Consider the following 110,861-nt stretch of genomic DNA (forward strand, 5'->3'; position numbering starts at 1 on the left):
CGGTCGGCTCGTCCAGCCGGGTGACCAGCCGCCCGGTGGTCGACTTGCCGCAGCCGGACTCGCCAACCAGGCCGAGGGTCTCGCCGGCGATCAGCTGGAAGTCGATCCCGTCGACCGCCTTGACCGCGCCGGTCTGGCGCTGGAACACGATGCCCTGGGTGACCGGGAAGTGCCGTTGCAGGCCCTTCACGTCCATCAGGACCTCGCCGCGCGCCCCACCGGTGCGCTCGGGCTTGGCCTTGGACCGGCGGGTCGGCTTCGGAGTGGAGGTCGTCGTCACGTTGTCCCCTTGGGTGGCCGCGCTCACAGCGCCGGCTTGATCTGCTCGGTGAACAGCCGCTGCCGTTCCGGGCTGGCGATGTGGCAGCGCGCCGCGTGCGGCCCACCGCCGATCTGCAGCAGCTCCGGTACGTCGGTGACGCAGGCGTCACCCGGCACCCGGTCGCGGAAGTCGCAGCGCGGGTGGAACGGGCAGCCGGTCGGCAGGTTGATCAGTGAGGGCGGCGAGCCCTTGATCGACTTCAGCCGGTCGCCACCGCCGGTGATTCGCGGGATCGACCCGAGCAGGCCCCAGGTGTACGGGTGCTCGGGCCGGTAGAAGATGTCCCGGACGTCGCCGGCCTCGACCACTCGGCCGCCGTACATGACGACCAGCTTCTCCGCCATCTGCGCCACGACGCCGAGGTCGTGGGTGATGATGATGATCGCGGAGTTGAACTCCTTCTGCAGGTCGTTCATCAGGTCCAGGATCTGGGCCTGCACGGTGACGTCGAGCGCGGTGGTCGGCTCGTCGGCGATCAGCAGCCGCGGGTCGCACATCAGCGCCATCGCGATCATCGCGCGCTGCCGCATACCGCCGGAGAACTGGTGCGGGTAGTCGTGGAACCGGCTGGCCGGCGACGGGATGCCGACCCGGTCCAGCATGTCGATCGCCCGCTTCTTGGCGACCGCCTTGGACACGTCGTTGTGCACCAGGTACGCCTCGACCAGCTGGTCGCCCACCCGGTAGAACGGGTGCATCGCCGACAGCGGGTCCTGGAAGATCATCGAGACCTTGCTGCCGCGCAGGCGGCGCATCTCCTCGACCCGCATCGAGACCAGCTCGTTGCCGTCCAGCCAGATCTCGCCCTCGACCTGGGCCCGACTGCCCTTGTGCAGGCCCATGATCGCCAGGCTGGTGACGCTCTTGCCGGAGCCGGACTCGCCGACGATGCCGAGCGTCTCACCGGGCTTGAGCGAGAAGCTCAGCCCGTTCACGGCGCGGACCAGGCCGTCGTCGGTGGGGAAGCGCACCTGCAGGTCGCGGACCTCGAGGAACGCCTCGGTGTCCCGCGCGCCGGCCGGCTGGGTCGGTTCGGTGGATGCGGTGGCGCTCACAGGGTCGGCTCCGTCCGGGTGCTGGTGTCGGTACGAGGTGTCATCAGTTCGGTCATGACAGCCGCACCCGCGGGTCGATGAAGGCGTAGAGCACGTCGACGACGATGTTGGCGAAGACCACGAAGAACGCGGCGACCAGGACGACGCCCATCACCACCGGCAGGTCGTTGCCGAGGACGGAGTCGATCGACAGCTTGCCCAGGCCCTGGATGCTGAAGATCCGTTCGGTGATCACGGCACCGCCGAGCAGCGCGCCCAGGTCGAGCCCGAAGATCGTCACGATCGGCGTCAGCGCGGCCCGCAGGCCGTGCTTGAACACCACCGTGCGCTCGCCCAGGCCCTTGGCCCGCGCGGTCCGGATGTAGTCCTCGTTCATCGTGTCGATCATGTTGGCCCGGGTGAGCCGGGTGTAGAGCGCCGCGTTGACCAGCGCCAGCGTCACCCAGGGCAGGATGTAGAACTGCAGGAACGGTCCTATCCCCGCGGTCGGTGTGGAGTTCGCCTGGTCCGGGTACGGCAGGATCCCGCCCTTCACGATGAAGACGAACACGAGCAGGTAGCCGAGGACCAGCGTTGGGAACGAGACACCGAACAACGCCAGTCCGACGCTCAGTTTGTCGACCCACTTGCCCTTGCGCAGCGCCGCTATCAACCCCAGCAGCACGCCGGAGACCAGCCAGAGGACGGCGGCCCCGGTGGCCAGCCAGAACGTCGGGCCGATCGCGTCGGCGATCGAGTCGCTGACCTGCAGGCCGTTCTGCAGCGAACGGTCCAGGCACGGCCAGGAGCAGTGCTCCTGCGAGCCTTCGGAGCCGAGCTCCCGGCCGCCCGGGTTGACGATGCCGCTCATGTAGCGGCCGTACTGGACGATCAGCGGGTCGTCGAACCCGTACGAGGCGTTCACCTCGGCGATCCGTTCGGTGTTGCAGTCCTTGCCGCAGATCAGCAGCGCCGGGTTGGCCGGTGTCGCCCAGAACAGGAAGAAGGTGATGGCGCTGATCGCGAACAGGATCAGGACCATCTGCAGCAGGCGGCGGACGATGTAGTTGAACACGGCTTCGGTCAGCTCCGTCCGGCTCGCGGGTCGAGCGCGTCGCGCACCGAGTCACCCAGCAGGTTGAAGGCGAGCACTGTGATGAACAGCATCGCGCCCGGGAAGAAGAGGTAGAGCGGGTTGCCCTCGTACCAGTTCGAGGCGTCGGAGATCATCCGGCCCCACGACGAGGTCGGCTCCTTGACGCCGACGCCGAGGAAGGAGAGCGCCGCCTCGGCCGTGATGTAGGTCGGGATGATCAGCGTCGCGTAGACCAGCAGCGTCGGGATCAGGTTCGGCAGGATCTGCTTGAAGATCACGTAGCCGGGGCCAGCGCCGAGCGAGCGGGCCGCGTCGATGAACTCACGCTCGCGGATCGACAGCGTCTGACCGCGCACGATCCGGGCCAGGTAGGCCCAGCCGAAGAAGCCGAGCACGAAGATCAGCACGCCCATCCGCAGCCCGTTGTCGTCGGGGATGCCGAAGGTGTCCTGGGCCCGGTCGGCGATCACCGGCGTCAGCGCCAGGATGAACAGCAGCGTCGGGAAGCTCAGCAGGATGTCCATCAGCCGGCTGATCAGGGCGTCGACCCAGCCCCGGAAGTAGCCGGCGACCATCCCCATCACCGTGCCCAGCACGACCGCCACGACGGTACCGCCGAGGGCGACCAGCAGCGACGCGCGGGCGCCGTACACGAGCCGGGCGAAGACGTCGCGGCCGTTCTGCGGCTCGACGCCGAGCCAGTGCTCGGAGCTCATCCCGCTGCCGAACAGACCACCCTTGGGGATACCGCCCAGCGAGTTGTCCAGCAGGTCGTTGCCGTGGCTGTCCTTGAAGTTCGGCTGGTCCGGCGGGAAGCCGGAGATCTTCACGATCAGCGGCGCGAAGACCGCGATCAGGATGATCAGCAGGATGACGATCGCGCTGATCAGCGCGATCTTGTCCTTGCGCAGCCGTGCCCACGCGATCTGCCCGAGCGAACGGCCTTCGATCTGCTTCGCCTCGGCCGTCTCCGCGATGTGTTCCGCGGGGAGTCCGCCGTCGGGCGGGGAAGCCTCGGTCGCTCCCAGAGTCATTGTGTTTCCCCCAGCCCTTCCCGGTCGAGCGAAAATGGCTTTTCGCGGCCTGGCGGGAACCCTACAAATCTCGCAGTGTGGACGCCACGGGACGGGCCAGCCTGTCGCTGAATCGTGACTGATCACCCATCCGCGACAAGATGGTGACCCAGTGTCACCAGAAACGGCCGGTCGGCCGGGAGCCAGCAGAGAGTTCCCAGGTCAGCGGCCTGCACCCAGCGGATCTCGGTGTGCTCGCGCAGGACCGGTAACCAGTCGTGACCGGCCGGTTCGGCCAGGTAAACCCGGAGAACGTATTTGTCCCCGATGAACTGTTCACCGGGCAGCGCGGCTCCGACGGTGATCCGCAGGCCGAGCTCCTCCTCGATCTCGCGCTCCGCGGCGGCCTGGTCGGACTCCCCCGGCTCGACCTTTCCGCCCGGGAACTCCCACCCACCGTCCGGCCCCGGCCGCAACGCCGCCAGCACCCGGCCCTCGTCGACGATCGCCACCCCGACGACCACCCTTCTGTCCATGCGCCGACTGTGCCATCCCCTCGCGAACTGTCGGTTCAGGGGGTGTATGCCGGTTCCCCGCCGTAGCGAGCAGGTGCCCGGTGCGGTAGCTCGGCGTGCGGGAGACGAGGGTGCGATGCGAAGCATCGTGCGCTTGGCTCCCGTGCGGCGAGGTGCCGTGCCGGGTGCCGCGCAGTAGGCGGGGAACCGGCATACACCCCCTCACCACGCAGGATGGCGGCATGCCGCTGCAGAACAGAGTCCTGCCGAGTCAGGAGATCGTCGCGAGTCCCGGCCGCGGGCTGCTGATGGGCAACCGCGGCTCGCTGCACGACGCCGACCGGCAGCTCGGCACAATCCGCTGGCGGTCGAAGGCCTGGCTCATCTGTTTGCTCGACTACAAGGGAGTGCAGCGCGACCCGATGCCGCCGGGGCGGTGGACCGCGCTGTTCTTCTTCGACGAGGCCGTCGCACTGGCCGCCGGTCATCGCCCGTGCGCGTACTGCCGCCGTACCGACTTCCTCGCGTACGCCGACGCCTGGGCCCGCGGGCACGACCTGGCGGCCCGGCCGAAGGCCGCGGCGATGGACGCGGAGCTGCACCGCCAACGAGTCGAACCCCACAGTCGCCGGCAGCGCACGACGTCCGGCGTACTGGGGGAACTGCCTGACGGCGCGATGATCGCGGACACCGGCGGACCGGCGCTCGTCCTCGGCGGCCAGGTCCGCCCGTGGTCCTGGAACGGCTACGCCGCAACGGCAACGCGGCCCCTCGAGACCGTCGTGACGGTGCTGACCCCGCCCGCGAATCTCGTTGTACTGAAGGCCGGATACGGCCCTTTACTCCACCTGAGCGCGGTCGGCAACAAAGGGGAACCTAACTAAAAACACGCCGTACCGAAGGGTCTTCCGTTGTGCGCCGAGCGGAGGCAAAGTGTGCCCATACTTACAGCAACAAAACCATTACTGGAGTCGGTATGGGCGATGGCAGCAGCAGTGTGGCAGCTGTGCAACGCGCACTCGAGGCGCTGCACGGAAGCGTCGGCAAACTCAGCCAGGAGTACGGAGACACCCTCGGCGTTCGCCGGCTGGTCTCCGACGTGGCCCGGTTGAGCGACGACCTGGCCGAGCTGGGCTCGCCGGACCCGCGGCACAGACCCGGACCTGTTCCGGAGGAACTCGAGGAGATTCCCGACGTGGAGTATGACGCGTCCATGTGGACAGAAGCAGAGCACGAGGGCTTCGGAGCACCGGACCGGCGCGCGCCCTGATGGCTATTGGTGTGAACAGTCCCGGTCGCGCGCAGATCGGGCAGAAGACGCTGCGAACCGACCGCTGGTGGCTGGCGCCGCTGCGGATCGGCGTGATCCTGGGCTTCTTCGTCGTCTACGCGACGGTCCGGATCTTCATGAACAAGTGGTACTGGGTCGACGAGCACCACTACCTCACTCCCCTGTACTCGCCGTGCATCACCGAGTCCTGCGTCCCCGGGTCGAGTCACCTGGGCACCTGGTTCGGTGAGTTCCCGCGGGTGATCCCGTTCAGCATCATCACCTTCGCGGTGCTGGCCGGCTTCCGGGGCACCTGCTACTACTACCGCAAGGCCGGCTACCGCTCGCTGTTCTTCGCGCCGTCGGCCTGCGCCGTCCCGGAGCCGCACAAGAGCTACACCGGCGAGCGGAAGTTCCCGCTGGTCGCGCTGAACCTGCACCGCTACTTCTTCTACGGCGCGCTGGTCTTCGGCCTGCTCAACGTGTACGACGGCGTGCTCGCCTTCCACGGCACCGACGGCGGCTTCGGCATCGGCCTCGGCACGCTGATCATCTGGATCAACCTGGTCGCCCTGTGGCTGTACACGCTGTCCTGCCACGCCTGCCGGCACATCGTCGGCGGCCGGCTGAAGAACTTCTCCAAGCACCCGTTGCGCTACCGGTACTGGACCTTCGTGTCCAAGCTGAACCCGAAGCACGGCACCTTCGCGATGGTGTCGCTGTTCACCGTGATCCTGACCGACGCGTACATCATGTCGCTGTCGGCGGGCTGGTTCTCCGATCTGCGCTTCTTCAACTGATACGGACGTTAGTTACCTATGACTGAACTGGAACGACACCAGTACGACGTGATCGTGATCGGGGCCGGCGGCGCCGGTCTCCGGGCCGCGATCGAGGCCCGCGAGCAGGGCAAGCGCACCGCGATCGTGTGCAAGTCGCTGTTCGGCAAGGCGCACACCGTGATGGCCGAGGGCGGCTGCGCGGCGGCGATGGGCAACGCGAACTCCAACGACAACTGGCAGGTCCACTACCGCGACACGATGCGCGGCGGGAAGTTCCTGAACAACTGGCGGATGGCCGAGCTGCACGCGCAGGAAGCCCCCGACCGGGTCTGGGAGCTGGAGACCTACGGCGCGCTGTTCGACCGGACGCCGGACGGCCGGATCAGCCAGCGCAACTTCGGCGGCCACTCCTACCCGCGGCTCGCGCACGTCGGCGACCGGACCGGGCTGGAGCTGATCCGCACCCTGCAGCAGAAGATCGTCTCCCTGCAGCAGGAGGACTTCCAGGCCACCGGCGACTACGAGGCCAACCTCAAGGTGTACGCCGAGTGCACGATCACCGAGCTGCTGAAGGACGGCGACGCGATCTCCGGGGCCTTCGGCTACTGGCGCGAGTCCGGCCGGTTCATCCTGTTCGACGCCCCCGCGGTCATCCTGGCCACCGGCGGGGTCGGCAAGTCGTTCAAGGTCACCTCGAACTCGTGGGAGTACACCGGTGACGGTCACGCCCTCGCGATGCGGGCCGGCGCGACGCTGATCAACATGGAGTTCATCCAGTTCCACCCGACCGGCATGGTCTGGCCGCCGTCGGTGAAGGGCATCCTGGTCACCGAGTCGGTCCGTGGTGACGGCGGTGTGCTGCGCAACTCCGAGGGCAAGCGGTTCATGTTCGACTACGTGCCGGACGTGTTCCGGGCGCAGTACGCGGACACCGAGGAAGAGGCCGACCGCTGGTACAAGGACGCCGACAACAACCGGCGCCCACCGGAGCTGCTGCCGCGTGACGAGGTCGCCCGCGCGATCAACTCCGAGGTCAAGGCCGGGCGCGGTACGCCGCACGGCGGCGTCTTCCTGGACGTCTCCACCCGGCTCCCGGCCGAGGAGATCACCCGGCGGCTGCCGTCGATGCACCACCAGTTCAAGGAGCTGGCCGACGTCGACATCACCGCCGAGCCGATGGAGGTCGGGCCGACCTGCCACTACGTGATGGGTGGCGTCGAGGTCGACCCGGACACCGCGTCGTCCGTCGTACCGGGGCTGTTCGCGGCCGGTGAGGTTGCCGGGGGCATGCACGGCTCGAACCGGCTCGGCGGCAACTCGCTGTCCGACCTGCTGGTCTTCGGGCGCCGGGCCGGGATGGGTGCCGCGATGTACCTGGACTCGCTCGGGGACGACCGGCCGCAGATTGCCGAGGCCGACATCGACGCCGCCGCCGCGGAGGCGCTGGCGCCGTTCGAGCTGGAGGGTGGGGAGAACCCGTACTCCATCCACCAGGAGCTGCAGCAGTCGATGAACGACCTGGTCGGCATCATCCGGCGGGCCGAGGAGATGGAGCAGGCGCTGTCGCGGCTGGCCGAGTTCCGCGGCCGGATCGCGAAGATGACCGTCGAGGGGCACCGGCAGTTCAACCCCGGCTGGCACCTCGCGCTCGACCTGCGCAACATGCTGGCCGTGTCGGAGTGTGTCGCCAAGGCGGCGCTGCAGCGCGAGGAGTCCCGCGGCGGTCACACCCGCGACGACTTCCCGGGCATGAACGCCGACTGGCGCAAGCTGCTGCTGGTCTGCAAGCTGAACGCCGACGGTTCGGTCGACGTGGCGAAGAAGGACCAGATCCCGATGCGCGAGGACCTGCTCGAGCTGTTCGAGCGCGACGAGCTGTCGAAGTACCTGACCGAGGAGGAGCTGCCCGCATGAGCTACACAGGCAAGTTCCGCGTTTGGCGGGGTGACGCCGAGGGCGGCGACCTGCAGGACTACGAGGTCGAGGTCAACGAGGGTGAGGTCGTGCTCGACGTCATCCACCGTCTGCAGGCCACGCAGACGCCGGATCTCGCGGTCCGGTGGAACTGCAAGGCGGGCAAGTGCGGGTCGTGCTCGGCCGAGATCAACGGCATGCCGAAGCTGATGTGCATGTGCCGGATGAACACGTTCGAGGAGGGCGAGACCGTCACGGTCACGCCGATGCGGACCTTCCCGGTGATCCGGGACCTGGTCACGGACGTGTCGTTCAACTACCAGAAGGCGCGCGAGATCCCGGCGTTCACTCCGCCCGCCGACCTGAAGCCCGGTGAGTACCGGATGCAGCAGGTCGACGTGGAGCGTTCGCAGGAGTTCCGCAAGTGCATCGAGTGCTTCCTGTGCCAGGACACCTGCCACGTGATCCGTGACCACGAGGAGAACAAGGAGTCCTTCTCGGGCCCGCGGTTCCTGATGCGGATCGCCGAGCTGGACATGCACCCGCTGGACGCGGCCGACCGGCAGCACGAGGCACAGGACCAGCACGGTCTGGGCTTCTGCAACATCACCAAGTGCTGCACCGAGGTCTGCCCCGAGCACATCAAGATCACCGACAACGCGCTGATCCCGATGAAGGAACGCGTCGCCGACCGCAAGTACGACCCGATCGTCTGGCTCGGCAACAAGATCCGCCGCCGCGGCGCCTGAGGCACCCGCCGGGGCGCCTGAGGCACCCGCCGGGGCCGTGACCACCATCGCGGGGCTGTGAACAGGTTATTTCTTGTTCACGGCCCCGCTTTGCTGTTCGCACCATCGACCCACGCCGCAACTCGTGGGCCAGGGTTGGTTCACTCCCGCGAGGGAGCCGCCTCACCTGTCCGGGTGAGACATTCCCCACGTCCGGTCTCTTAGGGTGCTCGGCATGGACGTCTTGCTGATCGGGCTGGTGAATCTCGTCATCTTCATGGTGATCTTCGTGCCGGTGTCGCAGCGGCTGCTCGGGGTGCGGTTCGGGCTGGGGCGGATGGCGATCGGGGCGCTGCTGACGCTGCTGATCTTCAGCCCGATCATGAACGCGCTGGTCGGTCCACTCCCCTGGACCGGGTCGAACGGCGCCGCCGCGGCGTACCTCGGGCTCACCGCGCTCTGCTCGATGCTCGCCGGGCTGATCTTCCTGGTGCTCTCCGAAGCCCTCGTCCCGACCGGCTCGCTCCCCCGCGTCCGCGACCTGCGCCGCGACGTCGGCGGCCGCATCGCCCGTACCCGGCGCTACCTGCAGATCCTCCGGATCGCCGTACGCCGTGGGCTCGGCCCCTACCTCCGCGGCCGCCGCCGACCGGGCCGCGAGGACGCCGCCGGGCAGGCCGATCTCGCCCGCTCCCTCCGCCTCGCCCTCGACGAAGCCGGGGTCACGTTCGTGAAGCTCGGCCAGGTCCTGTCCACCCGCAGCGACGTGATCCCCGCCTCGGTCGCCAACGAGCTGAGCCGCCTCCAGGACCAGGTCTCCCCCGCGCCCTGGCCCGAGATCGAGCACGCGTTGACCGAGGAGCTCGGTGCGCACCCGCAGCAGATCTTCCACGACTTCAGCACCGAACCGCTCGCCGCCGCCTCCGTCGCGCAGGTCTACACCGCTCGCCTCGCCGACACCGGTACGGCGGTCGTCGTGAAGGTCCAGCGCCCCGGCATCACCGCGCTGGTCCAGCGCGATCTCGACATCGTCCGCCGGCTCGCCCGGATGCTGGAGCGCAACACCGACTGGGGTCGCGCGATGGGTGTCCGCGCGCTCGCGGAGGGGTTCGCCGACGCGATGCTGGAGGAGCTCGACTTCACCGTCGAGGCGGGCAACATGACCAGCGTCGCGGCCGGTCGCGCGGTCGCGGGGAACGCCGACGTCGTCGTACCGGAGCTGTACCCGCGGCTGTCGACCCAGCGCGTCCTGACCATGCAGCGGCTCGACGGCGTCGGCCTCGGCAACGCCGCCGCCGTCGTGGCCGAGCGCGGGCTGGACGGCGCCCGACTCGCGAAGACGCTCTTCGACTGCCTGCTGAGCCAGGTCGCGATCGACGGCGTCTTCCACGCCGATCCGCACCCGGGCAACTTCCTGCTGCTCACCGACGGCCGGCTCGGCATGCTCGACCTCGGCTCGGTCGGGCGGCTCGACCCGTCGACCCGCGAGGCGCTGCAGCGGTTCCTGCTCGGTGTCGACCACGGCGACCCGGTCTCGGCGACCGACGCGCTGCTCGAGATCGTGAACCGGCCGGACGTCGTCGACGAGCAGGCGCTGGAGCGCGCGGTCGGCCAGTTCATGGCACGGCACCTCGGCGCCGGGGCCGCGCTCGGGCCGGCGATGTTCAACGACCTGTTCCGGATCATCACCGCGCACGGGCTCGGCGTCCCGCCGGAGGTCGCGGCGGTGTTCCGCGCGCTGGCGACGATCGAGGGCACGATCGCGCGGCTGTCACCGGGCTTCGACCTGATCGCGGCGTCCCGCCAGTTCGCCGCCGCGCACGTCACGGACCGGCTCGCTCCCGATGCCCTCCGCCGTACGGCGACCGAGGAGCTCGCCACGCTGCTCCCGATGCTGCGCCGCCTCCCGCGCCGGATCGACCGGATCGCCGCGGCCGCCGAGTCCGGGCGGCTCGGCCTGAACGTCCGGCTGTTCGCCGACGAACGCGATCGGCGGCATTTCACCTCGATGCTCCATCAGGCCCTGCTCGCGGTACTCGGCGCGACGGCCGGGGTGATGGCGGTCCTGCTGCTCGGTACGCCGGGCGGCCCGAAGGTCACCGACTCGATGACGCTGTTCCAGTTGTTCGGCTACAACCTGCTCGTCATCTGCGCCGTCCTCGTGCTGCGTGTCCTGGTGCTGATCTTCCGGCTTCCAGACGCCCGACGCAGCGGTTGACCTCAAGCGGACTTGAACGTCAACGATGGTCCGCATGTCTCTGTCTCATGCGGACCGGCCGCGCCTGTTCGGCCGCGAGCACCTCGCCCTGGTGCTCGGCGTCGTCGGCCTGGTCACCCTCGGCGCGTTCGAGAACCGCGCGGTCGGTACGGCGCTGCCGACGATGGTCCGCGAGTTCGACGCGCTCGGGAGCTTCGGCCTGGCCAACGCCGCGCCGAACGCGTCGTACCTGGTGTCACTCGCGCTCGCCGGGCTCTGGGCGGACCGCCGCGGCCCGGTCGCCGCACTGCGGGCGGGCGCGATCATCTTCGCGGCCGCACAGCTGCTGGTCGGTACGGCGCAGTCGATGCCGATGGTGATCGGCGGCCGGCTGCTCAGCGGCTTCGCCGAGGGGCTGCTCGACGTCGCGCTGATGGTCCTGGTCGCCCGGGCGCTGCCGGCCACGCTGCGGCCACGGATGTTCTCGCTGTTCGCCGCGATGTGGATCCTGCCGTCGGTGGTCGGCCCGGTCCTCACTGGCGTCGTCACCGAACAGGTCGGCTGGCGCTGGGTGTTCCTGGGCGCGCTCCTGCTGCTCGTCCCCAGCTGGCTCTGCCTCCGCCCGGCCCTGCGGATGCTCGCGGCCCGAACCGACGCGAGCGCCTCTGAGCCGACCGACCCCACCCCCGAGCGCGACGCCAACGCACTCGCGGCCGCCCGAGCCTTGTTGCCCTGGGCATTCACCGCCTCGGTCGCGCTCTTCACCCTCACCTGGGCCGGCGACCAACTCGAAGCCCACGCCACCACCGCCTGGATCGCCATCCCGGTCAGCCTCGTCGTGCTCGGCGTCGCCGCCGTCCGCGTGATGCCCGCCGGGACCTTCACCGCCCGTCGCGGCTTCCCCGCCGTCGTCGCGGTCCGCGGCCTCGGCGGTGCCGCCTTCGCCGGAGCCGGCGCCTACCTCCCGCTGCTGCTCACCGTCCTGCACGACTTCAGCCCGTCCAAGGCCGGCGTCACCCTCTCGATCACCGGCGTCAGCTGGGCCCTCGGCTCCTGGCTCCAAGGCCGCGACCACGGCTTCGAACGCCTCACCGTCCTCCGCGCCGGCCTCGCCCTGATGACCGCGGGCACCGCCGGTACGACGCTCCTGGCCTGGACCGGCGACACCTGGCTCGGCCTGATCAGCTGGTCCGTCGCGGGCATCGGCATGGGTCTCAACTCTTCGAGCGTCTCGGTCCTCACCCTCGACCTGTCCGACGCCACCAACTCCGGCCGCAACAGCAGCAGCGCCCAGATGGCCGGGACGATGAGCATCGCCGCCGTCTTCGCCCTGTTCGGCACGCTGCTCGCGATCAACGCCGACCACCCGACCGGCTGGGTCTTCGGCGCGATCATCACCACCAGCGCAGGACTCGCCCTGGCCGGCCTGCTCACCTCGGCCCGGATCAGCCCGAGGCCGATCAGCCCGAAACCATGATTTGCTTGAGTAAGCTAATCTTTGCTCATGCGAGCAAAACGTAGCCTGACCGAGCAGGCCCGCCGGGCCCAGATCGTCGCGGCGGCGATCGAGGTGATCGCCCGCGACGGCGCGAGCCAGGCGTCGTTCAAGGTGATCGCGCAGGAGGCCGGCCTGAGCAGCACCGGGCTGATCTCGTACCACTTCGCCAACAAGCAGGAGCTGATCGAGGAGGTCGGCCAGGAGATCCTCGCCCGGTTCGCTGAGTTCGTGCTGGCGCGGACGCAGGGCATCGAGGAGCCGGCCGCCGTCCTGCGCGGGTTCGTGGAGGCCAACATCGAGTTCCTCCGCACCCATCGCAGCCACGCGTCCACGCTGGTCCGGATCAAGCAGGAGCTCGCGCCGGTCGCGCTGGCCCGGTCCGACCAGGCGCAGCTCGCCGAGGTCCTGCGCACCGGTCAGCGGTCGGGCGCGATGCGGGACTTCGACCCGCACCTGGTTGCGGTTTCCATCCTGTCGATCCGCGACGGCTTGATCCGGCAGCTCGACCTCGAGCCCGAGCTCGACCTGACCGCCGCGGCCCACGAGTTCAGCACGCTCGTCGACCTCGCCACCCGGAAGGCCTGACCGATGCTCCGACGCCGTACCGCCGCCCTGCTGGTAATGCTCGTACTGGTTGCCGGATGCAACGAGAAGCCCACGGCAGCAGCACCGCCACCGGGCCCGGTGGTCCGCACCGACACCGGCGAGGTCAGCGGTACCGTCCTGAAGGACCGCCGCGTCTTCCAGGGCATCCCGTACGCCGCACCGCCGGTCGGCCCGTTGCGCTGGAAGCCGCCGGCGCCGGCGAAGCCGTGGACCGGCGTCCGTCAAGCGACCAAGCCCGGCAACCGCTGCCCGCAGAACAAGAACGCCATCGCCGACCTGGGCAGCACCACCGAGGACTGCCTGGTCCTCAACCTCACCACCCCGGCGACCGCGAGCCCCGAGCAGCGCAAACCGGTGATGGTCTGGATCCATGGCGACGGTGCGATCGGCTCCGGCGACCAGTTCGACCCCGAACGGCTGGCGGTCGACGGTGACGTGGTCGTGGTGACCTTCAACTTCCGGCTCGGCATCTTCGGCGGCTTCGGCCTGCCGGGCCTGCCCGGCTCCGGCACGATCGGTCTGCAGGACCAGCGGGCCGTGCTCGAGTGGGTCCAGCGCAACGCCGCCGCCTTCGGTGGCGACCCGGGCAACGTCACGCTGTTCGGCGTCTCGTACGGCGCGACGTCGACCGGCGCGCACCTGCTGACCGAGAAGTCCCGCGGCCTGTTCCACCGCGCGATCCTGCAGAGCGCGTTCACGGTGATGGACATGCCCGCGGGTGCGACGTACCCGGGCATCCCGGCGCTGCCCTGGTACGGCTGGACGACGACCAAGGACGCCGAGACCCAGGGCCAGGTCGTCGCGAACCAGCTCGGCTGCAAGGATCCGGCCACCGCGCTGGACTGCCTGCGCAAGGTCCCGGTCGCCAAGCTGCTCGCCGTACCGCAGGTGATGAACATCTTCCAGCCGTACGCCCTCGGCAACGACGAGCTGCCACCGGACCCGGTCCGCGCACTGGAGGCGGGGCAGTTCACGGACGTCCCGGTGATCGCCGGTACGACGCGCGACGAGCACACCACCTTCGTCGCCTTCTTCCGCGAGCTGGCCGGCAGCCCGGTCACGAAGGCCAACTACCCCGAGCTGCTGCGGACCGCGTTCGGGGCCGACGCCGCGAAGATCGCGGCGGAGTACCCGCTGTCGGCGTACAGGACGCCGGCGCTGGCCTGGGCCTCGGTGCTCACCGACCGGCTCTGGGCCAAAGCGCAGCTGCGGCAGAACCAGTTGCTCTCGGCAAAGAACCCGCTGTGGTTCTACGAGTTCGCCGACCGGGACGCACCGCTGGACATCCCGTTCCCGCCCGGTTTCGACCCCGGCGCCTGGCACGCCGGTGACGTCGGCTACGTCTTCCGCACCGCCGCTGAGGACAAGACGATGACCAAGCCGCAGATCGCCTTGTCGGACACGATCATCGGCTACTGGTCCGCCTTCGCCCACCATGGCGACCCGAACCGCGACGGCCTCCCGGCCTGGCCGAAGTTCACCGGCCCGGCCACCGTCCAGTCCCTGGCGCCGAACGCGATCCGTCCGGTCGACTACGAGCGGGAGCACCGGCTGAAGTTCTGGGCAGCCATCGCCTAGAGTGTCGCCATGGCTGAGCTGCTGACCGACGACCAGATCGACCAGGCGATCCGCGACCACCTCCCGGAGTGGAAGGTGCAGGACAACGCCCTGGTCCGCAGCATCAAGAAGGACAACTTCCTGGACGGGATCCGGCTGGTCGCGACCGTCGCCCAGCTGGCCGAGTCGATGAACCACCACCCGGACATCGACATCCGCTACACCACGATCACCTTCCACGTCGCCAGCCACGACGCCGGCGGGATCACCGACGACGACCTGGTGCTGGCCCGGCACATCGACACCGCCGCGGGCTGACCGAAACCGTCATCCGGAAGTTGCTTACCCGTTAACTAGATCGGGCGAAAGTTTCCGCCCGATCGCCTTGGCTCACCGGTATGACTTCTTCCGTACGACCGCGCGTCGCCGCCGCCGGTGCTGTCCTGCTGGCCGCGATCGCCGGTCTCGCGATCGCCCCGGCCGGCGCCAGCGCCGCAGGCAGCCTCACCCTGCCCCTGGGCGACCAGGACCTGACCGAGACCCGCAGCGCCCAGACGCTGACCGACGGCGTCACGCTGACCAGGATCAGCCGTGGCACCGAGCCGGCCCCGGCCGACCAGATCAACACCACCACCCGTGGGCCGTGGCTGATCAACGTGCTCACCATCGACCCGAAGCAGGCCAAGGGCTACGTCAAGGCGACGTACGGCCCGGACCTGGCCAAGACCGAGAAGACCAGCGCGCTGGTCGCCGGCGCCGGTGCGCTGGCGGGTGTGAACGCGTCGTTCTTCACGTTCACCGCCAGCCAGCAGTACCCCGGTGAGCCGGTCGGCCTCGGGATCTACGACGGCAAGCTGCTCAGCGAGCCGCTGACCGACCCGGCCGAGACCAACTTCGTCATCGACGCGAAGTCGAACAAGGCGCTGATCGGTCACGTCAGCTGGACCGGCACCGTGGAGAACAAGAAGACCAAGGCCGAGCTGCCGCTGGAGTTCGTCAACCACCCGCCGGTCGTCCCGGCCGCGTGCGCGACGCTGACCGCGCAGACCGACTGCACCGTGCCCGGTGACATCTCGCTGTTCACGCCGGAGTTCTCCGCCGCGACCCCGGCCGGCGCCGGCATCGAGGTCGTGCTGGACAAGAAGGGCTGCGTCGTCCGCACCGCGACCGTCCGCGGTACGGCGCTGGTCGCCGGCCAGACGTCGATCCAGGCCACCGGTCAGGACACCGTCAAGCTGTTCCAGACGCTCGCCGGCGGCTGCCTCGACACCGAGATCGCGCTGAAGGACGAGAAGGGCAAGAAGCTCTCGCTCAAGGACAGCCTGTACGGCGTCACCGGCCGCGGCCTGCTGATGCGCGACGGCCAGGTCGTCGAGCAGCCGACCGGCGGCAGCTTCAACGACCGCAACCCGCGGACGCTGGCCGGCACCACCAAGGACGGCAAGCTGATGTTCGTCACCATCGACGGCCGCCAGGGCGTCAGCGTCGGCACCACGATGACCGAGTCGGCCGCCCTGGCCAAGTCCCTCGGCCTGCACGACGCGATGAACCTCGACGGCGGCGGCTCCACCGCGATGGCCGTCAACGGCGCGGTCGTGAACCACCTGGCCGGCGCCGAGCGCCTGGTCGGCGACGCCCTCGTCTACGTCGACGCGAAGTACAAGAACTGACCGCTTCCCGCCATGTCGAGGGTCGGCCAGCCTGAGTGCTGGCCGACCCTCGCCGCGTCCGCCTGAATGGTGGACATGCAGATCCTCGCCGCAGCCCTGATCGCCTCGACGCTCACCGCCCCCGGTTGGTTCTGGACCGTGCCGCACTGCGACACCGTGTACGGAGACGGAGGCGTCACCTTCTCGGTCGACGACGGCGCGAGTCTGGCGCCGACGAAGCAGAAGCTGCAGCGGGTCACCTACGCGAAGGTGGCGACGCTGAACGAGCCGAACGTGCTGATCGCGATCGGGCGGCAGTCGATCCAGCGGTCGGCCGATGCTGGTTGCTCCTGGCAACAGATCGACAAATCGCCCGGTGACCTCGCGACGTACGACGTGACCGCGGGGCCCGGCCGGACGGCGTACGTGCACAGCGTGAACGACCAGCCGATCCATCGGGTCGACGGGACGCGGGTGACGACGACGCAGGGGCCGACCGCGGGGAACGGGATCGCCGCACTGCACGCCGGGCAGGGGATTCTGCGCGTGGTCGCGGGCGACGGGCAGCTGTACGACTCCAGCGACGACGGGGTCAGCTGGCAACGACGCGGATCGGCGCCGGCGCGCGATCTGTTCGTGTACGACGCCGTGGTCGACCCGCGCGACCCCGACCACGTGGTCGCCGGGGTGATGTCCGACGGGGTCTACACCACCTTCGACGGCGGGCGGACCTGGACACACGCGGCCGCGGTCGAGCGGGTCAACGCGTTCAGTCTCGCGATCTCCCCCGCCGATCCGAACCGGGTCTGGATGGAGGGCTACGACCGCGACCGGAGCACCCGTTTCCTCTGGCAGTCCGACGACGGCGGCCGCAAGTTCCGGCCGGTGCTCGACGAGTCCCGGGCCACGCTCTACAACGGCAACAAGCTCTGGCCGAGCCCGGTCGACCCCGACCTGCTGTACTTCGCGTACGGCACCTCGTTCGCGAACTACGGGTCGGACCTCTATCGGTTCGACACGTCCACCGGTGAGCTCGGCAAGCAGCACAACAGCTTCGACGGGATCCCGGGGCTCGCCTTCAACCCGGCCGACCCGAGCCTGCTCTACCTCGGCCTGGCCGAAGAACGTTGACCGGCTTCCGGGCGCGCTGGTGAGGATCTGACATGCTGGTGCGGTGACGACCGCTGAGGAGTACCGCCTGCTGGGGTTCAGTGCCGAGGACCAGGCCGACGCCGAGAAGCTCGAGGTCGACCCGGTGCTGGTGGCCGAGTTCGCCGCGCAGTTGCGGAAGGCGATCGGCGGGGTGCCGGTGGAGGGTCAGCTGAAGGCGCCTGACGACCCGATGGTGTCGCTCGCGGCGTACCTGGAGACGCTGCCGGACATCCGGCGGTACCACCAGGAGCGCGGGGTCAGCGACGAGATCAGCTGGGCGACTCTGGCCGACCTCGGTCAGCAGCTGAAGGTCAACCGGCGGACGTTCGGCAAGTTCGGCCTGGAGACGCACTGGTGGGTCACGACGTACTGGACCGGCGCGCTCTACGCGCTGGGCCGGCTGCAGTTCCTCATCCACCCGCTGCCGGAGGAGCCGAAGGTGCCCGGCGTCGAGCCCGGCGAGTGGGTGCTCGGCGTGCACATCCCGGAGACCGGGCCGCTGACGCCCGAGGCGGTCGACGACAGCTTCGACCGGGCGCGCGCGTTCTTCGCCGAGCACTTCCCCGAACACCCGGTGAAGACCGCGACGCTCGGGTCCTGGCTGATCGACCCCTACCTGCTCGACCACCTGCCGCAGGACTCGAACATGGTCCGCTTCGGTCGCCGCTTCACCCCGTACGGCGAACCGCGCGACTCCCAGGACAGCGCGATCTTCTTCACCTTCCGCAGCCACGACCTCGGCAAGCTCGACGAGTTCCCGCAGGACACCGCGCTGCAGCGGCTGATCGTCGCCCGGATCAAGGCCGGCGGCACCTGGCAGACCGGCTTCGGGTCCCTCAGCCTTTAGGTACGCCGTACTTGGTCAGCCAGGCGATCAGCTCGACGTTGCTGACGCACTTCACGTCGGGCTGCTTGCAGGTCTCGGTGACGAACGTGGTGAGCGCGTCGGAGTAGACGCTGTTGTTCCACCGGTTGAAGTGGTTGCCGAGGAACAGCGGCGGGTTGTTCCCGGCGCGCGACCGGGCCAGCGCCTGCCGGTACGTCGCCAGCACCTGCGCCTTCAGCTTGGGCGCGTGCGACAGCGGCGCCTTGCGGGCCTTGGTCTGGGCGTACCAGAGGTTGTAGTCCATCGTCAGCGTGCTCTTGCGGGTCCCGGCCAGGTCGACCGACTGCAGCGGGAAGTCCCAGACGCCGTCCTCCTTCTTCGGCCAGGCGATGTAGCCCGGCTCGGAGGCGTCGTACAGCATCCCGCGCTGGCGCATCACCTGCCGGTACGCCGGCCGGTTGCCCTCCAGGCACGGCGTCCGCATCCCCTTCACCGTCGAGGGGTCGAACGGCGCGGCCAGCGGCTTGCCCGCGGCCAGCGAGGGCCCGTTCCGAACCATCGTGTCGAACGCGTCCAGCTCGGCCTTCCACTGCGTCGCCGACCACTTGTCGATCCCGGTCTTGCCGCAGAAGTGCCCGTTGGCGTGGGTGCCGATCTCGTGACCCTCGGCGATCGCCTGCCGCAGCACGGTCGCCCGCGCGATCGCCTTCGGCGCGTCGGCCCAGCCGATGTCGGAGGCCCCGGGCTTCTTGTACGGCGGCTTGTAGTCGGTCTTGCGCGCCTCGGGGTACAGGTACGGGCCGGACAGGAAGAACGTCATCCGGGCGTCGACCTGCTTGGCGACGGTCCGCCAGTGCGACCAGAGCGCGAGGTCACCGGCGCCGTCGAAGGAGACCACGACGAACAGCGGGGGTTTCCCGTTCGGCAGCTTGCCCGGGAACGACCTGGTCACCGGCGCGGCGGCCGGCGGCTTCACCCCCGGCGTCAGCGTGGTCGACGGGTCGGGCTCGCTCGGCTTGGCCGTCGGCGTACCGGACGGTGGTTTGCCGGACGGGCTGCCACTTCCCTCGTTGCTCGGTGCGGTGTCGGCGCAACCGGCCGCCAGCGCGGCCACCACTGCGGTCAGCGCGATCAGTCGCTGACCCCGACGCGGAACATTCCCCAGAACTGTGCCCCCGGACATACCCCTACTGACGCACGAACCCGCGCTCCGGTTGGCCCGGGACACGCGACCGGGTCGAAAGCGTCCGGATAGTCGTTACTGCGCCGCAACCTTCGCCGCTTTGCGGCGAGCCGCGATCCGCCGGGTGGTCTCCAGCACCAGCCCGATGGTGAAGGCGAGGCTGAGGCTGAACGCGAGCGCCTTCAGCGAGTCGTGCGCGAACGCGTCGCCGCCGAGGTACCCGAGCAGGGCGACGTAGGTGTAGGCCACGGTGACACCGGCCGCGGTGAACAGCACGAACTTGCGGAACGAGTACGCCGTCGCGCCCGCGGTCAGCGTCGCGACCATCCGGGCCCCCGGGATGTAACGGACCGTCATCAGGATCAGTCCACCCCGCGTGTGCAGCGCTCTGCTGACCTTGTCGTACATCGCCTGCCGGGCCTCCCGGCGGCGCATCCAGCGCCGCAGCGCGGGTCCGGAGCCGCGGCCCATGAAGTAGCAGACGCACTCGCCGATCACCGAGCCGGTCATCGCCAGCACGATCACCAGCAGCAGGTTCTGGTGGCCGGCCGCGGCCGCCATCCCGGCGGTGACCACCAGGCCCTCGCTCGGGATCACCGGGAAGACGGCGTCCACGGCGGCGGCCAGGAAGAGGATGAGCAGCAGCCAGTGGGACGCCATCGCGACGCTGAGCAGCTCCCGGGCGGCGTCCATCAACTCTGTCACGACCCCGAGCATGCCATCCGGTGTCAAGGTCCTCCCAATCGCGCGGCGGTGGTTCGGGGCCGGTGGGGCTGAATTCACCCAGTGTTCACAGGTGGACGGACAGCTCCGCGATCCCGTTCATCAACAGCCCCGGCGTACGCCGTGGGTCGCCGCCGGGCTCGGCCAGCCGCAGGTCCGGAAAGCGGTCGAACAGCATCCCGAGCGCGACCCGGCCCTCGAGCCGGGCCAGCGGCGCGCCGAGGCAGTGGTGGATGCCGTGCCCGAAGCCGAGGTGCTGGTTGTCGGCCCGGGCGATGTCGAGCTCGCCGCCGGCGCCGAACTTCGCGTCGTCACGGTTGGCCGCGACCAGCGCGAACACGATCACCTCACCGGCGCCGATGGTGCGGCCGGCGATGTCGATCGGCGCCTTGGCGATGTACGGGATCGCGGCCTGCAGCGGGCCGTCGTACCGGATCAGCTCCTCGACGGCGGCCGGGAGGCGTTCCGGCTCGGCCTTGAGCAGCGCGAGCTGGTCGGGGTGGGTGAGCAGCGCGTGCACGCCGTTGGTGATCAGGCTGACCGTGGTCTCGTGCCCGGCGGCGAGCAGCAGGTACACCATCGAGGTCAGCTCGTCGGTGCTCAGCCGGTCGCCGCCGTCGCGGGCCGCGAGCAGCGCCGACAGCAGGTCGTCGGACGGCGCGACGACGCGGCGGTCCTCGATCATCTCGCGGATGAACTCGACCATCGCCAGCGCGGCCTCGATGTACTCCTCGGGCGTGTGCACGGCCGCGTTCACCACGATCGACGACCAGCGCCGGAAGTCGTCGCGACGGATCGCGGGGATGCCGAGCAGCTCGGAGATCACCGTGATCGGCAGCGGGTAGCTGTAGCCGCTGACCAGGTCGACCGGGCCGTCCGCGGCGGCCATCTCGTCGAGCAGCCCAGCGGCGATTTCACGGATCCGCGGCTCCAGCAGCTCGATCCGCCGCCGGGTGAAGGCCGCCGAGACCAGCTTGCGCATCCGCGTGTGGTCCGGCGGGTTGGCGTTCAGCATGTGCCGTTCCATCGAGTTGACCAGGTCGTCCCAGACCTGGTCGCGGTGCGGCCCGTCGAGCGGCGACCGGACGACGTCCGGGTGCGCCAGCAGCTGCCGGGCCTCGGCGTACCCGGTCACCAGCCAGACCGGCACTCCGGTGAACAGGGTCACGTACTGCAACGGCCCCTGCGCCGCTGCCTCCGCGAACCCCTGCAGGCGAGCACGGCCACTGGTCTCGGTGAATGGCGAGGTCACTCCACTACCGTACGGGCGCAGAGGTTGACCCCGTTGGCGCGCCGGGCGGACGGTGGTCTGCGCGCTCCGGCCGGACGCGCTGTCGGAGGTCGAGGTCTGGCTGGGCGACCTCACGACGTACTGGAACCGCACGGTCGACCGGCTGGCGGACCTTCTGGAGGGGAACGGCGATGGTGAGTGACATCCGGATCGAGCGGGTGCTGAAGGCCCAACTCGAGGACGTGTACGCCGCGTGGACGCGGGCCGAGCTGCTGGCGCGCTGGTACTGCCCGAACCCGGCGCTGGCGCTGAAGGTCGACGCCGATGTGCGGGTCGGCGGGGCGTACGTCGTCGAGATGGGCCCGTACGTCGTCCGCGGCAGCTATCTGGAGGTCGAGCCGCCGCACGTGCTCGCGTTCACCTGGAAGTGGGACGAGGACGAGGACGCGCCGTCGACCGTGCGGGTGGAGCTGAGCGCGGTCGAGGAGGGGACGCGGATGCTCTTGCTGCACACAGGTTTCACCGGTCCGGAGGATGCCGCCAACCACCTGCAGGGTTGGGAGCCAGAGCTGGACCGGCTCGAGCAGCTGCTCGCCGCCGGCTGAGCCGGTCGGAGGAGCTGCTCACGCTTCGGTGAGCTGCTCGGCCAGCTCGGTGCGGCTGTGGATGCCGAGCTTCGTGTAGACCTTCCGCAGGTGGTACTCGACCGTCTTCGGGCTCAGGAACAGCTTCGCCGCCGCCTCCCGCGTGCTGTGCCCGTCAGCGAGCAGCTGCGCGACCTGCCGCTCCTGCGGCGTCAGGTCGTCCGCACTGCTGTGCTCCCGCCGCCGCGCCGTCTCCCCCGTCGCCTTCAGCTCCCCCGCCGCCTGATCCGCCCACGTGCCAGCGCCCAGATGATCGAACATCTCCACCGCCAGCCGGAGCTGCACCCGCGCATCCACCCGCCGCCGAGCCCTCCGCAGCCAGGACCCGTAGACCAGATGCGTCCGCGCCGTCTCGAACAGGTCCGGCGTCTGCCCGTGCAGCCGCAGCGCGCTCACCAGCAGGTCCTCGTCATCGTTGACCAGCCCCCGCACCCGCGCCGCGCGAGCCAGCGACCACGGCAACCCCTTGTGCGCCGCGCGTTCAGCGAACGCCTCAGCCGTCACCACCGCGTCCTCGAGCCGCCCGAGCCGCAGGTAGATCTCGACCAGCTCCGGCGCCGGCGACAGATCCGGGTCGAGCATCCCGCCGGTCCCGAGGATCTCCACCAGCCCCTCGTACGCCGCCAGCGCACCCGCGGGATCGCCCTGCCCGAGCGCGAGATCGCCCAGCGCGAACGACGACCAGGCGAGCCCGATCCGGATCCCGCGCGGCGTGCACAGCGCGACCGCCTCGGCAGCCTGCGCGTGGCAGTCCTCGGTCCGCCCGCGGCGCGCTGAGAGCCAGGCCTGTCCCGCGAGGTTGACCGCCAGCTCGGTGGTCTGCCCGGTCTCGCGCGACAGCCGGATCCCTTCGTCGTACGACGTCGCCGCGTCGGCCCAGCGGTCGGTGGTCGCCTGGTCGCGGGCCAGGTGGAACAGGACGCCGGGCAGCAGCCCGAGCGCGACGCCGTCGCGGCTGTCGCGGAGGATCCGCTGGATCACCTCGCGGCCCCCTTCGCGTTCGCGGAGGAAGAGCGGCGCGATGACGACCCACACCTGGTGCCGCCGGTCGAGCGTGACGCTGCCGGACAGCGACACCGCCGTACGGATCTGCTCGCTGCCGCCGCTGCCTGCGAGCACGCGGCCGACGCCGCAGGCCAGCAGGCCGAGCAGGCGGCTCTCCGGTTGGGCGATGCTCGGCAGGAGTGCGTCGAGGGTGTCGGCGACCTGAAGGGCTGTGGCGGTGTCGCCGAGATGGAAGCAGGCGTTGACGACGTCGCTCAGCAGCCGGACGCGGGTGGGGAGGTCGTCGGCGGCCTCGGCGGCAGCGAGCAGGATGTCGCGGGCCTGACCTGGTGAACCGCAACGTACGGCGATGTCGCCGCGAAGCTCTTGAGCGCGGATCGCGACAACCGGTGTGATCGTGCGCCGCAAGGCTTCAACAAGTAGTTCTTCGGCACGATCAGGCAATCCAGCGAACCACGCGGCCTCACCTGCGGCGACCAACCTGCGCGCCTGTTCCGCCGCATCGTCCGTGAGTCGAGCGGCTCGCTCCAGCGCCGTCGCCGCGACCGCGTGCGCGCCCCGCTCGACCGCGTGCCCGGCGACCACCTCCAACTTGCCCGCGACCTCGTCGTCCGCCCCGAGCACCGCCTCCGACAGGTGCCACACCTGCCGGTCCGAGTCGGCCAGCACCCCAGCGATCGCCTGATGAACAGCACGCCGCGTGCCCGCCGTCGCGCCGGCATACACCGCCGACCGCACCAACGGATGCCGGAACTCGACCCGCCCGTCGGCGATCCGAACCAGCCCGGCGTCCTCAGCCTCAGCCAGCACAGCAACGTCGACACCAAGCTCCGCGCAGACCGCCGCGACCAGCTGCAGCTCCCCGTCGTCGGATGCCGCCACCAGCAAGGCGATCCGGGCCTGCTCGCTGAGCCGGTCCGCCTGCGCGGAGAACGCCTCCGCGAGCAGCCGCGACACCGGCACCGGCGCCCCGGGACGGACCTTGTGCAGGTTCTTGGGATCGAGCTCCAGCAAGGCCAGCGGGTTCCCGCCCACCATCCGGTGCACCTGCGCGACCTCCGCCGTACGCCGTCCGACCAGCTCGCGCGCGTCCTCCAGCCCGAGCCCGTCGAGCCGCAGCACCGGAAGATCCGCCTCGGCCAGCGGATGAGACTCCCCTGCCCGCCCGGCGACCAGCAGCACGATCGGGTCCGCCACCAGCCGCCGCGCCGCGAACACCAGCGCCTCGGCCGACGGCCGGTCGATCCACTGCGCGTCGTCGACCAGCACCGCCAAGGGCAACTGCTCGGCGTACCGGCACAGGAGGCTCAGCGTCGCCGCCCCGACAGCAAACCGTTCCGCCGCATCCTCTGGTCTCCCCGGGGAGGCGGGCGCCGGCGAGGTCAGCGCCAGCGCGGCGGCGAGCGCATCGCGCTGTGGTGCTGGGATCCTGTCCAGCTCCCCGAGCGCCGGACGCAGCAGCTGCAGCAGCGCCCCGAAGGGAATCTCCTGCTCGGTCTCCGTCCCGCGCGCCCGGAGCACGCGCAACCCGGCGGACTGCTCGGCCGCCTGGTCGAGGAGGGTGGTCTTGCCGATCCCCGGTTCGCCCGAGATCAGCAGCACCCCGCTGGTTCCCACCCGCGCCCCCGCGACCAACCGCCCGATCGCCCGCCGCTCGGCCTCCCGCCCGATCAGCATTCTCGGAGTCTAGGACTAGGTGGCCCACCTGATGCGACTGCTCGGCGCCGGCTTCTAGCGTCGCGAGCAGAAGAATCCCAGGGAGGGGAAACCGAAATGACCACCATCGACCAGCCCGTCACCGTCGACGGCGACAAGCTGATGCAGTTCGTGTTCCAGGCCGTCGGCGAGGTCGGCGCGACGCTGAACGCGGCGCTCGTCGTCCTCGGCGACAAGCTCGGCTACTACCACGCGATGGCCGGCGCCGGCGGCCTCACACCGGCCGACCTCGCCGACCGCACCGGCACCCACGAGCGCTACGTCCGCGAGTGGCTGAACGCCCAGGCCGCGGGCGGCTTCGTCAGCTACGACCCGGCGACCGGCCTCTACACGCTGCCGCCCGAGCAGACCGTCGCGCTCACCGACGAGGACAGCCCGGCGTTCCTGCCCGGCTTCTTCCAGATCGCGCTCGGCACCGTGCAGGACACCGACCGGATGGTCGACGCGGCCCGCAGCGGCGCCGGGATCGGCTGGCACGAGCACGACTCCGACGTGCATCTCGGCTGCGAGCGCTTCTTCCGGCCCAACTACATCGCCAACCTCGTCGACGGCTGGCTGCCGGCCCTCGACGGCGTCGTCGAGAAGCTGACCAGCGGCGCGAAGGTCGCCGACATCGGCTGCGGCCACGGCTCCTCGACGATCCTGATGGCCCAGGCCTTCCCGCGCTCGACGTACACCGGCTCCGACTACCACGCCGAGTCGATCGCGACCGCCGAGCAGCGGGCGGCCGACGCGGGGGTCGACGTCACCTTCGAGGTCGCCGGCAGTACGGCGTACGGCGGTCAGAACTACGACCTGGTGACCACGTTCGACGCGCTGCACGACATGGGCGACCCGGTCGGCGCCGCCCGGCGCGTCCGCGAGTCGCTGGCCGGCGACGGCACCTGGATGATCGTCGAGCCGATGGCCGGCGACCACGTCGAGGACAACCTGAACCCGGTCGGCCGCGCGTACTACGGCTTCTCGACGCTGCTCTGCACGCCGGCGTCGCTGTCGCAGGAGGTCGGGCTCGGGCTCGGCACCCAGGCCGGTCCGGCCCGGATCCGTGACGTGGTGACCGCGGCCGGTTTCACCCGGTTCCGGGTGGCGGCGCAGACGCCGTTCAACCTGGTCTACGAAGTCCGCCCCTGACACAGTGAACGCCATGGCACAACGACCCGCGCGGGTGGCCGACTCCGAAGGGACGGTCACCCGCGCCGGGGTGAAGCTGCACTACCGGGTGTACGGCGACCACGACGGCCCGGCGATCGTGCTGCTGCCGACCTGGTCGCTGGTGACGTCGCGGGTCTGGAAGGCGCAGGTGCCGTACCTGGCCCGGCACTTCCGGGTGATCACCTTCGACGGCCGCGGCGCGGGCTTGTCGGACCGGCCGGCCGGTGCGTCGGCGTACGGGGACGCGGAGTACGTCGCGGACACCATCGCCGTGCTGGACGCGACCGGTACGGCGTCCTGCGTGCTGGTCGGCTTCTCCCGCGGCGTCCCGTGGGCGCTGGAGGTCGCGCTGCGCGAGCCGTCGCGAGTGCTCGGCGTGGTCTGCGTCGGCGCGGCGACCCGGCTGACGCCGATGGTCGAGGACCGGACCCGCTGGACCTGGGACGAGCGGCACGACAGCACCGACGGCTGGGCGAAGTACAACCGGCACTACTGGCTCGAGGGCGGGTACGACGACTTCCTGGACTACTTCTTCGCGCAGATGTTCCCGGAACCGCACTCCAGCAAGCAGATCGAAGACGGGATCGGGTGGGCGCACGAGATCACACCCGAACTGCTCGTCGACACCGAGGCCGGGCGAGCCGTGCATCTCGATCCGGCGCGGTTCGCGGAGGTCCGGTGCCCGGTGCTGGTGATCCACGGCGCGGCCGACGCGATCCGCCCGCCGGCCGAGGGGGTGCGGCTCGCGGAGCTGACGGGTGGTTCGCTGGTGACGGTCGTCGGCGGCGGGCATGCGCCGCATGCGCGCGATCCGGTGCTGGTCAATCACCTGCTGAAGGAGTTCACCACGCAGTTCGCCCCACGGCCGGTACGCCGTACGTGGGAGCGCGCGGCGGTCCGGCCGCGGCGGGTGCTGTACCTGTCGTCGCCGATCGGGCTCGGGCATGCGCGGCGGGACCTGGCGATCGCGCGGTCGCTGCGCGGTCTTGTGCCTGGTGTGGAGATCGAGTGGCTGGCGCAGGATCCGGTGACGCGGGTGCTCGCGGACGCCGGGGAGACCGTGCATCCGGCGTCTTCCTGGCTGCTGAACGAGTCGGGGCACGTGGAGTTCGAGGCGGGTGAGCACGATCTGCACGCGTTCCGGGCGCTGCGCCGGATGGACGAGATCCTGGTTGCGAACTTCCTCACCTTCGCGGACGTCGTCGAGGACCGGCACTACGACCTGGTGGTCGGCGACGAGGCCTGGGAGGTGGACTACTTCCTGCACGAGAACCCGGAGCTGAAGCGCTTCTCCTACGCCTGGCTGACGGACTTCGTGGGGTGGTTGCCGATGGACGCTTCCGAGGAGGCGCTGACGGCGGACTACAACCTGGAGATGCTCACGCAGCGGGCGCGGTACCGGCGGCTGCGGGACCACTCGTTGTTCGTCGGCGATCCCGAGGACATCGTGCCCGATACTTTCGGGCCTTCGCTGCCGGCCATTCGCTCCTGGACCGAGGAGAACTTCACCTTCACCGGCTACATCACCGGCTTCACGCCTCGACCCCGACAGCTGACCGGTGCGCCTCGTTGCCTCGTCACTGTTGGGGGTTCCGGTGTCGGCTCTGCCTTGCTGCTGCGTGTGCTGGACGCGGTACCGGCCATTCGCCGGCTGGTCCCGGGGCTCACCTTCGACGTCGTGACCGGGCCGCGGATCGATCCGGCTGCGCTGCCGCGGCTCGACGGCGTACGGGTGCACGGTTACCTGCCCGACCTGCATCTGGAGCTGGGCAAGGCCGACGTCGTGATCACCCAGGGCGGTCTGACCACCTGCATGGAGCTGACCGCGCAGCGGGTGCCCTTCGTCTACATCCCGCTGCGCAACCACTTCGAGCAGAACTTCCACGTCGCGGCGCGGCTGGATCGGTACAACGCCGGCCATCGCCTCGACTACCTGGAGGCGGCCGACCCGAGCATGCTGGCCGAAGCGGTCGCGAAGGCGCTCGCCGATCCGGTCGACTATCTCCCGGTCGCCACCGACGGCGCCGACCGGGCCGCTCGTCTCCTCGCCGAGTTGCTCTAGCTCGTTGCCTTTCCGCGCAGGCGATCCAGCCCGACCACCAGGACGACCGTCACCACCAGCAGCACCAGCGACTCGGCCGCGGCGGTGAACGTCTGCCCGCGATCGGTCAGCGCGAAGACGCCGACCGGGACCGTCCGCCACGACGCCGGGTAGACCATGATCGTCGCCCCGACCTCACCCATCGACAGCGCGACCGACAGCCCGGCGGCCGACACGATCGCCGGGCGCAGCATCGGCAACCGGACCTGCCACAGCACCCGGGCCGCCGACGCGCCCAGCGACGCGGCGACATCGGCGTACACGGCGTCGGTCCGCTGCAACGCCGCCGTCACCGTGCCGTAGGTGAACGCGACCATCAGGACGAGGTGCGCGATCACGACGATCCACTTGGTGCCGTTGAGCAGCAGCGGCGGGCGGGAGAAGGCGACCAGCAGGCTCAGGCCGACGACCACTGACGGTACGGCGATCGGCAGGTGGTGCAGCGCATCGGTCAGCCGCGCGAGGCCGGGTGTCGCCGACCGGGCCGCGAGCGCACCCCACGTTCCGAACACGACGGCCAGCAGTCCGCCGAGGAAGGCCGTCTCCGGGCTCACGGCGATCGACGCGAGCTCGTCGCCGGACAGCGCTTCGCTCAGGTGGGTGGTTGTCGGGTCGGACGGCAGGACGCCGTTCCAGCTCCCGGCGAAAGCTGCGGCCGCGACCACGATGAACGGCGCCAGCACGAGGACGCCGAAGACGAGCAGGAAGACGGCCTGGACGAGCAGGCGCGGTCCTCTAGACCAGACGAGCACGACGACCTCCCAGCCCACCACGCAGTACGGCGTACAGGCCGATCGACAACGCGATTTGCACGATGGCGATCACGCAGGCGCCCGGGTAGTCGAACATGACGATCCCCTTGGTGTGCACGAGCAGCGGCAGCGTCGTCGTGTCGCGCGCGCCGAGGAAAAGCACGATGCCGAACTCGTTCAGGGTCAGCAGCAACGTGAGCCCGCCACCGGCCGCTAGCGCGGGACGGACCTCCGGGAGGATCACCTGGCGCAGGACGCGCCAGGGACCGCCGCCGAGACTCGCGGCGACGTCGAGCTGGACGCGAGGGACGCGGCTCATCGCGCCGAGCAGCGGGCGCATCACGAACGGCGTGTAGAAGGTGATCTCGGCGAGGATCACCGCCCAGGGGGTGGTGAGGAAGCTGCTCGCGCCGGTGAGCGAGCCGAGGACGCCGGCTGATCCGTAGAGGAAGGTGAAGGAGAGCGCGACGAGGAACGAGGGCAGCGCGAGCATCGCGTCGACCAGGCCGGAGACCAGGCGGGCGCCGGGGAACGGGACGAAGCTGACCACGACGGCGAGGAACGTCCCGACGACGAGACAGCCTGCCGTCGAGCAGACAGCGATCTGCACGGTCCGGATCAGGGCGTCGCGGAACTCGGCGGAGCCGATCACCTCGGCCCATGAACCGCGCGACTCGGCGGCGACGAGGATGAGCGGGTAGACGACGAGGACGGCGATCAGCAGCAACGGCGGGAGCAACCACGTACGACGTGCTGCTCTCACCGAGAATCCACCAAACTGCACGCCTCTCCCGGCAACCGCATCGAGATCGTTGCCCCGAGGGCCGGAAGTTCTTGGTCAGCCGGCACATCGACGTGCACCGGATGCCCACCGAGTCCATCAATCGTGCAGGTCAACCGGTAGGACGCCCCGCGCCACTGCGCTCCGACGAGCCGCGCCGGCAACCCACCCTCCTCCAGCCGGATCGCATGCGGGCGCACGCACAACAAACTCCCACCCACCGGCTTGATGCCGGGCACTCGGTGACCTCCGACGGTCACCTCGTCGTCTTTCACCTCGATCGGCAGCAGGTTCGCCCCGCCCAGGAACGACGCGGTGAACGCACTCGGCGGCGTCCGGTACAACTCCGCGGCCGGCGCGATGTCGACAAGTCGAGCATCCCGCATCACCGCGATCCGGTCCGCCAACGCCAGCGCCTCCGCCTGATCGTGCGTCACGTACACGATCGCCACGTCCGGCACCTCACGCCGCAGCTTCTGCAACTCGTCCAGCATCCCGGCCCGCAGCTGCGCATCGAGCGCCGCCAACGGCTCGTCGAGCAGCAGCACCGGCGGCCTGATCGCCAACGCCCGCGCGATCGCGACCCGCTGCTGCTGCCCACCCGAGAGCTCCCGCGGCAGCCGCTTCGCGTACGCCTCCATCCCGACCATCGCGAGCATCTCGCCCACCCGCTCGCTCACCTCACGCTTGGGCCTGCGCGCGGCTCGCAGTCCGAAGGCCACGTTGTCGAACACCCGCAGATGCGGGAACAACGCGTACTGCTGAACGACGACCCCGATCCCCCGCTTCGCCGGCGGGACGTCGGTCACGTCGACCCCACCGATCCGAACCCGCCCGCGGCTCGGCCGGACGAACCCCGCGACCGCCTTCAGCGCCGTCGACTTCCCCGACCCCGAAGGCCCGAGCAGCGCCACCGTCTCCCCAGCGGCAACCGTCAGGTCCAGCCCTTCCAGCGCGCACGTCCGGCCGAAGTGCACCGTGACGTCGTCGAGCTGGACAGTCATCCCTGCACGGCCTTCGTGTACGCCGCCACGTCCGCGTCCAGGTCGCCGAGCACCTTGCTCCAGTCCGGCTGCCAGATCTCGACGCCGTCGACGGCCTTCTCGACCGCCTGGTAGTTCGCGTCGGCCGGCTTCACGTCGGCCCGCGCCGGGATCCCGAACGCGTCCGCGGAAACCGTCTGCTGCGCCTCGGTCGAGAGCAGGTAGTCCATCAACTGCTTGCCCCCGTCAACGTTCGGAGCGCCCGCGCCGAGCCCCATCACGTACGGCAGCGAAACCGCCGTCCGCTTCCCGTCCTTCGCGGCCGGGAAGAACACGCTGAACGCGGACTTGTCGGTGGCGATCGAGGCCAGGTTCATCTGCACGTCGCCGTTCGCGACCCAGATCTCACCCTTGCTGGCCTTCGGCTGCAGCTTGCCGGTCGAGGCCGACGGGCCGACGTTGTTCGCCTCGAGCTTGCCGAGGTAGTCGAGCGCGCCCTGCTTGCCGAGCAGGTGCTGCAGCAGCAGGAGCACCGCCGTACCGTCTCCGGCCTGGCCCGGCGTCGAGTACTGCACCTTGCCCTTGAACCGCGGGTCGAGCAGGTCGTCGAAGGTCTTCGGGCTGCCGGCCTTCGGGTTGGCGACGAAGCTCAGGTAGTTCTCGACGACCGCCACGTAGTTGTCGGCCTTGACGCCGTTCACCTGGTCCGCACCCGGTACGGCGTACGGCTGCAGCAGGCCGTCGGCGGCCGCCTTCTGGATGAACGGCGGCAGCGTCACCAGCACGTCGGCCTGCGGGTTCGACTTCTCCTTCTGCATCCGGGAGACCACCTCGCCCGACCCGGCCTCGACGACCTGGACCTTGGTCCCGGTCTTCGCGGTGAACGCGGCGAACCGCGTCTGGTACCAGTCGGCCAGCCCGTCGGCGGTGTAGACGGTCACGGTCTTGGCGTCGCCGGTCGACGCGGCACCGGTCCCGCCGCAGGCGGCGAGCACGGTCAGCAGGGTGGCGGCGAGCAGAGTTCTGAGGACCTTCACTTCTCCAGCTTTCGGTTGCGGAGCAGCCCGGGCAGATCCCGGACCGACTCGATCACATGGGTGGCTCCCGCGGCTGCGAGCTGCGGCCGGTCGTGGGCGCCGGTGCGGACCCCGGCGACGACGCCGGCACCGGCGCGCGTCCCCGAGGTCATGTCGTACGCCGTGTCGCCGGCCACCGCGACGTTCGCGGTGGCGTCGGCGCGCAGGGTGAGCAGGGCTTTCAGGACCATGTCCGGGTACGGACGGCCGCGGCCGGCCTGGGCCGGGCACAGGGTCAGGTCGGCGAGCGTGCGCCAGCCGAGCGCGGCGAGGATCCGCTGCTGGGTCGTCTCGGCGAAGCCGGTGGTCAGGCAGACCTTGACACCGTCGTCCTGCAGCTCCCGGATCGCGTCCTCGGCACCGTCGATCGGGCGGCAGTGCCCGTCGTCGACGAGCTGCCCGTACGCCGTCTCGAACGCCTGGTTGGCCTGCTGCGCCTTGGCCTCGTCGTGCTCGAGCAGGTGCCGGAAGACGGTGATCTTGGACTCGCCCATGGTGGCGCGGACGTGCGCCAGCATCGCGTCGTACCGGTCGTCGCCGGGTTCGATGCCCTGGGCACCGATCGCCCGGGTGAAGGCCAGTTCGACCAGGCCGTCGTCGGCGACCGTCGTACCGGCCATGTCGAGAACCGCGAGCTGGATCATCGGCCGGCTCCCTGGAAGCTCGCCTCGGCGATCGCCGGGGCCATCGTCATACCGCGGCCGCCCGGGCCGGTGACCAGGTGGACGCCGTCGGCGACTGTTCGGCGTACGACGACCTCGCCCGGCGTGGTGGCCTGGGAGTACACGCCGGCCCAGCGCCGGGTGATCGGCGGGAGCGGGCGGTCGAGGATCCGCTCGACGGTCGCCTTGAGGTAGTCGTACGGATCCTCGTGGACGTCGAAGGTGAACGGCTCGGCGTACTCGTGGGTGTCGCCGATGGTCAGGCCGCCGCCGTTGCGCTGGACCATGAGCAGCTGCATCTTGTTGTCTGCGGCAACTTGCTGCTGCTTGGTCTGGTTGAGGGTGTCGAGGGCCGGGCCCTGGTACGCCGGGTAGTAGCGGAAGCTGTCGGCGTCGGCGACCGCGGTCGTCAGCTGCTCGTCGAGGGGCGCGGTCTGCATCATCTGCAGGCGGACTCGGCGGACGGGGAGGTCGTCGGTGAGCTCGCGGATCAGACCGCCGTGCCAGGCGCCGGTGCAGAGCCAGACCTCGTCGGCCACGTGGACTTCGCCGTCGTCGGTGCGCACCTGGCGATCGTTGACGTCCCGAACCTCGCGCCCTGCAAGGAACGAGTACCGGCCAGAACTCTCCAGCTCCCGCCGGAGCGCCTTCAGCACCTGCCGAGGCTCGACAACCCCGTCCTGTGGACACCAGAGCGCCCCGAGCATCTCGCCCTTCAGCGCGGGGTTCAGCTTGCGCGCCTCCTGAGCATCCAGCACCTCGAACGCCCGCGCGGTGTCCCGCTCGGCGGCCTCCTTCGCGACCGCCAGCTCGTCCTCCGTCCGGCACACCGTCAGCGACCCGGCCGCCCGGAAGTCCAGCCCTGCGACCTCGCGACTCCGCTCCTCCCACAGCACCCGGGCCCGCTGCGCCGTCTCCAGCTCAGCACCGTCGGCCCGGCCACTCACCCAGACGAGCCCGAAGTTCCGTACGGTCGCGCCGCGCGGCCCGGCCTCACGCTCGATCTGTACGACGTCGTCGCCGCGCCGTACCGCTTCCCAGGCGTGAAACGTGCCGAGCGCTCCACCGCCGACCACAACCACCCGCACAACTGCCTCCTCATCGTCCGACCAACGACAGATTGGTCCGGACCAATGAAAGAGGCTCAGCGATCACCTGACCCCGCGGTGAACCTCGGGCGAACGCTCAGGGCCGCAGCGTCGCGCGGAACGCCACCCGGTCCCCGCGGTAGAGCGACCGGACGACCTCGATCGGGCGTCCTTCGACGTCGCGGCTGTTGCGGTGCAGCAGGAACATCGGCATCGACTGCGTCGCCTGCAGCAGCTCCGCCTCCCGCGGCGAGGCGATCACCGTCTCGACCACTTCCTCACCCTCACCGAAGCGCACGCCGAGCTCGTCGGTCAGGCAGCGGTAGAGCGAGCCCGTCGGCCGTAGTACGGACTGCAGGTCTGGAAACCGCTCCACGGCCAGGTAAGTGGTCTCCAAACCGATCGGTTGCCGGTCGGCGAGCAGCACCCGCTCGAGGCGGTGCACCGGCTCGCCACTGTGGATGCCGAGCCCGTGGGCGAGTTCCGCGTCTGCGGCGATCTCCTCGAAGGTGACCACCTCGCGCGCCGGCTCGTACCCCTGCGCACGTAGTGCCTCGGTGTAGCTGACCAGCGCCAGCGGCTGCACCAGCTTCGGCGTCGCGACGAACGTCCCCTGCCCCTGCCGCGCCCGCAGCCGCCCGTCCGCAACCAGCTCCCGGATCGCCTGCCGCATCGTCCACCGCGACACCCCGAACTCGGCCGCCAGCTTCCGCTCCGGCGGCAGCGCCGCCCCCTCCCCCAGCCGCTCCAGCAACTCGACCAACCGGGTCTTCACGGCGAAATGCAGCGGCACATCCACGCGGCCGACTCTAGACGGTCGAAGATGAACCGGAGATGAACTTTTTTCACGTCATGGACTTAGACCAATGAAAAGTGGAAGTCGATACCGATTGTCATATGTAGCGCTAAATTTTCAGGGTTCGTCACAGCTCGACCTCAACGGTTTACGACGTGAAGGAAGTCGGCGTGAATAGATGACGCACCCCCGTCGACCCGCCCACGCCGGACCACCTCGGGTGCAGGTGATCCCAGGAGAACCACCGTGACTCCCCACCCCCGCCCGGCCGCCCGCTCCGGCGAGATCGAAGCCAACCTCGCCCACCTCCGGCCGGCCCCCCGGTCCCCCCGGACCCCCTGACCGATCCGGGGTACGACGATGGGGGCATCAGTCGTCCCCCGGATCCCGGAGCCGCGACCCCCTTGGACGGCGGGGTCGCGGCTCCTTTCTCGTTGCGGCGCCGTGGGCCGGGTGATCACCCAGGAAAAGGTAGAGCCCCGGGCGGCGACCCGGGGCTCGGTGCGGATGGATGGGCGGCGCAATCAGCTGCCGGACTTGCGCCGGAACTGGCGCTTCTGCTTGTCGTTGTGCGCCTCGCCGACCCCCTCGTGCCGCGGCCCACTCCCCGGGTGCGACTCGTGGTGCGCGTTCTTCTTCGCGAGCGCCGCACGGAACTTCTCCTGCAGATCGTCCTTCGCCGGCTTGCTGGACTTGTCGCTCATACCGTCTCCTTCAAACCGTCAGGGCATACACCTCTACCTAACCAAGTGTGACCACCCCCACGCCACCCAATTTCACCGGGTCACACCTTCCGCACTCCGGACACGAGCTCCAGCCCCGTCCACGACTCCCACCCTCGCCGCAGAGCTCGCAGGCAGCATTGCTCGACTCGGCAGGACGTACGCGATCCCGATGGCGAGATGACGCCGTGCGCGCCGCTTTCGTTCGCATCCCCCCGTACGCCGTGCTGAAGTCGAGGTGACAGATGATTGACTCAGGCAACGATCGGGGGAACTCCGTGAAGGATCTGGCCGCAACGGTCGAGTCGGTGGAACAGCTGGCGCTGGTCTGGCGGGAGGTCGCGCTGGACCGCACTCCGCGGGCCGACGTCCGCGATCTCCCCGGGATCGCGGTCCGCTGGGCGGGCTCGGGGTTCGTGTTCTGGAACGTCGTCACGCTCACCGAGCCGCGGCTCGGCGAGGAGTTGCTGAAACAGCGGCTGCACGAGGCCGCGGACGTCCTGCGGGCTGGGAAGGGGCCGGGGCTGCTGTGGCTGTTCACCGACCTGCTCGACGAGCGGGCTCTCGCCGCGCTGGACAGCACCGCGGAGGAGGCCGGGCTGCAGTTCGCCTTCGGCGGCACGGGGATGGCCGGGGATCTGCTCCCGCTGCCCGAGCCGACCCACCCCGACCTGACCTTCGTCCGGGTCAGCACTGAGGACCACCTCCGCGCGTACGCCGATCTCAACGCCGACGCGTACGACATGCCCCGAGAGGTGGTCCGCGAGGGACTGACGGGGTCGAAACTGTTCACCGAGAAGATCCACGCCTACCTCGCGCTGCGCAGTGGCGAGCCGGTCGCCTGTGCCGGCGCCATCGAGGCCGACGGCCGGTTGTTCCTCATCCTGGTCGCCACGCGTCCCGGCCACCAGCGTCACGGGTACGGCGAAGCCGTCAGCCGCAAGGCGCTGTACGAAGGCGCCCAGGCCACCGGGTTGCGCCGCGCCACCCTCCACGCCACCGAAGCGGGCGCCCCGGTCTACACCCGCATCGGTTTCGAACCCATCTCCCCGATCCGCTTCTACGGCCTCGCCGACTGACAGCCCGCGCCTCACTCCCCTGCCGACTGCCGCGCGACCTCTGGCGTTCGGCCGGTCCACGCGTGGAACGCCCGGTAGAAGGACGTCGTGTCGTCGTAGCCGAGCAAGTACGCGATCTCGGCCGCGGTCATCGTCGACGTGGTGAGGTAGTGGCGCGCCAGCGACTCGCGGGTGTCGCGCAGAACGGTCTGGAACCCGGTCGACTCCTCGTGCAAGCGCCGCTGCAGCGTGCGGACGCTGATCGCCAGCTCCCCCGCGACCGCGGCCGCCGTACCGGATCCAGCAGGCAGCAGCTTCAGCAGCGCCGTACGAACCAGCTCCGCGGTCGACGTGCCCTGGTCGAGGTCGGCCAGCCGCCGGCGGAGTTCGGGCTCGAAGTAGTCCCACATGCGCTCGTTCGCGGTGAGGAACGGGCGCTCGGCATCGGCAGCGGAGAACGTCAACGACCACCGCGGCTCACAAGCGATCGGCACACCGACGTACTGCGTGTACTGATCGGCAACAGCACCAGAAACAGCAACCGGCGCCGTCAGACCAACCGGCCGTACGTCGTACCGCGTCGCGATCCGCGCCAGCGCCACCCAGAACAGCAGCTCCACCAGCCCCAGCTCATCCGGCGGCTGCTCGCTCTCCGGCCACACCAGCTCGATCGTCGGCCCGCTGATCACCATCCGCATCGGCCCCACCAACCGCTTGTACCGCGCCAGCCGCTCGGCCGCGACCAGCAGCGAAGGGCTGCAGAACGCCGCGAACAGCGGCGGGTCGAACACCTCCGCCGACAGCTTCCGCGCGATCGTGATCGGCAGCACCGGATCGTCGAGCTCCTCCGCGAGCGCCCGCCAGAACGCGTGGTACTCCGCCGGCGTCAGCTCGAGCGTGCCATCAGCCAGCAGCCGCTCGGGCAGTCGCGCCCTCTGCAGCACCGTCGGCACCGACACCTCCAGATCGGCGAGCAGCGCCCGCGCCGGCGGGCCGAGCGCGTAGTGGTCGGTGCTCACATCTGACTCATCAGCACGCGGTCGTAGATCCGGTCGCCGAACCACTTCCGAACGAACAGCAGCGGCCGCGCGTACTGCCCCGCGACGTACCGGGTCTTCGGCCGCGGCGCCCCGATCGCCTTGACGATCACCTCGGCGAGCTTCGCGACCGGCGTACCGCCGCCGCTGTAGTTGCGCGCGGTCGACGCCGCGACCTTGCCCGCCAGCTCGGCGTACGGGCCGTGCTCCGACCGCTCGAACGCCGGCCCTCTGAGCACCGCCCCGAAGTCGGTCGCGACGATCCCCGGCTCGATCACCACCACGTCGATCCCGAACGGCTTCAGCTCGATCCGCAGACAGTCCGACCAGCCCTCCACCGCGTGCTTGGACGCGTGGTACCAGGCGCCGAGCGGCGTGTAGACCTTCCCACCCATCGACGACAGGTTCACGATCCGACCGGTACGCCGAGCGCGCATCCCCGGCAGCACCAGCTGAGTCAGCCGCGCCATCGCGAACAGGTTCACCTCGAACTGGTACCGCGCCTCGTCGATCGTGACGTCCTCGACCGCGCCGTACAGTCCGAACCCCGCGTTGTTCACCAGCACGTCGACCCCACCGTCGATCGAGTCGACCAGCTTCACCAGCTCGTCGTCCCGCGTCACGTCCACCGCGACGACCGTCGCCCCGAGCTCCTCCAACTCCCGCATCTGCTCAACCCGCCGCGCCACGGCGACCACGGCGTACCCGTCCTTCAACAACTGCAGCGCGGTCGCCTTGCCCATCCCGGACGAAGCCCCGGTCACCAGCACGGTCGTCATCAGTTCCTCCTCGGCAACGGCCACCCTGACCGCCACCCACGACGCTAGTGCCGCCGATCCCGCCAGAGCATTAACCGATCCCGCCAAGGTACTTCCCGATCACGCCAAGCGGTCAGCGGCGGTTCTTGCGTTCGCGGCGGGTGCGTTCGAACTCGGCGTTCGTCAGCCACGGACCGTGGGCATCGAGGGCGGCGCAACCGCCGGTGATGAACGCGCCGACCACGGCCCGATACCCGTCCATGCCGTCGACCAGGCTGTACTCGACCTGGTACTTCGGCTCGCCGGCGCCTTTCGACACCGTGGTGATCCGCGCGACCGAGTCCGCGTAGAAGTGGAGCTGAAGCCCTTCCCCCGCCGCCTCGTCCTCGATCGTGAAGACCTCGTTGTCCCCGGCCGAACGAGCCTCGACGAACTCCCAGAACGCCTCCGCGGCCGTCCGGGAACCGCCCGATCGCCACGTCTCCTCGGCGTCCTTGTCGTCGGTGAAGATCAGCTTCGTACTCCGAGCAGCGCCGCCTTCCTCGTACGGCGTACTCCTGGCCCGCCCCGCCGCCTCCGAGCAGATCAGGAACTTCACGCTCGCCACCGCGTCGTCAGCAAGCTCGGGACGCGAACCACGGACCGCCGTCTCGACCGCCGCCCCCATCCGCTCCCAGTCCCGCTTGTCCGTGCCGCGACTCCCCCGGCGCGGATCACGCCCGATCCGCAGCCCAGAAGCAGCTCGCTCCCCAGCAGCGATCACGTCCAGAACCTCAGGCAGCAACGCCCGATCAACCGCCTCCGGACGCCGCTGCGGAACCGTCGCGCCGTGCAGGTACTGCCCGGTGTACTTCAGAATCGCGGTGTCGAGCGGCGCCAGCACCACACCCCGCTGCGCGCGCCAACGGTTCGCCTGGTGCTCCTGCGCCCGAGCCCAGTCGGCCGTCTCACCCGCCGAGCCCGTCGCAGCCCACACCTCGCCACGCTCGAGCAGCGCGACGTCCGCACCATGGGCGACGAGCCGGCTCCGGTCCCACCTGATGCGGCGAAACAGCGCGTCGACATCGCCAGGCGCGGAGAACAGGATCGGATCCAGCAGCGCGACAGCAGCATCCTCATCCAACGCACCCCGAGTCCCAGCCGCGTCGCACAGCGGCAGAATCGCACTCCACAGCAGCAGATGCCGCCGCAGATCCTCCCGAATCACCGCGACCTGCGCCTCCTCGACCGGAAACGTGAACGTGCGCGGGTCATGGTTCGCATCGGCCCCAGCACCAAGCTCGATCCGCAGCACGCCCTCGTCCCGTACGACGCGCGGAAACCACCCGTTCTCGCGGCCGAACACGACCTCCGTCATGCCCACCGTTCGAACTCGGCGTCGAGCCGCGCGTCCCGGCGTACCCAGATCTCCCCGTCGGCAGCCCCCGCCGGAGCCTCGACCTGCTCGAGCCCGAGAAACTCGATCAGCACGAGCAGCGCGGCGCGCTCGGCCCGGTCGTCCTCAGCGCCGTGCGAGTCGAAGAAGACGTACCACTGATCGCTCGGATCGACGATCCCCGAGTCACCCCACATCCGCCCGACCTCCTCGAGCGCGGCGGCCTCGGTCGTCAGCGTCGCGGCCCGAGTCGCTCCGCGATCCTCCGGCGACGCGTCCAGGTCCGCGAGGTCCGCGAGCCACTGCCCGTACCGGTCGAGCCCGGCGTACCCGTTCTCGAAGAACAGCATCGCGCTCGGCGTGTAGCGGTTGGGCCGGTCGACCTTCAGGTACGAGACCTCGGCCCCCGTACTCCGAACAATCACGCCTCGATCCGGCATCAGCACCAACCGCTGCCCGGCCGGCTCGTCGTCGATCGTGCAGGTGCGACCGTCCTGGCTCCGGTAGAACACGGAGAACGCCTCGTACGCCTCCTGCGGATCGGCGGCGACGACCCGCTCGCCGGTGCCGTCCCCGGCAGCGAAGACGAACTCTTTCGGACCTGGGCGGTAAGGGCGGGCCATCGGTGTCCTTCACTCGATTCCGTCGGACGATCGAAACGACCCTATCTCCGCACAGGGCTCAGATAACCGGTCGCCAACGCCACAAGCCCGTCCTACCGTCGACTGATGGCACTCCACCTGGAAGCAGTGGTGTTCGACGTCGCCGACGCCGCAGCAACAGCGGCCTTCTGGGCCGGACTCCTCGACCGGGAGGTCCGCCCAGAGCCAAGCGGCGCGCTGGTCCCAGGCAACGAGACACAGGTCGGCCTTCGCTTCGTCACCTCGGACACCGTGCAGATTGACCCGCGCCAGTTACACCTGCACCTGACCAGCACCAGCCTCGACGACCAGCAGCGCACCGTCGCGACAGCGCTGCGCCTCGGCGGTCGCCACCTCGACGTCGGCCAGGCACCCGACGACGCTTTCGTCGTACTGGCCGACCCCGGCGACAACCCCCTGTGCGTGATCGAGCCTGGCAACAACTACCTGGCCAACACCGGCTACCTCGGCGAGGTCACCTGCAACGGAACCCGCGACGTCGGCCTGTTCTGGCACCACGCACTCGGCTGGCCGCTCGTCCTGAACGAGAACGAACAGACCGCGGTCCAGTCGCCGTACGGCGGAACCAAGATCTCCTGGGACTCCTGGGACGAACCCAGAACCACCAGAAACCGCCAACGCTTCGACCTGACCGCCACAGACCCCACCAGCGAGGCAGACCGCCTGCTCGCACTCGGCGCGACCCGCCTAGCCGACCACGTACTGGCCGACCCCGACGGCAACGAGTTCGGCCTCCGCAGAGCTGTCAGACGTTGAAGCGGAACTCCACCACGTCGCCATCGGCCATGATGTAGTCCTTGCCCTCCATGCGGACCTTGCCCGCCGACTTCGCGGCGGCCATCGAGCCGGCCTCGACCAGGTCGTCGAAGGAGACGATCTCGGCCTTGATGAAGCCGCGCTGGAAGTCGGTGTGGATGACGCCGGCGGCCTCGGGCGCGGTGGCGCCCTTCTTGATCGTCCAGGCCCGGGACTCCTTCGGGCCCGCGGTCAGGTAGGTCTGCAGGCCGAGGGTCTCGAAGCCGACGCGGGCCAGCACGTCCAGGCCGGGCTCTTCGACGCCCATCTCGGACAGCATCTCGCGGGCCTCGTCCTCGTCGCCGAGCTCGACCAGCTCGGCCTCGAACTTGGCGTCCAGGAAGATCGCCTCGGCCGGCGCGACCAGCTCGCGCATCCGCGTCTTGAGGTCCTCGTCGGCGAGCTCGTCGGCGTCGCAGTTGAAGACGAACAGGTACGGCTTGGCGGTCATCAGCATCAGTTCGCGGATCGCGTCGCGGTCGACGTTCGTCGCGATGATCGGCGTCCCGGCCTCGAGGTGCTTCTGCGCCTCGCGGACGGCCTCCAGTACGGCGACGCTCTCCTTCTTCAGCCGGGACTCCTTCTCCAGCCGCGGGATCGCCTTCTCGACGGTCTGCAGGTCGGCCAGGATCAGCTCGGTCTGGATGGTGGAGATGTCGTCGGCCGGCGAGACCTTGCCGTCGACGTGGGTGACGTCCTCGTCGACGAACACCCGGGTCACCTGGCAGATCGCGTCGGACTCGCGGATGTGGCTGAGGAACTTGTTCCCCAGGCCCTCACCCTCCGACGCACCGCGGACGATGCCGGCGATGTCGACGAACTGCACGGTCGCGGGCAGCTGCTTGGCCGACGAGAAGATCTCGGCCAGCTTGCCCAGCCGCGCGTCCGGCACCCCCACCACGCCGACGTTGGGCTCGATCGTCGCGAACGGGTAGTTCGCCGCGAGCACGTTGTTCTTGGTCAGCGCGTTGAAGAGCGTGGACTTGCCCGCGTTGGGGAGCCCGACGATTCCGATGGTGAGTGCCACGGGCGCCAAGACTACGCGCCCGCCCGGCCGGACCCCAATCCACAGCCGGTACGCCGGGTGCTTCAGATCACGTACGCCGCCAGCTCCGCGTCGTACCAGCGCCTGGTCAGCCCGAGCGGCCGCATCCCGAGCCGCTCGCAGACGGCGCGCGACGCGTGGTTGTCCGGCCGTACGACGGCGTGGATCTCCGCGAGCCCGGCCGCGAACCCGTGCCCGATCGCGCCCCGCGCCGACTCCGTCGCCAGCCCGCGCCCCCAGGAGTCGGGGTGGAAGTGCCATCCCACCTCGACCTCTCCCTCGGACTCGCCGTCCGACGGCGCCGGCAACGGCACCAGCAGCACGGTCCCCGCCACCACCCCCGACGACTTCTCCTGCACCGCCCACACGCCGTACACGGGATCGGTGTTCCGTCCGTTCCACCGCTCGATCGTCCGCGTCGCGGCGTCGCGGTCCTCCATCGCGCGCGGCGTCGCGCCGAGCCAGCGCGAGACCTCCCACCGGCGGTAGATGTCGAACACCCGGTCACCGTCGGCGGCCGTCCAGTCACGGACGACGAGCCGTTCGGTCTCGAAGATCACCTTCGCGTCCATCGCGTCCTCCCCTCCCGACGAGATCTACACCACCGTTGCCTGACAAGGAAGCGACCGAGATCTCCTTGCAACACGGCCTTGCCAACCAGTCCGCGCGGTGCCGCGTCTACCTGACGAAAGCTCCTGAGGGGGAGCGACTGGGGACCATCCGCCTGATCTGCAAGGGAGCATCATGTCCCGAAAGCTTGCTGCCGTCATCGGCACCGCCGCGGCCGCCGCACTCGTTCTCGGCGGGTTGTTCGCCGTCGCGCTGGGACGTTCTGCTCAACCGACGCCGACCGCTGCCGCCGGCGGCAGTACGACGGGATCGGTGCCACCGCCGACCCCGACCAGCACGCCGCCCACCACACCGCCGACGACCCCGAACACCAACGCGGGAAAGCCGGTCGCGGACCCGACGGCCTCGTTGGTCACCGGCAACAAGAAGGTCATCTTCTTCAGCTTCGACGACGGCCCGGACCCGGTCTGGACCCCGCGGGTCCTGCAGGTGCTGAAGAAGCACGGCGCGCACGCGACGTTCTTCCAGCTCGGCCGCAACCAGGCCCAGTACCCCGCGCTGCGCGACCAGATCCTTGCCGACGGCAACACCATCGGCAGCCACTCGATCAACCACCCGCAGCTGACCAAGCTGTCCGCAGCCGAGCGGCACCACGAGATCTTCGACGGTCCGCAGTCGAAGTGCTTCCGGCCGCCGTACGGCGCGTCGAACCCGAAGGTGCGCGCCGACATCAAGGCCGCCGGGATGGCGCAGGTGCTCTGGGACGTCGACCCGCGGGACTGGGCCAAGCCGGGGGTGAACGCGATCGCGCACAACATCATGACCCACGCGCACCGCCGCAACATCGTGCTGATGCACGACGGCGGCGGCGACCGCGCGCAGACCGTCGCGGCGCTCGACAAGGTGCTCGGCCAGCTCAAGGCCCAGGGCTACAGCTTCCCCGCGATGGACTGCTGATCCCCCACTTCGCACCGCTGACCGGAAACTGTCGGAGGCCTGTGTCACGCTCTGTGGCATGACCGGTACGACGCTGTTGTTGGTGCTGCTGTTCCTGATCATCGGGTTGTTGCTCGGGGCAGGTTTCGGCGTGCTCTGGTCGCGCGGTCGCGACGGCGCCGAGCTGGCCCGGATCACCGCCGAGCGGGACGCGGCCGAGGACCGGGTGGTCGAGCTGGTCCAGGAGCGCCAGTCGGTCGGGCAGCAGATGTCCGGCCAGGCGGTCGTGAAGGAGGCGCTGGACCGGCTGCACACCGAGCTCAGCCAGCTGGAGAAGGGCCGCGCGGCCTGGCAGTCCCAGCTGCACCAGCAGGTGAACGAGGTCCGGATGAGCGGCGAGGCGCTCCGGCGCGAGACGGCGTCGCTGTCGACCGCGCTGCGCAAGCCGCAGGTCCGTGGCCGCTGGGGCGAGCTGCATCTTCGGCGTACGGTCGAGCTGGCCGGCATGGTCGCGCACTGCGACTTCACCGAGCAGACCTCGACCGTCACCGACGACGGGCTGCTCCGGCCCGACCTGGTGGTGAGACTTGCCGAGGGCAAGAATCTCGTCGTCGACTCGAAGGTGCCGCTGGCCGCGTTCCTGGAGGCGGCCGAGAGCGACGACGCCGACTTCCGCGAGGACCGGCTCCGCGCGCACGCGCGACACCTGCGGACCCACGTGGACCAGCTGTCGGCCAAGTCGTACTGGGCGCGTCTGCCCTCGACACCGGAGTTCGTGATCCTGTTCGTGCCCGGCGAGTCGTTCCTGTCCGCCGCGCTCGACATCGAGCCCGGCCTGCTCGAGTACGCCGCCGAGCGCCGGGTGATCCTGGCGACGCCGACCACGCTGATCGCGACGCTGCGGGCGGCGGCGTACGCGTGGAACCAGTCGGCGCTGACCGAGTCGGCCCAGCAGGTGTTCGAGCTCGGCCGCGAGCTGTACGAGCGGCTGAGCACGATGGGCGACCACCTCGGCCGCGTCGGCCGCTCGCTGACATCGGCCGTCGACGCCTACAACCGGACCGTCGGCTCGTTCGAGAGCCGCGTCTTCACCACCGCCCGCAAGCTCCGCGACCTGCACGTCACCGAGGCCGAGCTCGAAGCGATGGAGACCATCGAGGCGTCGGTGCGCCCGCTGGCGGCGCCGGAGCTGCTGGCCCTGGACGAGCCTGACGACCCGACTCGCCGCTGGGTCCCGACGCCGCCGGTCGACCGCACGCGTCGCGACACCCCACCGCCGCTCCCGGGCTTCGACTCGCAGACCGGCTGATTGCTCCACGGACAGTGATCGCGAGCCAGCACTCCGTGGCGAATTAACGAAAGCTGTCTTCGGTTCACCATTGACATCGTTGGAACGCTGTCCAACGATGAGAGCGCTCTCACCCGTGCGGCGGCCTACCGTCCCTCGTCGCAACGGGCTCTCCACCTTCTCTCGCACTGGGACAGACCTGAGGAGGAGTTGTGCGCATCAAACCGAAACTGCTCGCCGTACTGGCAGCCGCCGCGACCGTCGCGGCCGGGCTCACCGCCGTCGTCTCGGCCCCCGCCCAGGCGGTGCCGCCGACCGTGCCGCTGAAGATCACCAACAACTCGGGCCGCGGCGACGCGGTCTACATCTACAACCTGGGCACCAACCTCGCGACCGGCCAGCAGGGCTGGGCCGACGCGAACGGCACCTTCCACGCCTGGCCGGCCGGCGGCAACCCGCCGACACCGGCTCCGGACGCCTCCATCCCAGGGCCCGCGAACGGCCAGTCGATCACCATCCAGATGCCGAAGTTCTCCGGCCGGGTCTACTTCTCGTACGGCCAGAAGCTGATCTTCAAGCTGACCACCGGCGGCCTGGTCCAGCCCGCCGTGCAGAACCCGAGCGACCCGAACGCGAACATCCTGTTCAACTGGACCGAGTACACGCTGAACGACTCCGGGGTGTGGATCAACAGCACCCAGGTCGACATGTTCTCCGCGCCGTACGCCGTCGGCGTGCAGTCGGCCGCCGGCACGAAGACCACCGGGCACCTGAAGCCCGGCGGGTACAACGCGTTCTTCAACGCACTGCGCAGTCAGTCCGGCGGCTGGTCGAACCTGGTGAAGACCGCGCCGAACGGGTCCGTACTGCGGGCGCTCGCGCCGTCGTACGGGGTCGAGACGGGTGCACTGCCCGGCTCGGTGATGGACGACTACGTGAACCGGGTCTGGTCGAAGTACAGCAGTCAGACGCTCACCGTGACGCCGTTCACCGACCAGCCGAACATCAAGTACTTCGGCCGGGTGTCGGGCAACACGATGAACTTCACCAACACCTCCGGCCAGGTGGTGACGTCGTTCCAGAAGCCGAACTCGGCCAGCATCTTCGGCTGCGCCGGCCTGCTCGACGCCCCGAACGACCTGGTCCGCGGTCCGATCTCCCGCACACTGTGCGCCGGCTTCAACCGGTCGACGCTGCTGATCAACCCGAACCAGCCGGACGCGAACAACGCCAACTTCTACAAGGACGGCGTCACCAACCACTACTCCCGTCTCGTCCACGCCCAGATGGCCGACGGCAAGGCGTACGGTTTCGCGTTCGACGACGTCGGCGCTCATGAGTCGCTGGTGCACGACGGGAACCCGACGCAGACGAGCATCACGCTGGATCCGTTCAACTGATCGGCGTTCTGTCGACCGATCTCTGCCCCCTCGACTGACCTCCGCCCGTTCGGCTGACCGGCGCTCCGTTCAGCCGACGGGCGAGGTCGCCGAGCACCCCGGGTCCTTCCGCTGCTGCCGCGGTGGGACCCGGGGTCTTCTCCGCTCTTGACTGTGTTCTTGGTTAGTGGCAACTTACCGTTCGTGGGGACTTACGGAACACTCGAAGCCGCGGCGCCGATCCTGGACGCGCTCGGCGACCCCACCCGCCGCGTCATCCTGGAGACCCTCCGGCAAGGCGGCCCGAGCTCGGTCGGCTCCCTGGCCGACCGGGTGCCGGTCAGCCGCCCGGCGATCTCGCAGCACCTGAAAGTCCTCAGCCGCGTCGGCCTGGTCGCCCACGAGCCCCGCGGGACCAGCAACATCTACCGCGTCGACCCAGCCGGGCTGGCCGCCGTACGGGGTTGGCTGGACCAGTTCTGGACCGAGGCCCTGGACGCGTTCGCGGACCACGTACGGCGTACGGAGGGGAAGTCATGAGCATCGAGCAGGACCTGGCACCGCTGGTGAAAACGGTCGTTGTCGCCACGACACCGGACCGCGCGTTCACCCTCTTCACCGCCGACCTCGGCAAATGGTGGCCGCTGGCCACCCACTCCGTCCGAGGCGAGGCCGCGACCGACGTACGCCTCGAGGGCGCAGTCGGCGGCCAGATCATCGAGTACGACGCCACCGGCCCGGTGGGGTCCTGGGGCACCGTCTCCGACTGGGACCCACCCCACACCGTCGCCTTCACCTGGCACCCCGGCACCGACCCGAAGCAGGCCGGCCACGTCACCGTCCACTTCCGCGCACTCGGCGACGAAACCGAGGTCGAACTGACCCACACCGGCTGGGAACGCCGCCCCGACGGCGCCGAGGCCCGAACCAGCTACGACACCGGCTGGACCTTCGTCCTCGGCCACTTCGCACGGTTCCAGTAGTCCGGCCCGCACCCTTCATGTGAGCCGGTTCGCGCAATGACCGGAGGACACTTCAGGCAATTTCGCGACGGACTCAACCTTCTGCCCCGGCTCGGACATCACACTGCTGACATGGTCGGCGCTGGGCCGGCAACCGAGCTGGGGGCAGGGGACAACGGGATGGATCCAGGGCTTGACGAGGAGTTCGCCGAGTTCGTGAACGGGCGGTTCACCGCGCTGCAGCGGTTCGGTTACCTGCTCACCGGTGAGTGGCACCTCGCCGAGGATCTCGTGCAGACCTCGCTGACCAAGGTGTGGTTCCACCGCAAGTCGCTGCGCAGCGGCAACGCCCTGGAGAGCTACACCCGGACCGTGATGGTGAACACCAGTACCCAGTGGTGGCGCCGCAAGTGGAAGGGCGAGACCCCGACCGAGACGCTGCCCGAACCGGCGGCGCCGTCGGAGTTCGGCACCGTCGACGAACGCGACCGCCTGCTCCGCGCCCTCGCCACGCTCCCCCGCCGAACCCGGGCCGCCCTCGCGCTCCGCTTCTTCGAGGACCTGCCCGACGCCGAGGTCGCCAAGATCATGGGCTGCTCGGTCGGCACCGTGAAGAGCACCGTCTCCCGCGGCCTCGCCAAGCTCCGCGAGCACCACCTGCTCGCCGAGTCCGATCCCCTGACACCCGCCCCCCGCCCGACTGGAGGGCTGACCTATGACCGATGAACTGAAGGCCAAGTTCCAGGCCCTCGTCGAAGACACCCCCGAACCCACCGGCCTCCCGAGCGACGCCGTCTTCGCCCGCATCAAGACCGCCCGCCGCCGCCGTACGACGGGCCTGGTCGCCGGCCTGGCCACCGCCGCCGTCGCGACCATCGCGCTCGCCGCGGGCAACCTGACGGGCATCGACTCGGCCCCGCCGGTCACCGAGACCCCGAACCGGCCGACCCCGACCGCGAGCGTCCCATCGTCGACCCCGACGAGCACACCGACAGCCCCGAAACCGCCGATCGCCGTCTCCGTCCAAACCCTCAAGCCCGGCGGTCAGGAAACCGACAACACCGAGGAGCCCGAGAAGGCCAACACCCCACCGCCGAGTAAGCCGTCGTCCCCGAAGACCCAAGAACCCGAGGCGCCGCTCCCGGTCAAACTCAATCTGACGCTGTCGGACCTCACGGTCAACGGATTGAAGGCCTCGCTGGCGTCGGAGTGGACCGGCTCGCTGCTCGTCCCGGTCTTCGAGTACACCGGTAGAAGCAACATGAGCAACGGCGGCATCACTGCGAACGCGTACTACTACGACTACGACTTCGGTGACGAGTACAACGATCCGAACGAGGGCCCGACCGGAACCGTCGGCTCCGGCCTGACCTGCGACGGTGCCTACCAGCGGTACGCGGGTTCGTGGTCGGGCCGCACCGTGACACACACCTACCGCAAGGCGGGGACCTACACCTTCACCTACCGGATCGGCTACTGCACAGACACCGGTCTGCGTGAGATCGAAAAGACCATGAAGATCAAGGTCACCGGCCCCACCACCTCCCCGTCCCCGTGATCTGACGCGCGCCTCGCAGGGCCACGACTGACACAAGGCGGTCGTGGCCCGGTCGCTGTGAACACCCGCCCGAGCGAATAACGCGCGCGCTGTCTGGTTCGAGCTGGATGCCCCAGTCCGGAGCTTGGACCATCGAGGAGTCAGCGTGCTCGCAGGTACCGAGGCACGCGTGCTCGCAGGTGGCGGGGGCCGGTTGTCGGCCCGCGTGGGTGAGGGCATGGGCGGGCAGGTCGGGGGCCGCTCGCCAGATTCCACCCGGCCGGAGCGGCTCAGCAACCGGTGGATCTGGTCGATGTCCTTGGCCTGTCGTCAGGCGGTACCGGAGCAGGCTGTGCCAGGCGGCGACGACGCGCTTGTGCGCCGGTTGGACCGGGGCGACGCCGGGGAGCGCGCTGGCTGTGCCGCAACAGCCGGTCGGTTCGGGGGTGCCGCGGGCTTGGAACTCTTCAGCCGACGCGACGTGAGCGCGCACTCCAGCGCGGGCGTGCGCGCGAAACCAGCGTGAGCGTGAGCGCGGAGCCAGCGTGGGCGTGGAACCAGCGCGGCGTGCGCGCGGAACCAGCGCGGACGTAGGCGTGAAGTCAGCGCGGGCGTGGAGAGCCAGTGCGGGTGTTGGGTTGCAGCCAGCGCGGGTGGGGAGTTGGCTGCAGGGGGTGGACGGGTGGGGCTCGGACCGGGGTCAGGCGTGGTCGGAGGTGCCCGTCGTGGCCATGCCTGCGGCCTTCAGGTCGGTGCGGAGCTCGCGGGGGAGAGAGAACACCAGGCTCTCCTCGGCGGTGGTGACCTCCTGGACCTCGGCGTAGCCGCGGGCGGCGAGCCAGTCGATGACGTCTCGGACGAGGATTTCGGGGACGCTGGCGCCGCTGGTGACGCCGACGGAGCCGACGCCTTCGAGCCAGGTTTCGTCGATCTCGTCGGCGTAGTCGACCAGGTAGCCGGCTTTGGCGCCGTGCTCGACGGCGACCTCGACGAGGCGGACGGAGTTGGAGGAGTTGCGGGAGCCTACGACGATCATCAGGTCGGCGTCGGGGGCGAGCTTCTTGACTGCGGCCTGGCGGTTCTGGGTGGCGTAGCAGATGTCGTCGCTGGGCGGGTCCTGGAGGCTCGGGAAGCGTTCGCGGAGGCGGCGGACGGTTTCCATGGTCTCGTCGACCGAGAGGGTGGTCTGGGAGAGCCAGACGACCTTCTCGGGGTCGCGGACCTCGACGTTCGGGACGTCGCCGGGGCCGTCGACGAGGTGGATGTGCTCGGGGGCCTCGCCGCTGGTGCCGATGACCTCCTCGTGGCCTTCGTGGCCGATCAGGAGGATGTCGTAGTCGGTCGCGGCGAAGCGCTTCGCCTCGTGGTGGACCTTGGTGACCAGCGGGCAGGTCGCGTCGATCGTCTTGAGCTGCCGGGCGGCCGCTTCCTGGTGCACCACGGGGGCGACACCGTGCGCGGAGAAGATCACCGTCTCGCCCTCGGGGACCTCGTCGGTCTCGTCGACGAAGATCGCGCCGCGCGCCTGCAGGGTCTGCACGACGTGCTTGTTGTGCACGATCTCCTTGCGCACGTAGACCGGCGGACCGTACAGGTCGAGCGCCTTCTCGACCGCGACCACCGCCCGGTCCACGCCCGCGCAGTACCCCCGCGGCGCGGCGAGCAGCACCCGCTTGGTCTTCACGGCTGTCGAACCACTGGTCTCAGGCTGGGCAGTCACGTCCCCCATCGTACGGGGCGCGGTCGGGCCACCCCGACGGCCGTGGCGCAGCTCACCCCGGGCCGGTGAAGTCGGGGAGCCGCCCGCCCTGTCCGGGCGGCTCCCCCTAGGAGGTGCTTCACTCCCCAGAGGATGCGCGCCGGAAAATCGTTTGCGCAAAGGTATTTTCACTCCTTCCGGTAGGTCAGCACGGCCACGCCGCTTTCGTAGACATGGTGCCCGGCCAGGCGCAGTTTCCGGACCGCGAATTCGTCGCTGTGGAAAAGCTTGACCCCGGCACCGATCACGACCGGGTTCACCTTCACCACCAGGCGGTCGATCTCCGGCCACAGCGTCGCGGCGAGCCGCCCGCCGCCGCACAGCCAGATGCCCAGACCGCTTTCCTGCTTGAGCTCCCGCACTTTTTCGACCGGGTCCGTGCTGACGAAGGAGACCGGCGGCGCGTCGTACGGCGTACTGGAGAAGACGTAGCTGCGCAGCCGCGGGTACGGGTCGGGATTGCCCAGGTCGCGACCGAGCTCCCAGGTCCGGCGGCCCATCAGAACGGTGTCGAAGACCCTGTTCTCCGCGTCGATCCCGAGCATTTCGCGCACGACGCCGGGGACGGTTTCCGGGTACGCCGTGAGCAGCGGCTGCGAGTGGTCGCCGCTGGACAGGAAGAAGCCGCCGGGGCTCACGTCGGTCGGGTCGCCGCCGGACGGGTCCGCGACGAAGCCGTCCAGGGACGACGCCACGAAGTAGGTCAGTTCTCGCATGGTGATCTCCTAACCACTCTGGGCGTAGTACTCTAGGCATAGTGGTTCGAAGGAGACAACTCTGATGCGTAGCAATCCGGAGCGCCGGACGGCGCTCGTCGACGCCGCGATCGAGGTGCTGGCCGGCGAGGGAGCGCGCGGGCTGACGTTTCGTGCGGTGGACGTCGCCGCGGGCGTGCCGAACGGGACGGCGTCCAACTACTTCGCCAACCGCGACGACCTGCTGACGCAGGCGGGGCTGCGGATCCACGATCGACTCGGGCCCGATCCGAAGGATCTCGATCAGCCTCCGTCGGAGGAGTTTCTGACGGCGTTGCTGCGGTTGCTGCGGGAGCGGCTGACGGCTGATCGGACTGGGTACCTGGCGCTGCTGGAGCTGCGGCTGGAGGCGACGCGTCGGCCTGCTCTGCAGGAGGCGCTCACCAGGCGGGTCCGCGCGAATCTGGAGGAGAACATCGCGCTGCACGATGCGCATGGGCTTCCGGGCGATCCGATGGTGCTGTACGTCGCGATCGGTGGGTTGATGCTGGAGCAGCTCACGCTGCCGGGGGTGCTGCCGGAGGACGCGTTGGAGCAGGTCGTTCGGGGGTTACTCAGCCCAGGCGCGTAGTACAGCGAAGTCCTCGGCCGCCAGACCCCGGCTGGCGTCGATAGGTAGTACCAACCCCTGAGACTTCAGGTAGGCCTGATCGAAGCTGTTCACCTCGTCATCCACCCACGCGAATCGCCGCTCTCCGACCCATTCGGAGATGTGACGGCTCTTCCACGAGATCTGGTCGACACGCGAGCGGATGCCTTCAGGCCACACGATCACCGGCAGCTCGGGCAGCCCTAGCAGCGGTGCGATCAAACGGTTCGCGCCGTGTTCCCACGACGTCGCCCAGACCAGCTCGTACGACGTACCGAGCGCGTTCAGCTCGGTGCCGTGTTGCTGATTGAGCAGGAGCTTCCACGTCTTCTCGCCTTCCTGGATGTCGTGGAAGGCATACCCCGGGGGCACCGACTTCGCGCGGTACGGGTTCAGCGGGCCGTCGACATCGAGCAGCAGATAAGGGCGCGCGGGCATCAACCAACCGTACGGCGCAGCCGCCTGTGGACGGGGTGCGTGGGATTGTCGGCGCCGGGTCGTAGGGTCTGGGGGTGGCTTTGGACACCTCGCCGGACGCGCCGGCTGCTGTGCGGACGATCGCGAACGGGATCGCCAGCTGGATCAACCAGCTCGGCGCCGTTTGGGTCGAGGGGCAGCTGACGGACGTCTCGATCGGGCGCGGGACGACCACCGTGTTCGGGACGTTGCGCGACACCGATGCCGACATCTCGTTGCGTTTCACCTGTAACCGCAGGGTTTTCGAGGCCGTCGACCCGCCGGTCAGCGACGGTGCGCGGGTCGTCGTGAACGCCAAGCCGAACTTCTTCGCTCGCCGCGGCACGCTCGCGCTGGCGGTGAGCGAGATCCGGCACGTCGGGATCGGTGAGCTGCTGGCCCGGATCGAGCGCCTGAAGCAACTGCTCGGCGCGGAGGGGCTGTTCGCCGCGCACCGCAAGAAACGGTTGCCGTTCCTGCCGCACACGATCGGGCTGATCTGCGGGCGCGACTCGGCCGCCGAACGGGACGTGCTGGAGAACGCGAAGCGGCGTTGGCCCGCGGTCGCGTTCCGGATCGAGCACGCGTCGGTGCAGGGTCCGAGCGCGGCCGGCGAGGTGATGACCGCGCTGCGCAAGCTGGACGCGGACGAGTCGGTCGAGGTGATCGTGATCGCGCGCGGTGGCGGTTCGCTGGAGGACCTGCTGCCGTTCTCCGACGAGGGGCTGATCCGCGCGGTGTCGCAGGCGAAGACGCCGGTGGTCAGCGCGATCGGCCACGAGCCGGACTCGCCGCTGCTCGACCTGGTCGCCGATCTGCGCGCGTCGACGCCGACCGACGCGGCGAAGCGGATCGTTCCCGACGTACGGGAGGAGCTGGACGGCGTACGGATGCTGCGCGATCGCGGGCTGCGTGCGATCACCAGCTGGCTGGATCGGGAGGCGCATGCGCTGGCGTCTCTTCGCAGTCGGCCGGCGCTCGCTTCGCCCGCGACGGATCTCGAGCGGCGCTCGGAGGAGATCACGATGCTGGTCGAGCGCAACCGGCGTACGCTGCTGCACCGGCTCGACCGGGCCAGCGACGATCTTGCGCACCGGCTGGCGAGTGTGCGCGCCCTGTCCCCCAAGGCGACTTTGGAGCGTGGGTACTCCGTGCTCCAGCTCGCCGACGGCACCGCCGTTCGCCAGCTCGACCAGGTCACCGCGGGCGACACCCTGCACGCCCGCGTCACCGACGGCCGATTCGACGTCGAAGTCACCAGCAAGGAGACCAGCAAGTGAGCGACACCCGACCGGACATCTCCTACGAGCAGGCCCGCGAGGAACTGGTCGAGGTGGTCCGCAAGCTCGAAGCCGGCGGTACAACGCTCGAGGAGTCGCTGGCGCTCTGGGAGCGGGGCGAGGAGCTCGCCACGACGTGCCACCAGTGGCTGGAGGGCGCGCGGACGCGGTTGGCGGAGGCTCAGGCCGCTCACACGGGCGACGACGCGAAGAAGAAGTCTGATTGAGGGTTCGGGCTGCGCTCGACGGTGATCTGCTGGGCGCTGCCGAGGCCCGGATCGCCAGCTGGCGTGGGGCCTTCACGGGATTGGTGCCGCAAAAGTTTCTCGACGCGATGGACGCGGAGGCGATCGCGGCGGCCTGGCGAGAGAGTGTGGCGGCGGGGCGTTCGCGCTTGTACGTCGCGGAGACCGGCGGCGAGGATGGCCGGCGGATCGTCGGGTATGCGGGCGTCGGGCCCGAGCGTGACGGCTCCCAGGCCGGCGAGCTGTACGCGCTCTTCGTGCACCCGGACGCCTGGGGAACCGGTGTCGCCACGGCGCTGGCCGACGCGGCGGTCGACGATCTGCGCGCCGGCGGGTACGAGCGGGTGAATCTGTGGGTGCTCGAAGCCAACGGGCGGGCTCGGGCGTTCTACCGGCGGTACGGGTTCACCGAGACCACCGATCGCACGCACTCCTCGCTCAACAACCTGCCTGAGCTGCGGCTCACGAAGGGGCTAGCAACAAGCTGATCAGAGACGCCAGGCCTGACCGCAGGCGGTCGAGCTCGAAGCCTTCTGAGCGCAGCGCCTGGTGGAGGTCCGCGGCGAGTGGTGCCAGTACGGCGTGAGCGACGTACGCCGCGTCGAGATCGGGCCGCGCCTCCTCGACGAGCAGCGTGATGTGGCGGTGCCACAGCCAGTACGAGCCGATGCGGTAGCGGGCGCCGTCCGAGGCGTTCTCGCTGTCGATGAACAGCTCGACGTGGCGGTCGAGCAGCTCCAGGTAGGCGTCGGCGAAGGCGCGGATGCGGTCGACCGGCGGAGCGCCGGGGCCGAGTGGCGGCGGGCCGGAGAGGATGCGCGCCTGCAGCTCGCGCTCGCGTTCGTCCAGCAGGGCGACCGCGAGTCCGGCTCGGTCGCCGAAGCGGCGGAAGACCGTGCCCTTGCCGACGCCTGCTTCGGCGGCGATCGCGTCGAGCGAGACGTTCTTGACGCCGTGCCCGGCGAACAGCCGGTCGGCGGCCTCGAGGACCTTCAGCCGGTTCCGGCGGGCGTCAGCACGCTCCGGGCGGGCTTCGCCCACGACAGGCAGCGACCGGTCGCGCGCTTCGCTCGGCGATCGGCCCAGCGCCTCGCGCGACGACGGGTCCCCCGCCCCGGCCGTCCCCTGCGGGCGTTGTGAAACGGACTGCGGTCCGGTACTGTCGTTCATAAGCCGGACTGTAGTCCGATTAGCCCTCCGGAGGTAGTCACCATGCCCACCACCCCTGCCCGAATCGCCGTCGCGTACCACTCCGGCTTCGGACACACCGCCCGCCAGGCCGAGGCCGTCGCGGCCGGCGCCGCCGCCGTACCGGGTGCGGTCGCGGAGCTCGTCCCGCTCGACGAGCTCACCGACGAGCTCTGGGCGCGGCTCACGGCCGCGGACGCGATCATCTTCGGCGCGCCCACCTACATGGGCAGTCCGAGCGCCGTCTTCAAGGCGTTCGCCGAGGCCAGCGCCGACGTCTGGGCCGACAACCTCGGCTGGCGCGACAAGATCGCCGCCGGGTTCACCAACTCCAAGGCGATGTCCGGCGACAAGCTCAACAGCCTGGTCGACTTCGCCGTGCTGGCCGCGCAGCACGGCATGATCTGGGTCGGTCTCGACGTCTACCCGGGCTGGTCGAAGTCGACCGCCAGCATCGAGGACCTGAACCGCCTCGGCAGCTGGCTCGGCGCGATGGCCCAGTCCGACTCGGACCTGTCGGCCGAGAAGGCGCCGCCGGAGACCGACCTGCGGACCGCCGCCGCGCTCGGCAGCCGGGTCGCGACCGTCACCCTGCGCCACCTGCGCGGCTCGCTGGCGGCGTGATGGCCTGGATCATCCTGCTGGCCGCCGCCGTGTTCGAGATCGCGTTCGCGCTCAGCCTCAAACCCAGCGAGGGCTTCAGCCGCCTCTGGCCGACGGTCGCGGTGCTCGCCTTCGGCATCACGTCGGTGGTGCTGCTCGCGAAGACCCTGGACCGGCTGCCGGTCGGTACGGCGTACGCCGTGTGGACGGGGATCGGATCGGCCGGCGTGGTGATCCTCGGCATCGTGCTCTTCCACGAGCCGCTCACGCCGACCCGGCTGGCGTGCATCGCGCTGATCCTGGTCGGCGTACTGGGACTGCGGCTGTCGGGGAGCCACTGACCAACGGTCAGTTGTTCGTGCGGGTGTGGCTCGGGCGGCGCGAGCGAGTCGTGAGGCGCGGCGGCGGGACGACCGGGTCGGGCGTGTAGTGGCCGACCAGGGTCTGGTAGTCGTCCCAGGTGTCGACGGTCAGCGGAACGTTGCCGATGGCATCTACATCGGTGACCGGGTGCGGGCCGGACTCGATCAAGGGCCAGAGGTCCTGGTCGCTGCGCAGGGAGCGGAGCGAGCCGAAGGTCTCGCGGCCGAACCAGCACGGGTAGCCGCGGCCGTCGTCGTACCGGGTGACGCCGATCGGGGTGGCGGCCTCGGCGACCAGGGACCAGACGGCGGCCGAGGTGACGTCGGGCTGGTCACCGCGGAGCACGACCAGGCCGTCGGTACGGCGGTCGACCGCGTCGAGCGCGGGCACGATGGACGAGCTTCCGGTGTCGGCGTGAGGAGTGTCGACAACGCGGACGCCGTCCAGGTCGATCCGGTCACGGATCTGGCCGGCCGCCGTACCGAGGGTCAGCACCAGCTGGTCGAAACCGCACTCCCGCGCGGTGTCGAGGGAGGCACCGAGCAGGGTCTCACCGCGGTAGGCCAGCAGCTGCCGGGGAACACCGAGCTGCGGTGATCCTTCGGCAGCGAGCACGAGTCCGGTGACGAACATGGCGCATCAACCCCCGACCTGGACCGTGAGGTTCACACCAGGCTCCTTCGCCGTCTCCCGATCCTCGATCGAACCGCGAACGCGAACAACCTGTCAACAGCTGCACAAGTTCAAGCCTGCAAGGGGAAACGGGACGGCGTCAGCGCAGTGTTGCAGCAAACGTTTCAAGGGCAGGGTATCCGGCGTTGCCGACGACGATCGTGGTGACGCCGGAGCCGACCAGCACCAGCGCGTGCTCGTCCTTGCGCTCCAGCAGCGTCTTGCGCTGCCAGACCACGCCGCCGACCGTCGACGTCCCGTCGTCCTCGGTCTTGCCGAGCTCCTCGTTCTGGTACCGGGGTGCGGTCTGGTTCGACTGCTCGAGGCCGACGTACTTCTTCTCGTTGGTGACGGTGCCGAGGTGCCAGGTGATCGGGCTCTGCTCCGGCGCGCGGAACTCGACGTTCGTCGCCGTCCAGCCCTCGGGCATCGGCTCCGGGCCGCGGATCCAGGCGGCCGTGGCGCGGGCGTCGGCCAACTGCTCGGTGTAGGGAACCGCGCGGACCTTCTCCTCCTTCGGGCGCCAGGTCACGGTCATCAGGAACGCGACGACGACGAAGGTGGCGAGGAGTGCCCAGAACATGTTCGTGAGGGTGCGGGCCTTCGCGCGGTTGGCGCGGTCCTGGGTGCGGAACTCGATCGCCTCGGCCCGGGCCCGGGCCTTCTCCCGGTCGGCTGCCGACAGCGGAGCCGAGCCAGCGTCCGTCGTACGCCGGTCTGCCGCGTCCGCAGCGGCCTCGTTCGGCTGCTGGGAAGCGTTCTCCTCGGCGGTGACGTCGGGGGGCGTCGGCTCGTGACCTGTCGGGCTCATGGCACCAGTGTCTCGCGCGGCCGATCTCGCTCGTTCACCCCCGTCGGGCGTTGGCTACGATCCGTGGCATGAGCGACCCCAGCACACCACCCGCCCATCTCGAGGTCGACGAGCACGCACCCGACCGGAACCTGGCCCTGGAGCTGGTCCGCGTCACCGAGGCCGCCGCGATGGCGGCCGGCCGCTGGGTCGGCCGCGGCGACAAGAACGGCGCCGACGGTGCCGCGGTGAACGCGATGCGCACGCTGATCGGCACCGTCGGGATGAACGGCGTCGTGGTGATCGGCGAGGGCGAGAAGGACAACGCCCCGATGCTCTACAACGGCGAGCGGGTCGGCGCCGGCGACGGGCCCGAGTGCGACGTCGCGGTCGACCCGGTGGACGGGACGACGCTGGTCGCCAAGGGGATGGCCAACGGGATCGCCGTGATGGCGGTCTCACCGCGCAACACGATGTACGACCCGTCCGCGGTGTTCTACATGGAGAAGCTGGTGGTCGGCCCGGAGGCCGCCGACCACGTCGACATCCGGCTCCCGGTCGCGGAGAACATCCGCCGGGTCGCCAAGGCGAAGGGCTCCAGCGTCGACGACGTCACCGTCGTACTGCTCGATCGCCCGCGGCACGACGCGCTGGCCGCGGAGATCCGCGCCACCGGCGCCCGGATCAAGTTCATCAGCGACGGTGACGTCGCGGGCGCGGTCGAGGCCGCGCGGCCGGACACCGGGCTCGACATGCTGGTCGGCATCGGCGGTACGCCGGAAGGCATCATCGCGGCCTGCGCGATGAAGTGCCTCGGCGGGCTGATCCAGGGCCGGCTCTGGCCGCGCGACGACGCCGAGCGGCAGAAGGCGCTCGACGCCGGGCACGATCTCGACCGGGTGCTCAGCACCGACGACCTGGTCGGCGGCGACGACTGCTTCTTCGTGGCCACCGGCATCACCGACGGCGAGCTGCTCCGCGGCGTCCGGTACGGCGGCTCGACCGCCCGCACGCACTCGCTGGTGATGCGCTCGCGCAGCGGCACGATCCGCAGCATCGAGAGCGTGCACCAGCTCGAAAAACTGCGTGCGTACTCGGCGATCGACTTCGAGCACGCAAGATGACGGCACCTGTCCTCGTCATCGGCGAGACACTCGTGGACATCGTCGGGAACGGGAAGAAGAACGGCGCCAAGAACGGGACCAAGGCGACGCCGGGTGGTTCGCCGGCGAACGTCGCGGTCGGGCTGGCGCGGCTCGGGGTTTCGACCGAGCTGGTGACGCGGTTCGGGACGGACCCGTACGGCGACCAGCTGGGCGCGCACCTGTTCGGGAACGGCGTGCAGCTCGCGCCGGGGTCGGTCGACCCGGGTTTCAGGACCAGTACGGCGACCGCGACGCTGGACGCCGCGGGCGTCGCGAAGTACCAGTTCGACATCAGCTGGGAGCCGCCGGCGCTCAAGCTCAACCGGGGCTGCCCGGCCGTGCACACCGGCTCGATCGCGACCGTGCTGGAGCCGGGCGCGGACGCGATCCGGTCGTTCCTCACCGGGCTCGCGGACAAGCCGGTGACGGTGACGCTCGACCCGAACGCGCGGCCGACGATCACGCCGGACCCGGAGAGCACCTGGGCCGCCGTACGGACGCTGGCCGGGCTGTCTGACCTGGTGAAGCTCAGCGACGAGGACTGCGAGTTCCTGCGGCCCGGGTCGACACCGGACGAGATAGCGGCTGAGCTGCTGTCGGTGGACCGCACCAAGTGCGTGGTGATCACGCGGGGCGGCGACGGCGCGATCGGTGTGACCAGGTTCGGCCGGGTCGAGGTGGCGGCGCCGGAGATCGAGGTGGTCGACACTGTCGGCGCTGGAGACTCCTTCATGTCAGCACTCATCGCTGGGCTGCAGGCGCGCGGTCTGCTCGGTGAGAGCCGGCTGGAAGGGCTGGACGAGGAGGGGCTGCACGCGGTCGTCGACTACGCGGTGAAGGCTGCTGCCATCACCTGCACGCGGCACGGCGCTGACCCGCCCACTGCAGCCGAGCACACGGCGTACTGGAGCTGACATGAGTACGGCGAGCTGGTCGGCGGAGCTGGCAGCGTCCGGGCGGGTGGTGTTCCCGCCCAGGCGCAACCGGCTGCTGGTCCGGCTCGCTCTGTTCGCCCTGCTGATGCTCAGCTCCCTCTGGTCGAACATCGACCACCTGCGCCAGGACGACGTCGCAGGCGCCCTCGGCATCCTTCGGGTGACCGCGCTGCTCGCCTTCGTGTACGGCGTGGGCCTGACTAGCTGGCAGTTGGCGACGCGACGACCCGAGGTGACGGTCGACTCCCGCGGGATCCAGCTCGGGCGGTCGGACCGTGGGCTGCTCCCCTGGCACCAGATCGGCCGGATCAACGACCCGAGCGGCTTCCCGGGGCTGCAGTCGATTCAGATCCACCCGACCGGCAGCCGGTCCGGCTCGCTCGGGATCCCGCAGGACAACGCCGACGACCTCGGCGAACTGGCCGGCTGGCTGCGCACCGTGCACGCGGACAAGCTCACACCCTGAGACCGGTGTCCCGCAGTTTGGGCGCAGGGGTTAACGTCGGGTAAGTGCCGAACGATCAGCTGTCGCCGTCCGTGCTCGACCTGCAGTCCGTGAGTCTGGTCCGGAGCGGGAAATCGCTGCTGCAAGATGTGTCGCTGACCGTCCGCGAGGGTGAGCGCTGGGCGCTGCTCGGCGCGAACGGCGCGGGGAAGAGCACGCTGCTGAAGCTCTGCGGCGCGACGGAGCACCCAACGCGCGGGACCGTGGAGGTGCTCGGGCGGCGGCTCGGGACGGTCGACATCCGCGAACTGCGCGAGCGGATCGGGCACGTGGATCCGCGGCACCCGCTGCGCTCGCCGTTGACGATCGAGCAGGTCGTGCTGACCGGGATCACCGGGACGATCGAGCTGATGCCGCGCTGGGAGCCGACCGCCGGCCAGCGGAAGCGGGTCGCTGAGCTGGTCGAGCTGCTGGGTGTCGCTCAACGCTCGAAGGATCCGTGGACGACGCTGTCGCAGGGCGAACGCGGGCGGGCGCTGATCGCGCGCGCGATGGTCGCGGAGCCGCGGTTGCTGCTGCTCGACGAGCCGTCGACCGGGCTCGACGTCGCGGCGCGGGAGCAGCTGCTCGACACGATCGATCTCGTGCACGCTTCGCAGCCGACGCTGTCGTCGATCCTGGTCACGCACCACCTGGAGGAGCTGCCGTCGTCGACCACGCACGCGGCGCTGCTGCGGGGTGGGCTGGTGCAGGCCGCCGGGCGGGCGGCCGACGTACTGACGTCGGAGCTGGTGTCGGAGTGCTTCGATCACCCGATCGAGATCCATCGCACCGGGGACCGCTGGGCGGCCCACTCGGGGCGGCTCACCGCTGCTCGCTAGTCAGTGCAGCCGAAGGCGCTTGCTGAGTCTCGGCCCGCGCTTGACCTTGATGTCCCCGAGGATCGCGGTGCCGCGGATGTGGAACGTCTTCGGCGGCGTGGTCGGCGCGTCCACGACGCCACCGATTCCGGCCTCCTGCTCGCTGACCGAGCCGAGGATCGGGTTGCTGTCCAGGTGCACGATCGCGTTCTGCGGGACTCGGATCTTCACGTCGGCCAGGATCGACTTCACCTCGATGTACATGACGTCGTGCGCCATCTGCGCCTCGGTGAAGTCGAGCGTCACGTCGCCGAGGACCGCGTTGACCTCCTGACGCTGCGGGACGATCCAGGCGCCGGTCTTCTTCGAGTCCGACAGGAAGACGTTGATCACCGGGACGGTCTCGTTGTTGTACTGCGGGACGTACGACTGGCCGGCGTACTGCGGCGTCGCGCGCTGCTGGTCCCGCGGAGCGACCAGGCCGTTCGGCAGGTCGGTGGTGATCTCGACCAGCTCGCCGTACGTCTTCGCGCCGTACACCGTCTCCAGCCGCTCTTCCAGCTCGGCGTAGCTCAACCGGCCCTCCCCCGCGGACTCGCGGAGCAGCTCGGCGACGTTCTCGCGTTCCAGGTCGGAGACCCGCCGCCGCAGCGCGAGCTCGTCCCCGGTCGGCTGCGCCGGCGCGGGCGCGTCCTGCGGGCGGTCCTGAGATGCTTCGTCCTGAGCCACAGGAAAAGATTACGCGCGCATTGGTTCGCCGGAACAGGAGTTACATCCCTTAGGCAACCCTGACCCCACCCCTGAGGAATGTCGCTCTTAGGCTTGGGGGATCTCAGACCACCTGCCAGGAGGTACGCCCGCGTGTCCGCCGATTTCAGCTACTCCGACCTGCTCCCGCTCGGCCAGGACGACACGGAGTACCGGCTCCTCACCAGCGACGGGGTCAGCACGTTCACGTCGGGTGGGCGGACCTTCCTGCAGGTCGAGCCCGAGGTGCTGCAGCAGCTCACCGCCGAGGCGATGCACGACATCTCGCACTACCTGCGGACCGCGCACCTGAGCCAGCTGCGCCGGATCATCGACGACCCCGAGGCCTCCGGGAACGACCGGTTCGTCGCGCTCGACCTGCTGAAGAACGCGAACATCTCGGCCGGCGGTGTCCTGCCGATGTGCCAGGACACCGGTACCGCGATCGTGATGGGCAAGAAGTCCGAGGGCGTGCTGACCGGCGCGGTCGACGAGGAGTGGATCAGCCGCGGCGTGTACGACGCCTACACCAAGCTCAACCTGCGCTACTCGCAGATGGCGCCGCTGACCATGTGGGACGAGAAGAACACCGGCTCCAACCTGCCCGCGCAGATCGAGCTCTACTCGACGCCGGGGACCGGCGACCCGGCGTACAAGTTCCTGTTCATGGCCAAGGGCGGCGGCTCGGCGAACAAGTCGTTCCTGTTCCAGGAGACCAAGGCGGTGCTCAACCCGGCCGGGATGATGAAGTTCCTGGACGAGAAGATCCGCTCGCTCGGTACGGCGGCCTGCCCGCCCTACCACCTGGCGATCGTAGTCGGCGGTACGTCGGCGGAGTACGCGCTGAAGACCGCGAAGTACGCCTCCGCGCACTACCTCGACGCCCTGCCGACCACCGGCTCACCGCTCGGGCACGGGTTCCGCGACGTCGAACTGGAGGAGGAGGTCTTCAAGCTCACCCAGCAGTTCGGGATCGGCGCGCAGTTCGGCGGCAAGTACTTCTGCCACGACGTCCGCGTGATCCGGCTGCCCCGGCACGGCGCATCCTGCCCGGTCGCGATCGCGGTGTCCTGCTCGGCCGACCGACAGGCGCTGGCCAAGATCACGCCCGAGGGCGTCTTCCTGGAGCAGCTCGAACGCGACCCGGCGCGCTTCCTGCCCGACACCACCGACGCGCACCTCGACGACGCGGCGGACGTCGTACGGATCGATTTGAACCGGCCGATGAGCGAGATCCGCGCCGAGCTGTCGAAGCTGCCAGTGAAGACTCGGCTCTCGCTGAACGGGCCGCTGGTGGTGGCGCGCGACATCGCGCACGCCAAGATCAAGGAGCGCCTGGACGCCGGGGAGCCGATGCCGTCGTACCTGCAGGACCACGCGGTGTACTACGCCGGTCCGGCCAAGACGCCCGAGGGCTACGCGTCGGGATCCTTCGGGCCGACGACCGCTGGGCGGATGGACGCGTACGTCGACCAGTTCCAGGCGGCCGGCGGTTCCTTCGTGATGCTTGCCAAGGGCAACCGCTCGGCGAAGGTGACGGCGGCGTGCAAGGAGCACGGCGGGTTCTACCTGGGGTCGATCGGTGGACCGGCGGCGCGGCTGGCGCAGGACTGCATCAAGTCGGTCGACGTGCTCGAGTACGCCGAGCTCGGGATGGAAGCGGTGTGGAAGATCGAGGTTGAGGACTTCCCGGCGTTCGTGGTGGTCGATGACAAGGGCAACGACTTCTTCACGGAGACGGCGAAGCCGGTCCCGCTGACGGTGCGCCCGCGCAGCTGAGGTGCGGCTCGCTGAACAATCGCCGGAGCGGATGTGCAGGTGAGATGCGGCTTGCTGGGCAATCGGCGGAGCGGACGTCCAGGGTGAATGGGCGGGCGCTGCTGCTGACCGGCGGTGAAGGTGCTGGAAAGACATCGCTCGGGCAGGCGATCGGTGGTCTGTTGACCGTCCGGTCGCTGCCCGTCGCCGTGGTGGATCTCGACGCGCTGGCACAGTTCGGCGGCGGTGCGCCGGTACATGCTGAGCTGCGGCGACGAAACCTTGCGTCGATGTGGGCGAACTTTCTGGATCTCGGTGCCCGGTACGTCGTCGTGTCAGGGGTCGTCGAGACCGCCGCGGAGGTCACGGCATACGGCGAGGCGTTGGTCGGGTGCGACCTGCAGGTCGTACGGGTCGTGACACCGCCGGCGCTGGTCGAGCGGCGGACAGCGGGGATGGTGCGGGGATACGGCTGGGATCCGGCCAACGCGCCGGCGTCGTACGAGCGCGTCCGGCAGGCGGCGCTGGGGGATTTTGCCGTGAGCAACGATCGTTCACTCGACGAGGCCGCCCGGGAGATCGTCGCACAGGCGGGCTGGCTGCGGGATTGATCGGTTGACGGGCCGGTGGATTAATCGGTTGGCGGCCGACGGGACGGCTGCTAGCTTGCTGGTGACCGTTTGGATCGAGGAGGTGAGCCCTGTGAACGCTTCAGCGTGGGTGCTCCCCGCTTCGTCACGGTCGGGCGATTGACGTAGGTCTCGCCGGGAGCGCCAGACAGCATCAGCACTCCCGAAAGGCACCACCTGTGAATCTTCAGTTCACCGCACACACCGCGGCCGACGGCGTACTGACCCGTTCGTTCGCACTCGGCGAGGTCACCGGCGTCCTCTGGTCGCCGGTCGACACGACAGCTCGTACTCCGCTAGTCCTGCTCGGGCACGGCGGCGGCCGGGACAGCAAGGCCGCGCCGATGGTCGGGCGGGCGCACCGCCTGGTCCCCGAAGGGTTCTCGGTGTTCTGCATCGACGCCCCGGGGCACGGCGGCCGGCCGCGGACCGCGGACGACGACCGCGAGATCGCCGCGATGCAGCACGCGATGGCGACCGGCGAACCGGTCGGCCCGATCGTGGTCCGCTACAACCTCGACCTCGCCGACCGGGCACTGCCCGAGTGGCAGGCCGTACTCGACGCGCTCCAGGAGCTGCCGGAGCTCACCGATGTACCGGTCGGCTACTTCGGGCTCAACATGGGCACCGCGATCGGCATCCCGCTGATCGCGGCCGACCCGAGGATCACCGCGGCGGTCCTCGGCATCTTCTGGTACGACGACCAGCTGGCCAAGCTCGCCGCGCAGATCACCGTCCCGCTGGAGTACCTGCTCCAGTGGGACGACCAGCACATCCCGCGTGAGTCGAGCCTGGCGCTGTTCGACGCGTTCGCCTCACCGGACAAGTCACTGCACGCGAACGCAGGCGCCCACAAGGAAGTCCCCCGCTTCGAGTTCGAAAGCGCGGTCCGCTTCCTGATCCGGCACTTGCGCCCGGCGTAGATCCGTGCGCCGGGTGTGCCCTGGTATCCGGCGCAGGCTTGCGCGCCGAGGGCGGCGTACGGCGCACGCCTGGCGACCCCGGGGCGCGCAGCGTCACCTCGTGTGCCGGGGCGTCTCGGCGGCGTCGGGCGTAAGCGTCGCGTACAGCAAGTACCCGGCGCGTACGCCGTCAGCTCGCGCGCCGGGATGTGCTCGCGGATCCGGCGCAAGCTCACCCGCCGGCAACCATGCCCGTGACGTGCAGAGTGCGGTGCATGCCGGGACGCGTCCCCACGGGTGCCCCCGCGTGGTCCGGCGTCGGCTTGCACGCCGGACCACGCCGCCGTACCAGCCGAGCTGACCGGCGGGCCGCGGCGCTCAGCCCAGCAGCTCCTCGGTGATGTGGGCGACCTCGTACCCGGTTGGTGCCTCCGGGAGGCGCCAGCTGGGTGGGGCGGTCCACTCGTGCCAGTTGTCGGAGAAGGGGGCTGTCCAGGCCTCGATGTCCTTGACGGCTGCGTGGGCTGTGCTGGTGATTCGGTCGGCTTCGGTGGGGGTGTAGCGGCCCGCCTCGACGGCGCCCTCCAGTTCGTCCTCGTCTTTCCACTCGATCACTCGGTCGGGGGTGATCCACAGGTCGAGCACGTAGTCCATCGTCGTCGTACGCCGGGCCGCCGGGTCGCGCTGGTGTTCGGCCTCGAGGTTCACGTACCAGCCGCGGAAGGTGCCGTCCTCGTGCCAGAAGTGCCACAGGGACCAGGGTTTGCCGGCCGGGGCGACCTTGAGGATGCCGGTGCCGTGCCAGATGTCGAGCTTGAGGACGCGGGGCTCGGTGAACATGCCGGTGGGGCCGGCGTGCCGCAGCTCTCGGCCGTCGGCCAGGACGGGCTTGATCAACGGCGTGCCCGGTGCCAGCCAGGCGACCAGGCCGTTGGGGTCGTCCTGAACGACCGTCATCGGGCGCACGTTCGGTAGGTGTGGATGCAGTCCGGCGCCCTGGTAGACCCACTCGATCGTCGTACCCGGTGTCCAGTACTGCGATGCCGGGGAGGGCGGGGACGTCTCGGAGGTTGCTGTCACTGCTTGGCCGGGGTGGTCATCGACAGCAGGTCGAGGGCGGCGTCGAGTTGGGCCTCGGTGAGGTCACCGTTGTCGACGTGACCGTTCTCGATCACGACCTCGCGGATCGTCTTGCCCTGCTTGAGGGCGCTCTTCGCGACGGCGGCGGCGTTCTCGTAGCCGATGTAGCGGTTCAGCGGAGTGACGATCGACGGGGAGGACGCGGCCAGGGCGCGGGCGTGGTCGACGTTGGCGGTGATGCCGTCGACGCAGCGGTCGGCGAGCAGGCGGGAGGAGTTGGTCAGCAGCTCGATCGACTCCAGCAGGTTGCGGGCGATCACCGGGAGCATCACGTTCAGCTCGAAGTTGCCGCCGGCACCGGCCACGGTGATGGTGGTGTCGTTGCCGATCACCTGGGCGGCGACCATCAGCGTCGCCTCGCAGATCACCGGGTTCACCTTCCCCGGCATGATGCTGGAGCCGGGCTGCAGGTCGGGGAGCGCGATCTCGCCGAGGCCGGCGCGCGGGCCGGAGCCCATCCAGCGCAGGTCGTTGCAGATCTTGGTCAGGCTGACCGCGATCGTCTTCAGCTGGCCGGACAGCTCGACCAGCGCGTCCCGCGCGCCCTGGGCCTCGAAGTGGTCGGCCGCCTCGCTGAGCTCCAACCCCGTACGCCGGTTGAGCTCGGTGATCACCTTGCCGGCGAAACCAGGCGGCGTGTTGATCCCGGTCCCGACCGCCGTACCACCCAGCGGCAGCTCGGTGACACGCGGCAGCGTCGCGCGGACCCGGTCGGCGCCGCGGCGGATCTGCGCGGCGTACCCGTCGAACTCCTGGCCGAGCGTCACCGGCGTCGCGTCCATCAGGTGCGTCCGCCCGGACTTCACCACCGCGGCGAACTCGACGCCTTTGCGCCCCAGCGACGCAGCCAGGTGATCCAGCGCAGGCAGCAGATCCTGGACGACGCCGGCCGTGGCGGCGACGTGGATCGCCGACGGGAAGGTGTCGTTGCTCGACTGGCTCGCGTTCACATGGTCGTTCGGGTGCACGTCGGCCTCGAGCGCGCGGGTCGCCAGCGTGGCCAGCACCTCGTTGACGTTCATGTTCGTCGACGTACCGGAGCCGGTCTGGAAGACGTCGATCGGGAACTCGGCGTCGAACTCCCCCGCGGCCACCTGGTCGGCGGCCGCGACGATACCCTCGGCCAGCTTCGCGTCCACCACGCCGAGCTCGGCGTTCACCACCGCGGCCGAGGCCTTGATCTGGGCCAGCGCGTGCACGAGCGCCGGCGCCAGCGGCCGGCCGGAGATCGGGAAGTTCTCCACCGCACGCTGGGTCTGCGCCCGCCACAACGCGTCCCGAGGCACCTTGACCTCGCCCATCGTGTCGTGCTCGATCCTGAATTCCACGTTGTCTCCCATACCAAGCAGAGTACGTCGATCCGCCCTGTCGGCCGGAGCTGGTAGAACGTCTGTGGACAACGCCACACGGAGGAGACCCATGCCGTTCACCCAGTCGTTCGAGATCACCAAGTGGGACCAGTCCACCTACGACGACGCCGACGGCGCCGAGCTGGGCCGCGCGACGGTGTCCAAGACGTTCGCCGACGGCGAGCTGGTCGGCACCAGCTCGGCCGAGCTGCTGATGGTCGGTACGCCGGCCGGCCCGGCGGCGTACACGGCGGTCGAGCGGTTCACCGGCACGCTGGCGGGCCGGGAGGGTTCGTTCGTGATCGTGCACGGCGCGACCGCCGAGGAGAACGTCTCCCGCGGCAAGATCGTCGCCGCCACCGGCGACCTGACCGGACTCACCGGCACGGTCGTCTTCGAGCACGACGACAAGGGCCCGCGGCTCACGGTCGACTACGAGGGCTGATTCACGCCCTGGTAGACGTAGTACGTCTCGTCCCGTCCCTGCAGCGCGACCGGGACGGGCGAGACGACGCACGAACCGAAGACGTTGCCGATGGCCCCTTCCAACGCGTCGGAGGCAGACGACGACCACACGGTCAGCACACCGCCGGCCCGCAACCGCGCGCGGCAGACCGACAAGAACTCGGAGCTGTAGATCGCCGCGTTCGCGTCGTACACGAGGAAGTCCGGCCCGTTGTCCACGTCGAGCAGGATCGCGTCGTACGAAGACGACGGCGACTCCGCGACCACGTCCCGGACGTCGCCCACGGCAACCGACACCCGCGACGAGTCGAGCACCGAAGGCACCAGCCCCGTCCGCATCCACTCGACCAGCGCCGGCTCGATCTCGGCGACGACGATCTCCCGCACCGACGACGAAGCCAGCAACGCTCGTACGGTGTAACCGAGCCCGAGCCCACCAACCAGCACTCGCTCAGGCCCACGAGAAAGCGCGACCGACGCGAGCAGCTCCTCGCTGGAGGTCTCCTGGTCGTCCATCACGAACACACCGTTGACGCGCAGCTCCAGCGCACCGTCCGTACGCCGCCGCAGCACCAGCTCGCCACGCTCGCTCGCCGCGCGAGCCACCTCCGAAGTCACAGAGGTAATCAGTACCAGTTCTTCGCCTTCGAGTGGGCCCAGGCCTCGCACGGGGAGCCGTAGGCGTCCTCGATGTAGTCCAGGCCCCACTTGATCTGGGTGACCGGGTTGGTTCGCCAGTCCGAGCCGTACTCGGCCATTCGCTTGCCGGGCAGGGCCTGCGGGATGCCGTAGGCGCTCGACGTCGGGTTGTCGGCGTTGACCTTCCAGCGCGACTCCTTGGTCCACAGCTTGTCGAGGCAGGAGAACTGGCTCTCCTTCCAGCCGTGGTTGTCGAGCAGGTTCAGCGCGATCTCGCGCGGCGTGCCCTCGAGCTCCTTGCGGGCGGCGTCGCGGCTGGCGCGTTCCTTGCGGGAGTCGTTGTTCGTCTTCTGCAGCGCCTCGTAGCGGGCCAGCGCGGCGTTCTTGGCCTTGCGGCGCAGCGCGGCCTGGTCCTGCATCGTCTTGCGGGCGGTCTCGACGGCCTCGATCTGGTTCCGCAGCCGGGTCACCTCCGCGGCCTGCTGCTCGGCGGTGAGCGGCTTGGGCGACGGCTTCAGCGCGTCCCGGCCCTTCTCACTGTTCAGGACGGCGAGCTCCGCGCGCCCGGAGACCGGGTCGGAGGCGGCACTGGTCCGGGGGGAGCTGAAGAGATCGATACTCGCGACGACCGAGACGACGGCGATCCCACTGACCGCGAGGATCGCGACGGAGCGCTTCGCTTTCATCTGTCCTTCCGAGATACCCGACCCCCGTCGGCTGCAACAGGAACATACTCTGACCTAAACAGACCGTGATCACAAGCAGGTCACAGGCAACGGTGCGGCCACATGGCGTGTGGCCGCACCGGGTACCGCAGAAGTTTTAAATTGCCTTTACAGAAGTGCCTCTCAGAGCTGTACGTCCTCCAGCATCTCGGTCACGAGCGCGGCGATCGGCGAGCGCTCCGAGCGGGTCAGCGTGACGTGGGCGAACAGCGGGTGCCCCTTCAGCTTCTCGACCACCGCGACCACGCCGTCGTGCCGGCCGACCCGCAGGTTGTCGCGCTGCGCGACGTCGTGGGTGAGCACCACCCGCGAGTTCGCGCCGACGCGGGACAGCACCGTGAGCAGCACGTTGCGCTCCAGCGACTGGGCCTCGTCGACGATCACGAACGCGTCGTGCAGCGACCGGCCGCGGATGTGGGTCAGCGGCAGCACCTCGAGCATGCCGCGGTCCATCACCTCGTCGATCACGTCGGCGCTGGTCAGCGCGCCGAGCGTGTCGTAGACCGCCTGGGCCCACGGCTGCATCTTCTCCGACTCCGAGCCGGGCAGGTAGCCCAGCTCCTGGCCGCCGACCGCGAACAGCGGCCGGAAGACGACCACCTTCTTGTGCTGGCGACGCTCCATCACCGCCTCCAGGCCGGCGCACAGCGCCAGCGCCGACTTGCCGGTACCGGCCCGGCCGCCGAGCGAGATGATGCCGACGTCGGGGTCGAGCAGGAGGTCGAGCGCCACCCGCTGCTCGGCGGAGCGGCCGCGGATGCCGAACGCCTCGCGGTCGCCGCGGACCAGGCGGACCCGCTTGTCCGGCATCACCCGGCCGAGTGCGCTGCCGCGGTCCGAGAGCAGCACCAGACCGGTGTGCGTCGGGAACTCACCGGCCTGCGGCAGCTCCAGTACGCCGTCCTCGTACAGCGTGTCGACGTCGGCGGTCTCCACCTCGAGCTCGCTCATCCCGGTCCAGCCGGACTCCAGGGCGAGCTCCGCGCGGTACTCCTCCGCGACCAGGCCGCAGGCCGAGGCCTTGACCCGCATCGGCAGGTCCTTGGAGACCAGCGTGACGTCGCGGCCCTCGGCCTTGAAGTTGCAGGCCACCGCGAGGATCCGGCTGTCGTTGTCGCCGAGCCGGAAACCGGCCGGCAGACTCTCGGGGTCGGTGTGGTTCAGCTCGACCCTGAGGGTTCCACCCTTCTCCCCCACTGGCAGGGGTGCGTCCAGACGTCCGTGCAGAATCCTGAACTCGTCCAGCAGTCGCAGCGCGGTGCGGGCGAAGTAGCCGAGCTCGGGGTGGTGCCGTTTGCCCTCCAGTTCGGTGACGACGACGACCGGAATGATCACCTCGTGCTCGTCGAACCGCTCCATCGCGTGCGGGTCGGAGAGCAGGACCGAGGTGTCCAGCACGTAGGTGCGCTGGTCCGGCGTGGATGAGGTGCTTGACGCCTTGGCGTGGGTGGCAGCCATGTCGCACGTCCTCTCGGGCCGCAGCGTGCACCACGCCCGGCCCACCAGTGGTTAGGTGATGGACCGGGAACTGGCCCGGAGGTCTGGTGCAGACCCCCTCTGGTCCGCCTTGGCGGAACCAGGGATCAGCAGGAGCGAGACGCGAGGTCTCGGGCACTCCGTTCTGCCCCTCATGGGGCAACCGGCTGGCGAACGATTCTCATCTGATCGGGCCTCCCGGACAGCCGGCTTCCCCTCCGACCGTCAAAACGAGAGTAGGTCGGCCGGTGAAACCCCGCAGCCCGACACGCCCGCCCGCGGGGTTAACGGCTTGTTACACGTTGCCGTCAGCAGGTTCACCCGTGCGGGGGAGGGCGATCACTCGCAGGGGGGATCCGCTCACGCACGGTTCCGGCCAGCCTTGGAGTATGCGGAAGAACTGGCCGATCTGGACCGGGTGCGTGACCGCCCTGTGGTCCTTCGCGTACGGCGTACTGGGGGTGCACTGGGCAACGGGCGGTAGCGGGTACCCGTTCGCCGTGGTCGACGACGATCGGGCCACGGCGTCGCTGCTGGAAGGCGCTCCGGTCGGCGTGGTGGCGCCGGTGATGGCGGTGCTCGGGTTCACCGGCGCGGTGGTCGCGCTGCTGATGACCGTACGCCGGCCGCGCGGGTGGTTGCCGCAGGCATTCGGGGCGGTGCTCGCGGTCGGGCTGGCGCTGGCGATCCCCGACTACACGCCGCTCGCGATCCTTGCCCTGTCCCCCGCGTTGCTGGTGTTCGCGTTCACCGGGATCCCGGGTGCGCAGGGCGGGCTGGAGGACGTCCTGTACTGGCACCGCGTCAACGTCCTGCTGATGTTCCTGGGCGGGCTCCTGTGGGCCGCTACGACCGTCGCGTACCACCGCCGGGCCCGGGCGGCCTGTGTCTCCTGCGGACGCCGGCACGGGTCACCGGCGGCCTGGACGACCCCGGAGGCGGCGCTGCGCTGGGGACGCCGGGCGGTGTGGATCGCTGTGCTGTCCAACGTTCCGTACGAGTTCACCCGGGTCGCATGGTACTTCGGCTGGCCGCTGGGGATCTCCGACGAGTTCCGGCAGATGATGGCCGACACCCCGGGGATGCTGGAGATGGGGCTGGCGATGGCGCTGCTCGCCATCGGCGGGAGCGTGCTGACGCACGGGCTGGTCCGGCGCTGGGGTGAGGTGTACCCGCGCTGGATCTGGTGGCGGGCCGGGCGGCGGGTGCCGCCGCGGCTGGCGATCGTCCCGGCCGCGATCGTCGCGGTGGTGCTGGTCCCGGCCGGGCTGATGAACCTGCGGCTGATCGACGACAACCCCGGCTCCGCGTGGGGGCTGGTGATGCCGGGGGTGCTGTGGGTCGTCTGGGGTACGGCGCTCGGCGTCGCCGCGTACGGGTACTACTTGCGTCGCAGGGGGACGTGCGTTCGGTGCGGACAAGGAGATCCCGGCCGGGACTTGCTGGCGCCGCCGAGCCGGGAACCAGCCCCGGAGCCGAGCCTGCCGGCCGAGGCCCGGTGACCATGCTCAGGAGCCGAGCCCGCCGGCCGAGGCCCGGTACGGTGACGCCGACACCGAGCAGCGACGCGGTGGCCCGATGACTGTGCTCAGGTGCCGAAGCGGCGCTCGCGCTGGGCGTACGAGCGGATCGCGCGCAGGAAGTCGACGTGCCGGAAGTCCGGCCAGAGCGCCTCGCAGAAGTAGAACTCCGAGAGCGCGCTCTGCCAGAGCAGGAAGCCGCCGAGGCGCTGCTCTCCGGAGGTGCGGATGACCAGGTCCGGGTCGGGCTGGCCCTTCGTGTACAGGTGCTCGGCGATGTGCTCGACGTCGACGCGCTCGGCCAGCTCCTCGATCGAGATGCCCTTGGCGGCCTCCTCGAGCAGCAGCGAGCGGACGGCGTCGGCGAGCTCACGGCGGCCGCCGTACCCGACAGCGACGTTCACCAGCAGGCCGTCGACGTGCTGGGTCGCGGTCTCCGCGCTCTTCAGCACCTCGGCGGTCGCGGACGGCAGCAGGTCGAGCGCACCGACCGGGTGGATCCGGCGGCCGCCGACCGCGGCCAGCTCCTCGACGGTCTGCTCGATGATCCGCAGCAGCGGCTCCAGCTCGTCGGCCGGGCGGGTCAGGTTGTCGGTGGACAGCATCCACACCGTGACGACCTTGACGCCGACCTCGTCGCACCAGTCCAGGAACTCCGAGATCTTGCTCGCGCCGGCCTCGTGGCCGCGCGAGACCGGGTCGCCCGAGGCCCGGGCCCAGCGCCGGTTGCCGTCGATGATCACGCCGATGTGGCGTGGCATCCGGTCCGGCGACAGGGAGCGCGCCAGCCGGCGCTCGTACAGTCCGTACACCGCGTCGCGAAGGCGCTGCTTGCCGGGTGTCCGCATGGGCAGGTGTTCTCCTCGAGTCCTCGACCGGGCCGTCTGCGGATCGGGGGGGTGCAGGCGTGCCTCAACGAGGCTAGCCCAGAATCACGTCGCGGGAGAGGGCGGGACGAACATCGAACTTATCGACTCTCGATCGCATCAGACACTTCAGCGCGGGCTCCACAACACTCCGGCCGAGTGCGTCCGGCGCAGTGACGTCGCCTACATTTCATCCTTGAGGACGATTGAACCTACGCAACCGTAGGTTACGGTTGAGTAGGCAGGAATTCCGCCCAGCGTACCGAGGAGGATGGCGCATGACGGCCAGGACCGCGACCGGCGACACCACCCCCACCGACCCGCCGCTGGAGCACGCCCACCGCCTGACCCGCGCGCTGAAACCGAAGCTGCGCGGCTGGCTGCACGCCGGCACCTTCCCGTTCGCGACCGCGGCCGGGATCGTGCTGATCTGCCTGGCGCCGAGCGCGAGCGCCCGCTGGGCCGCCGCCGTCTACACGCTCGGCTCGATGCTGCTGTTCGGCATCTCCGCGCTGTACCACCGCTTCTACTGGGGCCCGACCGGCGAGGCGATCCTGCGCCGGCTCGACCACAGCAACATCTTCCTGCTGATCGCCGGCACCTACACCCCGCTCGGCATGGTCCTGCTCGACGGCAGCGACCGGCTCCTGCTGCTCGGTACGGCGTGGGGCGGCGCGCTGCTCGGCATCCTGTTCCGGATCTTCTGGGTCGGCGCCCCGCGCTGGCTCTACACCCCGATCTACCTGGCGCTCGGCTGGGTCGCGATCTTCTGGATGAAGGACTTCTACCAGTTCGGCGGCGCCTCGGTGGTCGCGCTGCTCGCGGTCGGCGGCGGCCTGTACTCGATCGGCGCGGTCATCTACGGCACCAAGCGGCCGAACCCGTCACCGCTCTGGTTCGGCTTCCACGAAATCTTCCACGCCTGCACGGTGGCCGCGTTCATCTGCCACTACGTCGCGGTCAGCATCGCCACCTACCGGGCCGGCTGACCGGCGCCGATCTCCAGCAGGGCCTTGCGGAAGTCGGCGTACCGCTCCGCGCCCAGCCGCTCCGCCCAGCCCTCCTCGACCCGCTCGATCGCCGCGCGGGCGAACGCCGTCGCCTCGTCCCCCTTGGCCGTACGCCGAACCAGCCGCACCCGCCGGTCGCTCTCCAGCCGCGCCGACTCGGCGTACCCGCGGGCCTGCAGGTAGTCGACGTGCTGACCGAGCCCCTGCTTGGTCATCCCCGCGTGCGCGGCCAGGTCGGTGATCCGCGCTCCCTCAGCCGGGATCATGTCGAGCAGCCGGTAGTGCGAGACCCGCAGTTCTGTGAACGGCGGCCGGACGTCGACCACGATCTCGTCCCGCAGCCGGGCCATCACGAAGCCCAGCAGGTTGGCGACGTGCAGCGGGCGGTCCACCCCGTTGACGGAAGTCATAAAGCCACTTTACTATCCAAACAGTAAAGCTGCTTGTCTTTCCGGGGGGAAATCGTGTCCATCACCGCACTCGAACCGCTCGGGCGGGACGCGCCCGACACCGACCAGCTGACCGGCCTGGTCCACGCGATCACCGGCGACCCGCTCGCGGTCCCGCTCAGCTCCCGCGCCGAGCCGTTCCCGTACGCGATCGGTACGCCGAGCACCGCCGCGCTGCTGAGCGTGTCCGGCACGGCCCGCCGCTCCGACGGCTCGACCACCGAGTGGCGTTGCTTCGTCAAGCAGCTGCAGTCGGCGCGGCACTGGCCGATGCTGCACCTGATCCCCGAGGCCTACCGCGAGGACCTGGTCCAGAACCTGCCCTGGCGGCTCGAGCTGGGCGTGCTCCGCAGCGACGTCGGCACCGTGATGCCCGCCGGGCTACGGCTGCCGACGGTCTACCGGATCGACGAGTACGACGACGACCGCGCGACGATCTGGATGGAGTACGTCGTCCAGGAGCCAGGCATCTGGGGCCTGGACCGGTTCGCCCGGGCCGCGTTCCTGCTCGGGCAGCTGTCAGCCCGCCGCCGGCCGCACCTGGTGAAACCGTTCCTGCCCAGGCCGGGCGTCGACCAGCCCGGCATCGGGCTGCGCTACTACGTCAACGGCCGCGTGCTGATGGGCGCGCTCCCCACGTTGGCCGACAAGGCGACCTGGCGCACTCCCCTGCTCGCAGCAGCGATCTGCAACACCGGGGACCACAGCCTGCGCGACGACCTGCTCGAGCTGGCCGAGCAGCTGCCCGCCGTACTGGATGCGCTGGACGCGCTGCCGCAGTGCTACCAGCACGGCGACGCGAGTCCGCAGAACCTGCTGGTCCCGCTGGGCAGTCCGGACGAGTTCGTGGTGATCGACTGGGGCTTCGACTGCCCGCAGGCGATCGGGTTCGACTTGGGTCAGCTGCTGATCGGGCTGGTTCACGCCGGTGAACTGTCGCCCACCGCGCTCCCTGCTGTGCACCAGGTGATCCTCGAGGCGTTCACGGAGGGGTTGGCCGCCGAGGGCTTGCAGGTGCCGCTGGAGCAGGTCAGGTACGGGTACCTGGGGTCGCTGCTGGCCCGGGCGACGTTCACCGCGCTCCCGCTGGAGCAGCTGGGCATGCCGGCCACCGAGGAGGGCCTCGCTCAGTTCGAGAGCCGGGTGCTCCTCACGCGCGCGTTGGTCGACCTGACCCGGCAGCTCAACTAGGAGTCAGTACGAACACCCGTACGTCGCGCCCGCTGCGCGCGACGTACGTGTCGTACGCCGGCCACACCTGCGTGACCAGCGGCCAGACGCGTTCCCGCTCGGCCCCTTCAGCCAACCGCGCGCGGACCGGCAGGGCCGCGGCACCGGGTGGCGCGACCACCGCCTGGTCGTCGGCGAGCAGGTTCGCCGACCAGGCCGGGTGGTGCTCCTGACCCCAGTTGGACCCGACGACCACGAAGGACTCGCCGTCCCGCGCGAACAGCAGCGGGACGGTCCGCGGCTGTCCCGACTTCCGGCCGGTCGTGGTGAGCAGCAGCATCGTCAGCTGGCTCTTGCCGATGATGTTGACCCGTCCGCCGGTCAGTCGCTGCAGCCTGCGGTCGAGCGGCATCACCGTCCGGCCGAGCGCCGCGAACCACGGTCGGTGCCCGACGCGCCGGATGACATTCGTGTACCAACCCATAGCGAAAGTCTGCCCGGGCCGCCCGAGCGGGTATGCATGAGGGTGTGAAGACTCTCCGCCTCCTGACCGCCACCGCTGCCGCCGGCCTGCTGCTGGCCGGCTGCGGCGAAGACAGCGGCTCCAGCAGCCCGAGCCCGTCCACGCCCTCGGCCAGTACGCCGACGCCCAGCACGCCACCTGGCGGCGACCCGGGCCCGATCACCGTCACCCGGACCGGCGGCTTCGCCGGTTTCGACGACAAGGTCGTGATCGGCACCGACGGCGTCACCACCGTGACCCAGCGCGGCAAGCAGACCGCCAGGTGCAAGCTGGACGCCGCGTTCATGACCTCGCTCACCGCCGCGGTGGACCAGGTCGACTGGGCCGCGGTCGGGACCACCAAGCCCACGGTCCGGCACCCCGACGACATGATCATCGCGATCTCCGCCGGCGGCGGACTCGCCCGCCTCGAGGACCCGCGCCTGGCACCGCTGGCGACTCCGGTCAGCGCATTGCTGACCGAAGCCGCCAACCCGGGCAAGCTCTGCAAGCCCGTCTAGCTGGTCCCGAGCGCTACATCGTCGATCACGAAGGACGTCTGCAGCGACGAGTCCTCCTGGCCGAGGAACCGCACCGTCACCGTCTTGCCCTTGTACGCCGTCACGTCGTACGTCTTCTGCACGTACGCCGTGGCCTTGTTCAGGTTCGACAGTGTCGCCAGCGTGGTCGTCGTACCGCCGTCGACCACCTGCACCTTCACCGTGTCGTACACCGTGGACCCCGTGGTCTCCGCGGTGTCGATCCGGATCCAGAACGACAGGCTGGCCGCGGCCGCCGACGCCGGGATCGCGACCGACTGGCCGACGTTCTCGGTGCTGGAGCGCCCGTTGCCCTGCAGCCACGCCTTGTACGACCCGCCGTGGGCCGGCTTCGAGCTGGAGTTGGTGATCACGCCGGTGGTCCCGGTCCAGTTCGTCGCACCGGACTCGAAGCCCGGGTTGAGCAGCAGGTTCCCGCCGGTCGGCGGGTTGGTGGTGCCGTAGTCCTTCTGCGCGTAGGTCCAGATCATGTGACCGATCGCGTCGCTCTGCCGGTCCAGCGAGGTCAGGTTCAGGTTGTTGATCGTGTCGCAGGACCGGTGGTAGCAGGGGTCGTACGCCTGCCCGGCCGTCCCGCCCCACTTCGCCGCCTGCGCCGAGGTCTTGATGCCCTCGGCACCTGAGAACGTCCCTGCGGTGGGGATTCCGAGCGACCGGAACGCCGCGTGGTCGGACCGGCCCTGCACGTCGATGTACTCGGTCTGGATCGACTTGCTGGTGAAGTACGCCGTCAGATCGTCGCGCGCACCGTTGCCCGCCGGGTTGTCGTTGTAGACGAAGTACCCCGGGTTCGGCGAACCGGTCATGTCGAAGTTCAGGTACAGCTCGATCTTGTCCCGCTCGGCCGCGGGCAGGTTGTTGACGTAGTACTTCGAGCCGAGCAGCCCGAGCTCCTCGGCGCCCCAGAAGCCGAACCGCAGCCGGTTGCGCGGCGTCTGGCCGCTGGCCGCGTAGGCCAGGGCGACCTCGAGCACACCGGAGCTCCCGGTGCCGTTGTCGTTGATGCCCGGACCCGAGCTGACGCTGTCCAGGTGCGAGCCGGCCATCACCACGTGGTTCGCGTCGCCGTGCGGCCACTCCGCGATCACGTTGTACGACGTACCGGCCGACGTCGAGAACGACTGCAGCGAGGTGGTGTAGCCGGCCGCGTCGAGCTTGGACTTCACCCAGTCGGCCGAGGCGCGGTAGCCGGGCCGGCCGGTGTAGCGGTTGCCACCGTTGCTGGTGGCAATGGACTGGAGCTGGTCGAGATGGGCCTTGACGTTGCTGACCGAGATGTCGGGGGACTCGGCAACGGTCTTGGCGGTGGCCGGCCCGCTCGGCGCCAGGGCGGTGGCGACGAGAGCGGCGGTCAGGACGCCGTACAGAACATGCTTGGACATCGGGGAACTCCCTTGCAGTACAAAGGAAATCCGGGGCGCACACGCTCGGGCGGGAGGTGTGCGCCCCGGACGGGACTACAGGCTCAGGTCAGGAGCCCGCGACCAGCGACACGTCGTCGATCACGAAGCTCGTCTGCAGCGACGAGTCCTCCTGGCCGAGGAACTTCACCGTGACGGTCTTGCCCTTGTACTGCGTCACGTTGAAGGTCTTCTGCACGTACGACGTCGACTTGTTCAGGTTCGACAGGGTGCCGAGCGTGGTGGTGGTGCCACCGTCGACGATCTGCACCTTGACCGTGTCGTAGACCGTCGAGCCGGTGGTCTCCGCGGTGTCGATCCGGACCCAGAAGGACAGGCTCGCCGCCGTGGCCGAGGCCGGGATGGCGACCGACTGGGCGATGTTCTCGGTGCTGGAGCGGCCGTTGCCCTGCAGCCACGCCTTGTAGCTGCCGCCGTGGGCCGGCTTCGAGCTGGAGTTGGTGATCACTCCGGTGGTGCCGGTCCAGTTGGTGGCGCCGGACTCGAAGCCCGGGTTCTTGATCAGGTTGTCACCGGTCGGCGGCTCCGGGTCGGTGCCCCCGCCACAGGCGGCGGTGCCGGCCGGGACGGAGATGCCGGAGAACGCGGCCTCGATGCCCTTGCACTGCGTCGAGTCGGCGCCGTACAGCTCCTTGGCCGAGTTGATCGCGCCTTCACGGGCGTCGCGGTAGGTGCTGCCCGAGGTGAGCTTGGTGCTCAGCGTCCGGTACCAGACCTTGGCGGCGACGTCGCGACCGACGCCGGCGATGGTCGCGCCGTTGCAGGCGGTGCTGGAGTGCGTCACTCCACCGATGACCTTGCTGCCGGTGCCCTCGGAGGCCAGGTAGAACCAGTGGTTCAGCGGGCCGGAGGAGTAGTGCGGGTCGGCACTGCCGACCGAGGTCGACCAGCAGTCGTAGCTGCGGCCGTCCTTGTTCGGCTTGTCCATGTAGCGCAGCGGCGTGCCGTTGCCGTTGATGTTGATCTTCTCGCCGATCAGGTAGTCACCCGGGTCGGAGGCGTTGTTGGCCGAGAACTCGACCGCGGTGCCGAAGATGTCCGAGGTGGACTCGTTCAGGCCGCCCGCGTCACCGAAGTAGTTCAGGTTCGCGGTCGCCTCGGTGACACCGTGGCTCATCTCGTGGCCGGCCACGTCGATGGCGGTCAGCGGGCGGGAGTTGCCCGAGCCGTCGCCGTACGTCATCTGGGTGCCGTCCCAGAACGCGTTCACGTAGGCGTTGCCGTAGTGCACGCGGGACCGCGCGCCCTGGCCGTTGTTGAAGATGCCGTTGCGGCCGTGGACGTTCTTGTAGTAGTCCCAGGTCAGCTGGGCCCCGAAGTGCGCGTCGACACCGGCGGTCTGCCGGTTCGAGGTCGCGCCGTTGCCCCAGGTGTCGTCGGGGTCGGTGAAGGTGGTCCCGTTGCCGGAGGTCGCGCCGTTGAGGTCCGTGGTGTAGTTTCCGCCACGGCTCGGGTCGCTCATCGTGAAGCTGCCCGACGTACCGATGCTGACCTGGCCGGAGTACATCGAGTTGCCGGTGCCGGTCTTGATCTCGTCGTCCTGGGCCAGGACGGCGCCGGACTTGGCGTCGATGTAGCTGTGCAGGACCGAGGGCGTCTGGTCGGCCTTGGTGCCGGTGGTGACGACCTCGTAGGCCAGGACCGGCTTGCCGGTGGCGGCGAAGACGATCAGCGAACCCTTGTTGCTGGTGGCCTTGAACTCGGCGGACTTCGCGGCGGTCCCGAGCGCGGTGGCCTGGGACAAGGCCGGCTTGGTCGACGCGACGCCGATGTTCTTGGCGCCACGGTTGTACGTGACACCGCCGATCGCCTCGCCCTTGCGCTTGACGATCAGGTCACCGCCGACCACCTTCAGGCCGTTGAAGGTGCGGTCGTAGTGCACGTACTCGGTGCCGTCCGGGTCGGCGGCGACCCCGCGGGCGATGAGCTGCTCACCGCCGGCCAGGCCGAGGGCGGCGGCCGTCTGCGCGGTCAGCGCGTTCTCGGCCTTGACGGCGGCCGGCTCGTTGAAGCCGGATGCCGGGAGCGGGGCCGTCCGGTTGGCGGCTCCGGCGGGCGTGCCGGTGATGGTCGCAGCCAGACCCGCTGCTGCGACGATGGCCACCGCCCCTGCTGATGTCAGTCGTTTCAAGACAACATCTCCTCACGGTGTGGTCGCTGTTTGGGCGCAGCGACCAATTCAATTGGGGACCGCCGGAGGTACGACACAGCAGTGCCACTGCCTCAGTTGTGACACTGTGTGTCAGGACATGCGCATCCTGTTACATCCGACTGAGGGAGGACTCTCCCCCCGGCGGAGCCAGGAGTCAAGGGAATCTCGCGAAACGACAGGGAAAACCCGCTTTGACCGGCGTTGTCAGCGCGCGGCGGTCAACTCCGCCCGAAGGTCTTCCGGCAACACGACCGGCAGCTTGCAGGTGAACTTCTGACACACGTACGCCGCGGCGCGCCCGCCGACGAGGTCGCGCCCGGCGAGCAGTGGTACGCCGGACCCGGGAATGCCTCGGACAACTGCCGTTCCCCAGGGAGCGTGGGCAACGGCAACCCGCGCCAGCTCCTCGGACTGCGCCCCGACGATCGCGATCTCAAGTGGTCCGGCCTGCAGCATTTCGGCGACCGCAAGGGCCCGGCCGGCGAAGCGTGGCGCGCGAGCCGCCAGCGCCGCCGAAGCGGCGAGCGCCTGCTCGGCCGCTTCGCTGTACCGGGCCTCCCCCGTCACCGACGCCAGCGTCGTGAACGCCTCCGCCGCCAGCGACACCCCGGAAGGACTCGCGTTGTCCGTCGGGTCCTGCGGCCGCCAAGCCAGCTGCTCCGCATCGGCCGCCGTGTCAAAGAAGGAGCCATCAGCAACGAACTGCTCCAGAACCCTGTCCAGCAACGCCTTCGCCAGCGTCAACCACCCGGCGTCATCCGTTGCCGCCAGCAACGTCAGACAAGCCTGCCCGTACGCCGCGTAGTCCTCCAGCACACCGTGCGCCGACCCCACGACACCGTCCCGCGACGTCCGGTGCAACCGTCCCGAAGCGTCCACGTGCACGTCCCGGATCAAGGACGCCGCCCGCGCCGCCGCCTCGACGTACGAGGGCTTGTCGAGCACCAGCCCGGCCCGCGTCAGCGCCGTGATCGCGAGCCCGTTCCACGCGGCAACGACCTTGTCGTCGCGGCCCGGGTACGTCCGCCGTGCCCGGGCCTCGAGCAACAGCCCGCGCACCTTGGACCACCGCTCCGCATCGTCCGGATCACGCCGCAGCTGCAGCACCGACGTACCGTGTTCGAACGTTCCACTCACGTCGCACAGCTCGATCACCCAGGCGCCGTCGTCAGCACCGAGCACCGAGCGCAGCTCGTCCGGCGTCCAGACGTAGTACCGGCCCTCCTCGCCCTCGGTGTCCGCGTCGAGCGCCGAGGCGAACCCGCCCTCCGGCGTCAACAGCTCCGCGAGCAGGAAGTCCGCCGTCTCCACCGCGACCCGCTCCGCGAGCGGCGACCCGCTGACCGCCCACCAGTGCGTGTACACGTCGAGCAGCAGCGCGTTGTCGTACAGCATCTTCTCGAAGTGCGGCACGATCCACTGCTTGTCGACGCTGTACCGCGCGAACCCGCCCGCGAGCTGGTCGTACATCCCGCCGCGCGCCATCCGCTCGCAGGTCGCCTCGACCATCGCCAGCGCGTCCTCGGACCCGGTCCGCCGATGATGGCGCAGCAGGAAGTCGAGCACCATCGACGGCGGAAACTTCGGCGCCTGCCCGAACCCGGCGTCGACCGGGTCGAAATCCACCTTCAGTACGGCGGCCGCCCGCTCCAGCACCGCCGCGTCGATCGCTCCCCCGGCCGGCTGCTGCTTCGCCCCGAGTTGCTCGACGACGGACTTCCCGATCCCGTCGATCTGCTCGCGCTTGCCCCGCCATGCGTCGGTCAGCGACTCCAGCACCTGCCGGAAGCTCGCCATCCCGTGCCGCGCGTCGGCCGGGAAGTACGTCCCGCAGAAGAACGGCTCCCCCGCCGGCGTCAGGAACACCGACATCGGCCAGCCGCCCCGCCCGGTCATCGCGACCGTCGCCTCCATGTAGATCGCGTCCACGTCCGGCCGCTCCTCGCGATCCACCTTCACGTTCACGAAGTGCTCGTTCAGGTACGCCGCCGTCGCCGCGTCCTCGAACGACTCGTGCGCCATCACGTGACACCAGTGGCACGCCGAGTACCCCACCGACAGGAACACCGGCACGTCCCGCTCCCGCGCCTCCGCGAACGCCGCCTCCCCCCACTGCTTCCACGCCACCGGGTTGTCCGCGTGCTGCCGAAGGTAGGGCGACGTCGAGGAACCGAGCTCGTTGGAGGACATGGCCCCCACGGTAGGCGGTCGGTCCCAGGGGTCCGTGACCAGTCTGGCCAAAACGGGCCTGTCGGGTGGCTGAAATGGGCATTCCGTTTACACCGGTGAACAAGGCTGATCGGATGCGGGCACCCCAGAGTTCCGGAGGACACCGTGCGTCGTTCTTCTGCCCGTAGGCACCTCGTGCCGCTCGCAGTGCTAGCGCTCATCGCCGGCGTGGCTGCTCCTGCGCCGGCCGGCGCCGAGCCTGCGCCACCTACCGCGGCGGCTGCCGCGTCCGCGCCGGTCGAGTTGACCTTGATCACCGGCGACAAGGTCAGTGTCGTCCAAGGCGCGGGGAGGGCGGTGTCGGTCGAGGGCGTCACGCGTGCGCCTCGGGCGACCGGCTCGATCCGGGTCACCGTCGAGCGCGGTGACACGTTCGTGCTGCCCGACGAGGCGACGCCGTACGTCGCGAGCGGGCGGTTGGACAAGCAGTTGTTCAACGTCAGTGAGCTGATCGCGCAGGGGTACGACGATGCGCGGGCGAAGGAGTTGCCGCTGATTCTCACTGGCACGCAGGCTGCTGCCAGGTCGGCGCAGGCGGCGTTGCCCGGGACGACTGTCGCTCAGGAGCTGGCCTCGGTGGGTGGGGCGGCTGTTCGGGCTGAGCGGTCGCAGGTGGCGTCGCTGTGGTCGACCCTGACCGGCGGCGGCGCCGCCCGGTCGAAGCAGGGCGCAGGCACGGACGCCTCCGGGCCGGCGTTCGCCGCCGGGGTCGACAAGGTCTGGCTCGACGCCAAGGCGAAGGCGATGCTCGCGGACACCACCGCACAGGTCGGCGCCCCCGCCGTCTGGGAGACCGGCGCGACCGGCGCCGGTGTGCGCGTCGCCGTACTGGACTCCGGGGTGGACACCACGCACCCCGACCTCGCCTCGCGAATCGTCGCGACCCGGAGCTTCGTCGCCGGTGAGGACGTCGTCGACCGCAACGGCCACGGGACGCACACCGCCTCCACTGTCGCCGGGACCGGCGCCGCCTCGGAGGGCAAGGAGCGCGGCGTCGCGCCCGGTGCCGACCTGGTGATCGGCAAGGTGCTCGGTCAGAACGGCTCGGGCCCGATCTCCGGGATCATCGCCGGGATGGAGTGGGCGGCCCGGACCGAGCACGCCAAGGTGATCAACATGAGCCTCGGTACGGCGGCCTGGCACACCCAGGACGACCCGCTGAGCCAGGCGGTGAACCGGCTGAGCGCCGAGACCGGCGCGCTGTTCGTGGTCGCCGCGGGCAACTCCGGCAACACCCCGTACGCCGTGAGCGCGCCCGGCACCGCCGACGCCGCCCTGACCGTTGGCGCGGTGGACACCTCCGACCAGCTCGCCGGTTTCTCCAGCGTCGGCCCGCGGATGCTCGACGACGGCCTCAAGCCCGACCTGACCGCGCCCGGCGTCGACGTACTGGCTGCCCGGTCGCAGCACATGAACGATGGCAGCGAGGGCTACTACCGGACCGACAGCGGTACCTCGATGGCGGCGCCGCACGTCGCGGGTGCGGCCGTTCTGCTCGCCGGGCAGCACCCGGAGTGGACCGGCCAGCAGCTCAAGGACGCGCTGATGAGCAGCACCAAGCTGACGCCCGCCTACACGCCGTACGAGGCCGGCAGCGGGCGGCTCGATGTCGCGGCGGCCTATCTCCACGGGGAGATCGTCGCGACCGGATCGGTGGACGCCGGACTCGTCCCGTCCGGATCCAAAGCGCCGGTCAGGCGGCAGATCACCTACCGCAACACCACCACCCGCCCGATCACGCTGAAGCTCTCGACGACCGGAGTGTTCACGACCGCAACCGGCCAGCTCACGGTCCCCGCCCGCGGCACCTCGACCGTCGGCCTCGTCGCGAACCCGAAGGGCCTCCAGCCCGGCCAGTACGCCGCGCAGGTCGTCGCCCGTTCCTCGTCCGGCAGCGTCCACACCGCCGTCGGACTCTCCGTCGAGCCGAAGAAGCACGACCTCACCGTCCACCTGAAGGACCGCGCCGGCAAGCCGATCAGCGGCGAGGTCGAGATCACCGGCACCGACGGCAAGTCGACGATCTTCTGGGTGCCGGACGGCAAGCTCACCACCCGCTGGGCGCCCGGCGTCTACACGCTCATCTCCACCCTCGACGTGCAAGGCCGTCACGGCCCTCGCTCGCTCGGTCTCGCCGTCCTGACCGCTCCCGAGGTGAACCTGACCGGCGACCGCGACGTCGTCCTGGACGCGTCGCGAATCCGCGAGGTCAAGGTCGCGACGCCGCTGCCGACGACCGTGTCCACGAGCCGGATCGACCTCTTCCGCTCCTTCACCACGAAGCCCGATCCGAACGATGCCCAGGCGCTGCATGAGATCCTGATGCCGCCCCCGGCGTACGACAGCATCTGGGCGCTGCCGACCAAGACCGGCGTTCGCCAGGGCAGCTTCGTCTTCACCACTCGGTTCCGCGCTGTCCAGACCCCGCTGAAGATCTCGTACGCCGGACGCACGCTCGACGACGCGCTCGTCGTCCAGCCCGGCTCCCCCGCGTTCCGCGACGGCAAGACGCGCATCGCCACGGTCTTCGCCGGGACCGGCACACCGGCTGAGTACAAGGGCCTGTCAGCGCGCGGCAAGGCGGTCGTCGTACGCACCGGCGATCCCGCCGAGCAGGCCGCCGCGGCGCACGCCGCGGGAGCCGCGATGCTCCTGGTCGTCAACGACACCGACGGCCGCAAGAGCGACTGGTACGGCGATCCCGACGGCCGGACCGCCGGGCCGATCCCGACCGCGTCGCTCATGGTCGACGACGGCGAGGCCCTGATCGCGCGGATGAAGAAGACCCGGACCGATCTCGACGTCGAGGCGCACCCGGTGGCCAAGTACCTGTACGACCTCGCCGACTACCACCAGGGCAACGTCCCGGACGACCCGTCCGCGGCCACCGACCCCGGCAGCCTCGCGCGGATCGAGAACGACTTCGCACCGTCGCTCGGCCAGCAGGTGCTGGAGAGCCGCGAGGACAGCCCGGCGTACGAGCACTGGCCGGCCGCGTACCCGTACGCCGGTTTCGGCATGACCCGCGTCCCGCGGTTCCCGCGCATCCCCGCCGCCGGGCACCGGACGGACTGGGTCTCGGCGGGCGCCCAGTGGCAGCAGTACGCATCGATCGACGGCTGGTCGACGTTCACCGACGTCGTCGGCTTCCGGCCGCGCAGCGTGCAGAACGAGCGCTGGTTCGGCCCGATCGTCCGGCCGCGGCTGCTCGGCTTCGAGGTCCCGCACCGGGTCGGCAACGCGATGGGCGGCATGATCGCGGGCTTCGGCGACGGCGGCTCGGCGCACAGCGGGGACTCGCTGATGTCGCGCAGCTTCGCGCTCTACCAGGGCGATCAGCTGCTCGCGCAGAACGGCCCGCGGCCGGACTTCGGCGTCGGCGGTCTCGCGCCGGAGAAGCTCCCGTACCGGTTGGTGGTCGACACCGTCGGCAACGCGGCGCTGACGCCGTACTCGACGACGACGCACACCGAGTGGACGTTCGTCTCCGGCGAGGCCGAGAACGCGGCGCTGCCGCTGGTCCAGCTCGACTACGTCGCGGACGTCGACGCTGCTGGGCGGGCGAAGCGGAACTCGGTCTTCTCCGTCGAACCGGTAGGCGATGCTGTCGTCGCGCTGGAGGTCTCGTACGACGACGGTACGACGTGGCAGCGGCAGCAACTCCAGCAGCGCAAGGGAATCTGGCAGACCTCGCTGCACGCACCGAGTCGGGCTGAGCACCTGTCCATCCGGGCGACCGCCAAGCAGCGCGACGGAAGCGCCGTGACGCAGACGATCACCCGGGCCTTCGGGCTCCGCTGAAACTGAGGCGGCCGGCTCCAGCCGGCCGCCTCAGCTCTGGAAGGTCTCGGTCCCCACCACCCGCAGCAGGTCCAGCCGCTCGCGGGTCTCGCTGTCCGCAGGCGTCAGCACCAGCAGCATCTGCCCGAGGTCAGGCGTGACGAGCGTTTCGCAGTCCATCACCAGGTCCCCGACCCGTGGATGCACGAACGTCTTCCGGTCGGCCCGCCGGACCTCGACCTCGTGCTCGGCCCACCGCCGTGCGAACTCAGGGCTCACAGCCTGCAGCCGGGCGATCAACCGCTCGACGACCGGATCACCAGCCCGGCGCCCGGCGGTCGCGCGCAGATCGGCGACCAGCGTCCGCGCGTGATGCTCACGCTGCTCGAGCGGATGCATCGCCCACGCCTCGGGCTCGGTGAACCACCGGTACGCGTGGTACCGGCGATCGCCCGTGAAGCGGGTGTGGTCGCCGCCCATCAGCACCGACATCCGCGTCTGCGCGAGGATCTCGCCGAGGTCCGACATCACCATCGCCGGGGTGTCGCCGAGCAGATCCAGCATCCGGATCAGCCCGGCCCGGGCCAGCCGCGCGACGCCATCGGCCGGTGGCGGCCGGTGCCCGGCCAGGTGGAACAGGTGATCCCGCTCGTCGTCGGTCAACCGCAGCGTCCGCGCCAGCGCGCCGAGCAGCTGTGTCGACGGCTGACTGCTGCGCCCCTGCTCCAGCCGGACGACGTAGTCGACCGAGATCCCCGCGAGCATCGCGACCTCCTCGCGGCGCAGTCCCGCCGTACGGCGTCGTGGACCGGCCGCGATCCCGACGTCGGCCGGGTCGATCGCCTCCCGGCGGCGGCGCAGGAAGTCGGCCAGCTCGTCGCGTTGCATGTCCTCATCCTGCCGCGCCGCCGGGCGCCGATCCAGGGAGCGCCGCTCCCACGATGAACTCTCCTCTCCCGATCCCGCCTGACCCGAAGCAGGCTGATGCCGAGAGCAACGACAAGGGAGAGCACTGTGCAGACACGAGAACTGGGCAAGAACGGACCTACCACCGGCGCCCTCGGCCTCGGCGCGATGGGCATGTCCGGCGCGTACGGCGAGACCGACCGCGCCGAGAGCATCGCCACCGTGCACGCGGCCCTGGACGCCGGGATGACCCTGATCGACACCGGCGACTTCTACGCGATGGGCCACAACGAGCTGCTGCTCGCGGAGGCCTTGCGGGGCAGGGATCGCGACAGCTACCAGCTGAGCGTGAAGTTCGGGATGCTCGGCCAACCTGGCCACGGGATCGGCGGGATCGACGGCCGGCCCGCGTCGGTGAAGACGTTCCTGGCGTACTCGCTGACCCGGCTCGGCACCGACCACGTCGACATCTACCGCCCCGCGCGGCTGGATCCGCAGGTGCCGATCGAGGAGACCATCGGCGCAATCCAGGAGATGGTCGAGGCCGGGTACGTGCGGCACATCGGGCTGTCCGAGGTGAACGCCGAGACGATCCGGCGCGCGCACGCCGTGCACCCGATCTCGGACCTGCAGGTCGAGTACTCGCTGATCTCGCGCGCGATCGAGCCCGAGGTGCTGCCGACCCTGCGTGAGCTGGGGATCGGGCTCACGGCGTACGGCGTACTGGGGCGGGGGCTGATCTCCGGGCACTGGTCCGCGGACGGGTCGAAGCCCGGTGACCTGCGCGGATTCAGCCCGCGCTTCGCGGCGGAGAACGTCGAGCACAACCTGACGCTCGTCGAGGCGCTGCGCGAGGTCGCCGAAGCGAAGGGCTGCACGGTCGCGCAGCTGGCGATCGCGTGGGTCGCGGCGCAGGGCGCGGACATCGTCCCGCTGGTCGGCGCGCGGACGCGTAACCGCCTCACCGAAGCGCTGCCGGCGACCGAGATCGACCTGACCGCGGACGATCTGGCCGCGATCGAGCGAGCGGTCCCTCGCAACGCGGCCCGCGGCGACCGCTACCCGAGCGCCCACATGCAGGCGCTGGGCGTCGGGAACTAGGTGGTCTGAGACAGCGCGACCGACAGGCCCAGCGCGATCGCCATCACGAGGAGCTCGACGGCGACCAGCTGCCAGAAGGCTGGGCCGGGCTCGATCAGGTTGGTGACGACCTGGCGGCGGTGGATCCAGCCACCGACGATGAGCAGCGCGAACACCGCTGTCTTCGCGATCATCAACCCGCCGTACGACGTGGTGGTGACGGCGTCGACGACCTGGCCGAAACCGCCGGCCTGGGCGGCGAGGCGGCCGGCGCCGCTGAGCAGACCGCTGAGCAGCACGACGAGCGACGAGATCAGCGCGACCTGGCTGAAGCGTTCGAGCACGTACGGAAGGCCGTCGCGGCTCGCCCGCCCGTAGCGGACGAGTCCGGCCAGGCCGCCGACCCAGCTGGTGGCGGCGATCACGTGCAGGACCAGGGCAGCACCAGCCAGTACGACGTACGCCTCGTTGCGCGGATAGGCCGTGAGCGCCGACGGCAGCAACGCGGCGACCGCGACCAGCACGCCGAGGCCCGCGGCGGACGACGTCTGGACGCGGCGGATGCCGACGGCCAGCGCGACGACGAGGATCCCGGTGATCAGCAGCGCCTTCACCTCGGGGACGCCGAGCGCGTCGTCGATCCGGTAGCGCAGCAGGTTCACCGGGGTGTCGAGCAGGATCGCCGACGTGACCACCGCGCCGGCGAACGACGCGACCGCCCAGATGACCGCCGCGTTGCTGGCGTCGCGGACCGCGCGGCGGCCCTGCGTGCCGAGCGGGCCGCCGTCGGTGCGCAGCAGCACCACGGCCGCGAGCAGCGCGCCCGCGCAACCGACGGTCGCGAGCGTCGACAGCAGCCGGAAGAACGGCTGCAACCAGTACACGAACTCGGACGGGCCACCGAGACCGAGCACGTCGTCAGCGGGTTCGCTCCCGGCGGCGAAAACGCCCACCACCAAGGCGATCGAGGCGACCACCAGGGCGGCCAGACCACCCGCGACCAGACGTCCGGGCATCCGGTGCCGGGCGGCGCGGGTCGCGGTCACCGACCGGTCCCGCCGTGGGCGCAGTTGAACACGCGCTCACTATAGGGTGACGAACCTCACGGATGCTGCCGGCGACACCATCTCGTGACCCCGGTGTGCGAACGGTTGCCTGCTCGTGACTTTGTGCAGCCGGGCAGCGAAGACCGTTGCCCTCGGCACCGTCTGCCTAGGCCTTCTTCTGCTCCGGGTCAGCCGGCTCCGCGGCAGCGCCAGCCGGGGCCGGTGAGCTGTCCTCCGTCGGCCGGTCGCCGGACGGTGCTGGGTCGTCCGCAGTGCCGTCGGAGCGGGTCGGCGCCCCATCGGTGGGATCGATGTCGATTCGCTTCAGCTGCTTGCTCATGTTCTTCATCAGCAGCGCCGTGGCGGCAGCGAGCGCCAGGATGATCAGCAGGGCGACCCACCCCGGCTTCACCGTGTTCGGGTCGATCTCGCCCGCCGGGGCTGCGGTCGTCAGAAGAAGGGTCGTCGCGGTCACCAGGCCAGTGTCTCACCGTCCCCACCCGCCGTCAGCGCAGCCCCGCGAACAGGTCGTTCTCGGGGAGCTCGGACTCGACCAGGCTGCGGGCCAGTTCGTAGTCCTCGGTCGGCCAGGCCGCCTGGTGCACCTCCAGCGGCACCGTGAACCAGCCGCCGTCCGGGTCGATCTGGGTGGCGTGCGCCAGCAGCGCCCGGTCCCGGACCCCGAAGTACTCCGCGCACTCGACCCGGGTGGTGATCCGGCGCTCGTTCTCCGGGTCCGGCTTCCAGTCCTTCATCCGTTCGGCGTACGGCGACTCCAGGCCACGGGCCAGCATCGCGTCGTGCAGCGCCTTCATCCGCTCGAAGTGGAAGGTGTGGTGGTAGTAAAGCTTCAGCGGCTGCCACGGCTCGCCCAGCTCCGGGTAGGCGTCCGGGTCGCCGGCCGCCTCGAACGCGGCGACGCTGATCTGGTGGCACATCACGTGGTCGGGGTGCGGGTAGCCGCCGTTCTCGTCGTACGTCGTCACGACCTGCGGGCGGAACTCCCGGATCAGCTTGACCAGCGGGGCGGCGGCGTCCTCGACCTTCATCAGGCCGAAGCAGCCCTCGGGCAGCGGCGGCAGCGGGTCGCCCTCGGGGTAGCCCGAGTCGACCCAGCCCAGCCACTCCTGGCGGATGCCGAGGATCTCGCGGGCCGCGTCCATCTCCTGGCGGCGGATCTCGGTGATGTTCGCGAGCACCTCGGGGCGGTCCATCTTCGGGTTCAGGATCGAGCCACGTTCACCGCCGGTGCAGGTGGCCACCATCACGTCGACGCCTTCGGCCACGTACTTCGCGGTCGAGGCAGCGCCTTTGCTGGACTCGTCGTCGGGGTGGGCATGGACATGCAGCAGGCGAAGATCTTCGGTCACAAGACACAATGGTCCTCCAAGCCCGAGGAGAACCGTTGACCGACCCAGCCGTGACCGACCTGGACGCCCGCTACGGCCGTACGCCGCGCGGCCGCCGACCGCTGCTCCTGATCGCGGTGATCGGCGTCGTCGCCGTCGTCGCGCTGGTCTGGCTGGTCCGGGTCGCGTTCGTCCAGTCGACGCCGCCGGTGTCGTCGCGCCTGCTGGCGTTCACGGTCCCGTCCGACACCTCGGCGACCGCGACGATCCAGGTGGACAAGCGCGCAGCGGTCGAGGCGTCGTGCCGGCTGCAGGCCAAGGCGGCGGACTTCTCGATCGTCGGCGAGGTGACGCTGAAGGTCCCGGCCGACGCCCCGAAGCAGCAGACGCTGCCGGTCACGTTGACAACGCAGCGAGCCGCGACGTCGGTGGTGCTGATCGGGTGCACGACCGCCGGCACGGCGCGTCCGCACTAGCGTTCGGGCGGCGTCCAGCGCTCGCGTGCATGGCGTGTGCGCCGACGGTCGTCGTACGTCCGTAGTACGGACAGAAGTCTTGGCCGGAGCGGTGGAAATCGTTTGCCTGAGCGGTCTGCGGGGAACCGGCCGGGTGTTTGAACCGGCAAAGACCTGTGGGGTTCCGGGCCCGTTCTTGCTACGCTCGGAGGATTGGTCGCCGTCGACGACGGCGGCCTTGAGTATTTCCGACCCATCCCATCAACAGAGGAGCAGCCCGTGACGCAGAACATCGAGGACAGCGTTGTCTGGCTGACACAGGATGGCTACGACCAGCTGAAGTCGGAGCTCGAGCACCTGAAGGGCCCGGCCCGGGCCGAGATCACCCAGCGGATCAGCGACGCCCGCGACGAGGGCGACCTGAAGGAGAACGGCGGGTACCACGCCGCCAAGGACGAGCAGGGCAAGATCGAGGCCCGGATCCGCCAGCTGGAGGACATGCTGCGGCGCGCCCAGGTCGGCGAGACGCCGAAGCCCGGCGGCAAGGTCGAGCCCGGGATGAAGGTGTCGATCAAGTTCGCCGGTGACGACGAGGTGGAGACCTTCCTGCTCGGCTCCCGCGAGCTGCTCGCGCTGGACGCGTCGGTCGACATCGACGTCTACTCCCCGCAGTCCCCGCTCGGCTCGGCGATCCTGGGCAAGAAGAAGGGCCAGAAGGCCACCTACGAGGCCCCGAACGGCAAGCCCGTGACGGTAGAGATCGTCGCCGCGGAGCCGTTCACCGGCTGACCGCGCCCCGACACCCAACAAGTACCGGCCACCGCTCGGGGGCCGGTACTTGTTGCGTTCGAGGCGACGAGGGAGCCCTTCACAGGCTGACCACACCTCGCCACCCGACACCCCAACAAGTACCGGCCACCGGTCGAGGGCCGGTACTTGTTGCGTTTCAGGTGACGAGGTGTCGTTCGACTGCTCAGTGTCCGGTCGTTCGCCGGTACTTCCGGACCGCCAGTGGTGCGAAGATCCCGATGATCACCGCACACCAGATCAAGCTCAGCCACACCGGGTGCTGGGCCGGGAACCCGTCCGGGCTCGCGAACGGCGACGGATTCCCGAACAGGTGCCGGCAAGCAGCGACGATCGAGGAGATCGGGTTCCACTCCGCGACCGGCTGCAGCGCGCTCGGCAGGTTCGGGGTGGGCACGAACGCGTTCGACAGGAACGTCAGCGGGAACAGCCAGATCAGGCCCGCCGACGCGGCGACCTCGGGGCTGCCGACCGACAACCCGATCAGCGCGCCCACCCACAGCATCGCGAACGCGAACAGCAGGAGGATCGCGAACGCGCCGAGCGCCTGGCCGAAGCCGTTGTGCCAGCGCCAGCCGACGATGAACCCGCAGATCACCATCACCAGCATCACGAACGCGTTGAACACCACGTCGCCGATCACCCGCCCGGCGATCACCCCGGACCGCGCCATCGGCAGCGAGCGGAACCGGTCGATCAGGCCCTTGGACATGTCGTCGGCCAGCCCGACGCTGGCCGAGGCGACCGCGAACGCCATCGTCTGGGCGAAGATCCCGGACATCAGGAACTCCCGGTACGCCCGCGCGCCCGGGAAGCCCGGGATCGGGATCGCGTTGCCGAACACGTAGGCGAACAGCAGCACGAACATGATCGGCTGGATGGTCGCGTAGATCAGCATGTCCGGCGTCCGCGGGATCCGCTTCAGCGTCCGCCAGGCCAGGATGCCGGCGTCCGACACGGCCCGCCCGACCGGACTCTGCTGCCGCACCTCGGTCGGCCCGCTCTGCGTCACGTCGGCGCTCATCGCCCGGCCTCCGCCCGGCTCGCCGCGATCGAGGAGTCCCGCAGGCTGCTCGCGGCGGTGCTCGACGAGGCGGTCGCGCCCGTCCTACCCGCGCTCGCGGCGGCGCTCAGCGAGGCGGTCGCGGCGTACGTCGTACTCATGCTCGGGCCTTCTTTCCGGTGGTGGCCGACTCGTCGGCGACGGTGTCGGGGTTGTCGGTGGCGTGCCCGGTCAGGGTCAGGAACACGTCGTCGAGGGTCGGTCGGCGCAGGCCGATGTCGGCGATGCGGATCCCGTTCGCGTCGAGCGTCCGGATCACCTCGACCAGCGCGGCCGAACCGCCCGGCGCGGGCAGCGTGACCCGCTTGGAGTGCTCGTCGAGCGAGGTCGACTCCGGGTCGCTCACCTGCAGCGACGCGGTCAGCAGCTCGAGCGCGCGGCCGGTGTCGCCCGGCTCGTGCACGACGACCTCGATCCGCTCGCCGCCGACCTTGGCCTTCAGCTCGTCCGCGGTGCCGCGGGCGATCACCGAGCCGTGGTCGACGACCGCGATGCTGTCGGCCAGCTCGTCGGCCTCTTCCAGGTACTGCGTGGTGAGCAGGATCGTGACGCCCTCGCGGACCCGGTCGCGGATGATCTGCCACAGGTCGAGCCGGCTGCGCGGGTCGAGCCCGGTGGTCGGCTCGTCCAGGAACAGCACCTTCGGGTGCGCGATCAGCGACCCGGCCAGGTCGAGCCGGCGGCGCATGCCGCCGGAGTACGTCTTGAGGATCCGGTCCGCGGCGTCGGTGAGGTCGAAGATCTCTAGCAGCTCGTCGGCCCGCTGCTTGGCCTGCGCGCTGGTCAGCCGGTAGAGCCGGCCGAACATCCACAGGTTCTCGCGGCCGGTGAGCAGCTCGTCGACGGCGGCGTACTGCCCGGACAGGCCGACCAGCTGCCGGACGGTGTCGGCCTCCTTGACCACGTCGTGCCCGAGCACGCGCGCGCTGCCGGCGTCGGGCGCCATCAGCGTGGTGAGCACCCGGACCGTGGTGGTCTTGCCCGCACCATTCGGGCCGAGCAGCCCGACGACGCTGCCCTCGGGCACTTCCAGGTCGATCCCGTCGAGCGCCTTCACGGTGTTCTTCCGGGACCGGAACGTCTTCACGAGGCCGGTCGCCTCGATTGCAGCCATCAGAGCCGCCCCCTCCTGAGTGTGATGCAGATCATCCTGTCGGAGACTCCCGACAGTTTTCGAGCTGTTTCCTCTGGAGTAGATACGCTAACAGTTATATAAGTCATCGCCACTATTTAGTTGCAGACTCCAACTTGAGTCCCATCGACTCAAGTTTCTTGACATTGAGTCGACAAGACTCAACTTCGGGGTCTACGGTCCCGGAATGGGCATCCTGAGGCACCCCGACTTCCGCCGGCTGTGGATCGCCGACCTGCTCAGCCAGCTCGGCGCGCGGCTCGGCATGATGGCGATCCCGCTGCTCGCCCTGCTCACCCTCGACGCGACGACGTTCCAGGTCTCGCTGCTGCGCACCTGCGAGACAGCGGCCTGGCTCCTGCTCGGTCTGTTCGCCGGTGCCTGGGTGGACCGGATCCGCTGCCTGCCGGTGCTCATCGCCGCCGACCTGGGGCGAGCGGCGCTCTTCGGCTCGATCCCGGTCGCTGCAGCGTTCGGCGTACTCGGCCTGCCGCAGCTGTACGTCGTACTGGCGCTCGCCGGGCTCCTGACCGTGCTGTTCGACGTAGCGCACAGCTCCTATCCCCCGCGCCTGCTGACACCCGACCAGCTGCTCCCTGGCAACGCCCGGCTCGCGGCCAACCACAGCGTCGCGGCAGTCGTCGGAGCGGGCGCCGGCGGCGTACTGGTGCAGTGGCTCTCAGCTGCGACGACAGTCGGCCTGAACGCGCTCGGTTTCCTCTGGTCAGCCCTGTGGCTGCGCTCGATTCGTACGCCGGAGCAGAAGCCACCCGCGCCCGAGCACCGCAACCTGCGCCGCGAGATCGCCGAGGGCCTGCGCTACGTCTTCCGCCACCCGCTGCTGCGCCCGCTGACCCTCGACACCGCCACCACGATGCTCTTCCAGGCCGCGAACTCCGCCGTGGTGATCGTCTTCCTGGTCCGCGAGATCGGCCTGTCCCCCGCGACCATCGGCCTGCTCAGCATGATCGGTCTGCTCGGCGCGATCGCCGCCTCCGCCTTCACCGAACGCCTCAGCCACCGCGTCGGCGACGCCCGCCTCCAACTCGTCGCCGCGCTCGGCCTCGGCGTCGCCTTCACCCTCCAGGCGCTCACCACCGCCGGCTGGGGCCTGACCTGGTACGTCGGCTCGACCCTGCTCGCCGCGATCTGCATCATCGTCGGCTACATCCTCCAGGTCAGCACCCGCCAACGCGTCTGCCCACCCGACCTCCAGGGCCGGGTGAGCGCCACGATGTCCTTCGTCAGCTGGGGCGCGATGCCCGTCGGCAGCCTGCTCGGCGGCGTCCTGGGCACGGCGTTCGGCCTCCGCCCGACCCTGTGGATCTCCGGCATCGCCACGTTGCTCGGCACCGCGTGGCTGATCTTCTCGCCGTTCCGGACCCTGCGCACGATCCCGACGGAGCTGGAGTCGCTCAAGCGTCCCGGCTGACGAAGCAGACCACCGCCGCCGTACCGGTGCAGAGCAGCCAGACCAGCAGGACCGCCGTACCGCCGGCAGGACCGAAGGAGCCGGGATCGGCCGCGTACAGCGCGCGGCCGGCCTGGTCGGGCAGCCACCGGGACTGGTCGGTGACAGTCGCCAGCAGCGGCGAGGCCACGATGACCCCGCCGAACATGAGGACCAGCGCCGGGACGAGCGACCGGACTACGACGGTGACCGCCGCTGCCAGCAACCCCACGAGCACGAGGTACGCCGCTGCTCCGGCGACCCGCCAGAGCGACGCCCGGGGCGGTTCCGTCGCCCAAGCAGTCGCCACTGCGGCCCCCAGCGCGGCCACACTGGTGACGGTCGTGGCGATCAGGTGCGCCACGGCCTGGCCCGCCAGAGACACGATCCGGTTGGGCACTGCCGTCAGAGTCGTCCGCAGCTCATGACCGCCGTACTCCGAGGCCACGCCGACCACGCCGAGCACGATCGTCCCCACTTGCAGGAACGCGACGCTGCCGAGCGCGATTGTCACCGCGTCCGCAGCGGGGTCGGTGTTCGAGCTCGCGGTCGCCGCCGTCACGACGACCGCCGTGACCACCGTGACCAAGCTCGTGATCCACGCGGCGGGCAGCGTCCGCAGCTTGATCAGCTCGGCCGCGATCGCCTGACCGGTCACGCGTCGCGCCGGTTCAGTACGACGCCCGCCACCAGCAGCAGAGCAGCCGCCCACGCCGCCATCACGAGGCCGCCGGTGATCGGAGGCAGCGCGTCGTCGACGGCGGTGAAGGTCTCGCCGGCGAACAGCCGGGTGCCGGCCAGATCGGGCAGGTACCGGGCCAGCGGCGTCACCTTCCACAGCAGGAAGGACACCGAAACCACCGTGCCGTTGGTGATCAGCACGATCAGCGGCACGATCCCGCTCCGGGCCAGGACCGTGATCGCGAGCGCCATCAGCGCGGCCAGCACCCAGTAGAGCCCGGCGCCGAAGAACCTGCCGATCGGCGGACCGGCGCCCGCAGGTGCCGCGTCGCCGATGATCGTGGCGGCCGCGGCGAGCGAGATCGACAGGCTGACCAGTGCCGCCAGTACAACGAGCGCCGCGACGACGACGGCCTTCGCCGCGAGGACCGTCCACCGCCGGGGCGCCGCGAGAAACGTCGTACTGATCTGCCGCCCGCCACCCGCGTCGGTGCTGTTCGCGGTGTACTCGCTGCTGATCGCCACGATGCCGAGAACCATCGCACCGGCGGTCCCGAGCGGTACGGCGCTCAGCGCCGCTTCGGCCGCGCTGGTGAAGCCGACTCGATCGGTCTGCCCGGAGGTGAGCGCGTCGCGGACGTTGACGGCATTGAGCACGGCGAGCGCGATCGGGCCGATCACCGCCACCGCAAGAGCCACAGCGGTGGCGGGCAGCGTCATCGTCTTGCGCAGTTCGGCGACGAGGAGATCCTTCACCGCTCCGCCCCCGTCCGGCCCGGGCGGGTCAGCGCGAAGAAGGCGTCCTCCAGCGACTCGTGCCCGGCTCCGATCTCGGCGCACGGACCGGAGGCCACGATCCGCCCTTCGGCGAGCACGACGAGATCGTCGGCGAGCTGAGCGATCTCGCCGATCTGGTGGCTGGACAACAAGACCGTCCCACCCGCCGCCGCGTGATCCTTCAGCAGGTCACGCAGCCAGCGGATCCCGTCCGGGTCCAGGCCGTTCGACGGTTCGTCCAGGACCAGCGCTTCGGGTTCGCCCAGCAGTGCGGCGGCCAGCGCGAGGCGGCGCCCCATGCCGAGGGACAGTCGGCCGGCTCTGGTCCGCCGGCTGTCCGCCAGTCCGACCTGGTCCAGCACCGCGCCGACCCGGCGCTGCGGAATTCCGTTGCTCCGGGCAACCCAGGCGAGGTGCTCACCGGCCCGGCGCGACCGGTGCGCACCGGAGCCGTCGAGGACCGAGCCGACGGTGCGCAGCGGGTTCCGCAGTACGCCGTACGGGCGCCCGTCGATCAGGGCCGTACCGGAGGTGGCGCGGTCCAGGCCGAGCAGGATCCGGAGGGTCGAGGACTTGCCCGCGCCGTTCGGGCCGAGGAAACCGGTGATCCGGCCCGGGGCGGCCCGGAAACTCACCTCGGACAGCACCAGGCGGGAGCCGCGTCGTTTCACGAGTTGGTCGATGGTCAGCATGCTGTCCATCCCAGCGCCCGCAGCCGTGGTCCGGATCGGCCCCAGGACCGGACTTCGGCGGGCGGCTCGGTCCTGGGTCTGTCGGACCTGGGTCCGGGATTCTCGTCCGACTCCGTCCTGGGTCTGTCGGTTCTGGGTCCGGGCCTTTCGTTCGACTCCGTCCTGGGACTGTCAGACCTGGGTCCGATGCCTGGTCGGCCCGCGGCTCCTAGACTCGCTCTGTGGAGGCTGGCCGTCCGACCCGGAGCTCAGGCATCGGCTTCGCGGCCGGAACCGTCGCGGTGCTGCTGCTGTCCCTGCTGTTCGTCGCCGGCGCACCGGATCCGGCCACCCTGATCGCGCCGGTCGTCATCACGGCGATCGCGATCGCGGTCTCGGTCTGGGCCGTGGTCCGGAGCCGCCGGCAGCGGCGCGAGTACGAGGAGCGACTGACCGCGTGGGCCGGCGAGCAGGCGGTTCAGGCCGAACGCCTGCGCATCGCCCGCGACCTGCACGACCTGGTCTCGCACGGGCTCGGCCTGATCACCATCCGCGCCGCCGTCGCCCGCCGGGCCGGCGCCGGCACCGCCGCCGAGCTGAACGCCGCGTTGGGCGACATCGAGCAGGTCAGCCGCGGGACCACGACCGAGCTGCGGCGGATGCTGAACGTGCTGCGCTCGGCCGACGGCGAGCCGGCGCCGCTGCGGCCCGCGGAGACGCTGGAGGATCTCCCAGCGATCGTCGACGAGGCCCGCGCCGCCGGGCTGCAGGTCACGCTGGAGCTGCCCGCACTCGTCGACGTCTCGCCCGGTGCACAGCTCACGGTCTGCGCCGTCGCCCGGGAGGCGCTCAACAACACCCTCCGCCACTGCGGCCCGACCCGAGCGCAGCTCGCCGTACGACGCGAGGACGGCGTCCTGCTCACGGCGTACCGCGACGAGGGCCCGATCGCCGGCTGGACCGCCCATCACGGCGGCGGCCACGGGCTGACCGGGCTGCACGAGCGAGTCACCGCCCTCGGCGGCACCCTGACCGCCCGCCCGGCGACCGCCGGCTTCACGGTCGAAGCCCGGCTCCCCGACGGGCCCACCGGATGAGCGCCACGCGACCCGCAGCCCCTGCTGCCGCAGGAGATCTCGGGGTCACTCCGCGCCCCCGGCCGGGACCGCGCGGATGAGCGCCACGCCGGTCCGGGTGCTGATCGCGGACGACCAGCCGCTCCTGCGGCACAGCCTCGCGCTGCTGATCGACGCGACCGACGACCTGACCGTCGTCGGGCAGGCCGCGACCGGGCGCGAGACGGTCCAGCGCGGGCGGGAGCTGCGGCCGGACGTCGTACTGATGGACATCCGGATGCCCGGCGGCGACGGCATCGAGGCGACCAGGCAGCTGACCGGCGACCGTACGCTCGCCGGCCAGCGGGTGCTGGTGCTGAGCATGTTCGAGCTCGACGAGTACGTGTACGCCGCGCTGAGGGCGGGCGCCAGCGGCTTCCTGCTCAAGGACGCCGAGCCCGACCAGCTGCTCGACGCCGTACGCCGGACGCACCGCGGGGAGTCGCTGTTCGCACCGCGCATCGTCACGCGGCTCGTCGAGCACTACCTCGACCGCCCGGCGGTCCGCCGTCCGCGCACGCTCGACCGGCTGACCGAACGCGAAACGGAGGTCCTCGTCCAGGTCGCCCGTGGGCTCTCCAACGACGAGATCGCCGGCGTACTCGGCATCTCGATCAAGACCGTCAAGACCCACATCGGCAACCTGCTCGCCAAGCTGGCGGCCCGCGACCGGGCCCAGCTCGTCATCACCGCATACGAAGCCGGACTGGTCGCCGCCCGGTGAGCGGCACGACAAGAACCGGAGGCCTCGGACAGGCAATAACCTGTCCGAGGCCCCCGGTCGGTGTCCGAGGCCCCGCTAGGCGACCGGCTCGAGAAAGAACACCGGGATCATGCGATCCGTGCGGGCGGCGTACAGGGCGTAGTTCGGCCAGGTCTTGACCATGTGCTCCCACACGACAGCTCGTTCCTCGCCGGTGACCTCCCGCGCGATCGCCTCGCGCCGCTCAGCACCGACCACAACGGTCACCCGATCGGCAGCGCGCACGTTCACCACCCACACGGGCTCCTTGAGGCCGCCGAAGTTGGAGCCCGCGATCAGGTACCCGTTCCGGTAGGGAACACAGAGCAGCGGCGTAGAACGCGGCACCCCGGACTTCCGCCCAGCCACGACAAGCATCAGGTTCGGCAGCCCAGCAACCCGCAGCAGCGACCAGCGCCCGCAGCTCCCCCGCTGCAGCAACTTGTCCACCCACGTGATCTGCGGCAGCAGCCTCGGCATCCAGCCCACCGACCCGATCTTCACCGCCAGCGGCGTCAACAAGCCCATCAAGCGACGCTATCCCGTCTGACTCCGAAAGAGCGCGGCGAACCTGCCGCCCGCGGCGACCAGTTCGTCGAAGGTTCCCGACTCCACGATCGATCCCCGGTCGAGCACATGGATGCGATCCATGGCCCGGAGTGTCCAAGCCCGGTGGGAGACAACGATCGTGATCCGGTCCGTACGAGTCCGCTGAAGTCGCGCGAACACCTCGTACTCGGCCTCCGCATCGATCGCTGACGTCGGCTCGTCGAGAATCCAGACAGGTGCGTCGCGGGCGTAGATCCTCGCCAGAGCCATGCGCTGCCACTGGCCGCCGGAGATCCCGGCTCCGCCCTCCCACTGATCGCCGAGCTGCGTGTCAAGGCCGCTGGGCATGGATGCGACGACATCCGCTGCCTGCGCCTTCGTCAGAGCGCCCGCGACCTCGTCGTCGGACAGCGCCCGTGCAGGCTGTCCCAGCTCCACCGCGTCGCGTACTCGCAGCTCGAAGCGACCGAACTCCTGCGACAGCGCGCCGAACATCGCGAGGCGGTCGGCCTCCTTCAGCTCGGCGGCGTTCCGGCCGTCGACGAACACGGCTCCCGCGCTCGGCTCGAGGGCTCCGATCAGGCAGTTCACCGCGGTCGTCTTTCCGGCACCGTTGGGTCCGACCAGCGCCACCATCTCGCCGCGTCGCGCGCTGAAGGAGACGCCGTCGAGGGCCGGCGGCGAGGTTTCGTCGTACGAGAACCTGAGATCCACCGCCTCGATCTCCTGGACGGCGGGCGCCTCCTTCTGCGGCGTCGGCGCGGGAACATCGTCGAGCAACTGAAGATGGCGCCCGACCCTGGGCGATGCTTCGGCCAGTGATCCGAGCGCGAACCCTGCGGCTCGGATCGCGCCGGCCCCGGCCACCGCAGCGACGACGCCTGCTGCCGCTCCTGCTGTTGCTTGGCGGGTCACGAGGACGAGGAGCGCCGCGGCGATCAAAGCGCCGGTGACGACCCCGGCAACGGTTTGAGCCCTCAGCACAGGCCGCAGCAGGCGACTCTCGTAATCGGCCACCTGGTGATATTGGGCGGCCGTCCACGCGGCGACGCGCCGGCCGGTGCCCAAGCTGTTGAGCTCAGTTGCGCTCCTCTGGTGAGTGAGCAGCGATTCCAGGTAACCCGCGCGTCGTGAAAGAGCCGCCAACGGAGCGTCCATCCGATCCTGCACCCGATTCAGCCAACTGGCGGCCAGGTAGACGGGCAGGGCCGCCAGCAGGACCAGCAGGCCGGAGAGGATGCTGAAAGTGAAGACGGCAACACAGACACCGATGGCGCTGACCATTCCCTGCAACGCCAGGAGGATGTTCAGGAACACGTATCCGGTGTGCATCGGGATCGCGTCCTTCGCGGACTGCACCCGGTCGACGGTGTCAGGCCGACGCAGCATCGACGGGGGCATCGCGGCCACCGCGTGGGCCAGCTCGCCGTGAAGCTCGGCCCGGGTCCGGCTGACGATCTGATAGCCGAGGGCGCGGACCGCCTGCGCCAGTGGTTCCGCCGCACCGACACAGATTGCCACCGCGATCGTCCCCGTCGTCAGGGCGCTGGATTCCCCGGTCGAGACAGCGTCGACCAGGCGAGCGATCAGGACCACCTGCAGACCAGGCAGCAGGCTGACCACCACCAGCAGTCCCAGGCTGCCCGTGGTCAACGCCGCTGAGCTTCGCCAAGCCGACCGAAACCCGAACACGCACGTGGTGAAGATGTTCTGCGACGACGACGCCGATTTCGTCTTCCGGGGCATTGCCCGAGACTACGGAGCGCGCCGGTCAGTCCGGGCTGAGTTGCCATGCCTGGCGGCCGCGGTGCGGCCGCCAGGGAGAACCGTTCAGTCCGAGGTGATCTGTGCCGAACCCACCAGCACCTCGACGTCCAGGGCCGCGCGGCCGCGGCCGATCTCGACGTCCTTGGACTGGCCGTTGACGGCGCCGGCCCAGGTCACTCGGCCGAGTTGGGACTCGGTGTGGACGCGGACGTCGGAGCCGCGGCGGAGGTTGACCGTTGCGGCGCCGGACTCGATGCGGACGCGGGAGCGGCCCTTGGTGACCTGGGCGTCGAGGTGGGCCGAGCCGGCCTGGACGAGCATGTCGATCGGGCCGTCGACGTCGTGGACCTTCGCCGTACCGGCGGTGACGCGGACGCGGGTCAGGCCGGGCAGGCGCTCGGCGACGACGCTGCCGCCGGTCACCTCGACCTCGACCTCGAGCATCGGGTTGACCCGGATCGACAGCTCCTTGGCGAAGCCGTTCACGTGCGCCTTCAGGTCGGTCGGGTTGCGCAGCATGCTGAAGCCGTCGAGGGAGACGCCCATGTCGCCCTCGCTGTTGATGGCGAGGGTGCTCCCGTCGCGCTTGATCACGTGCGGGCCGTCGACCGCGACACCGGTGATCGCGGACTCGCCGATCAGGCGCACCCGGCGGCCGACGGCGCGGATGGTGACCCGCTGCACGCCGGAGGGGACGGGCACGTTGCTGTGCTGCACTTCTTCTTCAACTTCTTCTTCAGCAGGTGCTTCGTCTACAACACTGTCTTGAACCGGTACGTCGACCACCGGCGCGGGAGCGGTGTCCGCGGCGTCCGGGGAGTCGACCGCGTCCGCCCACACCGACGCCGACGGGACGTCAGCCTCCGCGGCGGCGTCCGCCTCCGGGGAGGTGGTCGCGGCAGGCTCGGCAACCGGCGTGTCCGCCGTGGGCTTGGTGACGGCGGCGATCAGGGTCGCGGCCTCGTCGCTGGACAGGTGGCCCTTCGCGACCCGGTCGAGGATGTCCTTGACCCGGCGGTCGTAGTCGCTCTGGTTGCTCATGTGCTCCAGTCCAGCACCCCGACGGGTCCAAACCAATAAGGGATGGCCCCGAACTCTCCCGAGAACAGCAGTGCGGGTCTCGGGGAGTAGCCCGGGACCCGCACTGCGGCATATACCCTCAACAGCCCCGATCAGGGCCGGTCGTTGGCCTCAGACAGCCGGCTCCATCTCCTCGGCCGCCAGCTCCCGCTGCACCGCCTCGAGCTGCGCCGCGTCGGCGGCTTCAGCCTCGCGACGAGCCCGCAGCCCACGCAGGCCGGTGAGCCCGATGATCAGACCCAGCGCCGCGATTCCGGTCACGACGCCCAGCGCAGGCTTGTACGCCGACAACATCCCCTCCGGCGTCGTCACCCCCGCGGACTGGCTGCTGATCACCGCGGTCACGACGGCGAGCACGATCGCGCCGCCGACCTGGTTCGAGGTGTTGAACAGCCCCGACGCGAGCCCCTGCTCGTGGTCCGGCACCCCGGACGTTGCCTGGATGTTCAGCGCCGGGAACGCGATCGCGAACCCGAGCCCGATCAGCATGATGGTCGGGAACACCGTCGCGAAGTACGCCGACTCGGGCCCGATCCGCAGCGACAGCGCGTACCCGACGACGAACAGCGCCATCCCCGCGACGATCATCCGCTCGGTGCCGATCCGGTCGGCGAGCTTGCCCGCGTTCGGCGACAGCGTCGCCACCAGCAGCCCGGCCGGGAGGAAGCCCAGCGCGGTCTCGAACGACGACCAGCCGAGCAGGTTCTGCAGGTAGAGCGTCCCGATCAGCTGGAACGCGACGTACGCGCCGAAGACGGTCAGGATCGCCAGGTTGGCCCGCCGCAGCGAAGGCGCGCGAAGGATCCCGAGGCGTACCAGCGGGTGCTTGGTCCGGCGTTCGATCAGCACGAACGCCGTCAGCAGTGCGGCGGCGAGCACGAACAGCCCGATGGTCTGGACCGAGGCCCAGCCGGCGTGCTCGGCGCCGACCACGGCGTACACGAGCGAGAGCATGCCGGCCGTGACGGTGACCGCACCCGGTACGTCGTACCCGCCGGCCGCGTCGTCGCGCGGGCTGTTCGGGATCAGCTTGAGCGCGAACAGGAACACGATCAGCGCGACCGGGCCGGGCATCAGGAAGGTCCATCGCCAGCCGACCTCGGTCAGTGCGCCGCCGAGGATCAGGCCCATCGAGAAGCCGCTGGCGGCGCAGGTGGTGAAGATGCTGAGGGCGCGGTTGCGGTCCGGGCCCTCGTGGAAGGTGGTGGTGATGATCGAGAGCGCGGCCGGCGCGGTGAACGCGGCGGCGACACCCTTCACGAACCGCGCGGCGATGAGCAGTTCGGGGTTGGTGGCCAGGGAGCTCAGCATCGAGACCACGGCGAAGACGGCGAGCGCGATCAGGAAGACCTTGCGCCGCCCGAGCAGGTCGGCGGTGCGGCCGCCGAGCAGCAGCAGTCCGCCGTACCCGAGGACGTAGCCGGTGACGACCCACTGCAGGGACGACAGCGAGACGCCGAGGTCGGCGCCGATGGAGGGCAGCGACATACCGACCATGGACACGTCCAGGCCGTCGAGGAAGATCACGCCGCAGACCACCAGGAGCGCGCCCCACAGGCGGGCGTCCCAGGTCATGCGAGCCGGAGGTGTGTGCGTTGTCTGTGTCACGAGGAGAGAGCTTTGCATGCATGTGCATCTAATGTCCAGGCATTAAATGCGTTTGCATTGAATGCGCATGCATGATAACGTCGCGCTCGTGACCGACACGAAGGTCAGTACGACGACCGCCTCGGCTGACGTGCGCGAGTGGCGCGAGCTCCTCGCCCGCCACGCCGATCTCAGCTGCGCGCTCGACCGCGAGCTGCAGGCGGGCCACGCGCTGGGGATGAGCGAGTACGAGGTGCTCGAGCGGCTCGCCGAGCTGCCCGAGCAGTCGGCCAAGGTCCAGACCATCGCCAAGTCGGTGCACCTGAGCCAGAGCGCGCTGTCCCGCGTGATCGGCCGGCTGGAGACGGCCGGCCTGGTCGAGCGGCACATGTGCCCCGAGGACCGCCGCGCGGTCAAGGTCCGGCTCACCGACGAGGGCCTGCTCCGCCAGACCGAGGCGCAGCCGACCCAGCGCCGCGTCCTCGCCGACCGGCTGCACTCCCCGTTGCTCAAGTCCTGCGAGTAGTCACTCCCGGACGGCGCCTTCCAGCATCCCGGCGATGAAGTGCCGCTGCAGGAACGCATACACCAGTACGACGGGCAGCCCCACGATCACCGCACCGGCGGCGAGCAGCGTGAACCCCGACGTGTACTGCCCGGAGAAGAACGCCAGCCCCAGCGGCGCCGTCCGCAGCGACTCGCTGGTCACCATCACCAGCGGGATCAGGAACTCGTTCCAGGTCCACATGAAGACCAGCACGATCAGCGTCACCAGCGCCGGTCGCGCGGGCGGGACCAGCACCCGCCACAGCGTCCGCCAGTGCCCGGCGCCGTCCAGCCGGGCCGCCTCGACCAGCGACCGGCTCGACGACCGGAAGTAGGCCCGCATCCAGAAGGTGCCGAAGGCAACGGATTGCGCCACCTGCGGCAGCGCGACCGCCCAGTAGGTGTCGGTCAGCCCGAGCGTGCGCAGGTCGAAGTACAGCGGGACCACGATCGCCTCGGTCGGCATCATGATGCCGAGCAGGAACAGGTAGAACAGCACGCCCGCGCCGCGGAACCGCATCGTCCCGAACGCGTAGCCGGACAGGATCGACAGCAGCACCGAAGCGATCACGACGGTGACCGAGACGAGCAGGCTCATCCGCAGATACGTCCCGAAGTGCCCGATCTCCCAGGCCTTGCCGAAGTTGCCGAACCCGCTCGACCCGCCGCCGGCGTCGTCCGGCCCGAGCGCGGCCGCGACGATCGACACGATCGGCGCCAGCGCGAAGCACCCGAAGACGACCAGCAGCAGGTAGTTGCCGAACCGCTCCCCCACCGAGGCCCTCATCCGCGGTCCGCGATCCGGTTGACCCCGAGCGTGATCACGAAGATCAGCACCGTCAAGCACACTCCGATCGCCGCCGCCGAGCCGACCTGCCCGAGCTCGAAGGCCCGGTGGTACACCTCGTACGACGGCACGCTGGTCGACGTACCGGGTCCCCCGCTGGTGGTCACGTAGACCAGGTCGAACGTCCGCAGCGCGGCGATCACGGTCAGCGTGACGGCGACCGCGATCTCGCCCCGTACCGCGGGCAGCACCACGGCGAAGAACTCGCGGACGGGTCCGGCGCCGTCCAGCCGAGCCGCTTCGTACCGCTCGCGCGGGATCCGCGCCATCCCGGCCAGCAGCAGCACGGTCACCAGTCCGGTCTCGAACCACGTCCCGATCACGCCCACCGCGGGCAGCGCGAACGCGTAGTCACCGAGCCACCCGCGCGCCAGCCCGTCCAGGCCGACCGCCCGCAGTACGTCGTTCAGCGGGCCGTCCGGCGCGTAGATGTGGCGCCAGGCAACGGCCACGACGACCATCGCGACCACCTGCGGCAGGAACACGACGGTGCGGAAGAAGGCCAGCCCGCGCACCCGCGCCCGCTGCAGCACCGACGCGAGCGCGAGCCCGATGACGACCGGCAGCACCGAGTAGAAGATCAGCAGCACCAGCGCGTGCCCGAACGCCGCCCGCAGCCCGGCGTCCGCGACCACATCGGCGTAGTTGCTCAGGCCAACGAACTTGCCGAGCGAGATCCCGTCCCACTCGAACAGCGACAGGTGCACCGCGCGGCCGAGCGGGTAGAGCAGGAACAACCCGTACACGACCAGCGCGGGCAGGATGTACAGGTACCCGATCCGGCGCGGTTCGCCGGGCGGTGAACTCACTTCCCGGCGAACTTGCTGTAGTCGGCCTCCAGCTTGTCGACGAACTGCTGCGGCGTCGCCTTCTTCGCCATCAGGTCCTGCAGCGCGGCGCCGAGCGTGTCGTACATGGTCGGGGTCGCGTAGTCCAGGTACGGCACCAGGCCCTCCTGGTCGACCGCCGTACCGAAGGCGGCGAAGACGTCCTTGGCCAGTCCGGCCGGGGCCTGCTGCTGGCCGGTGTCGGCGATCGGCAGGTTGCCGGTCGCGGTCAGCACCTTCATCGCGTCCGGGCTGGTGATGAAGTTGATGTACGCCGCCGCGGCGTCCTTGTTCTTGGCCTTGTTGGTCATCGCGAACGGCAGACCGGTCCCGCCGGTGATCACGGGCTTCGCCGAAGCGTCCGTGCCCGGCGGGAGCATGAAGCCGACCTTGGCGCCGAGCGCCTTCTGCAGGTCGGCCTGCAGCCAGGTCCCGGCGATCAGGAAGACACCGTTGCCCTTGCCGAAGTCCTGCCAGGCCGGGTCGTAGCCCTGGCCGTTGAAGCCGTTGTTGAAGTAGCCCTTGTCCACCCAGGAGACGAGGTTCTCGGCGGCCTTGGTGTTCTCCGGCGTCTTCCAGGACGCGCCGGGCCGGCCGAACGCGAGCGTGGTGATCTGGTCGGCCGGGGTGGTCTTGTCCTGCACGGTGCCGAAGACGTGGATGGCCGGCCACTTGTCCAGGTTGCCGAGCTGCATCGGCAGCTCACCGCCGGCCTTCGCCTTGGCCAGCGCGTCCTCGAACTCCGCCCACGTGGTCGGCGGCTGGATGCCGAGCTTGGAGAGCTTGTCCTTGTTGTAGTAGAGCCCGACCACCTCACCGACCTGCGGCAGGCCGTACAGGTTGCCCTCGCCGAACGTCTTGCCGTCCGCGGAGTACCGCGAGTACTGCATCACCGACGCCGGGTACCGGCTGCCCCAGTCGTACGCCTTGGCCCACTCGTCCAGCGGCACCAACTGACCGGCCTTCACGAACTCACCCATGTCGGAGCGACCGTTGTTGGCCTGTACGACGTCCGGCGCGTCGTTACCGGTCAGCGCCAGCCGCAGCTGCGTCTTCAGGTCGTCGAAGGACCGCGAGACCCGCTTGATCTTGATGTTCGGGTACTTGGCCTCGAACTGCTTGATCAGCTCGGCCATCTGCGCCGCCTGCCCGCCGCGGACCTCCTGGTCCCACACGGTCAGACTGACGTCCCCCAGCGAGGCGGCGTCGGTCTTCACCGTGCTCGGCGCACTCGCACCGCCCTCAGGGGTCTCGGATCCCGGCGTACAGGCGGTGGCCAACAACAGTGCTGCAGCCGCTAGGGCAACGACCTTCACAGGGGGCTCCTCAGTTCAGGGTGTACGTGTATCCGTTGGCGCTCAGGCTGTTCAATACCCGCATCCGGTGCTCCTCACCCCGGGTCTCCAGCTGCAGCGCGACCTCGACCTCGTCCAGGTCGAGGGTCTCGGAGATGCGTTCGTGCAGGACCTCGATCAGGTTCGCCTCGACCTCGGCCAGCCGGGTCAGCAGCGTGGCCAGACCGCCGGGCGTGTCCGGGATCCGCACCCGCAGCGACAGGTAGCGACCGGCGGCCGCCATACCGTGCCGCAGGACGCGCATCAGCAGCACCGGGTCGATGTTGCCACCGGACAGGACCACGACGACCGGCGGCTTGAACCGCTTCGGATCGTCCAGTACGGCGGCAACCGCGGCCGCGCCGGCCGGCTCGACCACCAGCTTCGCCCGCTCGAGCACCAGCAAGAGGGCCTTGGACAACGAGTCCTCGCCGACCGTGAGCACCTCGTCGACGTACGCCTGGATCGCCGCGAACGGCACCTGACCCGGCAGCCCGACCGCGATCCCGTCGGCCATCGTGCTCATCCGCTCCAGCGCGACCGGCTCACCGGCCAGCAGCGAGGCCGGGTACGCCGCGGCACCCTTCGCCTGCACCCCGACGACGCCGATCGGCATCCCGTCGCGCTGCATCGCCGACGCGATCCCCGCGATCAATCCACCACCACCGGTCGGTACGACGACGGTCCGCACCTGCGGGCACTGCTCGACGATCTCCAGCCCCGCGGTCGCCTGCCCGGCGACGATGTCCGGGTGGTCGAACGGGTGGATCAGCACCGCGCCGGTCTCGGCCTCGAACTCGCGCGCCGCGCGCAGGCAGTCGTCGATCGACGTCCCGACGAAGCGGATCTCCGCGCCGTAGGCCCGGGTCGCGTTCTCCTTCGGGATCGGAGCGCCGTACGGCATGAAGACGGTCGCCTTGATCCCGAGCAGCTGCGCCGCGAGCGCGACGCCCTGCGCGTGGTTCCCGGCGCTGGCCGCGACGACGCCGCGCGCCTTCTCCTGCTTCGACAGCCGCGCCATCCGCACGTACGCGCCACGCAGCTTGAACGAGCCGGTCCGCTGCAGGTTCTCGCACTTGAGGAAGACATCACCGCCGACCAGGTCGCTCAGCCACCGCGAGTACTCCAGCGGCGTCGGCGCCACGACGTCGTGCAGCAGATCCGCTGCCCGGGCAATCTCCGCCGCTGTGATGGTCACCAGCCCACACTAACCAGAGCGGGTCGGTTTCTGACGGTGTTTTCCTGCAGACAGGATCACGTCGAGCTGGTCGAGCGGCGGCGGTGGGACCGGGAACGGCGCCTGGCCGTTCGGGCGCAGGCCGTCCAGCATCAGCGCGAGGTATCGGCGCCAGACGTCAGCCGACGTGCTGCGGCTCATCTCGAACGCCGGGCCGAGCAGGGCGAAGATCGCCGCGATGTCCTGGAGCACGGCGTCCGGACGGACCACGCCGGCGGCGCGGGCACGCTCGAACAGCTCGGTCACCGCTTCCAGCACCTGCGGCCAGATCCGCGCCTGCTCCTCGTCGTTGCCCTGACCGGTGAGCGTCTCGTACAGGCCGCGGTCGGCGACCTGCCGGACCGCGTTCCGCTCGAAGAACAGCACCAGCCCGTCCCACGGGTCCTCGACCGCGAGCGCTTCGCGCGCGTCCTGCGCGATCGCGCTGGTCGCGTCGGCGAGCACCTCGGCGGCGATCGCCTGCTTGTTCGGGAAATGCCGGTACGCCGTACCGGTGCCGACGCCCGCGTGCCGGGCGATGTCGTCGAGCGTCGCCCCGAACCCGCGCTCGGCGAACACCTCACGCGCGGCCGCGACGAGCTTGGCGCGGTTGCGCGCGGCATCGGCCCGGACCATCACAGCGCCTCCCGGTCGACCGCGCCGGAAGCCGGCCTCGGCTCGGCTCGGCTCATCACAGCGCCTCGTGCTCGATCAGGCTCTCCGCGCAGCCCAGCACGGTCTCGGCGGCCGGGCGTGGCGTCCAGCCGAGGACGCGCTCCGCCTTCGCGGTCGTGTGCCGGTTCCGGCGGCCGAGCGAGATCGTGATCGCCCGCAGCGGCTTGTCCCGGATCGCCGCCAGCCGGACCAGGAAGTCCGGCAGCTGCCGGGTCGAGACGTTCGCGCCGCGCTCCCCCAGCCCGTCCTTCAGCACCTGCGCGATCTCACGCATCCAGACGAACTCGCCGGTCCCCAGGAACCGCTCACCGGCCGCCTCGGGCGCGACCATCGCCCGGACGTGCAGGTCGGCCAGGTCCCGGACGTCGACCACCTCGAGCCCGATCCGCGGCACACCGGGCATCGCGCCCCGGACCATCCGGGCGATGATGTCCACCGAGCCGAGGTTGGCCGTGCTCAGGATCGGCCCGAAGACCGCGCCGGGCAGCACCGTGGTGAGCCGCGTCGGGCCGTCGTACCCGGCCATGAAGTCCCAGGCCGCCTTTTCCGCCAGGGTCTTCGACCGCCGGTACGCCGGGAGCTTCGGGTCGTCGACCGTCCACAGCGTCTCGTCGGTAACACCCTCGGTCGCGTACGACGCGGGCGAGGCCGCGTTGGCCGCCGACGTCATCACCACCCGCTGGACGCCTTCGGCGGTCGCCGCGCGCAGCACGCGCAACGCACCTTCGCGCGCCGGGACGATCAGCGCGTCGGGGTCGCTGGAGTCCCCGTCGCCGAGCGGGGACGCGACGTGCAGGACGTGGTCGACGCCCTTCATCGCGTCCGCCCAGCCGTCGTCGGACATCAGGTCGGCGACCGCGAAACCGAGCCGGTCACCCGGGTCCACGGCCGTGCTCACCGCCGCGCGGACGGCGTCGCCCTTGGCCAGGCTGCGCACGGTCGTCCGTACGTCGTACCCACGCTCCAGCAGCGCGACGATGCACCAGCCGGCCACGTACCCCGTCCCGCCGGTCACCAGCACGGTCTCTGTCATCGTTCTCATCCTTCTAAACGGAGATGGTCTCTCCGAATAAAAGTAGCACAGGAAACCGGGTTCACCAGGAGGCGCCGGGGCCCTAGGATTCCGCGATGAGTGCAGCAGACAGTGACCACACCGGTGCGACAGTGACGGCCGTGGTGATCCGCCCGGGTGACGAAGCGGTGCTCGTACTACCCACGGGTCTGCCCCGGGTCGAACTGCCGGAGGAGGTCTGGTTCCCAGACGTCGATCGCGTGGTGCGCGCGTTCCGCGAGCAGCTCGGAATCGAGGCGGTGGTGCTCGAATGCCTCGCCGCGGAAGGCCCGGCCTACCTGATGGTGGCTGAGGGCAACATTCCGGCCGGCGCCCGCTGGGTCTCCGGCCTGGACCA

At 70.0% G+C, this 110,861-nt stretch carries 114 protein-coding genes (2 of these 114 cut by a window edge); 53 read left to right on the plus strand and 61 right to left on the minus strand.

The genetic code is table 11. The features are described 5' to 3' along the window. The 5 genes from AB0M01_RS03520 to AB0M01_RS03540 all read right to left on the minus strand — a co-directional run. Positions 1-196, minus strand: the beginning of a protein-coding gene (locus AB0M01_RS03520; protein ID WP_363666194.1) for a dipeptide ABC transporter ATP-binding protein. It extends 785 nt beyond the left edge of the window; the window shows 196 of its 981 coding nt (coding positions 1-196); its start codon is at positions 194-196; its stop codon lies off the left edge, out of view. Between the two features lie 107 nt (positions 197-303). Then, on the minus strand, positions 304-1,377 hold the full coding sequence (locus tag AB0M01_RS03525; RefSeq protein ID WP_363665276.1) for an ABC transporter ATP-binding protein: 1,074 nt from the start codon (positions 1,375-1,377) through the stop codon (positions 304-306). Between the two features lie 52 nt (positions 1,378-1,429). Beyond that, positions 1,430-2,431 carry an ABC transporter permease gene (locus AB0M01_RS03530; protein WP_363665277.1) on the minus strand — a complete coding sequence of 334 codons (1,002 nt, stop codon included), beginning with the start codon at positions 2,429-2,431 and terminating at the stop codon, positions 1,430-1,432. A gap of 8 nt (positions 2,432-2,439) precedes the next feature. Further along, on the minus strand, positions 2,440-3,486 hold the full coding sequence (locus AB0M01_RS03535) for an ABC transporter permease (protein ID WP_363665278.1): 1,047 nt from the start codon (positions 3,484-3,486) through the stop codon (positions 2,440-2,442). A 122-nt stretch (positions 3,487-3,608) separates the two neighbouring features. Then, positions 3,609-4,001: an NUDIX domain-containing protein gene (locus AB0M01_RS03540; RefSeq protein WP_363665279.1), complete on the minus strand. Its 393-nt coding sequence runs from the start codon at positions 3,999-4,001 to the stop codon at positions 3,609-3,611. A 221-nt stretch (positions 4,002-4,222) separates the two neighbouring features. Here AB0M01_RS03540 and AB0M01_RS03545 point away from each other — a divergent pair, with 221 nt between their 5' ends. The 13 genes from AB0M01_RS03545 (at position 4,223) to AB0M01_RS03605 (ending at position 18,180) form a co-directional block, all read left to right on the plus strand. Continuing rightward, the gene (locus tag AB0M01_RS03545; protein ID WP_363665280.1) at positions 4,223-4,864 is read left to right on the plus strand and encodes a hypothetical protein; all 642 of its coding nucleotides are present in this window, start codon (positions 4,223-4,225) and stop codon (positions 4,862-4,864) included. Between the two features lie 122 nt (positions 4,865-4,986). Beyond that, positions 4,987-5,250: a hypothetical protein gene (locus AB0M01_RS03550; protein WP_363665281.1), complete on the plus strand. Its 264-nt coding sequence runs from the start codon at positions 4,987-4,989 to the stop codon at positions 5,248-5,250. A gap of 11 nt (positions 5,251-5,261) precedes the next feature. Next, entirely contained in the window at positions 5,262-6,050 is a 789-nt protein-coding gene (locus tag AB0M01_RS03555) for a hypothetical protein (RefSeq protein WP_363665282.1), read from the plus strand. A gap of 18 nt (positions 6,051-6,068) precedes the next feature. Then, positions 6,069-7,946 (plus strand): fumarate reductase/succinate dehydrogenase flavoprotein subunit, encoded by a 1,878-nt coding sequence (locus AB0M01_RS03560; RefSeq protein WP_363665283.1) that lies wholly within the window; start codon positions 6,069-6,071, stop codon positions 7,944-7,946. Next, positions 7,943-8,695 carry a succinate dehydrogenase/fumarate reductase iron-sulfur subunit gene (locus AB0M01_RS03565; RefSeq protein WP_363665284.1) on the plus strand — a complete coding sequence of 251 codons (753 nt, stop codon included), beginning with the start codon at positions 7,943-7,945 and terminating at the stop codon, positions 8,693-8,695. Before AB0M01_RS03560 ends, AB0M01_RS03565 begins: the two co-directional genes overlap by 4 nt. A gap of 214 nt (positions 8,696-8,909) precedes the next feature. Next, positions 8,910-10,892 carry an AarF/UbiB family protein gene (locus tag AB0M01_RS03570; protein ID WP_363665285.1) on the plus strand — a complete coding sequence of 661 codons (1,983 nt, stop codon included), beginning with the start codon at positions 8,910-8,912 and terminating at the stop codon, positions 10,890-10,892. A gap of 34 nt (positions 10,893-10,926) precedes the next feature. Continuing rightward, the gene (locus AB0M01_RS03575; protein WP_363665286.1) at positions 10,927-12,348 is read left to right on the plus strand and encodes an MFS transporter; all 1,422 of its coding nucleotides are present in this window, start codon (positions 10,927-10,929) and stop codon (positions 12,346-12,348) included. 27 nt (positions 12,349-12,375) lie between these two features. After that, entirely contained in the window at positions 12,376-12,954 is a 579-nt protein-coding gene (locus tag AB0M01_RS03580) for a TetR family transcriptional regulator (protein WP_363665287.1), read from the plus strand. Between the two features lie 3 nt (positions 12,955-12,957). Next, positions 12,958-14,553 carry a carboxylesterase family protein gene (locus tag AB0M01_RS03585; protein WP_363665288.1) on the plus strand — a complete coding sequence of 532 codons (1,596 nt, stop codon included), beginning with the start codon at positions 12,958-12,960 and terminating at the stop codon, positions 14,551-14,553. Between the two features lie 9 nt (positions 14,554-14,562). After that, positions 14,563-14,850, plus strand: coding sequence for a 4a-hydroxytetrahydrobiopterin dehydratase (locus tag AB0M01_RS03590; protein WP_363665289.1), 288 nt, complete (start codon positions 14,563-14,565; stop codon positions 14,848-14,850). 80 nt (positions 14,851-14,930) lie between these two features. After that, on the plus strand, positions 14,931-16,202 hold the full coding sequence (locus tag AB0M01_RS03595; RefSeq protein WP_363665290.1) for a phosphodiester glycosidase family protein: 1,272 nt from the start codon (positions 14,931-14,933) through the stop codon (positions 16,200-16,202). A 75-nt stretch (positions 16,203-16,277) separates the two neighbouring features. Further along, positions 16,278-17,312 carry a hypothetical protein gene (locus AB0M01_RS03600; RefSeq protein ID WP_363665291.1) on the plus strand — a complete coding sequence of 345 codons (1,035 nt, stop codon included), beginning with the start codon at positions 16,278-16,280 and terminating at the stop codon, positions 17,310-17,312. Between the two features lie 43 nt (positions 17,313-17,355). After that, the gene (locus AB0M01_RS03605; RefSeq protein ID WP_363665292.1) at positions 17,356-18,180 is read left to right on the plus strand and encodes an acyltransferase domain-containing protein; all 825 of its coding nucleotides are present in this window, start codon (positions 17,356-17,358) and stop codon (positions 18,178-18,180) included. Here AB0M01_RS03605 and AB0M01_RS03610 read toward each other — a convergent pair. The 3 genes from AB0M01_RS03610 to AB0M01_RS03620 all read right to left on the minus strand — a co-directional run bounded on the left by AB0M01_RS03610 (position 18,170) and on the right by AB0M01_RS03620 (position 21,317). Beyond that, positions 18,170-19,342, minus strand: coding sequence for a hypothetical protein (locus AB0M01_RS03610; RefSeq protein ID WP_363665293.1), 1,173 nt, complete (start codon positions 19,340-19,342; stop codon positions 18,170-18,172). The genes AB0M01_RS03605 and AB0M01_RS03610 overlap by 11 nt on opposite strands. Before the next feature lie 75 nt (positions 19,343-19,417). Then, entirely contained in the window at positions 19,418-20,047 is a 630-nt protein-coding gene (locus AB0M01_RS03615) for a DedA family protein (protein ID WP_363665294.1), read from the minus strand. Positions 20,048-20,132: 85 nt separating this feature from the next. Further along, positions 20,133-21,317 carry a cytochrome P450 gene (locus AB0M01_RS03620; protein ID WP_363665295.1) on the minus strand — a complete coding sequence of 395 codons (1,185 nt, stop codon included), beginning with the start codon at positions 21,315-21,317 and terminating at the stop codon, positions 20,133-20,135. 52 nt (positions 21,318-21,369) lie between these two features. Between AB0M01_RS03620 and AB0M01_RS03625 the strand changes: the two genes are divergently transcribed. Further along, positions 21,370-21,498 (plus strand): hypothetical protein, encoded by a 129-nt coding sequence (locus AB0M01_RS03625; protein WP_363665296.1) that lies wholly within the window; start codon positions 21,370-21,372, stop codon positions 21,496-21,498. Further along, entirely contained in the window at positions 21,488-21,901 is a 414-nt protein-coding gene (locus AB0M01_RS03630) for an SRPBCC domain-containing protein (RefSeq protein ID WP_363665297.1), read from the plus strand. The genes AB0M01_RS03625 and AB0M01_RS03630 overlap by 11 nt, the downstream gene beginning before the upstream one ends. A gap of 18 nt (positions 21,902-21,919) precedes the next feature. On the opposite strand, the gene AB0M01_RS03635 is transcribed toward AB0M01_RS03630, so the two are convergent. After that, positions 21,920-24,622 carry an AAA family ATPase gene (locus AB0M01_RS03635; RefSeq protein WP_363665298.1) on the minus strand — a complete coding sequence of 901 codons (2,703 nt, stop codon included), beginning with the start codon at positions 24,620-24,622 and terminating at the stop codon, positions 21,920-21,922. A gap of 96 nt (positions 24,623-24,718) precedes the next feature. Between AB0M01_RS03635 and AB0M01_RS03640 the strand changes: the two genes are divergently transcribed. After that, on the plus strand, positions 24,719-25,792 hold the full coding sequence (locus AB0M01_RS03640) for a class I SAM-dependent methyltransferase (protein ID WP_363665299.1): 1,074 nt from the start codon (positions 24,719-24,721) through the stop codon (positions 25,790-25,792). 13 nt (positions 25,793-25,805) lie between these two features. Next, positions 25,806-27,875, plus strand: coding sequence for an alpha/beta fold hydrolase (locus tag AB0M01_RS03645; protein WP_363665300.1), 2,070 nt, complete (start codon positions 25,806-25,808; stop codon positions 27,873-27,875). On the opposite strand, the gene AB0M01_RS03650 is transcribed toward AB0M01_RS03645, so the two are convergent. The 8 genes from AB0M01_RS03650 to AB0M01_RS03685 form a co-directional block, all read right to left on the minus strand. Next, on the minus strand, positions 27,872-28,687 hold the full coding sequence (locus AB0M01_RS03650; protein ID WP_363665301.1) for an ABC transporter permease subunit: 816 nt from the start codon (positions 28,685-28,687) through the stop codon (positions 27,872-27,874). The genes AB0M01_RS03645 and AB0M01_RS03650 overlap by 4 nt on opposite strands. Further along, on the minus strand, positions 28,650-29,429 hold the full coding sequence (locus AB0M01_RS03655; protein ID WP_363665302.1) for a 2-aminoethylphosphonate ABC transporter permease subunit: 780 nt from the start codon (positions 29,427-29,429) through the stop codon (positions 28,650-28,652). The genes AB0M01_RS03650 and AB0M01_RS03655 overlap by 38 nt, the downstream gene beginning before the upstream one ends. Then, entirely contained in the window at positions 29,426-30,451 is a 1,026-nt protein-coding gene (locus tag AB0M01_RS03660; RefSeq protein WP_363665303.1) for an ABC transporter ATP-binding protein, read from the minus strand. Before AB0M01_RS03660 ends, AB0M01_RS03655 begins: the two co-directional genes overlap by 4 nt. Next, complete coding sequence (locus AB0M01_RS03665) at positions 30,448-31,467, minus strand: 2-aminoethylphosphonate ABC transporter substrate-binding protein (protein ID WP_363665304.1); 1,020 nt, start codon at positions 31,465-31,467, stop codon at positions 30,448-30,450. The genes AB0M01_RS03660 and AB0M01_RS03665 overlap by 4 nt, the downstream gene beginning before the upstream one ends. Continuing rightward, entirely contained in the window at positions 31,464-32,150 is a 687-nt protein-coding gene (locus tag AB0M01_RS03670; protein WP_363665305.1) for a phosphonatase-like hydrolase, read from the minus strand. The genes AB0M01_RS03665 and AB0M01_RS03670 overlap by 4 nt, the downstream gene beginning before the upstream one ends. Next, positions 32,147-33,256, minus strand: a complete 1,110-nt coding sequence (locus tag AB0M01_RS03675) for a TIGR03364 family FAD-dependent oxidoreductase (RefSeq protein WP_363665306.1) — start codon at positions 33,254-33,256, stop codon at positions 32,147-32,149. Before AB0M01_RS03675 ends, AB0M01_RS03670 begins: the two co-directional genes overlap by 4 nt. Positions 33,257-33,353: 97 nt before the next feature. Beyond that, the gene (locus tag AB0M01_RS03680; RefSeq protein WP_363665307.1) at positions 33,354-34,055 is read right to left on the minus strand and encodes a GntR family transcriptional regulator; all 702 of its coding nucleotides are present in this window, start codon (positions 34,053-34,055) and stop codon (positions 33,354-33,356) included. A gap of 521 nt (positions 34,056-34,576) precedes the next feature. Beyond that, complete coding sequence (locus AB0M01_RS03685) at positions 34,577-34,756, minus strand: DUF5302 domain-containing protein (protein WP_363665308.1); 180 nt, start codon at positions 34,754-34,756, stop codon at positions 34,577-34,579. 263 nt (positions 34,757-35,019) lie between these two features. On the opposite strand from AB0M01_RS03685, the gene AB0M01_RS03690 reads away from it, so the two are divergent. Next, entirely contained in the window at positions 35,020-35,853 is an 834-nt protein-coding gene (locus tag AB0M01_RS03690) for a GNAT family N-acetyltransferase (protein ID WP_363665309.1), read from the plus strand. 11 nt (positions 35,854-35,864) lie between these two features. Here the strand turns inward: AB0M01_RS03690 and AB0M01_RS03695 are convergent, their stop codons facing one another. The 4 genes from AB0M01_RS03695 to AB0M01_RS03710 form a co-directional block, all read right to left on the minus strand. Then, positions 35,865-36,851, minus strand: a complete 987-nt coding sequence (locus tag AB0M01_RS03695) for an AraC family transcriptional regulator ligand-binding domain-containing protein (RefSeq protein ID WP_363665310.1) — start codon at positions 36,849-36,851, stop codon at positions 35,865-35,867. After that, on the minus strand, positions 36,848-37,648 hold the full coding sequence (locus AB0M01_RS03700) for an oxidoreductase (protein WP_363665311.1): 801 nt from the start codon (positions 37,646-37,648) through the stop codon (positions 36,848-36,850). Before AB0M01_RS03700 ends, AB0M01_RS03695 begins: the two co-directional genes overlap by 4 nt. Positions 37,649-37,760: 112 nt before the next feature. Beyond that, positions 37,761-38,984 (minus strand): DUF6357 family protein, encoded by a 1,224-nt coding sequence (locus AB0M01_RS03705; RefSeq protein WP_363665312.1) that lies wholly within the window; start codon positions 38,982-38,984, stop codon positions 37,761-37,763. Next, on the minus strand, positions 38,981-39,625 hold the full coding sequence (locus AB0M01_RS03710; protein WP_363665313.1) for a hypothetical protein: 645 nt from the start codon (positions 39,623-39,625) through the stop codon (positions 38,981-38,983). Before AB0M01_RS03710 ends, AB0M01_RS03705 begins: the two co-directional genes overlap by 4 nt. 105 nt (positions 39,626-39,730) lie before the next feature. On the opposite strand from AB0M01_RS03710, the gene AB0M01_RS03715 reads away from it, so the two are divergent. After that, on the plus strand, positions 39,731-40,420 hold the full coding sequence (locus AB0M01_RS03715; RefSeq protein WP_363665314.1) for a VOC family protein: 690 nt from the start codon (positions 39,731-39,733) through the stop codon (positions 40,418-40,420). Here the strand turns inward: AB0M01_RS03715 and ychF are convergent. Next, positions 40,410-41,486, minus strand: coding sequence for a redox-regulated ATPase YchF (gene ychF, locus AB0M01_RS03720; protein WP_363665315.1), 1,077 nt, complete (start codon positions 41,484-41,486; stop codon positions 40,410-40,412). The two genes, AB0M01_RS03715 and ychF, sit on opposite strands and share 11 nt — an antisense overlap. 62 nt (positions 41,487-41,548) lie before the next feature. Continuing rightward, positions 41,549-42,076 carry a GNAT family N-acetyltransferase gene (locus AB0M01_RS03725; protein WP_363665316.1) on the minus strand — a complete coding sequence of 176 codons (528 nt, stop codon included), beginning with the start codon at positions 42,074-42,076 and terminating at the stop codon, positions 41,549-41,551. Positions 42,077-42,248: 172 nt separating this feature from the next. Between AB0M01_RS03725 and AB0M01_RS03730 the strand changes: the two genes are divergently transcribed. The 7 genes from AB0M01_RS03730 to AB0M01_RS03760 all read left to right on the plus strand — a co-directional run bounded on the left by AB0M01_RS03730 (position 42,249) and on the right by AB0M01_RS03760 (position 48,197). Next, positions 42,249-43,031, plus strand: a complete 783-nt coding sequence (locus AB0M01_RS03730) for a polysaccharide deacetylase family protein (protein WP_363665317.1) — start codon at positions 42,249-42,251, stop codon at positions 43,029-43,031. 58 nt (positions 43,032-43,089) lie between these two features. After that, positions 43,090-44,319, plus strand: coding sequence for a DNA recombination protein RmuC (locus tag AB0M01_RS03735; protein WP_363665318.1), 1,230 nt, complete (start codon positions 43,090-43,092; stop codon positions 44,317-44,319). 191 nt (positions 44,320-44,510) lie between these two features. Next, positions 44,511-45,698, plus strand: coding sequence for a glycoside hydrolase family 64 protein (locus AB0M01_RS03740; RefSeq protein WP_363665319.1), 1,188 nt, complete (start codon positions 44,511-44,513; stop codon positions 45,696-45,698). Positions 45,699-45,881: 183 nt separating this feature from the next. Next, positions 45,882-46,217 carry a metalloregulator ArsR/SmtB family transcription factor gene (locus AB0M01_RS03745; RefSeq protein WP_363665320.1) on the plus strand — a complete coding sequence of 112 codons (336 nt, stop codon included), beginning with the start codon at positions 45,882-45,884 and terminating at the stop codon, positions 46,215-46,217. Continuing rightward, positions 46,214-46,660: an SRPBCC domain-containing protein gene (locus AB0M01_RS03750; RefSeq protein WP_363665321.1), complete on the plus strand. Its 447-nt coding sequence runs from the start codon at positions 46,214-46,216 to the stop codon at positions 46,658-46,660. Before AB0M01_RS03745 ends, AB0M01_RS03750 begins: the two co-directional genes overlap by 4 nt. A 159-nt stretch (positions 46,661-46,819) precedes the next feature. Further along, complete coding sequence (locus tag AB0M01_RS03755) at positions 46,820-47,365, plus strand: SigE family RNA polymerase sigma factor (RefSeq protein WP_363665322.1); 546 nt, start codon at positions 46,820-46,822, stop codon at positions 47,363-47,365. Beyond that, positions 47,355-48,197, plus strand: a complete 843-nt coding sequence (locus AB0M01_RS03760) for a hypothetical protein (RefSeq protein WP_363665323.1) — start codon at positions 47,355-47,357, stop codon at positions 48,195-48,197. The genes AB0M01_RS03755 and AB0M01_RS03760 overlap by 11 nt, the downstream gene beginning before the upstream one ends. A gap of 679 nt (positions 48,198-48,876) precedes the next feature. Here AB0M01_RS03760 and AB0M01_RS03765 read toward each other — a convergent pair. Then, on the minus strand, positions 48,877-49,905 hold the full coding sequence (locus tag AB0M01_RS03765) for a 4-hydroxy-3-methylbut-2-enyl diphosphate reductase (RefSeq protein ID WP_363665324.1): 1,029 nt from the start codon (positions 49,903-49,905) through the stop codon (positions 48,877-48,879). A gap of 158 nt (positions 49,906-50,063) precedes the next feature. Beyond that, positions 50,064-50,651: a dihydrofolate reductase family protein gene (locus tag AB0M01_RS03770; protein WP_363665325.1), complete on the minus strand. Its 588-nt coding sequence runs from the start codon at positions 50,649-50,651 to the stop codon at positions 50,064-50,066. A 64-nt stretch (positions 50,652-50,715) separates the two neighbouring features. Here AB0M01_RS03770 and AB0M01_RS03775 point away from each other — a divergent pair, with 64 nt between their 5' ends. Further along, complete coding sequence (locus AB0M01_RS03775) at positions 50,716-51,261, plus strand: TetR family transcriptional regulator (RefSeq protein ID WP_363665326.1); 546 nt, start codon at positions 50,716-50,718, stop codon at positions 51,259-51,261. Here the strand turns inward: AB0M01_RS03775 and AB0M01_RS03780 are convergent. Next, the gene (locus AB0M01_RS03780) at positions 51,241-51,717 is read right to left on the minus strand and encodes an HAD domain-containing protein (protein WP_363665327.1); all 477 of its coding nucleotides are present in this window, start codon (positions 51,715-51,717) and stop codon (positions 51,241-51,243) included. The genes AB0M01_RS03775 and AB0M01_RS03780 overlap by 21 nt on opposite strands. Before the next feature lie 74 nt (positions 51,718-51,791). Here AB0M01_RS03780 and xseA point away from each other — a divergent pair, with 74 nt between their 5' ends. The 3 genes from xseA to AB0M01_RS03795 are packed head-to-tail and all read left to right on the plus strand — an operon-like array spanning position 51,792 to position 53,748. Then, the gene (gene xseA / locus AB0M01_RS03785) at positions 51,792-53,015 is read left to right on the plus strand and encodes an exodeoxyribonuclease VII large subunit (RefSeq protein WP_363665328.1); all 1,224 of its coding nucleotides are present in this window, start codon (positions 51,792-51,794) and stop codon (positions 53,013-53,015) included. Then, positions 53,012-53,242 carry an exodeoxyribonuclease VII small subunit gene (locus AB0M01_RS03790; protein WP_363665329.1) on the plus strand — a complete coding sequence of 77 codons (231 nt, stop codon included), beginning with the start codon at positions 53,012-53,014 and terminating at the stop codon, positions 53,240-53,242. The genes xseA and AB0M01_RS03790 overlap by 4 nt, the downstream gene beginning before the upstream one ends. Beyond that, on the plus strand, positions 53,239-53,748 hold the full coding sequence (locus AB0M01_RS03795) for a GNAT family N-acetyltransferase (RefSeq protein WP_363665330.1): 510 nt from the start codon (positions 53,239-53,241) through the stop codon (positions 53,746-53,748). Before AB0M01_RS03790 ends, AB0M01_RS03795 begins: the two co-directional genes overlap by 4 nt. On the opposite strand, the gene AB0M01_RS03800 is transcribed toward AB0M01_RS03795, so the two are convergent. Beyond that, the gene (locus AB0M01_RS03800; RefSeq protein WP_363665331.1) at positions 53,723-54,430 is read right to left on the minus strand and encodes a helix-turn-helix domain-containing protein; all 708 of its coding nucleotides are present in this window, start codon (positions 54,428-54,430) and stop codon (positions 53,723-53,725) included. The genes AB0M01_RS03795 and AB0M01_RS03800 overlap by 26 nt on opposite strands. A gap of 42 nt (positions 54,431-54,472) precedes the next feature. Between AB0M01_RS03800 and AB0M01_RS03805 the strand changes: the two genes are divergently transcribed. Next, positions 54,473-55,072 (plus strand): flavodoxin family protein, encoded by a 600-nt coding sequence (locus AB0M01_RS03805; RefSeq protein ID WP_363665332.1) that lies wholly within the window; start codon positions 54,473-54,475, stop codon positions 55,070-55,072. Continuing rightward, a complete protein-coding gene (locus tag AB0M01_RS03810) occupies positions 55,072-55,392 on the plus strand; it encodes a multidrug efflux SMR transporter (RefSeq protein WP_363665333.1) in 321 nt (106 codons plus the stop codon). Before AB0M01_RS03805 ends, AB0M01_RS03810 begins: the two co-directional genes overlap by 1 nt. Positions 55,393-55,399: 7 nt before the next feature. Here the strand turns inward: AB0M01_RS03810 and AB0M01_RS03815 are convergent, their stop codons facing one another. Both AB0M01_RS03815 and AB0M01_RS03820 read right to left on the minus strand, forming a co-directional pair. Beyond that, positions 55,400-56,047 carry a nucleotidyltransferase family protein gene (locus AB0M01_RS03815; protein ID WP_363665334.1) on the minus strand — a complete coding sequence of 216 codons (648 nt, stop codon included), beginning with the start codon at positions 56,045-56,047 and terminating at the stop codon, positions 55,400-55,402. A 139-nt stretch (positions 56,048-56,186) separates the two neighbouring features. Continuing rightward, positions 56,187-56,897 carry a DUF4245 domain-containing protein gene (locus AB0M01_RS03820; RefSeq protein ID WP_363665335.1) on the minus strand — a complete coding sequence of 237 codons (711 nt, stop codon included), beginning with the start codon at positions 56,895-56,897 and terminating at the stop codon, positions 56,187-56,189. Positions 56,898-56,965: 68 nt separating this feature from the next. Here AB0M01_RS03820 and glpX point away from each other — a divergent pair, with 68 nt between their 5' ends. From glpX to AB0M01_RS03840, 4 genes are read left to right on the plus strand one after another with little or no spacing between them, the layout of a single operon-like run. Then, on the plus strand, positions 56,966-58,000 hold the full coding sequence (glpX, locus tag AB0M01_RS03825) for a class II fructose-bisphosphatase (protein WP_363665336.1): 1,035 nt from the start codon (positions 56,966-56,968) through the stop codon (positions 57,998-58,000). Then, entirely contained in the window at positions 57,997-58,935 is a 939-nt protein-coding gene (locus tag AB0M01_RS03830; protein WP_363665337.1) for a carbohydrate kinase, read from the plus strand. Before glpX ends, AB0M01_RS03830 begins: the two co-directional genes overlap by 4 nt. Position 58,936: 1 nt before the next feature. Beyond that, positions 58,937-59,422 (plus strand): hypothetical protein, encoded by a 486-nt coding sequence (locus tag AB0M01_RS03835; protein ID WP_363665338.1) that lies wholly within the window; start codon positions 58,937-58,939, stop codon positions 59,420-59,422. 44 nt (positions 59,423-59,466) lie between these two features. Beyond that, the gene (locus AB0M01_RS03840) at positions 59,467-60,282 is read left to right on the plus strand and encodes an ATP-binding cassette domain-containing protein (RefSeq protein ID WP_363665339.1); all 816 of its coding nucleotides are present in this window, start codon (positions 59,467-59,469) and stop codon (positions 60,280-60,282) included. Here the strand turns inward: AB0M01_RS03840 and AB0M01_RS03845 are convergent, their stop codons facing one another. Further along, positions 60,283-60,990 carry a DUF1707 domain-containing protein gene (locus AB0M01_RS03845; protein WP_363665340.1) on the minus strand — a complete coding sequence of 236 codons (708 nt, stop codon included), beginning with the start codon at positions 60,988-60,990 and terminating at the stop codon, positions 60,283-60,285. It lies immediately after the preceding gene. Positions 60,991-61,068: 78 nt separating this feature from the next. Here AB0M01_RS03845 and AB0M01_RS03850 point away from each other — a divergent pair, with 78 nt between their 5' ends. The 3 genes from AB0M01_RS03850 to AB0M01_RS03860 all read left to right on the plus strand — a co-directional run bounded on the left by AB0M01_RS03850 (position 61,069) and on the right by AB0M01_RS03860 (position 64,318). Next, entirely contained in the window at positions 61,069-62,787 is a 1,719-nt protein-coding gene (locus AB0M01_RS03850; RefSeq protein WP_363665341.1) for a fumarate hydratase, read from the plus strand. Between the two features lie 83 nt (positions 62,788-62,870). Continuing rightward, entirely contained in the window at positions 62,871-63,377 is a 507-nt protein-coding gene (locus tag AB0M01_RS03855) for a hypothetical protein (protein ID WP_363665342.1), read from the plus strand. A 197-nt stretch (positions 63,378-63,574) separates the two neighbouring features. Continuing rightward, positions 63,575-64,318 carry an alpha/beta hydrolase gene (locus AB0M01_RS03860; protein ID WP_363665343.1) on the plus strand — a complete coding sequence of 248 codons (744 nt, stop codon included), beginning with the start codon at positions 63,575-63,577 and terminating at the stop codon, positions 64,316-64,318. 357 nt (positions 64,319-64,675) lie between these two features. On the opposite strand, the gene AB0M01_RS03865 is transcribed toward AB0M01_RS03860, so the two are convergent. Then, entirely contained in the window at positions 64,676-65,254 is a 579-nt protein-coding gene (locus tag AB0M01_RS03865) for a DUF402 domain-containing protein (protein ID WP_363665344.1), read from the minus strand. A 119-nt stretch (positions 65,255-65,373) separates the two neighbouring features. Continuing rightward, a complete protein-coding gene (locus AB0M01_RS03870; protein WP_363665345.1) occupies positions 65,374-66,777 on the minus strand; it encodes a class II fumarate hydratase in 1,404 nt (467 codons plus the stop codon). Between the two features lie 79 nt (positions 66,778-66,856). Between AB0M01_RS03870 and AB0M01_RS03875 the strand changes: the two genes are divergently transcribed. Continuing rightward, entirely contained in the window at positions 66,857-67,231 is a 375-nt protein-coding gene (locus tag AB0M01_RS03875; protein ID WP_363665346.1) for a DUF3224 domain-containing protein, read from the plus strand. On the opposite strand, the gene AB0M01_RS03880 is transcribed toward AB0M01_RS03875, so the two are convergent. The 3 genes from AB0M01_RS03880 to AB0M01_RS03890 all read right to left on the minus strand — a co-directional run bounded on the left by AB0M01_RS03880 (position 67,219) and on the right by AB0M01_RS03890 (position 70,073). Beyond that, entirely contained in the window at positions 67,219-67,869 is a 651-nt protein-coding gene (locus AB0M01_RS03880) for a hypothetical protein (RefSeq protein WP_363665347.1), read from the minus strand. The two genes, AB0M01_RS03875 and AB0M01_RS03880, sit on opposite strands and share 13 nt — an antisense overlap. 8 nt (positions 67,870-67,877) lie before the next feature. Next, positions 67,878-68,576 carry a hypothetical protein gene (locus AB0M01_RS03885; RefSeq protein WP_363665348.1) on the minus strand — a complete coding sequence of 233 codons (699 nt, stop codon included), beginning with the start codon at positions 68,574-68,576 and terminating at the stop codon, positions 67,878-67,880. Between the two features lie 162 nt (positions 68,577-68,738). Further along, the gene (locus tag AB0M01_RS03890; protein ID WP_363665349.1) at positions 68,739-70,073 is read right to left on the minus strand and encodes a PhoH family protein; all 1,335 of its coding nucleotides are present in this window, start codon (positions 70,071-70,073) and stop codon (positions 68,739-68,741) included. Between the two features lie 407 nt (positions 70,074-70,480). Here AB0M01_RS03890 and AB0M01_RS03895 point away from each other — a divergent pair, with 407 nt between their 5' ends. Then, positions 70,481-71,593 (plus strand): NYN domain-containing protein, encoded by a 1,113-nt coding sequence (locus AB0M01_RS03895; protein ID WP_363665350.1) that lies wholly within the window; start codon positions 70,481-70,483, stop codon positions 71,591-71,593. Positions 71,594-71,679: 86 nt separating this feature from the next. On the opposite strand, the gene AB0M01_RS03900 is transcribed toward AB0M01_RS03895, so the two are convergent. Next, positions 71,680-72,459 (minus strand): isoprenyl transferase, encoded by a 780-nt coding sequence (locus AB0M01_RS03900; protein ID WP_363665351.1) that lies wholly within the window; start codon positions 72,457-72,459, stop codon positions 71,680-71,682. Between the two features lie 296 nt (positions 72,460-72,755). Here AB0M01_RS03900 and AB0M01_RS03905 point away from each other — a divergent pair, with 296 nt between their 5' ends. Then, on the plus strand, positions 72,756-73,466 hold the full coding sequence (locus tag AB0M01_RS03905) for a hemolysin III family protein (RefSeq protein ID WP_363665352.1): 711 nt from the start codon (positions 72,756-72,758) through the stop codon (positions 73,464-73,466). On the opposite strand, the gene AB0M01_RS03910 is transcribed toward AB0M01_RS03905, so the two are convergent. Further along, positions 73,451-73,897, minus strand: a complete 447-nt coding sequence (locus AB0M01_RS03910; protein ID WP_363665353.1) for a MarR family winged helix-turn-helix transcriptional regulator — start codon at positions 73,895-73,897, stop codon at positions 73,451-73,453. The genes AB0M01_RS03905 and AB0M01_RS03910 overlap by 16 nt on opposite strands. Positions 73,898-73,951: 54 nt before the next feature. Between AB0M01_RS03910 and AB0M01_RS03915 the strand changes: the two genes are divergently transcribed. After that, positions 73,952-75,127: a phosphotransferase gene (locus AB0M01_RS03915; RefSeq protein WP_363665354.1), complete on the plus strand. Its 1,176-nt coding sequence runs from the start codon at positions 73,952-73,954 to the stop codon at positions 75,125-75,127. Here the strand turns inward: AB0M01_RS03915 and AB0M01_RS03920 are convergent. Beyond that, positions 75,120-75,590, minus strand: a complete 471-nt coding sequence (locus AB0M01_RS03920; protein ID WP_363665355.1) for a nitroreductase/quinone reductase family protein — start codon at positions 75,588-75,590, stop codon at positions 75,120-75,122. The two genes, AB0M01_RS03915 and AB0M01_RS03920, sit on opposite strands and share 8 nt — an antisense overlap. A gap of 44 nt (positions 75,591-75,634) precedes the next feature. Here AB0M01_RS03920 and AB0M01_RS03925 point away from each other — a divergent pair, with 44 nt between their 5' ends. After that, entirely contained in the window at positions 75,635-76,129 is a 495-nt protein-coding gene (locus tag AB0M01_RS03925; RefSeq protein WP_363665356.1) for a hypothetical protein, read from the plus strand. On the opposite strand, the gene AB0M01_RS03930 is transcribed toward AB0M01_RS03925, so the two are convergent. From AB0M01_RS03930 to AB0M01_RS03940, 3 genes are all read right to left on the minus strand, one after another. Beyond that, positions 76,126-77,550, minus strand: a complete 1,425-nt coding sequence (locus tag AB0M01_RS03930; protein WP_363665357.1) for a M28 family metallopeptidase — start codon at positions 77,548-77,550, stop codon at positions 76,126-76,128. The two genes, AB0M01_RS03925 and AB0M01_RS03930, sit on opposite strands and share 4 nt — an antisense overlap. Before the next feature lie 88 nt (positions 77,551-77,638). Continuing rightward, complete coding sequence (locus tag AB0M01_RS03935; RefSeq protein WP_363665358.1) at positions 77,639-79,720, minus strand: M4 family metallopeptidase; 2,082 nt, start codon at positions 79,718-79,720, stop codon at positions 77,639-77,641. A gap of 225 nt (positions 79,721-79,945) precedes the next feature. Beyond that, positions 79,946-81,931 (minus strand): thioredoxin domain-containing protein, encoded by a 1,986-nt coding sequence (locus tag AB0M01_RS03940; protein WP_363665359.1) that lies wholly within the window; start codon positions 81,929-81,931, stop codon positions 79,946-79,948. Positions 81,932-82,138: 207 nt separating this feature from the next. On the opposite strand from AB0M01_RS03940, the gene AB0M01_RS03945 reads away from it, so the two are divergent. Further along, positions 82,139-85,771 (plus strand): S8 family serine peptidase, encoded by a 3,633-nt coding sequence (locus AB0M01_RS03945; protein WP_363665360.1) that lies wholly within the window; start codon positions 82,139-82,141, stop codon positions 85,769-85,771. 30 nt (positions 85,772-85,801) lie between these two features. On the opposite strand, the gene AB0M01_RS03950 is transcribed toward AB0M01_RS03945, so the two are convergent. After that, the gene (locus tag AB0M01_RS03950; RefSeq protein WP_363665361.1) at positions 85,802-86,638 is read right to left on the minus strand and encodes a helix-turn-helix transcriptional regulator; all 837 of its coding nucleotides are present in this window, start codon (positions 86,636-86,638) and stop codon (positions 85,802-85,804) included. Between the two features lie 126 nt (positions 86,639-86,764). Here AB0M01_RS03950 and AB0M01_RS03955 point away from each other — a divergent pair, with 126 nt between their 5' ends. After that, positions 86,765-87,757 (plus strand): aldo/keto reductase, encoded by a 993-nt coding sequence (locus tag AB0M01_RS03955; protein ID WP_363665362.1) that lies wholly within the window; start codon positions 86,765-86,767, stop codon positions 87,755-87,757. On the opposite strand, the gene AB0M01_RS03960 is transcribed toward AB0M01_RS03955, so the two are convergent. From AB0M01_RS03960 to mca, 3 genes are all read right to left on the minus strand, one after another. Then, positions 87,754-88,782: a CopD family protein gene (locus tag AB0M01_RS03960; RefSeq protein WP_363665363.1), complete on the minus strand. Its 1,029-nt coding sequence runs from the start codon at positions 88,780-88,782 to the stop codon at positions 87,754-87,756. The two genes, AB0M01_RS03955 and AB0M01_RS03960, sit on opposite strands and share 4 nt — an antisense overlap. A gap of 166 nt (positions 88,783-88,948) precedes the next feature. Further along, entirely contained in the window at positions 88,949-89,257 is a 309-nt protein-coding gene (locus AB0M01_RS03965) for a hypothetical protein (RefSeq protein WP_363665364.1), read from the minus strand. 31 nt (positions 89,258-89,288) lie between these two features. Further along, positions 89,289-90,152, minus strand: a complete 864-nt coding sequence (gene mca / locus AB0M01_RS03970) for a mycothiol conjugate amidase Mca (protein ID WP_363665365.1) — start codon at positions 90,150-90,152, stop codon at positions 89,289-89,291. Positions 90,153-90,187: 35 nt separating this feature from the next. Here mca and AB0M01_RS03975 point away from each other — a divergent pair, with 35 nt between their 5' ends. Both AB0M01_RS03975 and greA read left to right on the plus strand, forming a co-directional pair. Continuing rightward, on the plus strand, positions 90,188-90,607 hold the full coding sequence (locus AB0M01_RS03975) for a DUF4307 domain-containing protein (protein ID WP_363665366.1): 420 nt from the start codon (positions 90,188-90,190) through the stop codon (positions 90,605-90,607). 258 nt (positions 90,608-90,865) lie between these two features. Next, complete coding sequence (greA, locus tag AB0M01_RS03980) at positions 90,866-91,375, plus strand: transcription elongation factor GreA (RefSeq protein WP_344180317.1); 510 nt, start codon at positions 90,866-90,868, stop codon at positions 91,373-91,375. Positions 91,376-91,559: 184 nt separating this feature from the next. Here the strand turns inward: greA and AB0M01_RS03985 are convergent, their stop codons facing one another. Genes AB0M01_RS03985 through AB0M01_RS03995 form a run of 3 tightly spaced genes read right to left on the minus strand, consistent with a single transcriptional unit; the run spans position 91,560 to position 93,570 of the window. After that, on the minus strand, positions 91,560-92,417 hold the full coding sequence (locus AB0M01_RS03985) for an ABC transporter permease (RefSeq protein ID WP_363665367.1): 858 nt from the start codon (positions 92,415-92,417) through the stop codon (positions 91,560-91,562). Beyond that, positions 92,414-92,557: a hypothetical protein gene (locus tag AB0M01_RS03990; protein WP_363665368.1), complete on the minus strand. Its 144-nt coding sequence runs from the start codon at positions 92,555-92,557 to the stop codon at positions 92,414-92,416. Before AB0M01_RS03990 ends, AB0M01_RS03985 begins: the two co-directional genes overlap by 4 nt. Continuing rightward, entirely contained in the window at positions 92,554-93,570 is a 1,017-nt protein-coding gene (locus AB0M01_RS03995; RefSeq protein ID WP_363665369.1) for an ATP-binding cassette domain-containing protein, read from the minus strand. Before AB0M01_RS03995 ends, AB0M01_RS03990 begins: the two co-directional genes overlap by 4 nt. 205 nt (positions 93,571-93,775) lie before the next feature. On the opposite strand from AB0M01_RS03995, the gene AB0M01_RS04000 reads away from it, so the two are divergent. Next, complete coding sequence (locus AB0M01_RS04000; RefSeq protein WP_363665370.1) at positions 93,776-95,020, plus strand: MFS transporter; 1,245 nt, start codon at positions 93,776-93,778, stop codon at positions 95,018-95,020. Here the strand turns inward: AB0M01_RS04000 and AB0M01_RS04005 are convergent. From AB0M01_RS04005 to AB0M01_RS04015, 3 genes are read right to left on the minus strand one after another with little or no spacing between them, the layout of a single operon-like run. Beyond that, complete coding sequence (locus AB0M01_RS04005) at positions 95,004-95,696, minus strand: hypothetical protein (RefSeq protein ID WP_363665371.1); 693 nt, start codon at positions 95,694-95,696, stop codon at positions 95,004-95,006. The two genes, AB0M01_RS04000 and AB0M01_RS04005, sit on opposite strands and share 17 nt — an antisense overlap. Continuing rightward, on the minus strand, positions 95,693-96,475 hold the full coding sequence (locus tag AB0M01_RS04010; protein ID WP_363665372.1) for a hypothetical protein: 783 nt from the start codon (positions 96,473-96,475) through the stop codon (positions 95,693-95,695). Before AB0M01_RS04010 ends, AB0M01_RS04005 begins: the two co-directional genes overlap by 4 nt. Next, positions 96,472-97,188, minus strand: coding sequence for an ATP-binding cassette domain-containing protein (locus AB0M01_RS04015; RefSeq protein WP_363665373.1), 717 nt, complete (start codon positions 97,186-97,188; stop codon positions 96,472-96,474). Before AB0M01_RS04015 ends, AB0M01_RS04010 begins: the two co-directional genes overlap by 4 nt. Before the next feature lie 221 nt (positions 97,189-97,409). Here AB0M01_RS04015 and AB0M01_RS04020 point away from each other — a divergent pair, with 221 nt between their 5' ends. Both AB0M01_RS04020 and AB0M01_RS04025 read left to right on the plus strand, forming a co-directional pair. Beyond that, on the plus strand, positions 97,410-98,264 hold the full coding sequence (locus tag AB0M01_RS04020; RefSeq protein WP_363665374.1) for a histidine kinase: 855 nt from the start codon (positions 97,410-97,412) through the stop codon (positions 98,262-98,264). A 76-nt stretch (positions 98,265-98,340) separates the two neighbouring features. Next, positions 98,341-99,006 carry a response regulator transcription factor gene (locus tag AB0M01_RS04025; protein ID WP_363665375.1) on the plus strand — a complete coding sequence of 222 codons (666 nt, stop codon included), beginning with the start codon at positions 98,341-98,343 and terminating at the stop codon, positions 99,004-99,006. 75 nt (positions 99,007-99,081) lie between these two features. Here the strand turns inward: AB0M01_RS04025 and AB0M01_RS04030 are convergent, their stop codons facing one another. From AB0M01_RS04030 to AB0M01_RS04045, 4 genes are all read right to left on the minus strand, one after another. After that, the gene (locus AB0M01_RS04030) at positions 99,082-99,552 is read right to left on the minus strand and encodes a nitroreductase family deazaflavin-dependent oxidoreductase (RefSeq protein WP_363665376.1); all 471 of its coding nucleotides are present in this window, start codon (positions 99,550-99,552) and stop codon (positions 99,082-99,084) included. A 9-nt stretch (positions 99,553-99,561) separates the two neighbouring features. Next, positions 99,562-101,319: an ABC transporter ATP-binding protein gene (locus tag AB0M01_RS04035; RefSeq protein ID WP_363665377.1), complete on the minus strand. Its 1,758-nt coding sequence runs from the start codon at positions 101,317-101,319 to the stop codon at positions 99,562-99,564. A gap of 84 nt (positions 101,320-101,403) precedes the next feature. Beyond that, complete coding sequence (locus AB0M01_RS04040; RefSeq protein ID WP_363665378.1) at positions 101,404-102,381, minus strand: hypothetical protein; 978 nt, start codon at positions 102,379-102,381, stop codon at positions 101,404-101,406. A gap of 150 nt (positions 102,382-102,531) precedes the next feature. Next, positions 102,532-103,995, minus strand: coding sequence for an MFS transporter (locus tag AB0M01_RS04045; protein ID WP_363665379.1), 1,464 nt, complete (start codon positions 103,993-103,995; stop codon positions 102,532-102,534). Positions 103,996-104,116: 121 nt separating this feature from the next. Between AB0M01_RS04045 and AB0M01_RS04050 the strand changes: the two genes are divergently transcribed. Beyond that, on the plus strand, positions 104,117-104,533 hold the full coding sequence (locus AB0M01_RS04050) for a MarR family transcriptional regulator (protein WP_363665380.1): 417 nt from the start codon (positions 104,117-104,119) through the stop codon (positions 104,531-104,533). On the opposite strand, the gene AB0M01_RS04055 is transcribed toward AB0M01_RS04050, so the two are convergent. The 6 genes from AB0M01_RS04055 to AB0M01_RS04080 are packed head-to-tail and all read right to left on the minus strand — an operon-like array spanning position 104,534 to position 110,485. Then, positions 104,534-105,340: a carbohydrate ABC transporter permease gene (locus AB0M01_RS04055; protein ID WP_363665381.1), complete on the minus strand. Its 807-nt coding sequence runs from the start codon at positions 105,338-105,340 to the stop codon at positions 104,534-104,536. Beyond that, positions 105,337-106,209: a sugar ABC transporter permease gene (locus AB0M01_RS04060; RefSeq protein WP_363665382.1), complete on the minus strand. Its 873-nt coding sequence runs from the start codon at positions 106,207-106,209 to the stop codon at positions 105,337-105,339. Before AB0M01_RS04060 ends, AB0M01_RS04055 begins: the two co-directional genes overlap by 4 nt. Continuing rightward, positions 106,206-107,543, minus strand: a complete 1,338-nt coding sequence (locus tag AB0M01_RS04065; RefSeq protein ID WP_363665383.1) for an extracellular solute-binding protein — start codon at positions 107,541-107,543, stop codon at positions 106,206-106,208. The genes AB0M01_RS04060 and AB0M01_RS04065 overlap by 4 nt, the downstream gene beginning before the upstream one ends. Positions 107,544-107,553: 10 nt before the next feature. Continuing rightward, positions 107,554-108,759 (minus strand): threonine ammonia-lyase, encoded by a 1,206-nt coding sequence (gene ilvA / locus AB0M01_RS04070; protein ID WP_363665384.1) that lies wholly within the window; start codon positions 108,757-108,759, stop codon positions 107,554-107,556. A gap of 9 nt (positions 108,760-108,768) precedes the next feature. Next, positions 108,769-109,413: a helix-turn-helix domain-containing protein gene (locus tag AB0M01_RS04075; protein ID WP_363665385.1), complete on the minus strand. Its 645-nt coding sequence runs from the start codon at positions 109,411-109,413 to the stop codon at positions 108,769-108,771. A 55-nt stretch (positions 109,414-109,468) separates the two neighbouring features. After that, a complete protein-coding gene (locus tag AB0M01_RS04080) occupies positions 109,469-110,485 on the minus strand; it encodes an NAD-dependent epimerase/dehydratase family protein (protein WP_363665386.1) in 1,017 nt (338 codons plus the stop codon). Between the two features lie 95 nt (positions 110,486-110,580). On the opposite strand from AB0M01_RS04080, the gene AB0M01_RS04085 reads away from it, so the two are divergent. After that, positions 110,581-110,861, plus strand: partial view of an aminoglycoside phosphotransferase family protein gene (locus AB0M01_RS04085; protein WP_363665387.1) — the start only. Its footprint extends 1,012 nt past the window's final position; only the first 281 of its 1,293 coding nucleotides appear in the window; the start codon lies at positions 110,581-110,583; the stop codon falls past the right edge of the window.

Source organism: Kribbella sp. NPDC051770 (assembly GCF_040681455.1).
Classification (GTDB): Bacteria; Actinomycetota; Actinomycetes; order Propionibacteriales; family Kribbellaceae; genus Kribbella.

Excerpts from the sequence above, each read along its gene's own strand:
- AB0M01_RS03535 (WP_363665278.1), bottom strand. The coding sequence starts at position 3,486 with ATGACTCTGGGAGCGACCGAGGCTTCCCCGCCCGACGGCGGACTCCCC.
- AB0M01_RS03540 (WP_363665279.1), bottom strand. The coding sequence starts at position 4,001 with ATGGACAGAAGGGTGGTCGTCGGGGTGGCGATCGTCGACGAGGGCCGG.
- AB0M01_RS03545 (WP_363665280.1), top strand. The coding sequence starts at position 4,223 with ATGCCGCTGCAGAACAGAGTCCTGCCGAGTCAGGAGATCGTCGCGAGT.
- AB0M01_RS03560 (WP_363665283.1), top strand. The coding sequence starts at position 6,069 with ATGACTGAACTGGAACGACACCAGTACGACGTGATCGTGATCGGGGCC.
- AB0M01_RS03565 (WP_363665284.1), top strand. The coding sequence starts at position 7,943 with ATGAGCTACACAGGCAAGTTCCGCGTTTGGCGGGGTGACGCCGAGGGC.
- AB0M01_RS03570 (WP_363665285.1), top strand. The coding sequence starts at position 8,910 with ATGGACGTCTTGCTGATCGGGCTGGTGAATCTCGTCATCTTCATGGTG.
- AB0M01_RS03575 (WP_363665286.1), top strand. The coding sequence starts at position 10,927 with ATGTCTCTGTCTCATGCGGACCGGCCGCGCCTGTTCGGCCGCGAGCAC.
- AB0M01_RS03580 (WP_363665287.1), top strand. The coding sequence starts at position 12,376 with ATGCGAGCAAAACGTAGCCTGACCGAGCAGGCCCGCCGGGCCCAGATC.
- AB0M01_RS03585 (WP_363665288.1), top strand. The coding sequence starts at position 12,958 with ATGCTCCGACGCCGTACCGCCGCCCTGCTGGTAATGCTCGTACTGGTT.
- AB0M01_RS03590 (WP_363665289.1), top strand. The coding sequence starts at position 14,563 with ATGGCTGAGCTGCTGACCGACGACCAGATCGACCAGGCGATCCGCGAC.
- AB0M01_RS03595 (WP_363665290.1), top strand. The coding sequence starts at position 14,931 with ATGACTTCTTCCGTACGACCGCGCGTCGCCGCCGCCGGTGCTGTCCTG.
- AB0M01_RS03600 (WP_363665291.1), top strand. The coding sequence starts at position 16,278 with ATGCAGATCCTCGCCGCAGCCCTGATCGCCTCGACGCTCACCGCCCCC.
- AB0M01_RS03610 (WP_363665293.1), bottom strand. The coding sequence starts at position 19,342 with ATGTCCGGGGGCACAGTTCTGGGGAATGTTCCGCGTCGGGGTCAGCGA.
- AB0M01_RS03630 (WP_363665297.1), top strand. The coding sequence starts at position 21,488 with ATGGTGAGTGACATCCGGATCGAGCGGGTGCTGAAGGCCCAACTCGAG.
- AB0M01_RS03635 (WP_363665298.1), bottom strand. The coding sequence starts at position 24,622 with ATGCTGATCGGGCGGGAGGCCGAGCGGCGGGCGATCGGGCGGTTGGTC.
- AB0M01_RS03640 (WP_363665299.1), top strand. The coding sequence starts at position 24,719 with ATGACCACCATCGACCAGCCCGTCACCGTCGACGGCGACAAGCTGATG.
- AB0M01_RS03645 (WP_363665300.1), top strand. The coding sequence starts at position 25,806 with ATGGCACAACGACCCGCGCGGGTGGCCGACTCCGAAGGGACGGTCACC.
- AB0M01_RS03660 (WP_363665303.1), bottom strand. The coding sequence starts at position 30,451 with ATGACTGTCCAGCTCGACGACGTCACGGTGCACTTCGGCCGGACGTGC.
- AB0M01_RS03670 (WP_363665305.1), bottom strand. The coding sequence starts at position 32,150 with ATGATCCAGCTCGCGGTTCTCGACATGGCCGGTACGACGGTCGCCGAC.
- AB0M01_RS03685 (WP_363665308.1), bottom strand. The coding sequence starts at position 34,756 with ATGAGCGACAAGTCCAGCAAGCCGGCGAAGGACGATCTGCAGGAGAAG.
- AB0M01_RS03690 (WP_363665309.1), top strand. The coding sequence starts at position 35,020 with ATGATTGACTCAGGCAACGATCGGGGGAACTCCGTGAAGGATCTGGCC.
- AB0M01_RS03700 (WP_363665311.1), bottom strand. The coding sequence starts at position 37,648 with ATGACGACCGTGCTGGTGACCGGGGCTTCGTCCGGGATGGGCAAGGCG.
- AB0M01_RS03705 (WP_363665312.1), bottom strand. The coding sequence starts at position 38,984 with ATGACGGAGGTCGTGTTCGGCCGCGAGAACGGGTGGTTTCCGCGCGTC.
- AB0M01_RS03710 (WP_363665313.1), bottom strand. The coding sequence starts at position 39,625 with ATGGCCCGCCCTTACCGCCCAGGTCCGAAAGAGTTCGTCTTCGCTGCC.
- AB0M01_RS03715 (WP_363665314.1), top strand. The coding sequence starts at position 39,731 with ATGGCACTCCACCTGGAAGCAGTGGTGTTCGACGTCGCCGACGCCGCA.
- AB0M01_RS03725 (WP_363665316.1), bottom strand. The coding sequence starts at position 42,076 with ATGGACGCGAAGGTGATCTTCGAGACCGAACGGCTCGTCGTCCGTGAC.
- AB0M01_RS03730 (WP_363665317.1), top strand. The coding sequence starts at position 42,249 with ATGTCCCGAAAGCTTGCTGCCGTCATCGGCACCGCCGCGGCCGCCGCA.
- AB0M01_RS03735 (WP_363665318.1), top strand. The coding sequence starts at position 43,090 with ATGACCGGTACGACGCTGTTGTTGGTGCTGCTGTTCCTGATCATCGGG.
- AB0M01_RS03750 (WP_363665321.1), top strand. The coding sequence starts at position 46,214 with ATGAGCATCGAGCAGGACCTGGCACCGCTGGTGAAAACGGTCGTTGTC.
- AB0M01_RS03755 (WP_363665322.1), top strand. The coding sequence starts at position 46,820 with ATGGATCCAGGGCTTGACGAGGAGTTCGCCGAGTTCGTGAACGGGCGG.
- AB0M01_RS03760 (WP_363665323.1), top strand. The coding sequence starts at position 47,355 with ATGACCGATGAACTGAAGGCCAAGTTCCAGGCCCTCGTCGAAGACACC.
- AB0M01_RS03765 (WP_363665324.1), bottom strand. The coding sequence starts at position 49,905 with ATGGGGGACGTGACTGCCCAGCCTGAGACCAGTGGTTCGACAGCCGTG.
- AB0M01_RS03770 (WP_363665325.1), bottom strand. The coding sequence starts at position 50,651 with ATGCGAGAACTGACCTACTTCGTGGCGTCGTCCCTGGACGGCTTCGTC.
- AB0M01_RS03775 (WP_363665326.1), top strand. The coding sequence starts at position 50,716 with ATGCGTAGCAATCCGGAGCGCCGGACGGCGCTCGTCGACGCCGCGATC.
- AB0M01_RS03780 (WP_363665327.1), bottom strand. The coding sequence starts at position 51,717 with ATGCCCGCGCGCCCTTATCTGCTGCTCGATGTCGACGGCCCGCTGAAC.
- AB0M01_RS03800 (WP_363665331.1), bottom strand. The coding sequence starts at position 54,430 with ATGAACGACAGTACCGGACCGCAGTCCGTTTCACAACGCCCGCAGGGG.
- AB0M01_RS03805 (WP_363665332.1), top strand. The coding sequence starts at position 54,473 with ATGCCCACCACCCCTGCCCGAATCGCCGTCGCGTACCACTCCGGCTTC.
- AB0M01_RS03810 (WP_363665333.1), top strand. The coding sequence starts at position 55,072 with ATGGCCTGGATCATCCTGCTGGCCGCCGCCGTGTTCGAGATCGCGTTC.
- AB0M01_RS03815 (WP_363665334.1), bottom strand. The coding sequence starts at position 56,047 with ATGTTCGTCACCGGACTCGTGCTCGCTGCCGAAGGATCACCGCAGCTC.
- AB0M01_RS03820 (WP_363665335.1), bottom strand. The coding sequence starts at position 56,897 with ATGAGCCCGACAGGTCACGAGCCGACGCCCCCCGACGTCACCGCCGAG.
- glpX (WP_363665336.1), top strand. The coding sequence starts at position 56,966 with ATGAGCGACCCCAGCACACCACCCGCCCATCTCGAGGTCGACGAGCAC.
- AB0M01_RS03830 (WP_363665337.1), top strand. The coding sequence starts at position 57,997 with ATGACGGCACCTGTCCTCGTCATCGGCGAGACACTCGTGGACATCGTC.
- AB0M01_RS03835 (WP_363665338.1), top strand. The coding sequence starts at position 58,937 with ATGAGTACGGCGAGCTGGTCGGCGGAGCTGGCAGCGTCCGGGCGGGTG.
- AB0M01_RS03850 (WP_363665341.1), top strand. The coding sequence starts at position 61,069 with ATGTCGCTCTTAGGCTTGGGGGATCTCAGACCACCTGCCAGGAGGTAC.
- AB0M01_RS03865 (WP_363665344.1), bottom strand. The coding sequence starts at position 65,254 with ATGACGGTCGTTCAGGACGACCCCAACGGCCTGGTCGCCTGGCTGGCA.
- AB0M01_RS03870 (WP_363665345.1), bottom strand. The coding sequence starts at position 66,777 with ATGGGAGACAACGTGGAATTCAGGATCGAGCACGACACGATGGGCGAG.
- AB0M01_RS03875 (WP_363665346.1), top strand. The coding sequence starts at position 66,857 with ATGCCGTTCACCCAGTCGTTCGAGATCACCAAGTGGGACCAGTCCACC.
- AB0M01_RS03885 (WP_363665348.1), bottom strand. The coding sequence starts at position 68,576 with ATGAAAGCGAAGCGCTCCGTCGCGATCCTCGCGGTCAGTGGGATCGCC.
- AB0M01_RS03890 (WP_363665349.1), bottom strand. The coding sequence starts at position 70,073 with ATGGCTGCCACCCACGCCAAGGCGTCAAGCACCTCATCCACGCCGGAC.
- AB0M01_RS03895 (WP_363665350.1), top strand. The coding sequence starts at position 70,481 with ATGCGGAAGAACTGGCCGATCTGGACCGGGTGCGTGACCGCCCTGTGG.
- AB0M01_RS03900 (WP_363665351.1), bottom strand. The coding sequence starts at position 72,459 with ATGCGGACACCCGGCAAGCAGCGCCTTCGCGACGCGGTGTACGGACTG.
- AB0M01_RS03905 (WP_363665352.1), top strand. The coding sequence starts at position 72,756 with ATGACGGCCAGGACCGCGACCGGCGACACCACCCCCACCGACCCGCCG.
- AB0M01_RS03910 (WP_363665353.1), bottom strand. The coding sequence starts at position 73,897 with ATGACTTCCGTCAACGGGGTGGACCGCCCGCTGCACGTCGCCAACCTG.
- AB0M01_RS03920 (WP_363665355.1), bottom strand. The coding sequence starts at position 75,590 with ATGGGTTGGTACACGAATGTCATCCGGCGCGTCGGGCACCGACCGTGG.
- AB0M01_RS03930 (WP_363665357.1), bottom strand. The coding sequence starts at position 77,550 with ATGTCCAAGCATGTTCTGTACGGCGTCCTGACCGCCGCTCTCGTCGCC.
- AB0M01_RS03940 (WP_363665359.1), bottom strand. The coding sequence starts at position 81,931 with ATGTCCTCCAACGAGCTCGGTTCCTCGACGTCGCCCTACCTTCGGCAG.
- AB0M01_RS03950 (WP_363665361.1), bottom strand. The coding sequence starts at position 86,638 with ATGCAACGCGACGAGCTGGCCGACTTCCTGCGCCGCCGCCGGGAGGCG.
- AB0M01_RS03985 (WP_363665367.1), bottom strand. The coding sequence starts at position 92,417 with ATGAGCGCCGACGTGACGCAGAGCGGGCCGACCGAGGTGCGGCAGCAG.
- AB0M01_RS03990 (WP_363665368.1), bottom strand. The coding sequence starts at position 92,557 with ATGAGTACGACGTACGCCGCGACCGCCTCGCTGAGCGCCGCCGCGAGC.
- AB0M01_RS03995 (WP_363665369.1), bottom strand. The coding sequence starts at position 93,570 with ATGGCTGCAATCGAGGCGACCGGCCTCGTGAAGACGTTCCGGTCCCGG.
- AB0M01_RS04000 (WP_363665370.1), top strand. The coding sequence starts at position 93,776 with ATGGGCATCCTGAGGCACCCCGACTTCCGCCGGCTGTGGATCGCCGAC.
- AB0M01_RS04015 (WP_363665373.1), bottom strand. The coding sequence starts at position 97,188 with ATGCTGACCATCGACCAACTCGTGAAACGACGCGGCTCCCGCCTGGTG.
- AB0M01_RS04025 (WP_363665375.1), top strand. The coding sequence starts at position 98,341 with ATGAGCGCCACGCCGGTCCGGGTGCTGATCGCGGACGACCAGCCGCTC.
- AB0M01_RS04030 (WP_363665376.1), bottom strand. The coding sequence starts at position 99,552 with ATGGGCTTGTTGACGCCGCTGGCGGTGAAGATCGGGTCGGTGGGCTGG.
- AB0M01_RS04035 (WP_363665377.1), bottom strand. The coding sequence starts at position 101,319 with ATGCCCCGGAAGACGAAATCGGCGTCGTCGTCGCAGAACATCTTCACC.
- AB0M01_RS04040 (WP_363665378.1), bottom strand. The coding sequence starts at position 102,381 with ATGAGCAACCAGAGCGACTACGACCGCCGGGTCAAGGACATCCTCGAC.
- AB0M01_RS04045 (WP_363665379.1), bottom strand. The coding sequence starts at position 103,995 with ATGACCTGGGACGCCCGCCTGTGGGGCGCGCTCCTGGTGGTCTGCGGC.
- AB0M01_RS04055 (WP_363665381.1), bottom strand. The coding sequence starts at position 105,340 with ATGAGGGCCTCGGTGGGGGAGCGGTTCGGCAACTACCTGCTGCTGGTC.
- AB0M01_RS04075 (WP_363665385.1), bottom strand. The coding sequence starts at position 109,413 with ATGGTCCGGGCCGATGCCGCGCGCAACCGCGCCAAGCTCGTCGCGGCC.
- AB0M01_RS04080 (WP_363665386.1), bottom strand. The coding sequence starts at position 110,485 with ATGACAGAGACCGTGCTGGTGACCGGCGGGACGGGGTACGTGGCCGGC.